96 protein-coding genes and 2 tRNA genes (2 of these 98 cut by a window edge) are annotated in these 115,343 nt (G+C 69.0%); 66 read left to right on the forward strand and 32 right to left on the reverse strand.

The features are described 5' to 3' along the window. Positions 1–290, reverse strand: partial view of a murein biosynthesis integral membrane protein MurJ gene (murJ, locus tag EPA99_RS00420; protein WP_129469736.1) — the start only. Its footprint begins 1,303 nt before the window's first position; the window shows 290 of its 1,593 coding nt (coding positions 1–290); the start codon lies at positions 288–290; its stop codon lies beyond the left edge, outside the window. Positions 291–407: 117 nt separating this feature from the next. On the opposite strand from murJ, the gene rpsT reads away from it, so the two are divergent. Continuing rightward, on the forward strand, positions 408–677 hold the full coding sequence (gene rpsT / locus EPA99_RS00425; RefSeq protein ID WP_129469225.1) for a 30S ribosomal protein S20: 270 nt from the start codon (positions 408–410) through the stop codon (positions 675–677). A 199-nt stretch (positions 678–876) separates the two neighbouring features. Here rpsT and obgE read toward each other — a convergent pair whose 3' ends face one another. The 3 genes from obgE to rplU all read right to left on the reverse strand — a co-directional run bounded on the left by obgE (position 877) and on the right by rplU (position 2,766). Further along, on the reverse strand, positions 877–1,944 hold the full coding sequence (gene obgE / locus EPA99_RS00430; protein WP_129469226.1) for a GTPase ObgE: 1,068 nt from the start codon (positions 1,942–1,944) through the stop codon (positions 877–879). Between the two features lie 228 nt (positions 1,945–2,172). Beyond that, a complete protein-coding gene (gene rpmA / locus EPA99_RS00435; RefSeq protein WP_129469227.1) occupies positions 2,173–2,433 on the reverse strand; it encodes a 50S ribosomal protein L27 in 261 nt (86 codons plus the stop codon). A gap of 12 nt (positions 2,434–2,445) precedes the next feature. After that, positions 2,446–2,766 (reverse strand): 50S ribosomal protein L21, encoded by a 321-nt coding sequence (rplU, locus tag EPA99_RS00440; RefSeq protein WP_129469228.1) that lies wholly within the window; start codon positions 2,764–2,766, stop codon positions 2,446–2,448. 248 nt (positions 2,767–3,014) lie between these two features. Between rplU and uvrA the strand changes: the two genes are divergently transcribed. The 3 genes from uvrA (at position 3,015) to EPA99_RS00455 (ending at position 7,261) form a co-directional block, all read left to right on the forward strand. Next, a complete protein-coding gene (gene uvrA, locus EPA99_RS00445) occupies positions 3,015–5,966 on the forward strand; it encodes an excinuclease ABC subunit UvrA (protein WP_129469229.1) in 2,952 nt (983 codons plus the stop codon). Between the two features lie 2 nt (positions 5,967–5,968). Further along, a complete protein-coding gene (locus tag EPA99_RS00450) occupies positions 5,969–6,397 on the forward strand; it encodes an acyl-CoA thioesterase (protein WP_129469230.1) in 429 nt (142 codons plus the stop codon). 84 nt (positions 6,398–6,481) lie between these two features. Next, complete coding sequence (locus EPA99_RS00455) at positions 6,482–7,261, forward strand: enoyl-CoA hydratase/isomerase family protein (RefSeq protein WP_129469231.1); 780 nt, start codon at positions 6,482–6,484, stop codon at positions 7,259–7,261. On the opposite strand, the gene EPA99_RS00460 is transcribed toward EPA99_RS00455, so the two are convergent. From EPA99_RS00460 to EPA99_RS00470, 3 genes are all read right to left on the reverse strand, one after another. Next, positions 7,248–8,102 (reverse strand): sulfurtransferase, encoded by an 855-nt coding sequence (locus tag EPA99_RS00460; RefSeq protein WP_129469232.1) that lies wholly within the window; start codon positions 8,100–8,102, stop codon positions 7,248–7,250. The genes EPA99_RS00455 and EPA99_RS00460 overlap by 14 nt on opposite strands. Continuing rightward, positions 8,099–8,914 carry a CoA pyrophosphatase gene (locus tag EPA99_RS00465; RefSeq protein ID WP_129469233.1) on the reverse strand — a complete coding sequence of 272 codons (816 nt, stop codon included), beginning with the start codon at positions 8,912–8,914 and terminating at the stop codon, positions 8,099–8,101. The genes EPA99_RS00460 and EPA99_RS00465 overlap by 4 nt, the downstream gene beginning before the upstream one ends. Before the next feature lie 101 nt (positions 8,915–9,015). After that, on the reverse strand, positions 9,016–9,723 hold the full coding sequence (locus tag EPA99_RS00470; protein ID WP_241688206.1) for an FKBP-type peptidyl-prolyl cis-trans isomerase N-terminal domain-containing protein: 708 nt from the start codon (positions 9,721–9,723) through the stop codon (positions 9,016–9,018). 201 nt (positions 9,724–9,924) lie between these two features. Between EPA99_RS00470 and EPA99_RS00475 the strand changes: the two genes are divergently transcribed. From EPA99_RS00475 to nth, 3 genes are read left to right on the forward strand one after another with little or no spacing between them, the layout of a single operon-like run. Beyond that, positions 9,925–10,707 carry an enoyl-CoA hydratase/isomerase family protein gene (locus EPA99_RS00475; protein WP_129469235.1) on the forward strand — a complete coding sequence of 261 codons (783 nt, stop codon included), beginning with the start codon at positions 9,925–9,927 and terminating at the stop codon, positions 10,705–10,707. A gap of 8 nt (positions 10,708–10,715) precedes the next feature. Next, on the forward strand, positions 10,716–11,084 hold the full coding sequence (locus EPA99_RS00480; RefSeq protein WP_129469236.1) for a hypothetical protein: 369 nt from the start codon (positions 10,716–10,718) through the stop codon (positions 11,082–11,084). Next, a complete protein-coding gene (gene nth, locus EPA99_RS00485; protein WP_129469237.1) occupies positions 11,081–11,740 on the forward strand; it encodes an endonuclease III in 660 nt (219 codons plus the stop codon). Before EPA99_RS00480 ends, nth begins: the two co-directional genes overlap by 4 nt. 483 nt (positions 11,741–12,223) lie before the next feature. Here the strand turns inward: nth and EPA99_RS00490 are convergent, their stop codons facing one another. The 4 genes from EPA99_RS00490 to EPA99_RS00505 all read right to left on the reverse strand — a co-directional run bounded on the left by EPA99_RS00490 (position 12,224) and on the right by EPA99_RS00505 (position 15,944). Beyond that, on the reverse strand, positions 12,224–13,768 hold the full coding sequence (locus tag EPA99_RS00490) for a SulP family inorganic anion transporter (protein WP_129469238.1): 1,545 nt from the start codon (positions 13,766–13,768) through the stop codon (positions 12,224–12,226). Positions 13,769–13,778: 10 nt separating this feature from the next. After that, positions 13,779–14,462: a carbonic anhydrase gene (locus tag EPA99_RS00495; RefSeq protein WP_129469239.1), complete on the reverse strand. Its 684-nt coding sequence runs from the start codon at positions 14,460–14,462 to the stop codon at positions 13,779–13,781. Between the two features lie 135 nt (positions 14,463–14,597). Further along, a complete protein-coding gene (locus EPA99_RS00500) occupies positions 14,598–14,978 on the reverse strand; it encodes a hypothetical protein (protein WP_129469240.1) in 381 nt (126 codons plus the stop codon). A gap of 117 nt (positions 14,979–15,095) precedes the next feature. Then, on the reverse strand, positions 15,096–15,944 hold the full coding sequence (locus tag EPA99_RS00505) for a 2OG-Fe(II) oxygenase (RefSeq protein WP_129469241.1): 849 nt from the start codon (positions 15,942–15,944) through the stop codon (positions 15,096–15,098). A gap of 190 nt (positions 15,945–16,134) precedes the next feature. Between EPA99_RS00505 and EPA99_RS00510 the strand changes: the two genes are divergently transcribed. The 14 genes from EPA99_RS00510 (at position 16,135) to gspN (ending at position 31,618) form a co-directional block, all read left to right on the forward strand. Beyond that, positions 16,135–17,616, forward strand: coding sequence for a hypothetical protein (locus tag EPA99_RS00510; RefSeq protein ID WP_129469242.1), 1,482 nt, complete (start codon positions 16,135–16,137; stop codon positions 17,614–17,616). Between the two features lie 87 nt (positions 17,617–17,703). Next, positions 17,704–20,334, forward strand: a complete 2,631-nt coding sequence (locus EPA99_RS00515; protein ID WP_129469243.1) for a TonB-dependent receptor domain-containing protein — start codon at positions 17,704–17,706, stop codon at positions 20,332–20,334. A 554-nt stretch (positions 20,335–20,888) separates the two neighbouring features. After that, positions 20,889–21,683, forward strand: a complete 795-nt coding sequence (locus tag EPA99_RS00520) for a type II secretion system protein N (RefSeq protein ID WP_241688207.1) — start codon at positions 20,889–20,891, stop codon at positions 21,681–21,683. Further along, on the forward strand, positions 21,680–23,746 hold the full coding sequence (gene gspD / locus EPA99_RS00525) for a type II secretion system secretin GspD (RefSeq protein ID WP_129469245.1): 2,067 nt from the start codon (positions 21,680–21,682) through the stop codon (positions 23,744–23,746). Before EPA99_RS00520 ends, gspD begins: the two co-directional genes overlap by 4 nt. A 1-nt stretch (position 23,747) precedes the next feature. Then, on the forward strand, positions 23,748–25,229 hold the full coding sequence (gene gspE, locus EPA99_RS00530) for a type II secretion system ATPase GspE (RefSeq protein ID WP_129469246.1): 1,482 nt from the start codon (positions 23,748–23,750) through the stop codon (positions 25,227–25,229). Next, a complete protein-coding gene (gspF, locus tag EPA99_RS00535; protein WP_129469247.1) occupies positions 25,216–26,400 on the forward strand; it encodes a type II secretion system inner membrane protein GspF in 1,185 nt (394 codons plus the stop codon). The genes gspE and gspF overlap by 14 nt, the downstream gene beginning before the upstream one ends. Positions 26,401–26,444: 44 nt before the next feature. Continuing rightward, positions 26,445–26,894, forward strand: coding sequence for a type II secretion system major pseudopilin GspG (gene gspG, locus EPA99_RS00540; RefSeq protein ID WP_129469248.1), 450 nt, complete (start codon positions 26,445–26,447; stop codon positions 26,892–26,894). A 24-nt stretch (positions 26,895–26,918) separates the two neighbouring features. Continuing rightward, a complete protein-coding gene (locus EPA99_RS00545; RefSeq protein ID WP_241688208.1) occupies positions 26,919–27,401 on the forward strand; it encodes a GspH/FimT family pseudopilin in 483 nt (160 codons plus the stop codon). Further along, complete coding sequence (gene gspI, locus EPA99_RS00550; RefSeq protein WP_129469250.1) at positions 27,385–27,774, forward strand: type II secretion system minor pseudopilin GspI; 390 nt, start codon at positions 27,385–27,387, stop codon at positions 27,772–27,774. Before EPA99_RS00545 ends, gspI begins: the two co-directional genes overlap by 17 nt. Next, complete coding sequence (gene gspJ, locus EPA99_RS00555) at positions 27,771–28,382, forward strand: type II secretion system minor pseudopilin GspJ (RefSeq protein ID WP_129469251.1); 612 nt, start codon at positions 27,771–27,773, stop codon at positions 28,380–28,382. The genes gspI and gspJ overlap by 4 nt, the downstream gene beginning before the upstream one ends. A gap of 32 nt (positions 28,383–28,414) precedes the next feature. After that, entirely contained in the window at positions 28,415–29,374 is a 960-nt protein-coding gene (gene gspK, locus EPA99_RS00560) for a type II secretion system minor pseudopilin GspK (protein WP_129469737.1), read from the forward strand. Beyond that, positions 29,371–30,441: a type II secretion system protein GspL gene (gene gspL / locus EPA99_RS00565; protein ID WP_129469252.1), complete on the forward strand. Its 1,071-nt coding sequence runs from the start codon at positions 29,371–29,373 to the stop codon at positions 30,439–30,441. Before gspK ends, gspL begins: the two co-directional genes overlap by 4 nt. Beyond that, positions 30,438–30,902 carry a type II secretion system protein GspM gene (gspM, locus tag EPA99_RS00570; RefSeq protein WP_129469253.1) on the forward strand — a complete coding sequence of 155 codons (465 nt, stop codon included), beginning with the start codon at positions 30,438–30,440 and terminating at the stop codon, positions 30,900–30,902. The genes gspL and gspM overlap by 4 nt, the downstream gene beginning before the upstream one ends. Beyond that, positions 30,899–31,618, forward strand: a complete 720-nt coding sequence (gspN, locus tag EPA99_RS00575) for a type II secretion system protein N (RefSeq protein ID WP_129469254.1) — start codon at positions 30,899–30,901, stop codon at positions 31,616–31,618. The genes gspM and gspN overlap by 4 nt, the downstream gene beginning before the upstream one ends. A 155-nt stretch (positions 31,619–31,773) precedes the next feature. On the opposite strand, the gene EPA99_RS00580 is transcribed toward gspN, so the two are convergent. Then, entirely contained in the window at positions 31,774–33,489 is a 1,716-nt protein-coding gene (locus EPA99_RS00580) for a M14 family metallopeptidase (protein WP_129469738.1), read from the reverse strand. Positions 33,490–34,131: 642 nt separating this feature from the next. Between EPA99_RS00580 and pstS the strand changes: the two genes are divergently transcribed. The 7 genes from pstS to rnt all read left to right on the forward strand — a co-directional run bounded on the left by pstS (position 34,132) and on the right by rnt (position 40,439). Then, positions 34,132–35,226, forward strand: coding sequence for a phosphate ABC transporter substrate-binding protein PstS (gene pstS, locus EPA99_RS00585; RefSeq protein WP_129469255.1), 1,095 nt, complete (start codon positions 34,132–34,134; stop codon positions 35,224–35,226). A 321-nt stretch (positions 35,227–35,547) separates the two neighbouring features. After that, positions 35,548–36,513, forward strand: a complete 966-nt coding sequence (pstC, locus tag EPA99_RS00590; protein WP_129469256.1) for a phosphate ABC transporter permease subunit PstC — start codon at positions 35,548–35,550, stop codon at positions 36,511–36,513. Next, the gene (gene pstA, locus EPA99_RS00595; protein ID WP_129469257.1) at positions 36,513–37,364 is read left to right on the forward strand and encodes a phosphate ABC transporter permease PstA; all 852 of its coding nucleotides are present in this window, start codon (positions 36,513–36,515) and stop codon (positions 37,362–37,364) included. The genes pstC and pstA overlap by 1 nt, the downstream gene beginning before the upstream one ends. 19 nt (positions 37,365–37,383) lie before the next feature. After that, positions 37,384–38,214 carry a phosphate ABC transporter ATP-binding protein PstB gene (gene pstB / locus EPA99_RS00600; RefSeq protein ID WP_425479142.1) on the forward strand — a complete coding sequence of 277 codons (831 nt, stop codon included), beginning with the start codon at positions 37,384–37,386 and terminating at the stop codon, positions 38,212–38,214. A gap of 146 nt (positions 38,215–38,360) precedes the next feature. After that, entirely contained in the window at positions 38,361–39,071 is a 711-nt protein-coding gene (phoU, locus tag EPA99_RS00605) for a phosphate signaling complex protein PhoU (RefSeq protein WP_129469259.1), read from the forward strand. A 198-nt stretch (positions 39,072–39,269) separates the two neighbouring features. Then, positions 39,270–39,614 carry an RcnB family protein gene (locus EPA99_RS00610; RefSeq protein WP_129469260.1) on the forward strand — a complete coding sequence of 115 codons (345 nt, stop codon included), beginning with the start codon at positions 39,270–39,272 and terminating at the stop codon, positions 39,612–39,614. A 186-nt stretch (positions 39,615–39,800) separates the two neighbouring features. Beyond that, positions 39,801–40,439: a ribonuclease T gene (gene rnt, locus EPA99_RS00615; protein ID WP_129469261.1), complete on the forward strand. Its 639-nt coding sequence runs from the start codon at positions 39,801–39,803 to the stop codon at positions 40,437–40,439. A 48-nt stretch (positions 40,440–40,487) separates the two neighbouring features. On the opposite strand, the gene EPA99_RS00620 is transcribed toward rnt, so the two are convergent. From EPA99_RS00620 to rnr, 4 genes are all read right to left on the reverse strand, one after another. After that, positions 40,488–43,538 (reverse strand): ligand-binding sensor domain-containing diguanylate cyclase, encoded by a 3,051-nt coding sequence (locus tag EPA99_RS00620; RefSeq protein ID WP_129469262.1) that lies wholly within the window; start codon positions 43,536–43,538, stop codon positions 40,488–40,490. 154 nt (positions 43,539–43,692) lie between these two features. After that, on the reverse strand, positions 43,693–44,439 hold the full coding sequence (gene rlmB, locus EPA99_RS00625; protein ID WP_129469263.1) for a 23S rRNA (guanosine(2251)-2'-O)-methyltransferase RlmB: 747 nt from the start codon (positions 44,437–44,439) through the stop codon (positions 43,693–43,695). A gap of 129 nt (positions 44,440–44,568) precedes the next feature. Beyond that, on the reverse strand, positions 44,569–45,018 hold the full coding sequence (locus EPA99_RS00630) for a GFA family protein (RefSeq protein ID WP_129469264.1): 450 nt from the start codon (positions 45,016–45,018) through the stop codon (positions 44,569–44,571). A 16-nt stretch (positions 45,019–45,034) separates the two neighbouring features. Then, the gene (rnr, locus tag EPA99_RS00635; RefSeq protein WP_425479143.1) at positions 45,035–47,554 is read right to left on the reverse strand and encodes a ribonuclease R; all 2,520 of its coding nucleotides are present in this window, start codon (positions 47,552–47,554) and stop codon (positions 45,035–45,037) included. 115 nt (positions 47,555–47,669) lie between these two features. Between rnr and EPA99_RS00640 the strand changes: the two genes are divergently transcribed. The 5 genes from EPA99_RS00640 (at position 47,670) to EPA99_RS00660 (ending at position 53,197) form a co-directional block, all read left to right on the forward strand. Next, positions 47,670–47,754: transfer RNA gene (locus EPA99_RS00640), tRNA-Leu, on the forward strand. 139 nt (positions 47,755–47,893) lie between these two features. Then, positions 47,894–47,978 (forward strand) — tRNA-Leu (locus tag EPA99_RS00645). A 150-nt stretch (positions 47,979–48,128) separates the two neighbouring features. Continuing rightward, positions 48,129–49,958: an SLC13 family permease gene (locus EPA99_RS00650; protein ID WP_206733675.1), complete on the forward strand. Its 1,830-nt coding sequence runs from the start codon at positions 48,129–48,131 to the stop codon at positions 49,956–49,958. Between the two features lie 269 nt (positions 49,959–50,227). After that, positions 50,228–52,474 carry a DNA topoisomerase IV subunit A gene (gene parC, locus EPA99_RS00655; protein ID WP_129469266.1) on the forward strand — a complete coding sequence of 749 codons (2,247 nt, stop codon included), beginning with the start codon at positions 50,228–50,230 and terminating at the stop codon, positions 52,472–52,474. A 66-nt stretch (positions 52,475–52,540) separates the two neighbouring features. Beyond that, positions 52,541–53,197, forward strand: coding sequence for a thiopurine S-methyltransferase (locus EPA99_RS00660; RefSeq protein ID WP_129469267.1), 657 nt, complete (start codon positions 52,541–52,543; stop codon positions 53,195–53,197). Between the two features lie 265 nt (positions 53,198–53,462). On the opposite strand, the gene bfr is transcribed toward EPA99_RS00660, so the two are convergent. Beyond that, positions 53,463–53,945, reverse strand: a complete 483-nt coding sequence (gene bfr / locus EPA99_RS00665) for a bacterioferritin (protein ID WP_129469268.1) — start codon at positions 53,943–53,945, stop codon at positions 53,463–53,465. 169 nt (positions 53,946–54,114) lie between these two features. Here bfr and EPA99_RS00670 point away from each other — a divergent pair, with 169 nt between their 5' ends. Further along, the gene (locus EPA99_RS00670) at positions 54,115–56,604 is read left to right on the forward strand and encodes a penicillin acylase family protein (protein WP_129469269.1); all 2,490 of its coding nucleotides are present in this window, start codon (positions 54,115–54,117) and stop codon (positions 56,602–56,604) included. Between the two features lie 376 nt (positions 56,605–56,980). On the opposite strand, the gene asnB is transcribed toward EPA99_RS00670, so the two are convergent. The 8 genes from asnB to map all read right to left on the reverse strand — a co-directional run bounded on the left by asnB (position 56,981) and on the right by map (position 66,492). Beyond that, a complete protein-coding gene (gene asnB / locus EPA99_RS00675; RefSeq protein WP_129469270.1) occupies positions 56,981–58,675 on the reverse strand; it encodes an asparagine synthase B in 1,695 nt (564 codons plus the stop codon). Between the two features lie 228 nt (positions 58,676–58,903). Then, complete coding sequence (gene dapE / locus EPA99_RS00680; protein WP_129469271.1) at positions 58,904–60,031, reverse strand: succinyl-diaminopimelate desuccinylase; 1,128 nt, start codon at positions 60,029–60,031, stop codon at positions 58,904–58,906. 174 nt (positions 60,032–60,205) lie between these two features. Further along, positions 60,206–60,664 carry a GNAT family N-acetyltransferase gene (locus EPA99_RS00685; RefSeq protein WP_129469272.1) on the reverse strand — a complete coding sequence of 153 codons (459 nt, stop codon included), beginning with the start codon at positions 60,662–60,664 and terminating at the stop codon, positions 60,206–60,208. Further along, positions 60,661–61,020, reverse strand: coding sequence for an arsenate reductase (locus EPA99_RS00690; RefSeq protein WP_129469273.1), 360 nt, complete (start codon positions 61,018–61,020; stop codon positions 60,661–60,663). The genes EPA99_RS00685 and EPA99_RS00690 overlap by 4 nt, the downstream gene beginning before the upstream one ends. A 40-nt stretch (positions 61,021–61,060) precedes the next feature. Then, complete coding sequence (locus tag EPA99_RS00695) at positions 61,061–62,041, reverse strand: glycoside hydrolase family 43 protein (protein ID WP_206733657.1); 981 nt, start codon at positions 62,039–62,041, stop codon at positions 61,061–61,063. 175 nt (positions 62,042–62,216) lie between these two features. Continuing rightward, positions 62,217–63,056: a 2,3,4,5-tetrahydropyridine-2,6-dicarboxylate N-succinyltransferase gene (gene dapD / locus EPA99_RS00700; RefSeq protein WP_129469274.1), complete on the reverse strand. Its 840-nt coding sequence runs from the start codon at positions 63,054–63,056 to the stop codon at positions 62,217–62,219. 32 nt (positions 63,057–63,088) lie between these two features. Further along, a complete protein-coding gene (gene glnD, locus EPA99_RS00705; protein WP_129469275.1) occupies positions 63,089–65,719 on the reverse strand; it encodes a [protein-PII] uridylyltransferase in 2,631 nt (876 codons plus the stop codon). Next, positions 65,716–66,492, reverse strand: a complete 777-nt coding sequence (gene map / locus EPA99_RS00710; RefSeq protein WP_129469276.1) for a type I methionyl aminopeptidase — start codon at positions 66,490–66,492, stop codon at positions 65,716–65,718. Before map ends, glnD begins: the two co-directional genes overlap by 4 nt. 223 nt (positions 66,493–66,715) lie before the next feature. Between map and EPA99_RS00715 the strand changes: the two genes are divergently transcribed. The 25 genes from EPA99_RS00715 (at position 66,716) to EPA99_RS00835 (ending at position 95,526) form a co-directional block, all read left to right on the forward strand. Next, the gene (locus EPA99_RS00715) at positions 66,716–67,219 is read left to right on the forward strand and encodes a Csu type fimbrial protein (RefSeq protein ID WP_129469277.1); all 504 of its coding nucleotides are present in this window, start codon (positions 66,716–66,718) and stop codon (positions 67,217–67,219) included. A 25-nt stretch (positions 67,220–67,244) separates the two neighbouring features. Continuing rightward, positions 67,245–67,976, forward strand: coding sequence for a fimbrial biogenesis chaperone (locus EPA99_RS00720; protein WP_129469278.1), 732 nt, complete (start codon positions 67,245–67,247; stop codon positions 67,974–67,976). A 28-nt stretch (positions 67,977–68,004) separates the two neighbouring features. Then, positions 68,005–70,281, forward strand: a complete 2,277-nt coding sequence (locus EPA99_RS00725; RefSeq protein WP_129469741.1) for a fimbria/pilus outer membrane usher protein — start codon at positions 68,005–68,007, stop codon at positions 70,279–70,281. Next, positions 70,278–71,297, forward strand: a complete 1,020-nt coding sequence (locus EPA99_RS00730) for a Csu type fimbrial protein (protein ID WP_129469279.1) — start codon at positions 70,278–70,280, stop codon at positions 71,295–71,297. Before EPA99_RS00725 ends, EPA99_RS00730 begins: the two co-directional genes overlap by 4 nt. Positions 71,298–71,414: 117 nt before the next feature. Beyond that, on the forward strand, positions 71,415–71,720 hold the full coding sequence (locus EPA99_RS00735; RefSeq protein ID WP_129469280.1) for a hypothetical protein: 306 nt from the start codon (positions 71,415–71,417) through the stop codon (positions 71,718–71,720). Positions 71,721–71,734: 14 nt separating this feature from the next. After that, positions 71,735–72,451: a fimbrial biogenesis chaperone gene (locus tag EPA99_RS00740; RefSeq protein WP_129469281.1), complete on the forward strand. Its 717-nt coding sequence runs from the start codon at positions 71,735–71,737 to the stop codon at positions 72,449–72,451. Between the two features lie 246 nt (positions 72,452–72,697). After that, the gene (gene rpsB, locus EPA99_RS00745; RefSeq protein WP_129469282.1) at positions 72,698–73,477 is read left to right on the forward strand and encodes a 30S ribosomal protein S2; all 780 of its coding nucleotides are present in this window, start codon (positions 72,698–72,700) and stop codon (positions 73,475–73,477) included. Positions 73,478–73,663: 186 nt separating this feature from the next. Continuing rightward, positions 73,664–74,542: a translation elongation factor Ts gene (gene tsf, locus EPA99_RS00750; protein WP_129469283.1), complete on the forward strand. Its 879-nt coding sequence runs from the start codon at positions 73,664–73,666 to the stop codon at positions 74,540–74,542. 188 nt (positions 74,543–74,730) lie between these two features. Continuing rightward, positions 74,731–76,203 carry a GGDEF domain-containing protein gene (locus EPA99_RS00755; RefSeq protein ID WP_129469284.1) on the forward strand — a complete coding sequence of 491 codons (1,473 nt, stop codon included), beginning with the start codon at positions 74,731–74,733 and terminating at the stop codon, positions 76,201–76,203. A gap of 121 nt (positions 76,204–76,324) precedes the next feature. Continuing rightward, on the forward strand, positions 76,325–77,047 hold the full coding sequence (gene pyrH / locus EPA99_RS00760) for a UMP kinase (protein WP_129469285.1): 723 nt from the start codon (positions 76,325–76,327) through the stop codon (positions 77,045–77,047). Between the two features lie 44 nt (positions 77,048–77,091). Further along, on the forward strand, positions 77,092–78,015 hold the full coding sequence (locus EPA99_RS00765) for a cation diffusion facilitator family transporter (protein ID WP_129469286.1): 924 nt from the start codon (positions 77,092–77,094) through the stop codon (positions 78,013–78,015). A 78-nt stretch (positions 78,016–78,093) separates the two neighbouring features. Continuing rightward, positions 78,094–78,651, forward strand: a complete 558-nt coding sequence (frr, locus tag EPA99_RS00770; RefSeq protein WP_129469287.1) for a ribosome recycling factor — start codon at positions 78,094–78,096, stop codon at positions 78,649–78,651. Between the two features lie 45 nt (positions 78,652–78,696). Then, complete coding sequence (uppS, locus tag EPA99_RS00775; protein ID WP_129469288.1) at positions 78,697–79,434, forward strand: polyprenyl diphosphate synthase; 738 nt, start codon at positions 78,697–78,699, stop codon at positions 79,432–79,434. Continuing rightward, a complete protein-coding gene (locus tag EPA99_RS00780; protein WP_129469289.1) occupies positions 79,431–80,291 on the forward strand; it encodes a phosphatidate cytidylyltransferase in 861 nt (286 codons plus the stop codon). The genes uppS and EPA99_RS00780 overlap by 4 nt, the downstream gene beginning before the upstream one ends. A gap of 2 nt (positions 80,292–80,293) precedes the next feature. Continuing rightward, positions 80,294–81,496 (forward strand): 1-deoxy-D-xylulose-5-phosphate reductoisomerase, encoded by a 1,203-nt coding sequence (locus EPA99_RS00785; RefSeq protein WP_129469290.1) that lies wholly within the window; start codon positions 80,294–80,296, stop codon positions 81,494–81,496. A 12-nt stretch (positions 81,497–81,508) separates the two neighbouring features. Then, positions 81,509–82,864 (forward strand): RIP metalloprotease RseP, encoded by a 1,356-nt coding sequence (gene rseP / locus EPA99_RS00790; RefSeq protein WP_129469291.1) that lies wholly within the window; start codon positions 81,509–81,511, stop codon positions 82,862–82,864. 103 nt (positions 82,865–82,967) lie between these two features. Then, complete coding sequence (gene bamA / locus EPA99_RS00795; protein ID WP_129469292.1) at positions 82,968–85,424, forward strand: outer membrane protein assembly factor BamA; 2,457 nt, start codon at positions 82,968–82,970, stop codon at positions 85,422–85,424. Between the two features lie 141 nt (positions 85,425–85,565). Beyond that, positions 85,566–86,585: a UDP-3-O-(3-hydroxymyristoyl)glucosamine N-acyltransferase gene (lpxD, locus tag EPA99_RS00800; protein ID WP_129469293.1), complete on the forward strand. Its 1,020-nt coding sequence runs from the start codon at positions 85,566–85,568 to the stop codon at positions 86,583–86,585. Between the two features lie 7 nt (positions 86,586–86,592). After that, positions 86,593–87,057, forward strand: a complete 465-nt coding sequence (fabZ, locus tag EPA99_RS00805) for a 3-hydroxyacyl-ACP dehydratase FabZ (protein ID WP_129469294.1) — start codon at positions 86,593–86,595, stop codon at positions 87,055–87,057. Between the two features lie 2 nt (positions 87,058–87,059). Further along, positions 87,060–87,845 carry an acyl-ACP--UDP-N-acetylglucosamine O-acyltransferase gene (lpxA, locus tag EPA99_RS00810; protein ID WP_129469295.1) on the forward strand — a complete coding sequence of 262 codons (786 nt, stop codon included), beginning with the start codon at positions 87,060–87,062 and terminating at the stop codon, positions 87,843–87,845. Positions 87,846–87,877: 32 nt separating this feature from the next. Continuing rightward, positions 87,878–89,080 (forward strand): lipid-A-disaccharide synthase, encoded by a 1,203-nt coding sequence (gene lpxB, locus EPA99_RS00815; protein ID WP_241688240.1) that lies wholly within the window; start codon positions 87,878–87,880, stop codon positions 89,078–89,080. Beyond that, positions 89,077–89,739, forward strand: coding sequence for a ribonuclease HII (locus tag EPA99_RS00820; protein ID WP_129469297.1), 663 nt, complete (start codon positions 89,077–89,079; stop codon positions 89,737–89,739). The genes lpxB and EPA99_RS00820 overlap by 4 nt, the downstream gene beginning before the upstream one ends. A gap of 323 nt (positions 89,740–90,062) precedes the next feature. Continuing rightward, a complete protein-coding gene (dnaE, locus tag EPA99_RS00825) occupies positions 90,063–93,623 on the forward strand; it encodes a DNA polymerase III subunit alpha (protein ID WP_129469298.1) in 3,561 nt (1,186 codons plus the stop codon). Positions 93,624–93,752: 129 nt separating this feature from the next. Further along, on the forward strand, positions 93,753–94,712 hold the full coding sequence (locus EPA99_RS00830) for an acetyl-CoA carboxylase carboxyltransferase subunit alpha (RefSeq protein WP_129469299.1): 960 nt from the start codon (positions 93,753–93,755) through the stop codon (positions 94,710–94,712). Positions 94,713–94,779: 67 nt separating this feature from the next. After that, on the forward strand, positions 94,780–95,526 hold the full coding sequence (locus tag EPA99_RS00835; RefSeq protein ID WP_129469300.1) for a tetratricopeptide repeat protein: 747 nt from the start codon (positions 94,780–94,782) through the stop codon (positions 95,524–95,526). A gap of 63 nt (positions 95,527–95,589) precedes the next feature. On the opposite strand, the gene lepB is transcribed toward EPA99_RS00835, so the two are convergent. Then, complete coding sequence (lepB, locus tag EPA99_RS00840) at positions 95,590–96,168, reverse strand: signal peptidase I (RefSeq protein ID WP_129469301.1); 579 nt, start codon at positions 96,166–96,168, stop codon at positions 95,590–95,592. A 92-nt stretch (positions 96,169–96,260) separates the two neighbouring features. Here lepB and tilS point away from each other — a divergent pair, with 92 nt between their 5' ends. The 3 genes from tilS to EPA99_RS00855 are packed head-to-tail and all read left to right on the forward strand — an operon-like array spanning position 96,261 to position 98,713. Next, positions 96,261–97,547, forward strand: coding sequence for a tRNA lysidine(34) synthetase TilS (gene tilS / locus EPA99_RS00845; RefSeq protein WP_129469302.1), 1,287 nt, complete (start codon positions 96,261–96,263; stop codon positions 97,545–97,547). Between the two features lie 31 nt (positions 97,548–97,578). Next, entirely contained in the window at positions 97,579–97,839 is a 261-nt protein-coding gene (locus tag EPA99_RS00850; RefSeq protein ID WP_129469303.1) for an exodeoxyribonuclease VII small subunit, read from the forward strand. Beyond that, the gene (locus EPA99_RS00855; RefSeq protein WP_129469304.1) at positions 97,829–98,713 is read left to right on the forward strand and encodes a polyprenyl synthetase family protein; all 885 of its coding nucleotides are present in this window, start codon (positions 97,829–97,831) and stop codon (positions 98,711–98,713) included. The genes EPA99_RS00850 and EPA99_RS00855 overlap by 11 nt, the downstream gene beginning before the upstream one ends. Positions 98,714–99,422: 709 nt before the next feature. Here EPA99_RS00855 and EPA99_RS00860 read toward each other — a convergent pair. Further along, on the reverse strand, positions 99,423–99,812 hold the full coding sequence (locus tag EPA99_RS00860; RefSeq protein ID WP_129469305.1) for a DUF4870 domain-containing protein: 390 nt from the start codon (positions 99,810–99,812) through the stop codon (positions 99,423–99,425). 103 nt (positions 99,813–99,915) lie between these two features. Beyond that, positions 99,916–101,286 (reverse strand): metalloprotease PmbA, encoded by a 1,371-nt coding sequence (gene pmbA / locus EPA99_RS00865; RefSeq protein ID WP_129469306.1) that lies wholly within the window; start codon positions 101,284–101,286, stop codon positions 99,916–99,918. An 87-nt stretch (positions 101,287–101,373) separates the two neighbouring features. Between pmbA and yjgA the strand changes: the two genes are divergently transcribed. Continuing rightward, positions 101,374–101,952 (forward strand): ribosome biogenesis factor YjgA, encoded by a 579-nt coding sequence (gene yjgA / locus EPA99_RS00870; protein ID WP_129469307.1) that lies wholly within the window; start codon positions 101,374–101,376, stop codon positions 101,950–101,952. Between the two features lie 59 nt (positions 101,953–102,011). Here yjgA and tldD read toward each other — a convergent pair whose 3' ends face one another. From tldD to EPA99_RS00890, 4 genes are all read right to left on the reverse strand, one after another. Further along, complete coding sequence (tldD, locus tag EPA99_RS00875; RefSeq protein WP_129469308.1) at positions 102,012–103,451, reverse strand: metalloprotease TldD; 1,440 nt, start codon at positions 103,449–103,451, stop codon at positions 102,012–102,014. Between the two features lie 54 nt (positions 103,452–103,505). Further along, positions 103,506–107,462 carry a YhdP family protein gene (locus EPA99_RS00880; RefSeq protein WP_129469309.1) on the reverse strand — a complete coding sequence of 1,319 codons (3,957 nt, stop codon included), beginning with the start codon at positions 107,460–107,462 and terminating at the stop codon, positions 103,506–103,508. Positions 107,463–107,593: 131 nt separating this feature from the next. Continuing rightward, positions 107,594–109,081 (reverse strand): ribonuclease G, encoded by a 1,488-nt coding sequence (rng, locus tag EPA99_RS00885; protein ID WP_129469310.1) that lies wholly within the window; start codon positions 109,079–109,081, stop codon positions 107,594–107,596. Next, positions 109,082–109,648, reverse strand: coding sequence for a Maf family nucleotide pyrophosphatase (locus EPA99_RS00890; protein ID WP_129469311.1), 567 nt, complete (start codon positions 109,646–109,648; stop codon positions 109,082–109,084). It lies immediately after the preceding gene. Between the two features lie 149 nt (positions 109,649–109,797). Between EPA99_RS00890 and EPA99_RS00895 the strand changes: the two genes are divergently transcribed. The 3 genes from EPA99_RS00895 to EPA99_RS00905 form a co-directional block, all read left to right on the forward strand. Next, positions 109,798–110,541, forward strand: a complete 744-nt coding sequence (locus tag EPA99_RS00895) for an SIMPL domain-containing protein (protein ID WP_129469312.1) — start codon at positions 109,798–109,800, stop codon at positions 110,539–110,541. A 353-nt stretch (positions 110,542–110,894) separates the two neighbouring features. Further along, a complete protein-coding gene (locus EPA99_RS00900; RefSeq protein ID WP_164978517.1) occupies positions 110,895–113,915 on the forward strand; it encodes a TonB-dependent receptor in 3,021 nt (1,006 codons plus the stop codon). 88 nt (positions 113,916–114,003) lie between these two features. Beyond that, positions 114,004–115,343, forward strand: partial view of a tetratricopeptide repeat-containing sulfotransferase family protein gene (locus EPA99_RS00905; protein WP_129469314.1) — the 5' portion only. 253 nt of this gene lie beyond the right edge of the window; 1,340 of the gene's 1,593 nt are visible here — the first part of the coding sequence; the start codon lies at positions 114,004–114,006; the stop codon falls past the right edge of the window.

The raw sequence follows: 115,343 nt of genomic DNA on the forward strand, positions 1-115,343 counted from the left end.
GTCACCAGCAGCAAAAAGCCGCCCAGGGTCCCGGACACCCGCGACATCAGCTCGCGCAGCTCCGGATGCGGGCGGGTTTCCTTGACCTCGGTGAACACGGGCACGAAGGCAGTGGCGAACGAGCCCTCGGCGAACAGCCGGCGCAGGAAGTTCGGGATGCGGAAGGCCACCCAGAACGCGTCGGTGACCGCATTGGCCCCGAAGCTGTAGGTGATGGACTGGTCGCGCACCAGTCCCAGCACCCGCGAGACCATGGTCATGCTGCTGAAGGACAGTAGCCCCTTGAGCATTTTCGGCTTGCTCACGCCCTACCCCATCGCTCGCGGTTGACGCAAGTCATTGAACACCTCATAATTTCCCGTTCCATTTTCGCCCGCCGTCAACCCCAGAATCTTCAGGATCACACCGTGGCCAATATCAAGTCCGCCAAGAAGCGCGCCAAGCAGACCGTCGTGCGCAACGCGCGCAACGTCGCCCAGCGCTCCATGCTGCGCACCGCCGTCAAGAAAGTCATCAAAGCCCTGGACGCCAACGACGCCGCTGGCGCCGAGGCCGCCTTCGCTACCGCGCAGCCGATCCTGGATCGCTTCAGCGCCCGTGGCCTGATCCACAAGAACAAGGCCGCCCGTCACAAGAGCCGCCTCACCGCCCGCATCAAGGCCCTCAAGGCCGCTTGATGCGGCATTGACGGCGAAGAGGGCAACAGGAAACCCGGCGCAAGCCGGGTTTTTTGTTGCCCTGGCGCCAGCGGTGGCGCGCACTGCCCGCCCCGCGCCCGCCACGGCATACGGCCAGGCACGCCAAAGCCCCGCAGGGGCCAGGGCCCCGGCGGTTGGCAAGGCGAATGCTTCGGGGAGGCACGCCACCGGCGCGCGCTCAGCCTGCGTGATCGGCCGCTTCGGCCGCTTCCTCACGCTGGCGGTCGAAGAACGCCATGATGTCCTTCATGATCGGAAAAGTGCCCTCGCGCGAGATCGCCGAGGTCATGTACCACGGGCCGGTCCAGCCCAGTTCGGCGACCACCGCCCTGGCGCGTTCGGCCGCCTCGTCCTCGAACATCAGGTCGGCCTTGTTGAGCACCAGCCACCGCGGTTTGCCCATCAGTTCCGGGTCGTGCTTTTCCAGCTCGCGCTCCAGCGCGCGGACCTGCTCGGCCGGCGACACGGTCACCCCCGACTCGGCGAACTCCTCGGCCACCGGGGCCATGTCCACCAGGTGCAGCAGCAGGCGCGTGCGCTGCAGGTGGCGCAGGAACTGCGTGCCCAGTCCCGCCCCTTCCGCTGCACCCTCGATCAGGCCCGGCACGTCGGCGATCACGAAGCTGCGATGCGCCTCCACGCTGACCACGCCCAGGTTCGGATACAGCGTGGTGAAGGGGTAATCGGCCACTTTCGGGGTGGCCGCCGACACGGCGCGGATCAGCGTGCTCTTGCCGGCATTGGGGAAGCCCAGCAGGCCGACGTCGGCCAGCAGCTTCAGCTCCAGCTTCAGCAGCCGCGCCTCGCCCTCCTCGCCCGGCGTGGCCTGGCGCGGGGAGCGGTTCACCGAGCTCTTGAAGTGCATGTTGCCCAGCCCGCCCTTGCCGCCCTTGGCCACCAGCAGGCGCTCGCCGTGGCGGGTCATGTCGCCGATGACCTCATCGGTCTCCACGTTCATCACCACGGTGCCGACCGGCACGCGCACGACCTTGTCCTCGCCCGCCTTGCCGTACATCTGCCGGCCCATGCCGTTCTCGCCGCGCTGGGCCTTGAAGCTGCGCTCATGGCGGAAATCGACCAGGGTGTTGAGGTTCTCGTCGGCCACCAGCCACACGCTGCCGCCGCTGCCGCCATCGCCGCCATCCGGCCCGCCCAGCGGGATGAACTTCTCGCGCCGGAAGCCGACGCAGCCATTGCCGCCGTTACCGGCAGTGACCTGGATTTCTGCTTCGTCTACCAACTTCATGGGATTCGGGATTGGGGATTGGGGATTGGGGATCGGGAAAAAACTAACGGACAATGCTGTTTAGGGCTCTGGTAAGGCGCGGAGGCGAGGCGTCGAGGGAGCACCGGAACCCGCTTTTGCGAATCCCCAATCCCCAATCCCGACATCCCGAATCCCCACATCCCGGCCACCAACGAAAAACCCCGCCGAAGCGGGGCTCTCCAGTCGAACACTGGTGCCGCCGAAGCCTCAGGCCTCGGTCACCACGCTGACGGTGCGACGCTTCTGCGGGCCCTTGGTCGAGAACTCGACCTTGCCATCGACCAGCGCGAACAGCGTGTGGTCGCGGCCCAGGCCGACGCCCGGACCCGGGTGGAACTGCGTGCCGCGCTGGCGGACGATGATGTTGCCGGCGTCGATCGCCTGGCCACCATAGATCTTCACGCCCAGCATCTTCGGGTTGGAATCGCGGCCGTTGCGCGAGGAACCTACGCCTTTTTTGTGTGCCATGACTCGTTCTCCTTACTTGTTGTCGCCGGACGCGATGCCGGTGATCTCGATTTCGGTGTAGTGCTGACGATGACCCTGACGCTTCATGTGGTGCTTGCGGCGGCGGAACTTGATGATGCGCACCTTGTCGGCACGGCCATGCGACTTGATCGTCGCGGTGACGCTCGCACCCTTGAGGGCATCGCCCAGCTTCACGCCATCGCCGTCGCCCAGCATGAGGACGTTGTCGAAGGTGATCTCGTTGCCAGCCTCGGCGTCGAGCTTCTCGACGCGGATGGTCTCGCCTTTCATCACGCGGTACTGCTTACCGCCAGTGACCAGAACTGCGTACATGTTGAACCTCTGATTCTGTAGTTATTTTTGGTCCATCGACCCATCGAGGGGCAGACAGAAGCGGAATTATAGGGAGTTCAGTGACTTACGGTCAAGTCACCCCCTGGACCGGCTGAATCGGCCCCGCCGGGCGCGCCTGGCGGGGTTCCCTCCGTCGTAATTGCCCCCATACAGGTGACTCGCTAGGCTGGGTGATTGGCTGCCCGTCACCGCCGCGGCCACCCCCAACGACGAGCACGCAGGTCCCCATGGCGATGGATTTCATCCGCATCCGCGGCGCGCGGACGCACAACCTCAAGAACATCAATCTCGACCTGCCGCGCGACAAGCTGATCGTGATCACCGGCCTGTCCGGTTCCGGCAAGTCCTCGCTGGCCTTCGACACCATCTACGCCGAGGGCCAGCGCCGCTATGTCGAGTCGCTCTCGGCCTATGCGCGCCAGTTCCTCAGCGTGATGGAAAAGCCGGATGTGGACCACATCGAGGGCCTGTCGCCGGCCATCTCCATCGAGCAGAAGTCGACCTCGCACAACCCGCGCTCCACCGTGGGCACGATCACCGAGATCTACGACTACCTGCGCCTGCTGTACGCCCGCGTGGGCACCCCGCGCTGCCCGGACCACGGCTACCCCCTGGAGGCGCAGACCGTCAGCCAGATGGTCGACCAGGTGCTGACCCTGGACCCGGAGCAGCGCTACATGCTGCTGGCGCCGGTCATCCGCGAGCGCAAGGGCGAGCATGCCCAGGTGTTCGACCAGCTGCGCGCGCAGGGCTTCGTGCGCGTGCGCGTGGACGGCGAGCTGTACGAGATCGACGCCGTGCCGCCGCTGGCGCTGCGGGTCAAGCACACCATCGAGGCGGTGATCGACCGCTTCAAGCCGCGCGAGGACATCAAGCAGCGCCTGTCCGAGAGCTTCGAGACCGCGCTGAAGCTGGGCGACGGCATGGCCACGGTGATGTCGCTGGACCAGGCCGAGGCGCCGCCGCAGCTGTTCTCCTCCAAGTACTCCTGCCCGGTGTGCGACTACTCGCTGCCCGAGCTGGAGCCGCGTCTGTTCTCGTTCAACTCGCCGGTCGGCGCCTGCCCCAAGTGCGATGGCCTGGGCAACGCCCAGTTCTTCGATCCGGCGCGCGTGGTGGTGCATCCGGAGCTGTCGCTGGCCGCCGGCGCGGTGCGCGGCTGGGACCGCCGCAACGCCTACTACTTCCAGCTGATCGCCTCGCTGGCCAAGCACTATCGCTTCGACGTGGACGCGCCGTGGATGCTGCTGCCGGACAAGGTGCAGAAGGCCGTGCTGTACGGCAGCGGCGATGAGGTCATCAGCTTCACCTACCTCACCGAGGCCGGCGGCCGCAGCCAGCGCAAGCATCGCTTCGAGGGCATCGTGCCCAACCTGGAGCGTCGCTACCGCGAGACCGAATCGCCCGCCGTGCGCGAGGAGCTGAGCAAGTTCATCAGCGAACAGCCCTGCCCCGAATGCGGCGGCACCCGCCTGAACCGTTCGGCCCGCAATGTCTTCGTCGCCGACCGTCCGCTGCCGGAGCTGGTGGTGTTGCCGGTGGACCAGGCGCTGGCCTTCTTCCGCGAGATGAAGCTGGCCGGCTGGCGCGGCGAGATCGCCGCCAAGATCATCAAGGAGATCGCCGAGCGGCTCGGCTTCCTGGTCGATGTCGGCCTGGACTACCTCACCCTGGAGCGCAAGGCCGACACCTTGTCCGGCGGCGAGGCCCAGCGCATCCGCCTGGCCAGCCAGATCGGCGCCGGCCTGGTGGGCGTGATGTACGTGCTGGACGAGCCGTCCATCGGCCTGCACCAGCGCGACAACGAGCGCCTGCTCGGCACCCTGACCCGCCTGCGCGACCTGGGCAATACGGTGATCGTGGTCGAGCACGACGAGGACGCGATCCGTTCGGCCGACTACGTGCTCGACATCGGCCCTGGCGCCGGTGTGCATGGCGGCGAGATCGTCGGCGAAGGCACGCTGGAGGACTTGCTGAAGGCGCCGCGCTCGCTGACCGGCCAGTATCTGTCGGGCAAGCGCCAGATCGAGGTGCCCAAGCTGCGCCACAAGGCCAACCCGAAGATGACGCTCAAGCTCAAGGGCGCGCGCGGCAACAACCTCAAGGGCGTGGACCTGGAGATCGCCGCCGGCCTGCTGACCTGCGTCACCGGCGTGTCCGGCTCGGGCAAGTCCACGCTGATCAACGACACGCTGTTCTCGCTGGCCGCCAACGAGATCAACGGCGCCTCGCACCCGGTGGCCCCGCACGACGAAGTCACCGGCCTGGACCTGTTCGACAAGGTCGTGGACATCGACCAGTCGCCGATCGGCCGCACGCCGCGCTCCAACCCGGCCACCTACACCGGTCTGTTCACCCCCCTGCGCGAGCTGTTCGCGCAGGTCCCCGAGGCGCGCGCGCGCGGCTATTCGCCCGGGCGCTTCAGCTTCAACGTGCGCGGCGGACGCTGCGAGGCCTGCCAGGGCGATGGCCTGATCAAGGTGGAGATGCACTTCCTGCCCGACGTGTACGTCCCTTGCGACGTCTGCCATGGCAAGCGCTACAACCGCGAGACCCTGGAGATCCTCTACAAGGGCTTCAATATCAACGACGTGCTGGAGATGACGATCGAGGATGCGCTGAAGCTGTTCGAGCCGGTGCCCTCGATCGCGCGCAAGCTGGAAACGCTGATGGACGTCGGCCTGAGCTACGTCAAGCTTGGCCAGAGCGCCACCACCCTGTCCGGCGGTGAAGCCCAGCGCGTGAAGCTGTCCAAGGAACTCTCGCGCCGCGACACCGGGCGCACGCTGTACATCCTGGACGAACCCACCACCGGCCTGCACTTCCACGACATCGAGCACCTGCTGGCGGTGCTGCACAAGCTGCGCGACGACGGCAACACCGTGGTGGTGATCGAGCACAACCTGGACGTCATCAAGACCGCCGACTGGGTGGTGGACCTGGGCCCGGAAGGCGGCAACCGCGGCGGCACCATCCTGGTCACCGGCACCCCGGAGGACGTGGCCGCGCATCCGACTTCCTACACCGGCCGTTTCCTGGCGCCGATGCTGCCCAAGTCCAAGGCCAGCACCGGTACCAAGCCGGCCGCGGTGGCCAAGCCCGATGTCCTGCCGCCGCGCATGGCGGCCAAGAACGCCGCCAAGAAGGCGGCGAAGAAAACCACGAAGAAGAAGGCCTGACCATGAGCCAGAACACTGCCGCCGATGCCAGCCACCCGGTCCTGGCGCGGATCCCGATCAGCCTGCGCTGGCGCGACATGGACGCCTACGGGCACGTCAACAACGCCAAGTACATTTCCTACCTGGAAGAGGCGCGCGTGCGCTGGATGCACGGCGTCACCGGCGATCAGCGCCTGGGCAGCGGCGTGTCGCCGGTGGTGGCCAACACCAACGTCAACTATCGCCGCTCCATCACCTGGCCGGGCGAGATCATGGTGGAGCTGTTCGTCGAGCGCCTGGGCAACTCCAGCGTCACCATCGGCCACCGCATCACTGACGTCAGCGACGAAAGCGTGCTGTATTCGGACGGTAACGTCGTGGTGGTGTGGATCGACACCGCCAGCGGCAAGAGCGCGCCGATTCCGGACGCGGTGCGCGAAGCCTGCCGCTGACGGGCATGGCATGGGCCGGCGCCGCGCGCGGAAGGGCCCATTGCCGTTTCTTACGATGCGATCGTCTTGCCGCGGAGGGGCCGCATGTCATTGATCGAACTCCACGACCACACCCATGGGGTGCGCGAGCTGCGCATGGCGCGCGCACCGGTCAATGCACTCGATGCCGCGCTCTGCCAGGCGCTGGTCGATGCGCTGGCCCAGGCCGCAACCGATGGCGCCCGCGGCGTGGTGTTGTCCGGGGCTCCAGGCATCTTCTCCGGCGGCATGGACGTGCCCTGGCTGCTGTCGCTGGGCCGCGACCAGGCGGCGGTGCTGGACGCCTGGGAGGCGTTCTTCCGCCTCGTGCGTGCCCTGGCCGACGCGCCGATGCCGGTGGTGGCGGCGCTGACCGGGCACGCGCCGGCCGGTGGCTGCGTGCTGGCGCTGTGCTGCGACTACCGGGTGATGGCCGCCAGCCCCGAGGCCAGCAAGCCCTTCACCATCGGCCTCAATGAGACCCAGGTGGGCCTGGTCGCCCCGGAAGGCATCCAGCGCCTGCTGCGTCGCGCCGTGGGCGAGCACCGCGCCGCCTGGCTGCTGATGCGGGGTGAACTGGTCAGCGCCGAACATGCGCATCGCATCGGCCTGGTCGATGCGCTGGTGGAGCTCGTGGAGGTGGTGCCGCAGAGCGTGGAATGGCTGCAGGCCCTGCTCGCCCGCCCGGCCGCGGCGATGCTGAGGACACGCCAGATCGCGCGCGCCACGTTGATCCAGGCCGTGCAACCGGAGCTGATCGAGCTGGAGCGCTTCGTGCAGGCCTGGACCGCCGAGGAAACCCAGCAGGCGCTGCAGGCCATGGTCGCCCGGGTCAGGAAGCGCTGACGGCCACCGGCCGCGCCGGATCGCTGATCCAGCCGCTCCACGAACCGGCATAGACGCGCGGGCCCTGCAGGCCGGCATGCTCGAAGGCCAGCAGCAGATGGCAGGCCGTCACCCCCGAGCCGCACATCAGCACCAGCTCGGACGGGTCGCGCGCGCCCAGCAGCGGCTGCAGCAGCGCGCGCAGCTCCGGCGCGGGCTTGAAGGCCCCGTCTCGCAGATCCAGCGCGAACGGATGGTTCATCGCGCCCGGCACGTGCCCTGCCACCGGGTCCACGGGTTCGGCCTGCCCGGCGTAGCGCTCCGGCGCGCGTGCATCGATCAGCCAGCCTGGGGCCTCCCCCAAACGCGCGTGCACCTGGGCCGCATCGACGATGCCAGTGGCATCGAAGCTGGCCGGATAAGGCGGCAGGGCCTGGACCTGGGCCGGCTCGGCGGTCAGCGCGCCGGCAGCTGAGCGCCAGGCCGCCAGCCCCCCGTCCAGCACCGCCACGCGCTGGTGGCCCAGCAGCTTGAGCATCCACCACAGGCGCGCGGCGGCCATGCTGCCATCGCCGGCGTCGTAGACCACGACCTGATGCGCCGGGCCGATGCCCCAGGCCCCCAGTCTGGCGGCGAACCGCGCCGCATCGGGCAGCGGATGCCGCCCCTGCCCCGCCACGGACAGATCGGCCAGATCGCCATTGAGGTCGGCATGCGGCGCATTGGGCAGGTGCGACTGCGCGTGGGCCTGCGCACCGGCGGCGGGATCGCTCAGCACGAAGCGCGCATCCAGCAAGCGCAGCTGCGGGTCTTGCAGGTTGGCCTGCAGGGTCGTGGCATCGACCAGCGTGGTCCAGCTCATGCGGTCGCCTCCAGGCGTTGGCGCAGGTTGTAGAGGATGGACGCGGTCGCGCCCCAGATGCGCTGGCCGGGCCAGTCGTACTCCAGCACCGTGCGCGGCCGCCCCTTCCAGTCGTAGGTCACGTGGCGCAGCGTCTGGTGGTCCATCAGATAGTCCAGCGGCACTTCGAAGACTTCGGCCACTTCCCCGGGGTTGGGAAACGCTTCGTAGCCCGGGTCGATCACCGCCACCACCGGCACCACGCGAAAACCGCTGACGGTCACGAACGGATCCAGATAGCCGAGCGGCTGTAGCTGGCGCGGCGGGATGGCGATTTCTTCGCCGGTCTCGCGGATCGCCGCGGCAATGACATCGGCATCGCCGGGATCGACACGGCCACCCGGGAAGCTCACCTGGCCGGCGTGATTGCGCAGGCCGTCGTTGCGTCGTGTCAGCAGCACCGTCGTGCCCGCTTGGCGCGGCACGAGGCCGGCCAGGACCGCCGCGTCGACCGGCTCGCCCGGTGGAAGCAGATCGGCCAGCTCGGCCACGTTCCAGCCCTTCCCCGGCGGCAGCCCGTCGAGCGGGTGCAGCGCCCTGCGCAGCGCCGCCAGTTCCGGCAGGAGGGTATGCAGGTCGTCACGCATCGGCGGCCATCGCGCGGGCAGGTCCTCCTGCATGATGCGCAGCCGCTGCGCATTGTCCAGCTGCGCCCAGCTGGCGATCTCCTCGCCCGTGCGCAGACAGCCCACGCACAGGCCGTCGCGCCCCAGCTTGCAGATGCCGATGCAGGGCGAGAGCGCAGCTGCGGGGGTGGACACGAGCGAAGACATGTCTGGAACTCGATACAAACAGGAAGCCAAAAAAAGATGCGCCGGCTCAAGGCCGGCGCATCTTCGAACCACCTGGCGCGCATCGCTGCGCGGAAGGGGACTTACTTGACGCTGACCAGCTTGACGTCGAACACGACCGCCTGGTTCGGGCCGATCGGCGACTGCGGCGTGTTGCCGTAGGCCTTGTCCGCCGGAATGACCACTTCCCAGCGCGAGCCGGCCGGCATCTGGGTCAGCGCTTCGCGCAGGCCCACCAGCGGGATCTCGCTGAGCTTGATCGCCATCGGCGCCGGGGCCGGCTGACCGTTCTGGCCTTCGAAGGTGTTCACGAAGGTGCGGCCGTCGGTCAGCGAGCCCTTGTACTGCAGGGTCACTTCGCTGGCCTGCGCCGGCTTGGCGCCGGTGCCGGTCTCGACGATGCGGTACTGCACGCCGCTCGGCAGGGTCTTCACGCCCGCCTTGGCCTTGTTCTGCGCGACGAAGGCATCGGACTTGGCCTTGTTCTCGGCCGAAGCCTTGTCAAACTGGGCCTTGGCCTTTTCCATCTGACGCTTCTGCATGGTCTCCACGGCGGTGCGCAGCTGCTCGACCGGAACGGTGGGGTCCTTCTTCGCATAGCCTTCCTGCAAGGCCTTCTGGACGGTCGCCAGATCGACGGACTCGCCGCTTTCGATCAGGTTGCGGCCCAGGTCGTAGCCGAGCGCGTAGCTCAGGGCATTGCGGTCGGGGGCCGGCGTCGGGCCCTGCGCAGCGCGCGGGGCGGAAGCGGGAGCGGTCTGCGCGGCGGCGGTGCCTGCTGCCAGAGTCATGGCCAGCACGCTGGCTGAAAGCAAACGCAACTTCATGTTTCGACAAACCTCCAAGATGGGAAAGGGCGGTAAAACCGCCCTAGCAGGACGGGTTAGCATAGCGCTCCGCTGACTTAACGGCCAGTGAGGCGACGGCGTTGGGACAGCCCATCCGTCGAGAAGTTCCACTTTACTTTTTCTTTACTTTCCGAAGGTCCTGCCATGACCGACAGCGTCGTGCTCACCCACCTGCAGGATGCGGTGCTGCGCATCACCGTCAATCGCCCGGACAAGCTTAATGCGCTCAACGCGCAGACCTTGCAGGCCCTGCACGCCGCGTTTAATGACGCCGCCGACAACGCCGAGGTCCGCGTCATCGTCCTGACCGGTGCCGGCCTGAAGGCCTTCGTGGCCGGCGCGGATATCGCCGAGATGTCCAAGCTGACGCCGGTGCAGGCACGGGAGTTCTCGTTGCGCGGCCAGCGCCTGATGCGCGCCATCGAGACGCATCCCAAGCCGGTGATCGCCATGATCAACGGCTTCGCGCTCGGCGGCGGGATGGAACTGGCGCTGGCCTGCCATCTTCGCCTCGCCTCGGACACCGCCAAGCTGGGGCAGCCGGAGATCAACCTCGGCCTGATTCCCGGCTTCGGCGGCACCCAGCGCCTGTTGCGGCTGAGCGGGCGCGCTGCGGCGCTGGAGCTGTGCCTGCTGGGTACGCCCATCGACGCGCAACGCGCGTTCCAGTTGGGCCTGGTCAATCGCGTGGTGCCGGCCGATCAGTTGGAATCGCAGACGCTGGCCCTGGCGCAGCAATTGGCGGCGGCCGCGCCGCTGGCCCTGCGCGGCATCCTCGATGCGATCGTCCACGGCGGCGAATGCGCGATGGACCAGGGCCTGCAGCTGGAGACGGCGCAGTTCGGCCTGGTGTTCTCTACCGAGGACATGCGCGAGGGCACCCAGGCATTCCTGGACAAGCGCAAGCCCCAGTTCAAGGGCCAGTGACCGCGGCCATGCAGCAATCGCGACACGACTGCGCGCAGGCCGAACACCTGTTTGCCCTGCTGGAGCGCGACGCGCTGGATGCGGCCATCGACGCCGGGCTGATGCAGTTCGTCGGCGCGCACTGCACGCAGTGCCCAGCCGGATGGCTGGCGCGCATCGCCGCCGCGCAGCGGCAGCTGCAAACCGCCTGGGACGCACGGCAGCGCTATCGCGCCCGCCAGGCCCGCCTGCAGCAGCGCGCCGAGGCCCGTGCCCGCGCGCGCCTGCAGCGCACCGACCCGGCACGGTCGACCAGTCCCAACCCCCCTGCCCTGCCGCCGGCCGTGGCCGCCGTGCTGGCGCGCGCCAAGGCCAGGGCCGCCGGACGCGCCACGTGAGCAAGACCCAACGCAGTCGCCTGACCCGGGCGCAGATCGAAGACCTGTTCTCGCGCCTGGCCGAGCTCAACCCACACCCGAAGACGGAACTGGAGTACCAGACGCCGTTCGAGCTGTTGATCGCGGTGATCCTGTCGGCGCAGGCCACCGATGTCGGCGTCAACAAGGCCACGCGCCGGCTTTACCCGGTCGCCAACACCCCCAAGGCCATCCTGGAGCTGGGCGAAGCGGGCCTGAAGTCCTACATCAGCACCATCGGCCTGTTCAACGCCAAGGCCAAGAACGTGATCGCCACCTGCCGCATCCTGGTGGAACAGTACGGCGGAGACGTGCCGCGCGACCGGGTGGCGCTGGAAGCCCTGCCCGGCGTCGGCAGGAAGACCGCCAACGTGGTGCTCAACACCGCTTTCGGCGAACCCACCATGGCGGTGGACACGCACATCTTCCGGGTCGCCAACCGCACCGGCCTGGCGCCTGGCAAGGATGTGCGCGCGGTGGAGGACCTGCTGGTCAAGGCCGTGCCCGCCCATTACCTGCAGGATGCCCATCACTGGCTGATCCTGCATGGGCGCTATGTGTGCAAGGCGCGCAAGCCGGACTGCCCGCAGTGCGTGATCCGCGACATCTGCCGCTTCAAGGACAAGACTGTCTGCTGAGCGGGTGCGTGTTTGCGAAATGTGACTCGCCTTCGGCATGACCGCCTTGGTTCCCTGACTTCGCCAAACAGCCTGGACCTGAGCCGGGCATGGCTCCTCGGCTCGGTCAGCCCTCCATGGCTGACTTGCCGCCGCGGGCCATCCTGGCCCGCTTTCCGCCATACCCGGCTCAGGACCAGGCCCGCAACCTGATGGGTCTGGAGTTCTTCTGTCCGAAGCCTAAAACATCACGCGTGCAGCAGCGGCCCGGCGGCCGGTCGCTGCGGCAAGCGAGGCAGGACTCCGAGCGCATTGAGGCAGGGCAAGATGCCCTGACCGAGGGACGAGCGGCTACCGGCTTGCGGACCGCTGCCCTCCGAACGTTAGAAAGCGACGCGCACGCTGCTGCTCTTCGTTTGCGACGAGCAAAAAAAAACCGGAAAGCGATCCATCGCTTTCCGGCACTACCAACTGGCTCAAGTCGAATGCGGAGTTACGGGTGCGTCAGGCAGGTTGATGCTGGGCCGGCCCTTCCACGCGCCGGCCGAGTTCCTTCCAGTCCACGATCATCTCGCTGCCGCGCGCGCCGGCGTTGCGGTGGAAATCGCGCAAGAGCTCGATGTAGGCGTGATCGACATGCTGCAGGCGTTCCACGTCCAGGTGCAGCTTGGTGCCCGGCGGCAGGCGCTCCAGCGTGCGCGCCATTTCCGGCACACGCAGGAAGGTAGCCGAGCCCTCCAGCGACATGGTGACCTTGCCGTCGTTGTCGCCGTCCTTGACGCCGATCTTCAGCTTGGAGGACTGCAGCGACAGGCGGAACAGCGACAGCGCAAAGCCGATGATCACACCGGTCAGCAGGTCGGTGGCGACGATGGCGAAGGTGGTCGCCAGGTACACGAACGCAGTGCCCTTGCCGTAGGCCGCCAGGTCCTTGACCTGCCCCAGCTTGATCATCTTCACGCCAGTGAAGACCAGGATGCCGGCCAGGCAGGCCACCGGGGTCATGCGCATCAGCCACGGCAGCAGCATGGCGAACACCAGCAGCCAGCCGCCGTGCATGATGGTGGACATGCGGGTGGCGGCGTTGGCCTGCACGTTGGCCGCGCTACGCACGATCACGCCGGTCATTGGCAGGGCGCCGAGGAAGCCGCAGATCATGTTGCCCACGCCCTGCGCGGTCAGCTCGCGGTCGAAACGGGTGCGCGGACCATCGTGCATGCGATCCACCGCCGCGGCCGACAGCAGCGTTTCGGCGCTGGCGATGAAGGCGAAGGTGATCGCCGCCAGCAGCAGGGTCGCATCGAATACGCCCAGGATCTCGCCGACGCTGGGGATGGACACGGCCGAGAACAGGTTGGCCGGCACGTCGACCCGGTTCACCGGCAGGTTCTGCAGCTGCACCACCGCAGTGATGATCACCACCGCCAGCAGCGCGCCGGGCACGAACTTCAGCTTGGCCGGGCGGAGTTTTTCCCAGCCCAGCATGATCGCGATGGTGCCAAGGCCGACCATCAGCGCGGTGCTGCCGGCGCCGCCGGTGACGGCCTCCCACAGCACCGCCGGCAGCGCGGCGAAGTTTTCAAGGCCTCGTGCCTTGGGCGCCGCATCCATGAGCACGTGCGACTGCGAGGCCACGATCAGGATGCCGATGCCCGACAGCATGCCGGCCACCACGGCCGGCGAGGTCATGCGGAACCAGACACCGACCCGGCACAGGCCGGCGATGAGCTGGATCAGACCGGCCATCAGGATGACTGGCCCCAGGGCGGCGGCGCCATGCTCGCGGACGAGCTCGAACACCAGCACGGCCAGGCCCGCTGCAGGTCCACTGACCTGCAGCGGCGAACCGGCGATGAAGCCGACCACCAGACCGCCTACGATGCCGGTGATGAGACCGGCTGCCGGGGGCATGCCCGACGCGATCGCGATGCCCATGCACAGCGGCAGCGCGACAAGGAACACCACGACCGAGGCCAGCAGGTCGCGCCCGAAGAAGCCCTGGGCGAAGTAGCCGCTGGTGGCGGTGGAGGAAGCGGTGGAGGTCGACATGGGGGGCTCCTTAAGCCGCGGCCTTCTCGCCCTTCACCAGCGACAGACGCGCCGGCGGAGTGGCTTCAGGCGTGCGGCCGTTGTCGGACAGCAGGGGCGCGAACTTGCCGGTCGCAGCATCGAAGGCGCGGATTTCGCCATGGCCGATGTCGTAGATCCAGCCGTGGATGCGCAGGCTACCCGTGGCAAGACGGGCAGCGACCACCGGCTGCGTGCGCAGGTGGTCCAGCTGCGAGACCACGTTCTCTTCGGTCAGGCAAGCCAGCTCGCCGTGCGGGTGCTCGTGGGCGTGCTCGGCGGCGACATGGCGCGCGGTCTCGGCGTGACCCAGCCACTTGGCCACGGTCGGCACGGCGCTGAGCGAGGACGGGTTGAGTACGGCCTTCATCGCGCCGCAATCGGAGTGGCCGCAGATGACGATGTTCTTTACGCCAAGCACCGCCACGGCGTACTCGATGGCCGCCACCACGCCGCCCTGCTGGGAGAACGGCGGCACGATGTTGCCGATGTTGCGATAGACGAACAGCTCGCCCGGCTGGGCCGAGAAGATCAGCTCCGGCATCACACGCGAGTCGGCGCAGGTGATGAACAGCGTGTGCGGGCTCTGGCCGGACGACAGCTCCTGAAAGCGGGCTTCGTGCTCGGGATAGACGTTGTTACGGAAGTGATCGTAACCCTCGACAAGACGTTCCATGGATGGACCTCAGGTAGGTAGTAAAAGAAAATTGGCAATGGACGGCCGCGCTGACCCGTGCGGGACAGTGGGCAAGAAGCGATGAATGCGCGTGCGAGGGGCGAAGCGATCGGCTTCGCCGCGTGACGCGGGAGGTCAGGCGATGGGAGGCCTGTGGCCAGGTGTCGGCGTCAGCGACGCGCGTTGCGGCTCACGCCGGCTGTCGTACGCGTGCAGCGCCAGGCCGGTGTGCAGTGCGCCCATGTACCAGAGCGTGGCATGGTCGTCGAAGCCGGCGAAATCGTAAGGCGTCGGCGGATCCTGGGGGTCTTCGAGATCGCCTTCCGGATCGGTTTCCTTCTCGGCCAGCATCGCCAGGACCCAGCGCGCGTCGTCCGCGGCGCCGTCATTGGCGCCGATCTGCACGCCCGCACGCGCGCTCAGCGGCATGATCCCCAGGAGAAAGAGGATCGCCACAGAGAACAGCCACTTGCTGGCGAGGGAGACGGGCATGCCAGGAAATTGCCAGAGGCCCATGCCGATAACAAGCGCGCTGGGGCGTTTATGTCGGCAATGTAATGCTGTGTTCGGGTTCCGTTCGGATAACCGCCGCGCGCGGCCAATTCACCTGCGCGGCGGCGGCGCGCTGGCTAATCAATAAGTCGACTGCCGCAGCCACTTGGTGGCGATCCACTTCTCGCCCGCGACCACGGGCGAGCCTGCGTGCAGCGAGCGTGTCACCGGGTGCGGGCGGTCGTAGCTGAAGAACACCGCATTGCCTTTGACCGCGGCCACTTCCATGTGCGCATCGGGGAACGCGGTGGAGCCGCCGCGCTCGGGGGTGTTGAGGTACATGACCAGCGAGGCCACCCGCTGCCCGCCGCGCTGGACCACGACTTCCGTCCCTGGCGCCTCGGGGTCGAAATAATCGTAGTGCGGCCGGTACTCGGCGCCCACGCCATAGCGCAGCACCTGCAGGCCCTCGCCGCGGTCGACCGGCCAGTCCAGCAGCCGTGCGATGCGCGCCTCGATGGCGGCGCACAGGGCGTTCTCGCCACGGGTGAAGAACATGCTGTCGCTGGTGCGCGCGGCGTGGACGGAGTTGGCCCCGGTGGCGGGGTCGACCGTGGTCGAGCGCGCCAGGCGCTTGCCGGCCAGCTCGCACAGGCCATCGCATTCGGCATCGCTCAGCAGGCCGCCGAACAGGGTCACGCGTGGCAGCAGCAGGTTCATCAGCACCTGTACCTGGTGGCCGTCCACGGCGATCGCCGACACGTCGTTGAAGCCGACCGGCGATGGCACCGGGTGCGCAGGCGGCAGGCCCTGCTCGGCGGCGCGGCGCTCGACGTGCTCACGCACCACCGTTTCGATCGCATCGATCGCGGCCTGCTCGTCCCAGCCCTGGGCCTGCATGGCCTCCAGGACTTCCTGCGGCGCACGGCCGGCGCTGGCTTGTTCGATCAGCCATTGGGTCAACTCGGGGGTCAGGTCGGGTCGGCTCATCGTTGGATTGTGACGGTTTGCGGGCAGGGAGACGACAGGATGCCGGCGCCGTGTGACAGCCAGCGCCATCTGTCGCGAAGGCGTCATACAGCGCCCCTATAAAGCCGCAGGGGATTTTTAGCTCTCGTTCACTCCGAGCGGGCAGCCCTCGTCCAGCCATCGAACCGGAACCACCCTGGAGACCTTGAGCATGTCCGTTCGCAACAACACCAAGACCCTGCTGATGACGTTCGGCGCCGCCCTGGCGCTGTCGGCCTGCGGCGGTGGCGCAGACCGCGTCGCCTCGCCGGGCGAAGGCGCGTTCCCGCCGGCGCCGACCCCCACCCCGACGCCCACGCCGACCCCGACCCCCACGCCGAGCCCGTCGCCGGGCACCCCGGCGGCCGACTGCCCGACCGGCACGGCCAACGTGGGCACCGTGGCCAATGGCACCCTGCGTGCGTGCCAGCTGCCCAGCCTGGTGACCGGCAACCTGGTGCTGCCCAAGCGCAGCGGCACGGTCTACTCCATCAGCGGCCGCGTCAACGTCGGCACCGATGCCGGCGGCAACATCAACGCACCGGTCAGCGGTTCCCAGCAGGGCATCCTGACCATCGAGCCGGGCGTGACCGTCTACGCCTCCTCGGGCAACGACTACCTGGTGGTCAACCGTGGTTCGCAGCTGTACGCCAACGGCACGGCGACCAGCCCGATCATCTTCACCGCCCGCCAGGACGTGGAAGGCACCATCGCCGACAAGACCAATGCCATGGGCCTGTGGGGCGGCATCGTGATGCTGGGCCGCGCGCCGATCAACAACTGCCAGGGCACCGCGGTCTCCGGCACGCCGGAATGCCAGGCGCTGGTGGAAGGCACCGAGGGCTTCTACGGCGGCAACGCGCCGGCCGACAACAGCGGCTCGCTGACCTATGCGCAGGTGAAGTACTCCGGCTTCACCATCTCGCCCAACAACGAACTGCAGGCCATCACCTTCGGCGGCGTCGGCAACGGCACCCGCATCGAGTACGTGCAGACGCACAACAGCTCCGATGACGGCATCGAGTGGTTCGGCGGCACGGTCAATGCCAAGCACATGGTCATCACCGGCGCGGACGACGACTCCTTCGACACCGACGCGGGCTGGAGCGGCGGCATCCAGTACGGCATCGTGATCCAGCGCGCCGGTGGCGGCGACCGCACCAACGAGTGGAGCGCGCTGAACCGCACCCCGGCATCGATGCCGAAGGTGGCCAACATCACCTACGTGGGCAACGCCCTGCGTGGCGCGATGATCTTCCTCAACCAGGGCACCAACGCCTCGTTCTACAACAGCGTGTTCACCCGCCCGGCCGGCGGCACCGGCGATGGCCTGGTGTGCTTCAACATGGATACGGCCAACGCCGCGACCACCGCCACGTTCCACTCGGTCTTCTTCGCCTGCCCGACCGCGTTCGGCAACACCACGGCGCAGAACCTGTTCAACGCCGGCACCAACAACCTCTCCAACGGCACCTCGACGCTGACCAACGTCTTCATCAACGGTGCCAACGAAGCCGCGCGCCCGGCCTACGGCAACCTGAAGGCCACGTACTCGTTCTTCGACCAGGTCGACTACATCGGCGGCGTGCGCAACGCCAACGACACCTGGTGGCAGGGCTGGACCTGCGGCCTGCAGGCCGATCGCCCCTGCTGATGCGGCACCCGGCGCCGGGGCGGATCCTTCGCCCCGGCGTTGTCGTGTCCTACCACCCACAGCTTCAGCGGACTCTGGTCACCCCCCATGCGCAACGCTTCCCACGCTCCCACGCTCCACACCGGCCTGTTCCTGGCCATCTCCGCCCTGCTTGCGCCCAGCGCAGCACTGGCACAGAACACCGCTGATGCCGGCCCGGCCGTCGATCAGCCCACCCAGCTCGACCAGATCACCGTGCGCGGTGAATTCATCCCGGCCCCGATGGCGCAGACCTCGGAAGTGGCCTCCTTCATCACGCGCGAGGATATCCAGCGCACCGGCGACAGCGACGCGGCCGCGGCGCTGACCCGGGTCACCGGCCTGAGCCTGATGCGCGGCAAGTACGTGTACGTGCGCGGCCTGGGCGAGCGCTATTCCTCCGCCTTGTTCAATGGCTCGCCGCTGCCCAGCCCGGAGCCGATGCAGCGCGTGGTGCCGCTGGACCTGTTCCCCAGCGAGGTGCTGCAGCAGGTCACGGTGCAGAAGACCTACTCGGCAGATTATCCCGGCGAGTTCGGCGGCGGCGTGATCGACCTGAAGTCGCTGGACATCCCGGACGAGCCCTTCCTCAACCTCACCCTCGGCGGTGGCGGCAACAGCAAGACCACCGGCGAGAAGGGCCTGACCTACTACGGCTCGGAAGACGACAAGTGGGGCATGGACGATGGCACCCGCAAGATCCCGGTCGCGCTCAAGGACGCCATGGCCACCGGCCAGCGCGTGGACCTGGGCAACTTCTCGCGGGAAGACATCCGCCGCATCGGACGCAGCATGAACGATGCGAACCTGTACCTGCTGCAGGAAAACGACAGCATCAACCCGGACTTCAAGGCCGGCGCCAGCGCGGGCTATGGCATGGACATCGGCCAGGCGCGCCTGGGCGTGGTGGCCGTGGCCAAGTTCGACAACCAGTGGCGCACGCGCTTTGGCGAGCAGCAGGATGCGATCTTCACTGGCGACACGGTGTCCTACAACTCCGATTACGACTTCCTGGCCACCCGCAACCAGGTGCGCAGCAACGGCATGCTGGGCCTGGGCTGGGAATACGGCAACCACAAGATCGGCTGGACCACGCTGTACGTGCAGGACACGCTCAAGGAAACCCGCAGCCGCAGCGGCCGCGACGAGCTGGCCGGCATGGACGTGCGCGACGATTTCACCGAGTGGTACGAGCGCCAGCTGGTGGACAACCAGCTGCGCGGCTCGCACAGCTTCGGCGAGTACCAGGACCTGAAGATCGACTGGCGTGGCTCGGTGGCGCGCGCCAGCCGCGACGTGCCCTACCAGACCGGCATTCGCTACGAGAACGTCGAGGGCTACTGGGCCCATGACGCCTCGCGCGTGCAGAACTACACGCGCTTCAGCGGCGTGGAAGACCAGATCGCCAGCGGTGGCGTGGATGTCACCTGGCGCCTGCCGATCGACCGCGAGCTGACGCTGAAGGCCGGCCTGGCCTATTCGGACAACGACCGCAGCGCCTGGAGCCGCGAGTTCCGCCTGCTGGCGCTGGATAGCCCGCTGCCGTTCTACAACCAGTTCCAGCGCGTGGACTACCTGTTCTCGGACTACAACCTCAGCAACGACCTGCTGCGCCTGCGCGAGACCACCGGTGCATTCGGCGCGGCCGCCTACGACGCCACGCTCAAGACCAAGGCGGCCTACGTCCAGGCCGAAGGGGAGATCGTGCCGGCCCTGCGCGCCACCCTGGGCCTGCGTTACGAGGACGCCACCCAGGCCGTGCACCCGTATGACATTTTCACGGGCGCGCGCGAGCCCTCGCCCGCGCCGCTGCGCAACGACTACCTGCTGCCGGCGCTGACCGTCACCTGGAACTTCGACGACAACCGCCAGATCCGCTTCGGCGCGTCCAAGACCATCGCCCGCCCGCAGTTCCGCGAAATGGCGCCGCAGCAGTACCAGGACCCGGATATCGACCGCCAGTTCTTCGGCAACCCGTTCCTGGTGGACAGCGAGCTGGTGAACTTCGACACGCGCTTGGAATGGTTCTTCGGCGAAGGCGAGTACTTCGCCGCCGGCGCCTTCTACAAGCAGATCGATCGGCCGATCGAGGCGCTGGTGAACGATGCGCCGGGCGGCGGCATCATCCAGACCTACATCAATGCGCCGGAGGCCACGCTCTACGGCGCGGAGATCGAGGCCAAGAAATACTTCGACCTGCCGGTCCAGGCCAGATGGTGGGGCGACAACCGCCTGTTCGTGTCGGGCAACTACACCTACACCAGCTCCGAGGTCAGCGCCTCGGCGGGCGACACCGTGCACCCGTACGGCTTTGCCGACCCGGTGGATGCCACGCTGTTCGTGCGCGACGGCAGCCGCCTGCAGGGCCAGTCCGACCACATCGCCAACCTGCAGTTCGGCATCGAGAGCCAGGCCACCAAGTCCCAGGCCACGCTGGTGGCCAACTTCGTGGGCGACCGCATCTCGGCCCGCGGCCGCCCCGGCCAGCCGGACTACATCGACCACCCGGGCACCACGCTGGACCTGGTGATCAACAAGGGCTTCAACATCTCCGGCACCGAGATGCAGTGGTCCTTCTCCGCGCGCAACCTGCTGGACACCAAGTACCAGGAGTTCCAGGAGCGCGGTGGCCAGAAGGCCTATCTGTACCGCTACGAGCCGGGCGTCACCTACGACATGAGCCTCACCGCGCGCTTCTGATCCGCGCGGCGGCAGGCGCTTGCGGCACGCCCAGTCCGGTCCTTCGGGGCCGGACTTTTTTTGGGTCTTCCGATTGCCCAAGACAGCGCCGTAGGGTGGATGGCGCTTTTCCATCCACCATCGCCGCGGAAGGGACGTCGGGGGCATGTCGCCGTCGCAGGCTCGGGCGCCGCGGACCTCTTGGTGGACAAGCTTCGCGTTGTCCACCCTACGTGGGGTGGATGGCGCTTTTCCATCCACCATCGCCGCGGAAGGGGCAACACGCGCATGTCGGCGTCTCACGTTCGGCCGCGGCGGGCGTCTTGGTGGACACGCTTCGCGTTGTCCACCCTACGTGGGGTGGATGGCGCTTTCCCATCCACCATCGCCGCGGGAGGGGCAACGCGGGCCATGTCGGCGTCCCACGTTTGGTCGCTGCGGGCGTCTTGGTGGACAAGCTTCGCGTTGTCCACCCTACGTGGGAACATTGTGACAACTGGCCGCAGGTGTCTCTGTACGGTCACATTTCTGTCGCATCCTGCCCGCGTCCACCGGATCCATCACGCGGAGTCGACGTGCCCAGCCTTTCACGCCTGCCGCTGCCGACCTGGCCGAGCAAGGAGCGCCTGCGTGTCGTGGCCGAGGTGGCGTTGCTGCTGGCGTTGGCGCTGCAGGCGGCGCGCCTGCTGTGGCTGGCGCTGGCGCCGATCGGCCCGATCGGCGTGCCCGCTGCGGCGGGGTCCGCGCAACACGCGCAGCGTCTTCGCGGGGAGCTGCTGTTCGCTGAGGCGACGATTCCGGCCGCGAGCCTGGAGGGCTACACCCTGCACGGCGTGCGCACCGGCGTGGGCGGCGGCAGCGCCATCATCGCCGGGCCGGACAAGCTGCAGCGTGCGTATCGTCGTGGCGATGCGCTCGCCCCGGGGCTGCGGCTGGAGCGGATCCAGGCCGATCACGTCATGATCAGCAGCGGCGCAAGCCAACGGCGCCTGGACCTCGACACCACTGCATCGGCCAACACCGCCGCACCAGCCGCGCTCGCATCCACACCGCAGCTGGCTGCCAACGTCCCCGCCGCAGCACCGACCAACGCCGATGTCTCGCCGGCTCAGCTGTTGGACCAGGCCGGGCTGCGTGCCAACACGCGCGACGGCAAGGTCGATGGCTACACCCTCATGCCGCGCGGCGACGACGCCCTGCTGCGCCAGGCCGGACTGCAGCCCGGCGATGTGCTCACCAGCGTCAACGGCCTGGCCCTGGATGCCGAGCATCTGCAGGAAGTCCAGGCGCAGCTGCGCGACGGCGGGCAAGCCCGCATCACCTATCAACGCGACGGCCAGAGCCGCGTCCTCACCCTGAAGGCCCCATGATCGCGAACCGCTTCAAGGGCGTGCTGCTCGCCGGCGCGCTGCTGTCCGCTGCCCCGCTGCCCGTGCCGGCGCAGCAGCAGAACGCCATGCGCCTGCAGAACGCCGACATCAAGGCCTTCATCGAGGACGTGGCGCGTTCCACCGGCACCACCTTCATCGTCGACCCGCGCGTGCAGGGCACGGTCAACATCAGCCGCGACCAGTCCATGGACGAGGCCGACCTGCTGGGCACGCTGCTGGCCGTGCTGCGCGCCAACGGATTGATGGCCGTGCCGGCCGGGCCGGCGACCTACCGGGTGATCCCCGACGACACCGGCGCGCAGCAGCCCGGCGCGGCAGGCGGGGCACAGGGCTTTGCCACGCAGATCCTGCCGATGCAGCGGGTGGATGCGCGCGTGGCGGCCGAGACGCTCAAGCCGCTGGTCGGCCGCGGCGGGGTCATCACTGCCACCGCGCAGGGCAACAGCCTGCTGATCGCCGACTACGCCGACAACATCCGCCGCATCCGCGGGCTGGTGGCGCAGATCGACCAGGATCGCGCCAGCATCGACACGGTCACCCTGCGCAACACCTCCGCGCGCGAGCTGGCCAACACGCTCAACGGCATCTACGCCAACGGCGGGCAGCGCAACGCGCTGCTGTCGATCCTGCCGGTGGAGAGCAGCAACTCGCTGGTGATCCGTGGCGATGGCAGCCAGGTACAACAGGTGGCGAAGATGGCCCGCGACCTGGACCAGCGCGCCGAGCGCCGCGGCGATGTCAGCGTGGTGCGCCTGCAGCACGCCAGTGCCGAACAACTGCTGCCGGTGCTGCAGCGCCTGGTGGGGCAGTCCGGCGATGCTGGCCAGGCCGGGGACAACGCACAGGCTGGCGGCAGCGCCGTGGCAAGCGCGGGCGGCAGCGGCGATGTCGCCCGCGATGCCCAGGTCATCACCCCCGCTGGCGGCAAGCGCCCGACCATCGTGCGCTACCCCGGCTCCAACGCGCTGGTCATCAGCGCCGACCCGGACACCCAGCGCGTGCTGATGGATGTGATCCGCCAGCTGGACGTGCATCGCGAGCAGGTGCTGGTGGAGGCCATCGTGGTGGAGATCTCCGACAGCGCCGCCAAGCGCCTGGGCGTGCAGCTGATCGCCGCCGGGCGCAACGGCAACGCGCCGCTGCTGGCCACCCAGTACGCCGGCGCGCCGGTGGGCATCAATGCGCTGGCCGGCGCGGTGGCGGGCAGCCGCGGCAACAACCGCAACGACGACGATGAGGAAGGCGACTCGGCGCTGGAGCTGGCCCGCAATGCCGCCGCGCAGTCGCTGCTGGGGTTGAGCGGCAGCCTGATCGGCCTGGGCGGCCAGACCGACGACCACGTCTTCGGCATGATCATCGACGCGGTCAAGAGCGACACCGGCTCCAACCTGCTCTCCACCCCGTCGATCATGACCCTGGACAACGAGGAGGCCAGCATCCTGGTCGGCCAGGAAGTGCCGATCACCACCGGCGAGGTGCTGGGCAACGCCAACGACAACCCCTTCCGCACCATCCAGCGCAAGGACGTGGGCATCCAGCTGCAGGTCACCCCACAGATCAACAGCGCCGGCGGCATCACCTTGAAGATCAAGCAGGAGGTCTCGGCCATCGCCGGCCCGGTCAGCAGCGGCTCGAGCGAGCTGATCCTCAACAAGCGCGAGATCGAGACCCGCGTGGTGGCCGCCAACGGCGCCATCGTCGCGCTGGGCGGCCTGCTGGACCAGAACGAGCGCGGCACGGTGGAGAAGGTGCCGCTGCTGGGCGACATCCCCGGCCTGGGGGTGCTGTTCCGGCACAAGTCGCGCGAGCGCGAGAAGACCAACCTGATGGTGTTCCTGCGTCCGACCATCATCGGCAACGAGGTCGATGCCCAGCGCATGACCGCCGCGCGCTACGACAGCATCCGCAGCCAGCAGCTGCGCGATGGCAGCGGCGAAGCCGCACTGGATGCGTTGGTGCGCGACTACCTGCGCACCAACCCGCCGGTGGCGCCGCCCGTCGGTGCGACGGCGCCCGCCACCACGCAACCGCGGACGCCCTGACATGAACCAGTTCGGCGCCCTGCTCGCCTATCCCTTCGCCAAGCGCCATGGGGTGTTGCTGCTCGATGCCGGCGAGCCTTCGCGCGCGGCCCTGCGCGAGGGCGGCGATGCCGCCGCGCTGGCCGAGGTGCGGCGCGTGGCCGGCTGCGCGCTGGAAGTCGAGGTGATGCCGCGGGCCGTGTTCGATCGCCGGCTGTCGGAGATCTATGCCGATGCGGCGGGGCTGGACGAGACCGCCGGGATCGACCAGCTGGAGCGGCATGGCACGCTGGATGCGCTGGTGGAGGACATCCCGGCCACCGCCGACCTGCTGGAAAGCCAGGACGATGCGCCGATCATCCGCCTGATCAATGGCGTGATCGCCGAGGCCGCGCGCCTGGGCGCCTCGGATGTGCATATCGAGCCATTCGAGAACACCTTGAAGGTGCGTTTTCGCGTGGACGGCATGATGCGCGAGGCGGTGACCCTGCCCAGTCGCATCGCGCCGCTGCTGGTCTCGCGCGTGAAGGTGATGGCGCGGCTGGACATCGCCGAGAAGCGCGTGCCGCAGGACGGTCGCGTGTCGCTGGCGATGGGCGCCAAGGTGCTGGACGTGCGCGTGTCCACCCTGCCCACCCGCGGTGGCGAGCGCGTGGTGCTGCGCATCCTGGACAAGGAACAGGGCGCGCTGTCGCTGGCCCAGCTGGGCATGCCGCCGCCGGTGCTGACCGCGCTGCACAAGGCGCTGGCCCAGCCCAACGGCATCATCCTGGTGACCGGGCCGACCGGCTCGGGCAAGACCACCTCGCTGTATGCGGGGCTGGGCCTGCTCAACGACGGCGCGCGCAACATCCTCACCGTCGAGGACCCGGTGGAATACGCGGTGGAGGGCGTGGGCCAGACCCAGGTCAACAGCCGCGTGGGCATGACCTTCGCCGCCGGCCTGCGCGCGATCCTGCGCCAGGACCCTGACGTGGTGATGGTGGGCGAGATTCGCGACGTGGAAACCGCGCAGATCGCGGTGCAGGCCAGCCTGACCGGCCACTTGGTGCTGTCCACCGTGCACACCAACGATGCCGCCGGCGCCATCACTCGCCTGCGCGACATGGGCATCGAGCCCTTCCTGCTGGCCTCCAGCCTGCGCCTGATCCTGGCCCAGCGCCTGGTGCGTCGCCTGTGCCCGCACTGTCGCGCGCCGCGCGTGGAGGGCGAGACGGTGGCCGGCACCGGTTTCGACGTGCCGCAGTATCGGGCCGTGGGCTGCAGCGCCTGCCACCACACCGGCTACGCCGGCCGCATCGGCCTGTACGAGGCGATCACCGTCGATGAGGGCCTGCGCCGCCTGATCGGCGAGAACGCCGATGAGGATGCCCTGGCGGCGCACGCCTTCGCGCAGTCGCAGCGCCTGGCCGCTGCCGCGCGCGCGGCGGTGGCCAGCGGCCTGACCACGCTGGAGGAAGCGCTGCGCGTGACCCGACAGGAGGACGCCGATGCCGACGTTTGACTATTCGGCGCTGGACCCGCAGGGCCGCCCCCGCAACGGCAGCATCCAGGCCAACGATGCGCAGCAGGCGCATGCGCGGCTGAGCGGGCGGCGGCTGTTGCCGCTGCAGGTCAAGCCGGCCGTGCCGCGCCGGGTCGGGCGCTTCCGCACCAAGGAACTGGTGCTGTTCACCCGCCAGCTGGCCACGCTGGTGGCGACCACGCCGCTGGAGGAGGCCCTGCGCACCATCGGCAGCCAGTCCGAGCGCCGTGGCCTGCGCGAGGTGACGCTGGCCACGCATGCGCGGGTGGTCGAAGGCTTCCGCCTGTCCGAGGCGATGGCGCGCCAGGGCCAGGCCTTCCCGCCGCTGTACCGGGCGATGGTGTCGGCCGGTGAGAGTTCCGGCGCCCTGCCGCAGATCCTGGAGCGCCTGGCCGACCTGCTGGAGCGCCAGCAGCAGGTCCGCGCCAAGCTGCAGACCGCCCTGGCCTACCCCATCGCGCTGGCGGCCACGGCGGTACTGGTGGTGATCGCCTTGATGACCTTCGTGGTGCCCAAGGTGGTGGAGCAGTTCGACTCGATGGGGCGCGCCCTGCCGCTGCTCACGCGCATCGTCATCGGGCTGTCCGATGTCTTGGTCCATGCCGGCGTTCCGCTGCTGGTCGCGCTGGTCGCGGCGGGCATCGCGCTGGGGCGACTGCTGCGCCGCCCTGGCTTCCGCTTGGCCTTCGACCGCGGCCTGCTGCGCCTGCCGCTGCTGGGCCGGCTGCTGCGCGATGTGCACGCCGCGCGCATGGCGCGGACCCTGTCGATCATGGTCAGCAGCGGCCTGCCGCTGATGGAAGGCCTGGCCATCACCGCGCACACGGTCAGCAACCGCGTGCTGCGTGCGGCCACCGAGACCATGGTCGCCTCCATCCGCGAAGGCGGCAGCGTGTCCTCGGCGATGCGTCGCGCCGCCGTGTTTCCGCCGACCCTGCTGTACATGGTGTCCAGCGGCGAGAACAGCGGGCGCCTGCCGGAGATGCTCGAGCGCGCGGCCGACTACCTGGAGCGCGAGTTCAACACCTTCACCAGCGCCGCGCTGAGCCTGCTGGAGCCGGCCATCATCGTGCTGCTCGGCGGGGTGGTGGCGGTGATCGTGCTGTCCATCCTGCTGCCGATCCTGCAGTTCAACACCCTGGTCGGATAAGCCCCGCTGCGTCTCAGAACGTTTTTTTCCTTGAGGTTTCCGTCATGCCCACACCCGCCCGCCACCTCACCAAGCGCCGCAGCACCGCCGGTTTCACCCTGGTGGAGCTGATGGTGGTGATCGTCATCATCGGCCTGCTGGCCACCGTGGTCATGATCAACGTCATGCCCAGCCAGGACCGCGCCATGCAGGAGAAAGCGCGCGCCGACGTCTCCACGCTGGAACAGGCGCTGGACACCTATCGCCTGGACAACCTCAGCTACCCCACCACCGAGCAGGGCCTGCAGGCGCTGCGCCAGGCGCCGAGCGGGCTGGCACGCCCGGAGCGCTACCGCAGCGGCGGCTACATCCGTCGCCTGCCGGACGATCCGTGGGGCCATCCCTACCAGTACCGCACGCCCGGCCGCGAAGGCGCCTTCGACGTGTTCTCCCTGGGTGCCGACGGCGCCGAGGGCGGCGATGGCGACAACGCCGACATCGGCAACTGGGGCTGAGCCCACATGGCCGCCACCACGCGCATGACCAGGCACGCAGCGCCTTGCGCGCGGTCGCGGCATGCGCGTGGCTTCACCCTGATCGAGCTGCTCGCGGTGCTCACCATCCTGGCCCTGTCCGGCGCGGCCATCCTGCTCACGCTGCCCGACGAGGGCGCGCGCCTGCGCCAGGACAGCGAGCGGCTGGCAGCCTACCTGGGCCATGCGCGCGATGAGGCCATCCTCAGCCTGCGCACGGTGGAAGTGGTGGCAGGCCCGCGTGGCTACCAGGTGCGCCATGAGGATCACGGCCGCTGGCAGCCGCTGACCGACAAACCCTTCCGCGCACGCAGCTGGGAAGACGGCGTGCGCCTGCTGCTGCCGCGCGGGCAGGCGCAGCTCAGCGTGCGCTTCGACCCCACCGGCATGACCGAGCCGCGCAGCGTGGCGCTGGCCATGGGCGCGCGGCAGGCGCGGGTGACGGTGGCAGCCGATGGCCAGGTGAGCATCGATGACTCGGCGCACTGACGTGCGGTGCCTGCCGCGCCAGGCCGCGGGCTTCTCGCTGCTGGAGATGACCGTTGCCATCGCCGTGTTCGCGCTGGCGGTGCTGGCCCTGCTCAATCTTTCCGGCGAGTCCACGCGGACGGCGGCGCAGCTGGAGGAGCGCACGCTGGCGAATATCGTGGCCGACAACCAGGCCGCCGAGGCCAGCCTGATCGCGGGCGATGCCGCGGTGCCCGCCCAGGGCGACGTGGAGCTTGGCGGACGCCGCTGGCGCTGGTCGCGGCGCGCCGAGGCGACCGGGCAGGATGGCCTGCTGCGGGTCGATGTGGAGGTCACCCCGGGCGACACCGCGCAGGTGATCGGCACGGCCACGGTGTGGGTGGCACCCCCATGAACCACCGTTTTGACCGGCCCACGCAAGGCGGCTTCACCCTGATCGAGATGCTGGTCTCGCTGGCCCTGTTCGCGCTGCTCGGCGCGGCGGGGGTGTTCGTGCTGGCGCAGTCGCTGGACGCGCGCGAGGTGGTCGATGCACGCGTGGCGCGGCTGGGCGAACTGCAGCGCGCCCGCGCCCTGCTTCGTGCCGACCTGGCGCAGGCGGCGGTACGGCGCACGCGCCGCGAGGACGGGGCCACCGAGCGCAATGCCTTCAACGCGCAGCCGGCCGGCGCCAGCGGGCCGCTGCTGTCCTTCGTCCGTCGCGGCTGGAGCAACCCCGACGGCGCCCCGCGCGCCTCGCTGCAGCAGGTGGAGTACCGCATCAGCGAGGGCCGGCTGGAGCGGCGCACGCGCCCGCTGCTGGACGGCGCACCGGCCAGCGCACCGCTGGTGCTGCTGCGCGACGTGCGCGAGGTGCGCACCTTCTTCTACGACTACGCGCAATGGAGCGATGGCTGGGGCGGCGGTGCCGAGCGACTGCCCGCGGCTGTCGCATTGGAAATGGACGTGGCCCAGTTCGGCCGCATTCGCCAGGTGTTCCTGCTGCCGGGGGGGCGCCAGTGAGCCGCGCCCGCCACCAGCGCACCCAGGGCGGCATGGCCCTGCTCGCGGTCCTGCTGCTGGTGGCCACCATCGCCGTGGTCATCACCGCGCTGCTGGAGGACATCCGCTTCGGCCAGCGCCGCACCGGCAACATGCAGGCCATCGAGCAGGCCCAGCGTTACGCGCTGGGCACCGAGCTGCTGGCCAGCCAGCGGCTGACGCGGCTGATGCAGGCCCATGCCGGCGCGATGCCGCCTAACAGCGGCTGGAACGACAAGCCGATGGCCTATCCCATCGATGATGGCCTGATCCGCATCCGCCTGCGCGATACCGGCGCCTGCTTCAACCTCAACGGCGTGGTCCAGGGCGCGATCGGCATGTGGGCGCGCAGCGACCTGGGCGCGCGCCAGTATGCGGCGCTGCTGGAAGCGGTGGGCATCGAGCCGGCGCGCGCCCAGGCGCTGAGCGACACCCTGGTGGACTGGATCGACAGCGACCAGCGCAGCCAGGCGCAGGGGGCCGAGGATGACGCCTACGCCGACGGCCTCGCGCCTTATCGCACCGCCGATACGCTGTTGGCCGAGGTCAGCGAGCTGCGCGCGATCCGCGGCTACGACGCCGATGTCTATGCGCGCCTGCGCCCCTATGTCTGCGCCCTGCCCACCCCCAGCCAGTCGATCAACCTCAACAGCCTGAAGGTCGAGGATGCGCCGGTGATCGTGGCGCTGACGGCCGGGCTGGTGTCGCCGAGCCAAGCGCGGCGGGTGATCGCCTCGCGCCCGGCCAACGGCTGGTCCAGCGACGCCGCCTTCTGGGATGACGCCGCGATGCGCCAGGCCGCCGGTGCGCTGGACCAGGGCATCTACCAGCAGGTCGATGTCCGCAGCCATTACTTCACCCTGCTCAGCGAGGTCGACCATGCCGGCGCGCAGGCGGTCATGACCTCATTGCTCGAACTCGATGGCGGCAACCGCGCCCGCGCGGTCGCACGCCGCTGGACCCTGGACGAATGAACACTCGCCTGATCTTCCTGTCCGCCCAGGCCGAGGCGCCACCGCAATGGCTGCACTTGCAGCCTGGCGGGCATCGGGACCACGGCCACGGGCTGCCCCTGCCCGAGGCCGAGCGCACGCTGCTCGTCGTGCCCGGCGCGCAGGTGCGCATGTGCTGGCTCAGCCTGCCCGCCGGCACGCCGCCCCAGGTGCACGCCGCGGCGCGGCTGGCGCTGGCCGAGCACGTGGCGCAGGACCCGCAAGGCCTGCACCTGGCGCTGGGCCAGCCCGAGGCCGGGCAACCGCGCCTGGTCGCGGCACTGGCGCCGGCGCTGCTGCGCGACTGGCTGGCGCAGGCGCGACTCTGGGGCATCGTGCCCGATACGGTGGTGCCGGACTGCCTGATGCTGGCCCCGGCCGCCGATGGCGGCACGCGCGCGGTGGCCTGGGACGGCCGCTGGCTGCTGCGCGGACCGCAGCTGGCCGCCAGCCTGGAACCCGAGCTGGCGCGGCTGGTCAGCGGCCGGCCCGACTTGTACGCCGAAGACAACGCCCTGGCGCAGTTCGCCAGTGGCACGCCCGCGCTGGATCTGCTGCAGCACGCATTCGCGCGGAACACCGCATCGTCTGGGCACGGGCGCACGCGCCGCCTGCGCTGGCTGGCCGCGGCGCTCCTGCTCTCGCCACTGGTGCTGCTGCTCGCGCAGATCGCCCGCTACGAGATCGGCGCGCGTGTGCTGGAGGCGCGCGCCGCAGCCCTGGTCGGCCAGGCGACCGGCCGGCCCGCGGGTGATGACCCGCTGCGGGCCTTGTCCGAGGCGCGTCGCGACGATGCCTCCGCACGTCTCACGCGACTTGGCAATGCCGTGGCCGACAGCCTGGTGGCCACGCCCGGCACGCAACTGCAATCGCTGGATTATCGGCAGGACGGGCCCATGAAACTGCAATTGCTGCACCCCGACGCTGCTGCCCTGCAGCGCCTGCGTCAGCGCCTGCAGGCCGCCGGCGTGCAGGCCAGCCCCGGGGCTACGCAAGCGGCCGAAGACGGCAACCAGCGTACGCCGCTGGACCTGGTGGAGGGCGCATGAGCTCACTCGCGTCCCAGGCTACGCAGTGGTGGTCCGCGCGTGCGCCGCGCGAGCGTTGGATGCTGGGCACCATGTTCGTGCTGATCGGCGCGTTTGTGCTGTGGTACGGCGTGCTGCTGCCGCTGGACAAGTGGCGCCTGCGCAGCCAGCGCGAGTACGACCAGGCCGCCGCCCAGCTGCAGGCGATCCAGCAAGCGCTAGGCCCGCCACAGGGCGTCGCGCGTGCGCCCGTGCCGCTGGCCCGCATCGAAAGCAGCGCCAAGGCCGCTGGGCTCCAGCTGCAGCGCGATGCGCAGGGCGCCGGGCCACTGGCGTTTCGCGTCGACGGGGCCAGCGCACAGGCCGTGTTCGGGTGGCTGGACAGCTTGCGCGAGGAAGGCGCCGCGCCGCTGAGCCTGCATGTCGCACGTTCGGAGGACGGGCTGCAGGCGCGCGTGGTGTTCGCCGAGGCTGTGCCATGACGCGCACGCGGACCCTGCTGTGCTTCGCCCTGGCCTTGGCGCTGGCGCTGCTGCTATGCCTGCCGCTGCAATGGCTGGCCGCCCGCCTGCTGCCATCGGCCACGCCCAGCGTGACGGCACTGGAAGCCACCGGCACGCTGTGGTCGGGCCAGCTGCGCGGCGCACGCTGGAACGACATCGCCCTGGGCGATCTGGCCGTGCGCTTGCAACCACTGCAACTGCTGCGCGGTCGGGCCAGCCTGCATCTGGCCGGCGCGGAGCTGTCGGCCGAGCTGGTGCGGGGACTGCGCCGCGGCATCGACCATGCCGAGGGACAACTGGTGCTCCCGATCAGCGCACCCGAGGTCCGCGCCCGCCTGGAAGCACGCGACCTGCACCTGCTGTTCGACACCCAGGGCTGCGAGAGCGCCGGTGGCACGCTGTCGCTGCAGGTGCTGCGCATGGGGCAGGACAAGGCCGTCATCCCGCTGGCGCAGCTGGCCGGCACGCCGCGTTGCGAGGGCAGCGGCGCACGGGTGGAACTGCGCGCACCGGCCGACGCACCGCCAGGCCTGCGCGATGGGCTGCTGGACATCCTGCCCAGCGGCCGCTATCGCCTGATCCTGCATGCCGAGGCCAATGCCGCCGAGCTTGGCGCTGCCCTGCAGCTGGCCGGCTTCACGCCGACCGCCGATGGGCGGCTCGAGCGCAGTATCGAGGGGTCGTTGCTGCGCTGAGCCGTGGACGGCGTCGGCTCGACCTCTTGGAGCGGCTCGAGGTGGCCTGGGGGCAAGCGGCTTCGATGAGCTCGAACGGTAGAGCCCCTTCGCCGATGAATCGCTCCTACAACGACGCCGGGCGCGGGGACCCATCGCCGTCCGTGGCGGCACCCTTACTTTTCGACGCGAACCACCGGGTACAGGTTGAGCGCGTGCTCGGCCGAGCTGTGGCGCTTGGCGAAGAACTTCAGCCGCTCGGACGGGCTGGCGGCAAAGGCCGGGTCGCTGTCCAGGCGCTGCTGGTAGGCCTTGGCCAGCGCCGGATCGCGCAGCTGCACGCGCGCGACCTCTTCGGCCACGTAGCCTTCCATGTACTCCTGCTGCTGGAAGCTGCTGTTGAACTGGCCCCAGGACAGCAGGGAATCCGGCCCCAGCGGCTCGAACAAGGTCACCACCAGCCGCGCGCGCGGCTGCGCGATCGGCACGAACAGCGAGCCGGCAAGCAGGTCGCGGGTGTCCGGCGCCCAGGCACCGGTCACCGTGGCGCGCTGGCGGCTTTCGAAGGTCGTCGGCGCCAGGGCCACGCTCTGCGCGCGGAAGGATTCCACTTGCGCCTGCAGGCGCGCCTGCTGCAGCCGTTCGTAGCGCACGCCGTGCAGGTCCAGCAGCGCGGCCACCTGCGCGGCGTACGCCGCCGGCACGATGTAGCCACCGGCCGGGGCGTCGGCCGACACCGCCGGCACCAGTTCGTCGTACAGCGGCACCTTCCACACCTGCGGCTTGCGGTCGTCGTAACGGGTCCACGTGCCGCCGGACACCTCCGAGGGGGTGCGCGTGTAGGCATAGCCCTGGAAGTCGATGGTGCGGAAGCGCTCGGTGGGCTTCCAATCCAGCACCACCTGCAACGGCGCGCCCTGGGCTGCACGCGCATCGGCCGCCTTGGCCTCGGCCAGCCACCGGGCGCCCTGGCGCGCGGCCATCCCGGCCAGGTCGACGATGATGTTGCGGGCGATCTGCACGCGCTCGCCGTAGGGCTTCCACGAGTGCGTTTCCACCAGGATGCTGTAGCGGTTGCGCAGCTGGAAATAGCCGGTGGAAAAGCGCGGCGAGTACACGTTGTCGGCGAACCCGGAGGACGGGTCGTCGCGCTTGAGGAAGGTGGGATAGAACGGCAGCGGCTTGGAACCCTGCCCGCGCAGCTGCCCCAGCAGCTCATCGCTGATGCCCTGGCCCAGCTTCATCAGCGCCGCATCGCCTTCGTGCAGGGGCTCCATCTGCACGGCCACATCGTGCTGGAACTTGGCGCCATCGGTGGCGTGGATGTCCAGGTAGACGATCGGGTCCCAGCGCTCGACCAGCGCCAGCATCGCCCGGCTCTCCGGCGCGTCCTGCTTGATGTAATCGCGGTTGAGGTTGAGGTTCTGCGCGGTGGCGCGCTGGCCCATTTCCGCCGGGCCGTTCTGGTTGGGCCGGTTCCAGGCGTGGAAGCGCTCGTGGCCATCGATGTTGTAGATCGGCACGAACACGATCACCACCTTCTCCAGCGCGTCCTTGCCGGCCTTGTCTTCCAGCATCTGTCGCAGGGCGATGAAGCCGGCGTCCTTGCCCTCGATCTCCCCGGCATGGATGCCGCCCTGCACCAGCAGCACCGGCAGGTTTCGCGCGCGGGCCTCGGATGCGGTCAGCGCGCCGCTGCGGGTCACCACCATCGCCAGCATCGGCCGGCCCTCGGGCGTGGTGCCGAAGGATTCCTCGCGCACCGCTCCGGGGTAGCGCGCCTGGAACTGGGCGATCAGCGGCGCCAGTTCGGCATAGCGCCCGGTGCGGACGAAGCCGCTGCGCTCGGCCTCGGTCCGCAGGGCCTCGACCTGCGCGGCCTGCACCGGCATGGCGGCCAGCCACAGCCACGGCACGCATCGCAGCGCGCCCTGTATCACCTTCCTGCTCTTGCCCACGATGGTCTCCGATTTGCGCGCGTGCGACCCGACACCGCGCGGCAGCCATCGGCTGCGCCGCGTGCGGGATCGACTGAAAGTCCCCTGATGGTTCGAGGATAGGGCGACACTGCGGGGAGCGGAAGTGTGGCCGCTCCGCCGATGCATCGGCTCCCACGAAGAGCGCTCTTCTCGCGGGCAGTCAGCCTTGCGATCCATCAGCGGCTCAGGGTGGCCTAAGGCCGTCAGCCGCGAACCGGCTTTCCCGTGAAAGCCCCTTCGCCGATGAATCGGCTCCCACAAAAAGCAAGAGCGCGCTTGCGGGGACCGGGCAACAGAGAAACCGCTGCTGACTGCGAACGCGTGGATTAAAGAAGCATCTCGATAGAGCCTGGGAACGCACGCTCCGACGACACCCTGTTCGCAAGGTTCTTGCTCGATCAATCTTCCCGCACCCAGCCCAGCCGGGGCAGACGCCCGGGGGCGACCGCCAGATCGGCCGAAACATGACAGACCCGTCATGTCATGAGCTTGTAACAAAAACATCATTTCATAGCGCCATCGCCGGCGCCGCCGGCCTTTCCCGGTGACTTTCCGATGAACTTCAAGCTGGCCCGTCTGGCCCTGCTTCCGCTCTCCCTCAGCCTGGTCCTGGCCGCCTGCGGCGGCTCCGGCGATAGCGCCCCGGGCCATGGCGCCCCGCAGGCCGCTGGCGACAGCGCCGCCGGCGCGGCCAACCCCAAGGCGGCGCAGATCTCCGGCGCCGGCGCGTCCTTCATCTTCCCGCTGGTGTCCAAGTGGTCGGCCGACTATGCCGCCGCCACCGGCAACCAGGTCAACTACCAGTCCATCGGCTCCGGCGGCGGCATCGCCCAGATCAAGGCCGGCACGGTGGACTTCGGCTCCTCGGACAAGCCGCTGTCCAGCGACGAGCTGGCCGCGGCCGGCCTGGCCCAGTTCCCCTCGGCCATCGGCGGCGTGGTGCCGGTGGTGAACATCGAGGGCGTGGAAGCGGGCAAGCTGCGCCTGACCGGCGAGCTGCTGGCCAACATCTTCCTGGGCAAGATCGGCAAGTGGAACGATCCGGCCATCGTCGCGGTCAACCCGGACCTGAAGCTGCCCGACGCCAAGATCAGCCTGGTGCACCGCTCGGACGGCTCGGGCACCAGCTTCAACTTCACCAACTACCTGTCTAAGGTCAGCGCCGAGTGGAAGGACAAGGTCGGTGAAGGCACCTCCGTGCAGTGGCCCGGCGGGGTGGGCGGCAAGGGCAACGAGGGCGTGGCCTCGTACGTGAAGCAGATCAAGAACTCGATCGGCTACGTCGAGCTGGCCTACGCGCTGCAGAGCGCCATGCCCTACACCGCCATGCAGAACGCGGCCGGCCAGTGGGTGCAGCCGAACGACGAATCCTTCGCCGCCGCGGCCGAAAGCGCCGACTGGGCCAATGCCAAGGACTTCAACCTGGTCATCACCAACGCGCCGGGCGAGAAGTCCTGGCCGATCACCGCCACCAACTTCATGCTGATGCGCAAGACCGGTGGCGATGCCAAGCGCAACGCCGACACCATCGCCTTCTTCAAGTGGTCCTTCGAGCAGGGCCAGGCGCAGGCCAAGGAACTGCACTACGTGCCGCTGCCGGCGCCGCTGGTGCAGCAGGTCCAGGCGTACTGGGCTGCCGAGTTCAAGTAAGGCCACCGGGCGCCCGCGGCTTGCCGCGGGCGCTGGCCAAGATGTCGTTCGACCCGGCCAGGGGCCGGGCCCTGGGCATTGGATCTTCCGCGGCGGCGCGCATGCGCCACCGACGCTCGGCAAGCACCGGACTCGTCCTGCGCTGCCGAGCGAGCGGAGACGGGGCCAGCGCCCTTGCGCGCCATCAGGCGATGGTCCAGGTCCGTAAAGACCCCCGCCTGCGTCCCTGGAACGCCTGCCGCGATTTATCGCCCGCGCGGACGCGGGAATGACATGCGCCGTTTGAATACTTCCGGACCGACGTTCCATTCCAGGCCCTCCATGAACTCAGCTTCGCTTCCCGCCCCCAACAGCAGCCGTGACGCGGCCGACGCGCGCGCCGACCGCCTGTTCCGCTGGGTCCTGGTGGCCACGGTGGCCTTCGTGCTGGTGGGCCTGGCCAGCGCGGCGCTGTCCATGCTCTGGGGCGGACGCCATGTGCTGATGTCGCAGGGCCTGAGCTTCTTCACCTCCGCCGAGTGGAATCCGGTGGAGAACAAGTACGGCGCGCTGGCGCCGATCTACGGCACCCTGGTCACCGCGGTGATCGCGATGGTGATCGCCGTGCCGGTGAGTTTCGGCATCGCCTTCTTCCTGACCGAGGTCGCGCCGCGCTGGCTGCGCGGGCCGATCGGCACGGCGATCGAACTGCTGGCCGGCGTGCCCTCGATCATCTACGGCATGTGGGGCCTGTTCGTGCTGGTGCCGGTGATGACCGAATACGTCACGCCCTGGCTCAACGATCATCTCGGCACCCTGCCGGTGATCGGCCGGCTGTTCCAGGGCCCGCCGCTGGGCATCGGCATCCTCACCGCCGGCTTCGTGCTGGCGATCATGGTCATCCCCTTCATTTCCTCGGTGATGCGCGAGGTGTTCCTGACCGTGCCCACGCGCCTGAAGGAATCGGCCTACGCGCTGGGCTCGACCAAGTGGGAAGTCAGCTGGGACATCGTGCTGCCCTACACCCGCTCGGCGGTGATCGGCGGCATCTTCCTCGGCCTGGGCCGTGCCCTGGGCGAGACCATGGCGGTGGCCTTCGTGGTCGGCAACAGCGTCACCCTGTCGGCCTCGCTGCTGGAACCGGGCACCACCATCGCCGCGCTGATCGCCAATGATTTCGGCGAGGCCACCGAAACCTACCGCTCGGCCCTGCTGCTGCTGGGCTTCGTGCTGTTCCTGGTGACCTTCGTGGTGCTGGCCATCGCCCGTTACATGCTGATGCAGCTGGCGCGCCGGGAGGGCAACTGATGTCCGCCTCCGCCCTCTACCTGCGCCGCCGCGTGGTCAACGTCGTGGCGCTGGTGCTGTCCTGCGCCACGGCGCTGTTCGGCCTGGCGTTCCTGGCCTGGATCCTGTGGACGCTGGTGTCCAAGGGCCTGCCGGGCATCAACCTGGACCTGTTTACCAAGAACACGCCGGCCCCGATGCAGGCCGGCGGCCTGCTCAATGCGTTCTTCGGCAGCGCGCTGATGTGCGCGCTGGCCATCGCCATGGGCACGCCGCTGGGCGTGCTGGCCGGCACCTGGCTGTCCGAGTACGGCCATGCCCGCAAGGCCGGAACGGTGGTGCGTTTCGTCAACGACATCCTGCTGTCGGCCCCGTCCATCGTGCTGGGCCTGTTCGTTTACGCGATGGTGGTCTCGGTGATCGGCTTCTCGGCCCTGGCCGGCGCCATCTCGCTGGCCTTCATCGTGCTGCCGGTGGTGGTGCGCACCACCGACGAGATGCTGCGCCTGGTACCCACGCAGATGCGCGAAGCCGCCCTGTCGCTGGGCATCCCGCAGTGGAAGGTCACCGTGCAGGTGCTGTACCGCTCGGCCTCGGCCGGCATCGTCACCGGCATCCTGCTGGCCCTGGCGCGCATCTCCGGCGAAACCGCGCCGCTGCTGTTCACCGCCTTCGGCAACCAGTTCTGGAGCACCAATGTGCTGCGCCCCATGGCCTCGGTGCCGGTGGTGATGAACCAGTTCGCCGGCAGCCCCTACGCCTCCTGGCAGACGCTGGCCTGGGCCGGCGCGCTGGTGCTCACCTGCTTCGTGCTGCTGGTCAGCCTGGGGGCGCGCGCCTTCCTGCTGCGCAATCGCATCTCCAATGACTGACCTCTTCCGGACCCCCGCCATGAACCACACCCAGCACGCCGCGCCCACGCCGTTGATCGCCACGACGACCCACGACCGCGGCCTCCTGCCGGCCTCACCGGTGAAGCTGGAAGCCCGCGGCCTGGATTTCCACTACGGCCAGTTCCATGCGCTGAAGAACATCCACCTGCAGATCCCGGAAAAGCGCGTGACCGCGCTGATCGGCCCTTCCGGCTGCGGCAAGTCCACGCTGTTGCGCATCTTCAACCGCATCTACGCGCTGTACCCCAAGCTCAAGGCCAGCGGCGAGGTGCTGCTGGACGGGGAGAACATCCTCTCGCCCAAGTACCCGATGAACCGCCTGCGCAGCAAGGTCGGCATGGTGTTCCAGAAGCCGGTGCCGTTCCCGATGACCATCTTCGAGAACGTGGCCTACGGCATCCGCCACCACGAGAAACTGTCCAAGGCCGACATGCGCGACCGCGTTGAGCACGCCCTGCGCCAGGGCGCGCTGTGGGACGAGGTCAAGGACAAGCTGGGACAAAGCGCGCTGGGCCTGTCCGGCGGGCAGCAGCAGCGCCTGTGCATCGCCCGCGCGGTGGCGCTCAAGCCCGACGTGCTGCTGCTGGACGAGCCGACCTCGGCCCTGGACCCGATCTCCACCAGCCGCATCGAGCAGCTGGTGGAAGAGCTCAAGCAGGACTACACCATCGCCATCGTCACCCACAACATGCAGCAAGCCGCGCGCGTGAGCGACTACACCGCCTTCATGTACCTGGGCGACCTGATCGAGCACGACGCCACCTCGACGATCTTCTCGCGTCCGTCCAAGCAGCAGACGGAGGATTACATCACGGGGCGGTTCGGGTAGTTGGAGGAACGAGTGGAGAGGAACGAGAAACGAGTGGCAGCGCAAGCCCTTCACTCACTGTTCGCCTCACCGCATCCGTTGCCCGATGTATTCCGCTTCACCCTCTCGTTCCTCGTTCCTCCTCACTCGTTCCTGAACTCATGCCCATGAACAACGCCCCCCACGACCACATCGTCAAAAGCTACGACGAGGAGCAGCGCCGGCTGATCGGCGAGATCCTGCACATGGGCGAGATCGCCGCCGCGCAGCTGGAGGCCGCGCTGGACGTGGTGGAGCGGCGCGACGATCGCGCCGCGCAGCGCATCATCGGCAACGACGAGGCCATCGATGCGCTGGAGCGCAAGGTGAGCCACGACGTGATGCAGCTGGCGCTGCGCGGCCCGATGGCGCGCGACCTGCGCGAGATCCTGGCCGGCCTGCGCATCCCCACCGACATCGAGCGCATCGGCGACTACGCCGCCAACGTGGCCAAGCGTTCGCTGGCGCTGAACACCGTGCCGCCGGTCCCGCACACCACCACGCTCAAGGCGCTGGGACACCTGGCCGTGCGCCAGCTGCGCGATGTCATGGAGGCCTACCGCGACAACGACGCGGAGAAGGCCGTGCTGGTGCGCGAGCGCGATGCCGAGCTGGATGCGGCCTACACCTCGCTGTTCCGCGAGCTGCTGACCTACATGATGGAAGATGCGCGCAACATCACCCCGTGCACGCACCTGCTGTTCATGGCCAAGAACCTGGAGCGCATCGGCGACCACGCCACCAACATCGCCGAGAACGTGTGGTTCCTGGTCAAGGGCGATACGCCGCTGCCGCCGCGCGAGAAGCGCGACACCACAAGCACCACCGGCCAGCTCTGAACGCCGCTCCCGGTTGCCAACGCGCGGGAGCGAGCGACATGTCTTGCCAGGATGACGGCGGCATCACCTGACTGAATCGCAGCGCCAACGCGTCGCCAGGGCTGCGCCAGGCTCTCGCCCTATTCAGGTTTCTCCGCCTAGGGTGGTTTTGCGGACGTCATCGGGGCGTTCCGCAGCTGCTCACAGGAGACTTCCGCCATGAAACGCACCCGCGCGCTTGCGCTCTTGTTGGGTCTGACCATCAGCGGTTCTGCCCTGGCCGCGCCGCATGATCGTCATGACGACCATCGCCACGACCGCGACCGCCGCCACGCGCATCACGACAAGGGCCCTCATCGCGGACCGCCCGCGCACGCCCGGGCCTACGGGCACGACTACCATCGCGGCGACCGCTACCGTGGCGATGGCTACGTGGTGGACTACCGCCGCTACCACCTGGCGCCACCGCCGCGTGGCCACGAGTGGCGTCGCGATGGCGACAAGTACCTGATGGTGGCGGTGGCCACCGGCATCATCGCCAGCGTGATCGCCGCGACCAACTGAGTCCGGCGTTTCTGCGAACAGGCGCCGCATCCGCAGGGGTGCGGCGCTTTTTTTGTGGATGCCGTTTGCCCTGAGGGAGCGCCTTCAGCCGCGAAGAGGCTTTCCCGGTAAAGCCCCTTCGCGGCTGAAGCCGCTTCCACAGAATGCTTTCCAGGTTATTCGAGTTCGTCTGATACCCTGCGCGCCATGCAGAACACCCCCGCTTCCGAGGCCACCGCCGTGTCCGTCTCGCCCCTGGCCAAGCGCTTCCGCGGCTACCTGCCCGTCGTGGTGGACGTGGAGACCGGCGGCTTCGACTGGAACCGGCATGCGCTGCTGGAGATCGCGGTGGTGCCCATCGACCTGGACGAGCGCGGCCTGCTGGTGCCGGGCCAGACCTCCAGCGCACACCTGGAACCGGCGCCGGGCCTGGACATCGACCCCAAGTCGCTGGAGATCACCGGCATCCAGCTCGATCACCCCTTCCGCCTGGCCAAGCCGGAGAAAGAGGCCCTGGACCATGTCTTCGCCCCGGTCCGCGCGGCGGTGAAGAAGCACGGCTGCCAGCGCGCGATCCTGGTCGGGCACAACGCCCACTTCGACCTGAATTTCCTCAACGCCGCGGTGGCGCGCACGCAGCACAAGCGCAACCCCTTCCACCCTTTCAGCGTCTTCGACACGGTGACCCTGGCCGGCGTGGCCTACGGGCAGACGGTGCTGGCCCGCGCGGTGCAGGCCGCGGGCATGGAGTGGAACGCCAACGAGGCGCACTCGGCGGTCTACGACACCGAGCAGACCGCGCAGCTGTTCTGCACCATCGTCAACCAGTGGCCGCGGGCCAGCTGACCCAGGCACGCACGACGGCGGCGCACCTGCCCGGCAGCGGCGACCCGTTTACTCGAGCTCGACGCGGTCGCGCCCGCCGTGCTTGGCGCGATACAGCAGGCGGTCGGCGCGCTGGTAGAGGTCGTGTGGCTGCGCATCACCCGCGCGCAGCTGCACCAGGCCGGCGCTGAAGGTGATCCGCATCCCGGCCACCCCGCCCCAGCCCAGCTGCGCATGGAACAGCCGGCGCAGGCGTTCGCAGGCGCGGGCGGCCTGCTCCTGGGTGGTGTCGGTCAACACCAGGCAGAACTCCTCGCCACCGGTGCGCGCGGCCATGTCCGAGGCCCGCGAGGCCTGCAGCAGCAGGCGGCCGACCTGCTTGAGCACGGCGTCGCCCACGCTGTGCGAATACTGGTCGTTGACCTTCTTGAAGTGGTCCACGTCCAGCGCCACCAGGCACAGCGGCCGGTCGCTGCGCTGGGCACGGGCCATTTCCACGGACAGACGTTCTTCGAACGCGCGCCGGTTCGGCAGGCCGGTCAGGGCATCCTCGCGTGCCTGACGTTCGAAGGACTCGGACTGATGGCGCAGGCGCTCCAGCAGCGTGCTCTTTTCCTGGTCGGCCTGGCGCAACCGCTCGGCCTGGGCCTGCAGGTCCTGCGTGCGCGCGGTGACCACCCGCTCCAGCCGCTCGCTGCGGCGCGCGTAGCGGCCGACGCGATAGCGGTACATCGCAAACAGCAGCAGCCCGGCCAGCACCATGATGACGGCCTGCACGCTGCGGCGCTGCCACCACAGCGGCATGATGGAAAAGCGCAGGCGCGCTTCCTGCTCGCTCCAGCTTCCGTCCGGATGGGCCGCCGCCACGTGCAGGGTGTAGTCGCCGGGCGGCAGGCCGATGAACTCGACGCTGCGCAAGCGCCCACGCTCGATCCAGCCATCGTCCAGGCCTTCCAGCCAGGTGCGGTAGCGGGTGCGCTCGGGCAGCAGATAGCTCAGCCCCACGTAGTTCACCGTCAGCCGGTGCCCGCCTTCGATGCGCAGCCGGCCCGGGGTATCGCGCCAGGCCACCGGCAGCGAATCCAGCGTCACCGACTCGATCACCGAGGGCGGCGCGGGCCGGGACTGGAACCAGCGCAGCCGCGACGGATCCACCGTGGCCACCCCGCCGGCGGTGGCGAACCACAGGCTGCCATCGCGGCGCACCGCGACCCCGGGGCCGGAGCTGCCGTTGCCCTGCGCGTTGGCCATGCCGTCCATCTCGTTGTAACGCGTCACCTCGATGCGCGCCTGCACGCCATCGGCCACGCGCGTCAGTTCCGCTGGGTCCACCCGCAGCATGCCGCGGTTGCTGGTGATCCAGTCGTTGCCGGCGCGGTCTGCCACCAGCTGGAACACGGTATCGACCGGCAGGCCCTGCTCCAGGCCCACGCGCGCCAGCTTGCCGCCGCGCAGGCGGTACAGGCCGCGGTCGGTGGCGATCCACTGCGCATCGCCGATGCGGGTAAAACCGAACACCGAGCGTGCGCCGCCGATTTCGTCGAAGCGGTACTGGCTGAGCTTGCCCCCGCGCAGCACCTCGGCGCCTTCCAGCGTGCCCATCCACACTTCACCCTGTCCGGCCTGCACCGCGGTCATCAGCCCCTGCGGCATGCCGGGGACCTCGGGCACGTGTACGAGATCGTCCTGCACGTAGCGCACGCCATGCTGGGTTGCGACCCAGACGCGGTCCTGCTCGTCCACGCTGATGCCACGCAGCGTGCCTTCGGGGATGCCCTGGGCCGCCCGGAACCGGGTCACCGCCCCACTGCGCTCCAGGCGGTACAGCCCGTCGGCGTAGCTGCCGATCCACAACCTTCCCTTGCGGTCCAGCGCCAGGCTGAGCACCGAAGGCGGTTTGCCGGTGGAGGTCGGAAGCGGCACGTCGTGCAGCGCGCGCCGCGCGTCCAGGCGCTGCAGGCCGATGCTGGTGCCGATCCACAGATCGCCGTCCGGGTCCTCGATGACCGCGCGCACGTAGTCCGAATGCAACCCGTCGCGGGTGGTGGTGTTGGTGAACAGCGTCTCGCGCAGGCGTGCCAGGCCGCCGTTGATGCCGATCCAGATGCTGCCCTCGCGGTCCTCCTGCAGGCTCACCACGCGCCCCTGGGGCATGGCCTGGGCCGGGCTCAGGCGTTCGACGCCGTGGCGGCCGGCGCGCAGGACGCCGTTGTTCTCGGTGCCGATCCACAGCTCGCCATGGCGATCCTGCAGCAGCGCGGTCAGCCGGCCCATGCCCTCCAGGCGGTGCACCAGCACCGCGCGCTCGCCCTCCAGGCGGTAGATGCGGTCTTCGACCACCAGCCACAGCGTGCCGTCGCCGGCCAGGTAGGGCCAGGCGTAGCCGGGCGGCAGGCCGAGTTCATGGGAGGCGTTGTGCACGCGACCGTCGGTGTCGCGATACGCCGCCCCCTGCAGGGTGCCCACCCAGATGCGCTGACGCGCATCGATGGCGATGCGCATGTAGGTGTCGTTGAGCGGCGACTGCGGCGGTGGCGCCTGGTAGACGTAGTCGCCTTCAGGCGTCAGGTAGCCCAGGCCGCTGCCGTCGTACAGCAGCCATAGCCGGCCCTGCGCGTCCATCGCCATGCCCTGGATCAGCACATTGGGCACCTTGGCCGGACGCGGCCACACCTTGATCCGGCCATCGGGCGAATAGCGGCTGACATTGCCGCGCGAGTCGCTCAGCCACAGCGCGCCATGCGGGTCGACATACAGCGCGCCGACGCCGTTGTCGGCCAATGCAGGCTTGCTCTGGCGGTCGAACAGGGTGAAATCCAGGCCGTTGTAACGGGCCACGCCCTCCCAGGTGGCGAACCACAGATAGCCATCGCGGGTCTGGGCGATATCGCGGATGGAGTTATGCGGCAGGCCCTCACGCGAGGTCCACACGTCCAGCGCATAGTCGCGCAGCGGCGGCGAAGGGGGCTGCGCCGGCGCGGCTGCATGGGCCAGCTGGGCAGCGCCCGCCAGTGCCAACTGCAGCGCCAGCAGCAGGACCAGCAGGCCCAGGCGCAGGCGCGCGCCCACGGCCAAGCGCGCGGAGATCCGCCCGTCTCGAACCTGGCTCGAATACTGCATCCCCATTACGCCGATTCCCCAACCAGCACGCCGTCGCCCAGCCCCTGTCTAGTTCCGGGCGCGGCCGGGGCGGGTCTGGACGAGCGCGGACAGCGCCAGGCGCTGGCGGACGCGCCTGCCAAGCCGAGGGCGCGTCACCGGCACCGACGGTCGATCAGGACGCACGCTGGCGCACCGCTTCGAACAAGGTCACCCCGGCGGCGACGGAGACGTTGAGGCTTTCGATCTCACCGGGCATCGGGATCTTCACCAGGCCGTCGCAGTGCTCGCGGGTCAGCCGGCGCAGGCCGTCGGCCTCACCCCCCAGGACCAGGGCGACATTGCCCTTCAGGTCCAGCGCGTACAGCGACCCATCGGCCTCGCCGGCCAGGCCGTAAATCCACACGCCCTGCTTCTGCAGCTCGCGCAGGCAGCGCGCCAGGTTGGTCACGCTGACCACCGGCAGGCGATCGGCGGCGCCGGCCGAGGTCTTGCGCACGGTCGCATTGACCGGCGCGGACTTGTCCTTGGGGATCACCACGGCCGTGGCGCCGGCCGCGGCCGCGCTGCGCAGGCAGGCGCCGAGGTTGTGCGGGTCCTGGACGCCATCGAGCACCAGCAGCAGTGCCTTGCCTTCGGCCGCCTCCACCAGGCCGGCCAGTTCGGACTCATCCCAGGTCCGGGCCGCGGCGTAACGCGCGGCCACGCCCTGGTGACGGACCTGGCCGCCCACGCCATCCAGGGCCTGGGTATTGACGCGGCGCACGTCGATGCCCTTGCGGCGGGCGTTTTCCTCGATCTCGGTCAGCCGCGGGTTCTTGCTGCTGCCGTCGATCAGGACCTCGCGGACGTGGTCGGCATCGTTGTCGATGGAGGACGCCACGGCGTTGACGCCGACGATCCACTGGTTCTGTTTGCTCATGGGGGGGGAAGTCTTGGAAACTTGGGGCTGCGGGGGCAGGACTGCGGGCCTGGGCGCGCGGGACAGCGCGGCACCACACCATCGGCACGCGGGGCTCATCGCTGAAGCCACCCCGCGCGGCAGGCCTGGTCAGGTGTCGTGGTCGGGATGCTGGAAGGAGACCAGGCGGGAGCGGAACGCAAGGGAGGCGGCATCCTGCTCGAGGCGATGCTCGGGCACCGACGGCAGCGTGTCGGTGAACGGCAGCCGCCCCTCCAGGCCGTACTGGATGTGCGGGGGAAACAGCGCCGGCGTGTCGAACGCGCCAGCGGCCAGCGATACCCCATCGGGCGCCTCGTAGGTCAGCGGCGTGCCGCACTGGCTGCAGAAGCCGCGCTGCACCAGGTTGGAGGAGGCAAAGCGCGCGGGCTGCCCGCGCGTCCATTCCAGGGTGGCGCCCACGGTGGAGACCAGTGGCGCGTAGTACGCGCCAAAGGCCTTCTGGCACATCCGGCAATGGCAGATGGAGGCATCGTCCAGGGTGCCGCTGACGCGAAAACGCACCGCACCGCACTGACACCCGCCGCTGTACTCGCCCATGCTCGCCCTGCCCCGCTCAGTACTTGCGCTTTTTGCGCTTGGCCGGTGCCGCGCGCTGCGCTTGGTCGGTGTCGCTGAGCGCCGGGCCCTGCTCGCCGCGCTCTTCCACCAGCTTGAAGTCGATCTTGCGCTCCTCCAGGCTGGCCTTCATCACCACCACGCGCACGCGGTCGCCCAGGCGGAAGCTCAGGCCGCGGCGCTCGCCCGAGAGCGTCTTGCGGATCGGGTCGAAGTGGTAATAGTCGTGCGGCAGCTGGGTCACGTGGACCAAGCCGTTGACCTTGGACTGGTCCAGCTCCACGAACAAGCCGAAGCTGGTCACGCCACTGATCACGCCCTCGAACTTGCCGCCGACGTGCTGCTCCATCCACGCCGCCCGGTAGCGCTCGTCGACCTCGCGCTCGGCCTCGTCGGCGCGGCGCGCCCGCTCCGAACACTGCAGCGACAGCGCGGCCATCTCCCGCGGCGAGTACTGGAACTTCTCAACCTTGCCGCCGGTGAGCGCGTACTTGATCGCACGATGCACCAGCAGGTCGGGATAGCGCCGGATCGGCGAGGTGAAATGCGCGTAGGCGTCCAGCGCCAGGCCGAAATGACCGCCGTTGTCCGGCGTGTAGACCGCCAGGCTCTGGCTGCGCAGCACCACCGACTCCAGCAGCGCCACGTCCGGGCGCTCGCGGATCTTCTTCAGCAGGGCGGTGAAGTCGCGCGGGGCGACCTTGCTCCAGGGCGGCATCGACAGCTTGAACTCCTTGAGGAATTCCAGCAGGTCGGCGTACTTGGATTCCGGTGGGCGCTCATGGACGCGATACGGCGCCGGGATGCCCTTTTCCAGCAGGAAGCGCGCGGCCTGCACGTTGGCCGCGATCATGCATTCCTCGATCAGCTTGTGCGCATCGTTGCGCACCTGCATGCCGGCCTGGACCACCTCGCCGCGGTTGTCCAGCACGAAGCGCGTTTCGCTGGTCTCGAACTCGATCGCGCCGCGCCGCTCGCGCGCCTTGGACAGCAGGCCGTACAGCTCGTGCAGGCGCTTGACGTGCGGCAGCACGTCCGGGCCGATCTGCGCCTGCGCATTGGCATCGTCCTCGCCCACGGCCTTCCACACCTGGTCGTAGGTCAGGCGCGCGTGCGAGCGCATCACCGCCTCGTAGAACTTCGCGCCGGTGACCTCGCCGTTCTTGTCCACCTGCATGTCGCAGACGAAACACATCCGGTCGACCTTGGGGTTGAGCGAGCAGATGCCGTTGGAGATGGTCTCCGGCAGCATGGGCACCACGAAGCCGGGGAAATACACCGAAGTCGCGCGCTTCTGCGCTTCTTCGTCCAGCGGCGTGCCGGGGCGCACGTAGTGCGACACATCGGCGATGGCCACCACCAGGCGGTAGCCGGAGCGGTTGCTGATGCGCAGGCCCTTGCGGTTGGACTCGCAATAGACCGCATCGTCGAAGTCCTTCGAATCTCCCCCGTCGATGGTGACCAGCGGCAGGTCGCGCAGATCCACGCGGCCGCCGATCATCGAGGCAGTCACCTGCAACGGCACCGCCGCGGCCTCGTCCAGCACCTCCTGCGGGAACTCGTACGGCAGGTCGTGGCCGTGGATCGCCGTTTCCACCACCAGCGAGGGGGTGAGCTTGTCGCCCAGGACCGCGATCACCTTGCCGATGGGGTCGCGGCGCCCGTCGGGCGCGTGGGTCAGCTCGCACACGACCAGCTGGCCATCGTGCGCGTCGTTGCGCGCATCGGCAGGAATCAGCAGGTTGCGCTGGATGCGCTTGTCGTCGGGCACCACGAAGCTGACGCCGGCCTCCATCGAGAAGCGGCCGATCAGGCGGCTGACGCGACGCTCCAGCACCTCCACGATCGAGCCTTCCTTGCGCCCGCGCCGGTCCACGCCAGTGACATTGGCCAGCACGCGGTCGCCGTGCATCACCTTGCGCATCTCGAACGGCGGCAGGAACAGGTCGTCGCCGCCACCTTCAGGACGCAGGAAACCGAAGCCTTCCGGGTTGGCGATCACCGTGCCGGGCACCAGGTCCATCTGCGCGGCAGGCGCGAACCCGCCGCGGCGGTTCTGCAGCAGCTGGCCGTCGCGCACCATCGCACCCAGGCGCTTGGCCAGGGCTTCGTAACGGTCCGGCTCGGTCAGCTGCAGGCGCACGGCCAGCTCCTCGGCCAGCATCGGGCCTTCGGAGGCGGCCAGCAGCGCCAGGATCGCCTCGCGGCTGGCGATGGGCTGGGCATAGCGCTCGGCCTCGCGCGCGGCATGCGGGTCGGCCACCGTCGTGCCCTGGCCCAGCTTGGCCTGGATCTTCTCCATGGCGGCCAGCGCCTTGGGCGAAGGGGCCGCGGCGCGTGGCATCGGGGGTCCGCCGCCACGCCCGCCGCGGCGGGGAGGCGCTGGTGGCAACCAGCCCGGCGCCTCGCTGTCCTGCTCGAGCGTGGAATTGGGCGTCTTGGTCCTGTTGCTCCGGGAACCTGCCGACGCCTTGCCCGGCGAGGCTTTGCGCCCGCCGCCTTCGGTCTTTTTCGTCATCCGTGCATGGTACCGCGCCACCCGTGCCGGCGTCCGGTCCGGACCGGACGCAATGAAATAGTTGCGCGCAAGCGTTGACATTGCCGGAGGTGCATCGCACCATACGCGCCCCGTTGCCCAGGTGGCGGAATTGGTAGACGCACTAGTTTCAGGTACTAGCGGGTAAAACCGTGGAGGTTCGAGTCCTCTCCTGGGCACCAACGGGAAAGCTGAGAAGGCCTGCGCAAGCAGGCCTTTTTTGCGTCTGGCGTCCACGCGCGTCGATCGCCGCGCAGATGTAGATATTTTCGATGCCCATTGACGCCGCGTCGCGCAGCCCGCAGAATGCGCGCCCTGATTGCCCAGGTGGCGGAATTGGTAGACGCACTAGTTTCAGGTACTAGCGGGTAAAACCGTGGAGGTTCGAGTCCTCTCCTGGGCACCAAACACCTTGCAGCGATGCAAACCGAAAACCCCGCCAGCGCGGGGTTTTTTGTTTTTGCGCCCATCTGCCCGGCGCCGCGGCGCCTGCACGGCGCCCGCTGCGGCCGATGTGCGATAACCGTCTCCTGACTTCGCGCCGGATGTGCCAGCTTTGGAATACCAGCAGATCCTGTTCCTGGTGATCCTGACGATCACCCTGATCCTGTTCATCAGCGAAAAGCTGCGCGTGGACCTGATCGCCATGCTGTCGCTGATGGCCCTGACCCTGACCGGCATCCTCAGCCCGCGCGAGGCCTTGTCCGGGTTCTCCAGCGAACCGGCCATCATCGTCGCGGCGGTGTTCGTGCTCTCCGCGGGCCTGGCCGCCACCGGCATCACCGACCGCATCGGCCATGCCATTGCCCGCGCCGCCGGTGGCAGCGAGTGGCGCACGATCGCGGTGGTGATGCCGGCCACCGCCGCCCTGTCGGCCTTCTCGCACCACCTGATGGTCACCGCGATGATGCTGCCGATCCTGATGCGGCTGGCGCGCGAGCAGAAGCTGGCGGCCTCGCGGCTGCTGATGCCGATGTCGCTGGCGGCCTCGCTGGGCACCACCCTGACCCTGATCAGCGCCCCGGCCTTCCTGCTGGCCAACGACCTGCTCAAGCGCTCGGGCAACGAGGCCCTGGACCTGTTCGCCATCACCCCGATCGGCGCGGTGCTGGTGCTGCTGGGCGCGGTGTACATGCTGCTGGGCCGCTGGCTGGTGCCCAAGCGCACCGGCGAGGCCAGCAACGAGAGCTACCTGCGCCTGGAGCGCTACTACACCGAGCTGGTGGTGGATGAGGATTCGCCCTGGATCGGCAAGACCTACGGCGAGTTCCGCGCGCATTTCACCGACCGCCTGCAGGTGGTGGACTGGCTGCGCTACGGCATGCGCCGCCGCTATCAGCAGACCGACAGCCCCCTGCAACGCGGCGACGTGCTGCTGGTGCGGGCCGCGCCGGAGGAGATCGCCTCGATCAAGGACGAGCCCGGGCTGTCGCTGCACGCGGTGAGCAAGTACGGCGAAAAGCCGCGCGAGGGCGAAGCGCGCAAGACCGAGGTGCTCGGCGAGGAACAGCTGGTGCAGGCGGTGGTGGCGCCGAATTCTGAATTCCTCGGCCGCAGCGTGGCCAGCATCGACTTCCTGCATACCCTGGGGGTGGTGGTGGTCGGCCTGTGGCGCAAGGAAGGCTGGCTGCACGGCGAGCTGGCCGAGCTGACCCTGGAGGAAGGCGACCTGCTGGTCCTGTGGGGCCGCCAGCACACCTTCGAGAAGCTGTCCCAACACCACGGCTTCCTGATGCTGATGCCGTTCCAGGCCCAGCAGCGCACGCGCAGGCGCGCCCCGCTGTCGCTGGCCATCATGGTGGCCGCGGTGGCTGCGGCGGCGACCGAATGGCTGAGCCCGCAGATCGCCTTCCTCACCGGCGCGGTGGCGATGGTGCTGACCCGCTGCGTGAACATCGAGCGCGCCTACCAGGAGATCGACGTGCGCATCTTCGTGATGATCGCCGGCGTGATTCCGCTGGGCATCGCGATGGAAAAGACCGGCACCGCGGCCTGGTTCGCCCAGCTGCTGTCCGAGCACGCCCAGGGCTGGCAGCCGATGACCCTGCTGCTGGTGATGTTCACCGCCGCCGCGCTGCTGACCCAGATCCTGTCCGATGCGGCCACCACCGTGCTGCTGACGCCTATCGCCCTGTCCATGGCGCAGGCGCTGGGCCTGCCGCCGACGCCGTTCGTGATCTGCATCGCCATGGGCGCAGTGGCCTCGTTCCTGACCCCCATCGGCCACCACGGCAACCTGCTGATCCTCAACCCGGGCCAGTACACCTTCGGCGACTTCCTGCGCGTGGGCGCGCCGCTGACCGCCCTGATCGCCTACGCCACGGCCTGGATGGCGCGGCACCTGTGGCTGGGCGGGCCGTTGCTGCCGTTTGGCTGGGGCGCTTGAGGGCAGGAGCTTGAGGCCAGGAGTGAGCGCAGAGGAGTGAGGAGTGGGCGTGGGCGCCTGAAGCGCTCGTGGCAGCCACCGCCGAAGTGCTGGGAGGTGCTGTGGGAGCGGCTTCAGCCGCGAAGGAGCGTTCCCGAAAAGCCCCCAGCGCCCCAGCTGCTGCTTCTGCTTTCCCGCCTAACCCCCGGCCTCGCCTTCGCCCCCCATCGCAAGCGCTGCGACGGGCGGGAGGCTAAAATCGACCGGTTCACTGGAGATGTCGTACCCGCATGACCGACGAGACCATCCGCCCCACCTTCCACGGCTTCGAGCAGATCCCGCTGCGCGAGTACGCCGAGCGCGCCTACCTCGATTACTCGATGTACGTGGTGCTGGACCGCGCCCTGCCCTTCATCGGCGACGGCCTCAAGCCGGTGCAGCGCCGCATCATCTATTCGATGAGCGAGCTGGGGCTCAACGCCGCCTCCAAGCCGAAGAAGTCCGCGCGCACCGTGGGCGATGTCATCGGCAAGTACCACCCGCATGGCGATTCGGCCTGCTACGAGGCGCTGGTGCTGATGGCCCAGCCGTTCTCCTACCGCTATCCGCTGATCGATGGCCAGGGCAACTTCGGCTCCACGGACGACCCCAAGTCCTTCGCGGCCATGCGCTACACCGAGTCCAAGCTGACCCCCATCGCCGAGGTGCTGCTGGGCGAGCTGGGCCAGGGCACCACCGACTGGTCGCCCAATTTCGACGGCACCCTGGAGGAACCGACCTGGCTGCCGGCGCGCCTGCCGCACCTGCTGCTCAACGGCACCACCGGCATCGCCGTGGGCATGGCCACCGACGTGCCACCGCACAACCTCAATGAGATCGTCAGCGCGCTGATCCGCCTGATCGACGATCCGGACGCGACCGTGGCCGACCTGTGCGAACACGTGCGCGGCCCGGACTATCCGACCACCGCCGAGATCATCACCTCCCCGGCCGACCTGCGGCACATGTACGAGACCGGCAACGGCAGCGTCCGCGCGCGCGCGACCTTCACCAAGGAGCAGGCCAACATCGTGGTGACGGCCCTGCCCTACCAGGTCTCGCCCTCCAAGGTCATCGAGCAGATCGCCGCGCAGATGCGCGCCAAGAAGCTGCCCTGGCTGGAGGACATCCGCGACGAGTCCGACCATGAGAATCCGGTGCGCGTGGTGTTGATCCCCCGCTCCAATCGCGTCGATGCCGAGCAGCTGATGGGCCATCTGTTCGCCACCACCGACCTGGAGAAAAGCTACCGGGTCAACCTCAACATCATCGGCCTGGATGGCCGCCCGCAGGTCAAGCACCTCAAGGCGCTGCTGACCGAGTGGCTGGGCTTCCGCTACGACACGGTCACCCGCCGCCTCAAGCACCGGCTGGAGAAGGTCGAGCGTCGCCTGCACCTGTTGGAAGGCCTGCTGGTGGCCTTCCTCAACCTGGATGAAGTCATCCGCATCATCCGCACCGAGGACGAGCCCAAGCCCGCGCTGATCGCGCGCTTCAAGCTGTCCGAGGAACAGGCCGACTACATCCTGGAAACCCGCCTGCGCCAGCTGGCCCGCCTGGAAGAGATGAAGATCCGCGGCGAGCAGGACGAGCTGGCCAAGGAACGCGAGCGCCTGATCGCCACCCTGGACTCCAAGACCAAGCTGAAGAAGCTGGTCAAGGACGAGCTGCTGGCCGATGCCAAGAAGTTCGGCGACGAGCGGCGCTCGCCGCTGGTCTCGCGCCAGGCCGCCCAGGCGCTGGACGAGACCGAGCTGGTCGCCAGCGAGGCGATGACCGTGGTGGTCTCGGAGAAAGGTTGGGTGCGCGCGGCCAAGGGCGGCGATATCGATACCGCCAAGCTGTCCTACCGCGACGGCGATGGCTTGCTGGCCGCGGTACGCGCGCGCAGCAACCACCAGGTCGCGTTCCTGGACTCCACCGGCCGCGCGTATTCGACCGCGGTGCACACCCTGCCCTCGGCGCGCGGCAACGGCGAGCCGCTGACCGGGCGCTTCTCGCCCACGGCCGGCGCCTCGTTCCAGGCGCTGGCGTCGGGCGAGAACGACACCCGCTTCGTGCTGGCCACCAGCCATGGCTACGGCTTCGTGACCCGCTTCGAGAACCTGACCAGCCGCAACAAGGCCGGCAAGGCCATGCTCAACCTCACGCCCAATGCCAAGGTGCTGCAACCGGCGCTGCTGGCCAATGCCGCCAGCGACCGCATCGTGGCCGTCACCAGCGCCGGCAACCTGCTGGCGATTGCCGCCAGCGACCTGCCCGAGCTGGACAAGGGCAAGGGCAACAAGCTCATCGACATCCCCAAGGCCAAGCTGGCCACCGAGCGAGTGGTGGCCATCGCCGCCATCGCCCCGGGCGGCACGCTGGCCATCCACAGCGGCGCGCGGACCATGACGCTGTCGTTCAAGGATCTGGATGTGTACACAGGCACCCGCGCTACCCGCGGGATGCTGCTGCCGCGCGGCTGGCAGAAGGTGGACGGGCTGGAGGTCCAGTAAGCCAGCCCGTGCATGTGTGGGCATCGGCGCCACCGACCTGATCGCGTTGCCCCAGGAGGCGCTGTGATGCAACCGGAGTTCTGGCACAAGAAGTGGCAAGCCAACCAGATCGGCTTTCACCAGGACAAGGTGCTGCCGCTGCTGCAGCGGCACTGGGCGTCGCTGGCGCTGCCCGCTGGAAGCCGCGTGTTCGTGCCGCTGTGCGGCAAGTCGCTGGACCTGGCGTGGCTGGCGGCGCAGGGCCACCGGGTGCTGGGGGTGGAACTGTCGCCGCTGGCGGTGGAGCAGTTCTTCGCCGAACACCGCCTCACGCCGCAGGTCCACAGGACCCGATACGGCCTGCATCACGTGGCCGGCAATCTGGAGCTGATCTGCGGCGATGCCTTCGGCCTGGATGCCGCATTGCTGGCCGACTGCGCCGGAGTCTACGACCGGGCGGCCCTGATCGCCCTGCCCGAGGCGATGCGCCAGCGCTATGCCCGGGAGCTGTATGGCGCGCTGCCCGCGCACTGCCGCGGGCTGTTGCTGACGCTGGAATACCCACAGTCGCAGAAGGCCGGCCCGCCTTTTTCCGTGGTGGCCGATGAGGTCCACGCGCTATTCGATGCTCACTGGCAGATCGAGCCGCTGGAGCGTCGGGACATCCTCGCCCAGGAGCCCCGGTTTTCGGCCGAGGGTGTCACTGCGCTGGACACTGTGGTGTATCGGCTGGCGCGGCGCTGACGGTCGCGCGTGAAAAAAAGGTCCTCTCAGAAATATTGTGGGAGCGGCTTCAGCCGCGAAGGGGCTTTACCGGGAAAGCCCCTTCGCGGCTAATGGCCCGAGGCCACCTGGAGCCGCTCCCACAACTCTCTCCCGCGGTCTTTCCGGCAGCTCATTTCCGGCAAGCCACCTGGAAAAAAAGAAAAACGCGACGCCTTGCGACGTCGCGTTTTTTTTTACCACTCGGCCAGGCCGACACACGGCATGGCTCGATCGGCGACCCGGCTCAGCCCGGCGTCTTGCCGTCGATCTTGGACAGCTGGTAGTTCTCCAGGCCGATCCGCTTGATCAGGCCCAGCTGCTGCTCCAGCCACCAGGCATGATCCTCTTCGGTATCGCGCAGCTGGGCCAGCAACATGTCGCGGCTGACGTAGTCCTTGTGCGATTCGCACAGCTTCATGGCATTGGCCAGGTCGGCGCGGACCTTGTACTCCACGGCCAGGTCGGCCTCGAGCATCTCCACCACGGTCCTGCCCGGGGTGAATGCATGCGGGCGCATGTCCGGGTCGCCTTCCAGGAACAGGATGCGGCGCAGGATGGCATCGGCGTGCTCGGTCTCCTCCTCCATTTCATGACCGATGCGCTGGTACAGCGCCATCAGGCCCTGGTCCTCGTAGCGGCGCGAATGCAGGAAGTACTGATCGCGGGCCGCCAGCTCGCCGCGCAGCAGCTCGATCAGGCAGGCGACGACTTCGGGATGACCTTTCATGGGCGGACTCGCATGGAGAAACTGCGCGCATGGTGACCGATCGGCCGGCGCCGTGTTTTAAACGGAATCACTTTCAGTTGCACTGTCAACCGCGGCGGCCGCCCATCGCTGCCACACGCAGGCCATTGGCGCCGAATAGAATCAGGCCTCCTTTGCCCGGCGCCTGACGATGCTCAAGTGGACGCGGCGCCTGCTGGGCGCCTGCCTGATTCTGGTGGTGCTCGCCGCCCTGTCGGTGTGGTGGCTGCTCAAGGCGAGCCTGCCCACGCTGGAGGGGGACCTGCCGCTGGCGGGACTGTCCGCGCCGGTCAGCGTGCAGCGCGACGCACTTGGCGTGGTCACCATCGAGGCCGGCAACGAGGCCGACATGGCGCGCGCACTGGGCTACGTGCACGCGCAGGAACGCTACTTCGAGATGGACCTGATGCGTCGGACCTCGGCCGGTGAACTGGCCGAGCTGTTCGGGCCGGTCGCGGTGGACGTGGACCGCCGCAACCGCCTGCATCGCATGCGCGCGCGGGTGGAGGCGCACCTGGACGCCTTTGCCGGCCCGCATCGGGACGCGCTGCGCGCCTATACCGAGGGCGTCAACGCCGGCTTGCAGGCCCTGCGTGTGCGGCCCTGGCCGTATCTGCTGCTGCGCCAGGCGCCGCGGCCCTGGAGCGAGGCCGATTCGGCCCTGACCGGCTACGCGATGTATTTCGATCTGCAGGACGCGGGCAATCGACGCGAGCTGCAACTTGCCCAGCTGCGCGCGCGCATGCCCGATGCGCTGTATCGCCTGCTGACCCATCCGGGCAGCAGTTGGGACGCGCCGCTGCTGGGCGAGGCCTTCGGCGATGCCGCGCTGCCCACCGCCACGGAGTTGGACATGCGGCGAATGATCGAGGCGCCCGCGCAGACGGTGAAGCCCGGTGCATCCGCCCGCGTGAGGCCGCCAGCTTCACGTGCGGTCACGACCGCTTCCGCCGCCCAGACCCCGGCCGCTGGCAGACCGCCCGCGGCAGAGGAATCCGCACCAGGGAGCAACAACTTCGCCGTGGCCGGCCGCCTGAGCGCCACCGGCAGCGCCATCGTCGCAGACGACATGCACCTGGCCCTGCGCGCGCCCAACCTGTGGTTCCGTGCCCGCCTGCGCTACGCCGATCCGCAGGCGGCGGGCGGCCAGGTGGATGTTGGCGGCTTCACCCTGCCCGGCCTGCCGGCGGTGATCGTCGGCAGCAATGGTCACGTGGCCTGGGGCTTCACCAACGCCTATGTCGACACCGCCGACTGGTTCGCGGTGGCGCCGTGCCGCGACGGTGGCCGAGCGCCCTGCGATGCCGTCCAGCGGCACCGCGAGCGCATCCTGGTCGCCGGTGCCGCGCCGGTGGACCTGGAGATCGTCGACACCGCCTACGGCCCGGTGCGGGAACCGGCCGCCGAGCAGCCGGCACTGTCACTGCGCTGGGTCGCGCACCTGCCCGGCGCGCTGAACCTGGGCCTGATGGAGTTCCCGCGCGCTGGCGACCTGCCGCAGCTGCTGGGGATTGCCGATCACACCGCCACGCCCGCACAGAACCTGGTTGCCGGCGATGCCCGCGGGCACATCGCCTGGCGCGTGCTCGGCGCGCTGCCGCAGCGCGAGGGCGCCTGCAACACCCAGACCCTGATCGAGCCGCTGGCGCCCCAGGGTGAGCGCTGCGCCCCCTGGGGCTTCAGCCTGGCGCGCGCGCCGCAGCTGCTGGATCCGGACAACGGACGCCTGTGGACCGCCAATGCGCGCGTGGTCGATCGCGATGGACTGACGCAGGTCGGCGATGCCGGCTACGCCCTGGGGGCGCGTGCCAGGCAGATCCGTGATGACCTGCTCCAACGCGAGCGCTTCGACGAGCAGCAGCTGCTGGCAATCCAGCTGGACGACCGCGCGGTGTTCCTGCAGCGCTGGTGGGCGCTGCTGCAGCAGGAGGCGGCGCAGCCCGGCAGCCAGGCGCTGGCCCAGCTGGCGCAGGCCGCGCACCGCTGGAGCGGCCAGGCCAGCATCGACTCGGTGAGCTACCGGCTGGTGCGCGAATGGCGCGACGCGGTGCATGCGCGCGTGCTGGACGGCTTCATGGCCGCGGCCGACGTCCAACTGGACACGCCCCTGTCCGCGCCGCAGCTGGAAGGCGTGGTGTGGCCGCTGCTGCAGCAGCGCCCGGCGCATCTGCTGCCCGCGCGCGAGGCCTGCGGTAGCGAGCCGACGCCCGCCTGCGATGCGCGCGCCGGCTGGCATGCGCTGCTGGAAGCGGCCGCGCGCGAGGTGACCGAGGGCCGTCCTGCCGCCGCACTCGGCAAGCGCAGCTGGGGCCAGCGTAACACCGCCGTGATCTGCCACCCGCTGGCCGCCGCCCTGCCCGGCATCCTGCGCCCGCACCTGTGCATGCCGGCCGAACCGCTGCCCGGCGACATCCACATGCCGCGCGTGCAGGGGCCGAGCTTCGGTGCCTCGCAGCGCATGGTGGTCTCGCCTGGGCATGAGGCCGCCGGGCTGATCCACATGCCCGGCGGCCAGAGCGGGCACCCGCTGTCGCCCTTCTGGGGCGCCGGCCACGAGGACTGGGTGCATGGGCGTCCCACGCCGTTTCTGCCTGGTGCCAGCGTCTATACGTTGACCCTGCGGCCTGCTGCTGGGGATTGATGCGGCGCTTTGGTTCGGCCTGGCGTGGCCGGACGTGCTGGCTCCTCGGCGAGGGGTGGATGGAAAAGCGCCATCCACCCTACGGGGTTGCTGGCTTGTCTCTTGGCGAGGGGTGGATGGAGAGCGCCATCCACCCTGCGGGCTCGCTGGCTTGTCCCTTGGCGACGGTGGATGGAAGAGCGCCATCCACCCTACTGGCGTAGGGTGGACAATGCGAAGCTTGTCCACCAGCGCCTGCAGCGACGGGACGCGATGGGCGTCTCCCTAAGCCAGGGCGCCAGGCGGACGCCTAACCATTGAAGCCAGGAGGGCCGCCGAATCATCGGCGGTCCGCCTGCGCCGTCGCCCCGGGCGCGTGACGTCACCCGCCATCGAACTACGAGGCGATGGCCTGCGCGTGCACGCCGGCCACGGCACGGCCGGAGGGGTCTGCGGCATTGGCGAAGCTGGCATCCCAGGCGATGGCCGCCGGCGAGGAGCAGGCGATGGACTTGCCGCCCGGCACGGTCTCGGCCGCGGCCGGCGTCGGGAAGGCCTGCTCGAACAGCGTGCGATAGAAATAGGCTTCCTTGGTCAGCGGCGGGTTCACCGGGAAGCGCTTGCCCGCCGCGGCCAGCTCGCGATCGCTGACCTGCGCCTCGGCATGGGCCTTGAGGCCGTCGATCCAGCCATATCCCACGCCATCGCTGAACTGCTCCTTCTGCCGCCACAGGATGGACTCGGGCAGATAACCTTCGAACGCTTCGCGCAGCACCGACTTCTCGATGCGCTTGCGACCATCGGCACCGACGGTGATCATCTTGTGCGAGGCATCCATGCGCATGGCCACGTCCATGAACTCCCGGTCCAGGAACGGCACGCGCGGCTCCACGCCCCAGGCCATCATCGACTTGTTGGCGCGCAGGCAGTCGTAGTTGTACAGCGCGTCCAGCTTGCGGATCAGCTCCTCGTGGAACTCGCGCGCGTTGGGCGCCTTGTGGAAGTACAGGTAGCCGCCAAAGATCTCATCGCTGCCCTCGCCGCTGAGCACCATCTTCACCCCCATCGCCTTGATCCGGCGCGCCAGCAGGAACATCGGCGTGGAGGCGCGGATGGTGGTGACGTCGTAGGTTTCGATGTGCTTGATCACCTCCGGCAAGGCGTCCAGGCCCTCCTCAAAGGTGTACTCGAAGCCGTGGTGCACGGTACCCAGCGCTTCACCGGCGATGGCCGCGGCGGCCAGGTCGGGCGAACCCTTCAGGCCGATGGCGAAGGAATGCAGGCGCGGCCACCAGGCCTCGGTCCTGTCGCCGTCCTCGATACGGTGGCGCGCATAACGCGCGGCCACGGCGGCCACCAATGAAGAATCCAGGCCACCGGACAGCAGCACGCCGTAGGGCACGTCGGTCATCAGCTGGCGATGCACGGCGGCCTCGAAGGCCTCGCGCAGCTCCTGCCTGGACACCTCCACCCCCTCGACCGCCGCGTAGTCGCGCCAGGGACGCTTGTAGTACTGGGTCAGCTCGCCGGTGGCGGTGTCGTACCAGTGGCCCGGCGGAAACTGCGCCACATCGGCGCAATGCTCGGCCAGCGACTTCATCTCCGAGGCCACGCGCAGGCGGCCTTCGCGGTCGTGGCCCCAGTACAACGGGCACACGCCCATGGTGTCGCGGGCGATGATCGCCCGGCCGCCGGCCTTGTCCCACAGTGCGAAGGCGAAGATGCCGTTGAGGCGGTTGAGCCAGGATTCGATGCCGTCCTGGCGATACAGCGCATTGATGACCTCGCAGTCCGAACCGGTCTGGAAGGCGTAGGGCTGCTGCAGCTCGGCCTTGAGCTCGCGATGGTTGTAGATCTCGCCATTGACCGCCAGCGCCAGGCTGCCGTCCTCGCTCAGCAGCGGCTGCGAGCCGCCGGCCGGATCGACGATGGCCAGGCGCTCGTGCACCAGAATCGCGCCGTCATCGACGTACACCCCGCTCCAGTCCGGGCCGCGATGGCGCTGGCGCTGCGAGCACTCCAGCGCCTGGCGACGCAGCGCGCCAAGATCGTCGCCCGGTTGCAGGCCGAAGATGCCAAAGATCGAACACATGGAAAAACTCCTGGAGAAAGTGGCGGTGAGCTGGCGAAAAAAAACCCGCATCTTGCGATGCGGGTTTTCTGGTTCCTTGGCTGTTCCGTTCTTTGCCTAGTCGCAGACCCGCATCGGCCGCGCACGATTGTTCGCGCGCAGATTGTTGCGGTCGTTGTTGTTCACGAGGTTGGCGCGGCTGGACAGCATGGGGCGAACTTAACCCGGGCCTTTGCGGCGGCGCAACTGTTACGCGAGCAACCGTTGGATCAGTGCGAGGTACAGCGCTGGCAGTCGCTCGAGATCGGCCACGCGCACGTGCTCATCGACCTGGTGGATGCTGGCATTGACCGGACCGACCTCGATGCACTGCGCACCCAGCGGCGCGATGAAGCGGGCATCGGAGGTGCCGCCGCCGGTGCTTTCTTCCGGCGGCGCGCCGGCGAACTGTCCCAACACCTCGCGGGCGACGCTGCGCAACGTGCCTTCCGGCGTGTAGAACGGCTCGCCGCTGCGGTGCCAATTCAAGGTGTACTCCAGGCCGTGACGGTCCAGCAGCGCGGCGATTTCCGCCTCCAGCTTCGGCGCATCCCAGTGCGGGTTGTAGCGCAGGTTGAACAGCACCTGCAGCTCGCCGGGGATCACGTTGCTGGCGCCGGTGCCGGCCTGCAGGTTGGAGACCTGCAAGCTGGTGGGCGGGAAGCTTTCATAGCCATCGTCCCAGTGCCGCGCGGTCAACTCGGCCAGGGCCGCGGCGGCCTGGTGGATCGGATTGCGCGCCTTGTGCGGATAGGCCACATGCCCCTGCACGCCCTTGACCACCAGCGTGCCGGTCAGGCTGCCGCGACGTCCCACGCGCAGCAGGTCGCCCAGCGTCTCGGTGGAAGACGGCTCGCCGGTGATGCACCAGTCGATGCGCTGGCCGCGCTCGCCGAACAGCCTGGCCACGTGGCGCACGCCGTCGATGGCATCGCCTTCCTCATCGCTGGTCAGCAGCACGGCCAGCGTGCCGGGGTGACCGGGATGGGCGGCCACGTATTGCTCGGCGGCCACGACGAAGGCGGCCACGCTGCCCTTCATGTCGGCGCTGCCACGGCCATAGAGCACGCCCTGGCGCACCTCCGGCGCGAACGGATCGCTGCTCCACGCCTGGCGCGGGCCGGGCGGCACCACGTCAGTGTGGCCGAGCAGCACCAGCACCGGCGCGCCGCTGCCATGGGTGGCCCACAGGTTGTCGACCTGGCCCAGGCGCAGGTGCTCGCAGGCGAAGCCCGCGGCCTGCAGGCGCGCGGCGATCAGCGCCTGGCAGCCGGCGTCCTCGGGAGTGACCGATGGGCGGGCGATCAGGTCGCAGGCAAGTTCAAGAACGTCGGACATGCAGGGAGACCGTTGGAAGACAAGAAAGGGGGGCGGCGCTGGCGACATTGCTGCGCCATCCTCCGGCGGCGGTTTCAGCCGCGCGCACGCCGGGCGGCAGCGGCAGTGTACGAGCGGCAACGCTGGAATCCGAGCCTGTGCCTGGCCCACCGGGCCCGCGTGCCGACGGCCATGTCAATCCAGCGCCCCGGCCCAGCGCATGCACTGCACACGTACCGCAAACGTCTCGTTTCCGGGCATGCGTCCGCGCTGCATCCCGGTTTCGATGAAGCCGCAGGCGCGGTAGAAGGCAAGCGCCGCCGCATTTCCTTCAAGCAGCTCCAGGGCCAGCCCCGCGGGCTGTGCGGCTTGCACCGCGGCCACCAGCGCTTGGCCAATACCGCGTCGACGCGCGGAGGGATCCACGTACAGCCAGGCCAGCTCGGACCCGTCATCGGCGACGAAGCCGAGCACCTGGCCGTCGGACTCGGCCACCTGCACCCGGTAATCGAACAAACCTTCGCGCTCGGCCGCGATCGGCAATGGCAGGAATGCATCGGGCATCCCTGCTGCCTGCAGCTCTTCCATCCGCGCCGCATCGTGGATCGCGCAGAGCCGCTCCCAGTCTTCGGCCCGATATGGGCGAATGTTCACGCCTGACCGAAGCGCTTCTTGAAGCCATTGTCCGAGAACCCCTGGCTCAGCACGCCGTCCTCGGTGATGACCAGCGGGCGCTTGATCAGCTGCGGATACTCGCGTAGCAGCAGCTTCCACTCGGCCTGCGAGCCGGGCGCCTTCTTGTTCTCCGGCAGCTGCCGCCAGGTGGTGGAGGACTTGTTGACCAGCGTCTCGAAGCCGCCGGCCTTGTCGGCCCACTCCACCAGGGTTTCCGGCGTGGGCTTGTGGTCGCGGTAATCGACGAAGGTGTAGGCGACACCGAACCGGTCCAGCCACTTGCTGGCCTTCTTGCAGGTGTCGCAGTTCTTCAATCCGTAGAGCGTGGTGGTCATGTGCGTTCTCGAAAGCCGATGCTTGCGAGGACGCCGGTGTTCACGGCAGCGGATGCGCCTTGACGCCCTCGTGGGTGATCTTCACCGGCAGGATATGGCCCTGCGCGTCGAAGGTCATGTGTTCGATGGAGGTCACCCGGTGATCGCGGGTGTTGTCCCCCAGCGGGCGACGATGGTAGACGATGTACCAGCTGTCGTCCGGCGTGTGGATGACCGAATGGTGGCCGGCGCCGCGGGCGATCTTGTCGTCCTGCTGCAGGATCTTGCCGATGCGCTTGAAAGGACCGGTCGGCGCATCGCCGATGGCGTAGGCCACCGCGTAGTCCGGGCCGGTCCAGCCGCCCTCGGACCACATGTAGTAGTACTTGCCGTTGCGCTTGAACATCAGCGAGCCTTCCACGTACTCCGGCGCCGGCGTGATCTCCTTGAACAGCGTGCCGTCGGCCATGGGCACCACGGCGGTGAAATCGTCCTTCAGCTTGACGATGTTGGCGTGCTTCCAGCCGCCGTAAATCATGTACCAGGTGCCGTCGTCGTCCTTGAACACGAACTGGTCGATCGGCTGGGCGCCGTTGTGGAACTTGCCCACCAGTGGCTTGCCGATCAGGTCGCGGTAGGGACCTTCTGGTTTGTCGGCCACCGCCACGCCGATGCCGCCGAACTCCTCATCGCTCTGGATGTCGTTGGCGCCGAAGAAGAAGTAGTACTTGCCCTTGTTCTCCACCACCGCCGGGGCCCACATGGCCTTCTTGGCCCAGGGCACGGCGGCGTTGGTGAGCACGCCAGGATGCTTGGTCCAGTTCACCAGGTCCTTGGACGAGAACGCATCGAACACGGTCTGGTCCTCGTAGGCGGCCGAGGTGGTCGGGAAGATCCAGTAGGTGTTGTCGAACACCGCCGCCTCGGGGTCGGCGTACCAGCCTGGAAACACCGGGTTGCCTGCCTGCACCGGCGCACTGGCCAGCCCCAGGGACAGGAACACCGCACCGGCCACGGCCGTCACCGCACGCATCGCCTTCATCCGACTCTCCTCCCAACGTGAGGCCCGATCCTAAAACGATTTAAACCGGGAGGGAAAGACGCGCTGCGCAAAACGCCGCGCAAGCACCAGCGCGTTTCGGGGCGCGCCGGATGGCAAGACGCCGGCGCTTCCTGGGGAAGGCCGGCGTCGAAGGTCGCTTCAGAAGAGGCGGCGCTCAGTCGGCCAGGCCGCGCAGCAGCTCGTTGACGCTGGTCTTGGCGCGGGTCTTCTCGTCGACCTGCTTGACGATGATGGCCGCATACAGCGAGTGCGAGCCGTCCTTGGCCGGCAGCGAGCCGGAGACCACCACGCTGCCCGGCGGCACGTAGCCGTAAGAGATCTCGCCGGTGGCGCGGTTGAAGATGCGGGTGGACTGGCTGAGGAACACGCCCATGCCGATCACGCTGTGGTGGCCGACCACCACGCCCTCCACCACCTCGGCGCGGGCGCCGATGAAGCAGTGGTCCTCGATGATCGTGGGCGCGGCCTGCAGCGGCTCAAGCACGCCGCCGATGCCGGCCCCGCCGGACAGGTGGCAGTGCTTGCCGATCTGCGCGCAGGAGCCCACCGTGGCCCACGTATCGACCATGGTGCCCTCGCCCACGTAGGCGCCGATGTTGGTGAAGCTCGGCATCAGCACCACGTCCTTGCCGAAGTAGGTGCCGCGACGGGCCACCGCGCCGGGCACCACGCGCACGCCGCCAGCGCGGAACCTGTCGGCGTCGTAGCCGGCGAAGCGGGCCTCGACCTTGTCCCAGAACGGCGCCGGCTGCGCGTCGATCACCGCCATGTCGTTGACGCGGAAGTACAGCAGCACCGCCTTCTTCAACCACTCGTTGACCTGCCAGCCGCCCTCGGCCTTGGGTTCGGCCACGCGCAGGGTGCCCGCCTCCAGGCCATCGATGGCCGCGTAGACGGCCGGGCGCACCTGGTTCTGGATCTCGTCCTGGCCAAGTTCGGCGCGGCGCTCGAACGCGCTTTCGATAAGGGACTTCAGCTCGGGGGTTGCGGACATGGGGGGGTTCCTGCGGGTTCGAATGGATGAAATCAGAGGGTGGGAGATGGATCGAGCGCGGCGTGCAGCGCATCGCGCAACGCCCGCTGGGTCTCCGGGGACAGCGGCTGGTCGTGCTCGTCGCTGATCTCGAACACGTCCTCGGCGCGCTCGCCGAAGGTGGCGATGCGCGCATCGTGCACGCGCAGCTGCAGCTGGCGCAGCACCAGCGCCACCTGGGCCAGCAGGCCCGGGCGGTCGGCGGCCACCAGCTCCAGCACCGTGCGTTGTCCATCGCGCGTGGGCTGGAACTCCACGCGCGAGGGGAAGCGGAAATGCTTCAGCTGCCGCGGCAGCGCGCGCTGGCTGGCGCGCACCCGCTCCAGCACGCCGGCCAGCGCCTGGCGCAGGGCCGCGGCGGCCTGCCCGGGGTCGCGGGTGGCGTAATCCACCGTGGGCAGCACCTCGAAGGTATCGAACACCGTGCCGTTGGGCCCGACCAGCACGCGCGCCTGGTGGATGCCCAGGCCAAGCCGGTCCAGGGTGGCGACGATGGCCGCGAACAGCCCGTCGCGGTCCGGCGAGTGCACGAACACCTCCATCGCCTCGGCATCGTCGGCGATGTGTCGCGCCCGCACCAGCGTGTCGCCGGCCTGCACGTGCACCAGCGCCGCGGCCTGCCAGGCCAGCTGCTCGGGCCGGAAGCGCATGAAGCTCTCGGCCGGCATCTCCACGAACTGGCGATTGATGGTGGCATCGTCGAAGCCCTGCATGGTCATCAGCGCATGTGTGGCCTGGCGCCCTTCGGCCACGTGCGCCTCCACCGCCAGCGGCTGCTCCAGGCCCTCGCGCAGCACGCGGCGGGTGGCGAAGTACAGGTCCGCCAGCAGCCGGTCCTTCCAGGTGTTCCACAGCTTGGGGCTGGTGCCGGCGATGTCGGCGCAGGTCAGCAGGTACAGGTAATCCAGGCGCTCGCGTGAGCCGGTGGCCTGGGCGAAGCGGTGCACCACCTCCGGGTCGGCAATGTCCTGCTTCTGTGCGGTCACCGACATCTTCAGGTGCTGCTCCACCAGCCACACCACCAGTTCGGTATCGGGCGCGGCCACGGCGTGGGCCAGGCAGAACTCGCGCGCATCCACCGCGCCCAGCTCCGAGTGGTCGCCACCGCGCCCCTTGGCGATGTCGTGGAACAGCCCGCCCAGCAGCAGCAGCTCCGGCTTGCGCAGGCGCGGCCACACCTCGTGGGCGATGGAAAAGCGCTCATCGGCGCGCCCACTGGAAAACTGCGCCAGGTTGCGCAGCACCATCAGTGTGTGTTGGTCGACCGTGTAGACATGGAACAGATCGAACTGCATGCGCCCGGAGACGCGGGCGAAGGCCGGGATCCACTGCCCCAGCACGCCCAGCCGCGCCATCCGCGTGAGCGTCTGCACCGCGCGCGGGCCGCGCAGCAGCGCCATGAAGCCCGCACGCTGGGTCTCGGTGGCTTCCTGGAAGGCCGGCAGCCGCGGCAAGGCCTCGGCCAGCGCGCGCGCGGTGCCCGAATGCAGGCCGCGCACCTCCGGGTGCTGGGCCCAGGCGGCAAACAGCGCGAACACCTCGCCGACATCGCGGCGCGGCCAGTAGGCCTCGCGCGCGGTCAGGTAGCCGCGGCGCAGCTCGAAGCGCGCATCGAGCACCTCCGGCGCGGCCTCGCCATCAAACTGTTCCTCGAAGCGCTGCAGCAGCCGGTCGGTGACCCGGCGCACGATCGAGGCGCTGCGGTAGAAGCCCTGCATCATCTTTTCCACGCCCAGGCTCTGCGCGTCGTCGGCAAAGCCCAGGCGGGCGGCCAGCATCTTCTGGTAGTCGAAGCCCAGGCGCTCCTCCGGCCTGCGCGCCGCCAGGTGCAGGCCGTAGCGCAGCCGCGAGAGCTGATGGCGTTCGCGGCTCAGGGCGATGGCCTCGTCCGGGCCCAGGTGGCCCATGCCCACCAGCGGCTCGATCTCGCTGACGCCGAAGGCGCGCAGCGCCATCCAGCCCAGGGTGTGCAGATCGCGCAGGCCACCAGGGCCTTCCTTCAGATTGGGCTCCAGGTTGTCGGAGGTATCGCCGAAGCGCGCATGCCGCGCGGCCATCTCCTCGCGCTTGACCTGGAAGAACGCGCGCGCCGGCCACACCCGCTCCGGGGCAATGGCGCTGGCCAGCCGCGCGGTGGCCTGTGCATCGGCGATGAGCGGGCGCGCCTCCAGCAGCGCGGTCATCACGGTCTGGTCCTGCGCCGCCTGGGTGCACTGCGCGGGCGAGCGCACCGCATGGCCCAGCTTCAGGCCCAGGTCCCAGACCATGGCGAAGAAGCGCCCCAGCGCCTCGTGCCAGCGCGTCTGCGCCTCGGTCTGCGCCAGCACCAGCAAGTCCACGTCCGACTGCGGGAACAGCTCGCCGCGGCCGTAGCCGCCCACGGCGAACAGCGACAGCTGCGCGTCGGCCGGCAGGCAGCGCCGCCAGGCATCGACCAGCAACTGGTCCACCGCGCGGGCGCGCAGGGCCAGGATGCGCTCGATGTCGTCGCTATGGTCGTAGCGGCGCGAGAGCCGCGCGTCGGTGGCCGCCAGCTGGGCCTTGGCCTGGGCCGACCAGTCGGCGTCGGCCAGGCCGGGGCCGGCGGAGGTGTCCGCCTCGTGCGCGGCCCGGAACGTGCTCACAGATCGTTGTCGTCGCCCGGCACCCGGGTCAGGATCTCCACGCCGTCCTCGGTGACCGCCACGGTGTGCTCCCACTGCGCCGAGAGCTTGCGGTCCTTGGTCACCACGGTCCAGCCGTCGGGCAGGGTCTTGGTGTGGCGCGCGCCTTCGTTGATCATCGGCTCGATGGTGAAGGTCATGCCCGGCTTGAGCACCACGCCCTCGCCCGGCCGGCCGTAGTGCAGCACCTGCGGCTCGTCGTGGTAGACCTGGCCGATGCCGTGGCCGCAGTACTCGCGCACCACGCTGAAGCGCTCGCCCTCGGCGTACTGCTGGATCGCATGGCCCACATCGCCCAGGGTGGCGCCCGGCTTGACCGCGCGGATGCCGCGGAACATCGCCTCGCGGGTGACCTCCACCAGGCGCTTGGCCATCACCGAGGGGGTGCCGACCATGTACATGCGGCTGGTATCGCCATGCCAACCGTCCTTGATGACGGTCACGTCGATGTTGAGGATGTCGCCGTCCTTCAGCACCTTGGCCTCGCTCGGGATGCCGTGGCAGATCACGTTGTTCACCGAGGTGCAGACCGTGGCCGGGAAGCCGCGGTAGCCGACATTGGCGGGGATGGCGTTCTGAACCTTGACGATGTGGTCGTGGCAGATGCGGTCCAGCTCGGCGGTGGTGACACCCGGCTTGACATGGGGGGCGACGACCTGCAGCACCTCGGCGGCCAGGCGGCCGGCGACGCGCATCTTTTCCAGGTCCGCGGCAGTCTTCAGTTTGATGCTCATGGCGCCATTATCGCCGATTGGGCGCTGCTGAATGCAGGGGTCCGGACAGGACCCGCTGTCGCGGTTTCCGGCGCGCGCCTCGTCGGACTTCCGCCACCGCCCGTATGAAGCGGATTGTCTTTCGCATCAAAAACTTGCGCTCCATCCCGCACCGCAAAGTGGCATGTCCTTTGCCTCGTGCAGGCCAGGCGCGGAGCCCCGTGCCCCTTCACGAGGAACGACCATGAGCAAGTTTTCCCGCCTGTTGCTGGTACTGGTGCTGTCCGGCGGCAGCGCCACCTGCCTGGCCCAGGGCAGCGACTCGCGTACCTTCAACGTGCGCATCCAGATCAACAGCATCTGCGACATCCAGACCGCCCCCACCGACGTGGACTTCGGCGCGGTCAATTCCACCGCCACGGCGATCAACACCACCGGCACGTTGAATGTGCGGTGCACCACCGGCACGCCTTACAACATCGCGCTCAACCCCGGCACCGGCACCGGCGCCACCGTGAGCACGCGCACCATGGGCAGCAGCGACGCGACCAACACCGCGCGCGTGCCCTACGCGCTGTACCGCGACTCCGGCCGCAGCCAGAACTGGGGCTCGACCATCGGCACCGACACGCTTTCCGGGACAGGCAGCGGCGCATTGCAGGCCCTGACTGTGTACGGTCGGGTCCCGAGCGCCAACTATCCGGCCGGCACCTACAGCGACGTGGTCACTGCCACGGTCACCTGGTAAACGGCGCGCTTGGAGGAGTCAGGGCATGGCACGTTTCCGGCTTGGTCGCTCCCTGTGGATGCTGCCGCTGCTGCTTGTCACGGGGCAGGCATTGGCCGCCAGCCTGCAGGTGGCACCCACCTCGCTGCGCCTGAGCGCGCAGGAGACCGCGCAGGGGCTGTGGCTGAGCAATACCAGCGATGCGCCGCTGCACGCGCAGGTACGGGTGTTCCGCTGGCGCCAGATCGAGGGCGAGGACGTGCTGGAACCGACCGAGGAGGTCGCCATCAGCCCGCCGATGCTGCAGCTGGCCCCGCACTCGCAGCAGCTGGTGCGGGTGGTTCGCCTGTCCGAAGCTCCGGCCGCGACCGAGGGCAGCTATCGCGTGCTGGTGGATGAACTGCCGGTCGAAGGCGCCGGACGCCAGGCGGCCTCGGGCCTGCAGTTCGTGCTGCGCTATTCGGTGCCGGTGTTCGTGGCGCCGACGGCCGCCGAGGCCGCCCCCCGCCTGTCCGCGCAGGTGGTGGTGGAGGACGGCAAGCGCATGCTGGAAGTGCACAACACCGGCGGCATGCACGCCCAGCTGGTGGACCTGGAGCTCGCCCCGGCCGCCGGCGGCAGCCAGCGCATCGTCGCCGGGCTGGCCGGCTACGTGCTGCCCGGCACGCACCGGCGCTGGCCGCTGCCGGAGGCCGCTCCAGACGATGCCCAGGCCAGCTTCAAGGCCAAGATCAACGGCGAGGCACAGGCACGTGACCTGGGCAGCAAGGCGCAATGAACTCCTGCTCGCCGCTGCCCTGCCCTGGATGCTGGCCGTGCCGGCCAGCGCCCAGCAGGGCGCGCCCAGCCTGCAGTCCGAAACGCTGTTCCTGGAAGTGACGCTCAACCAGACCCGCAAGCCCGGCCTGTATCGCTTCCAGCGCGATGGCCAGCGCCTGTCGGCCACCGCGCTGACCCTGCAGCAGCTCGGCCTGCGCCTGCCCGACCACGCACCGCAGGACCTGGTGGCCCTGGACGCGCTGGGCGGACTGCATTTCGCCTACGACGCGGCGCTGCAGCGGATCGGGATCGATGTGCCGGTGGCGCTGCTCGATGCCGCCGTGACCCGGCTGGCGCCGCAGGCGGACCCCTTGCAGGCCGGCGCGACCAGCTCGCCGGGCGCGCTGCTCGACTACGACCTGTTCGCCAGCCACCAGCAGGCCGCCAGCAACCTCACCGGCGCGGCAGAACTGCGCGCGTTCGGCTTGGGCAACGGTTTGTTCCGGCAATCGGCGATTGCCGGCACCTCGCGGACCGCCGGCCAGGCCTGGCACGGCCAGATGGTGCGCCTGGACACGCAGGGGCAGTGGAACTTCCCCGAGCGCATGGTCACGGTGACCGTGGGCGATACCTTGAGCAGCAGCCTGTCCTGGAGCCGCACCCTGCGCCTGGGCGGCCTGCGCATCGGTCGGGATTTCGGCCTGCAGCCGGCGCGCAGCATCAGCCCGCTGCCCGAATTCCTCGGCGAGGCGGCCGTGCCCTCCAGCGTGGACCTGTACATCAACGGCATCCGCCAGTACGGCGCGCAGGTCCCCGCCGGGCCGTTCCAGCTCGGCGGCATCCCGGGCGTGGATGGCGCCGGCAATGCGCAGCTGGTGATCACCGATGCTTTCGGCCGCACGCGCACGATCGATTTCCCCTTCTACGCCAGCCAGGACCTGCTCGATGGCGGGCTGAGCGACTGGTCCTTTGCCGTCGGTCATGTGCGCCGTGGCTATGGACTGGACTCCTTCGACTACGACCGCCGCCTGGCGGCCTCGGCCAGCTGGCGGCGCGGGCTCAGCGACCGCCTGACCGCCGAAGCCCATGCCGAGGCCAGCGGCGCAGTCGCCAACGCCGGGGCCGGCGCGATCTGGCTGGTCGAGCGCGCTGGCGTGTTCAGCGCCTCGCTGGCCGGCAGCCAGGCCGATGGCCGCTCGGGCCAGCAGTACGCCCTGGCCTGGCGCTGGAACACCGGTCGCTACAACCTGGCGCTGGATACCCAGCGCACCCGCGGCGACTACCGCGATGTGGCCTCCCTCCACGGCGCCGCGCCGCCACAGGTGAGCGAGCGCGCCCTGGCCGGCGTCAACGTCGGCGGACTCGGCAACTTCAGCCTGAGCTATGTCCGCGCCCAGTACGCGGGGTTGGACCGGGCCCGCTATGCCAGCCTGTTCTGGTCGCGCAGCCTGTTCGATACCAGCGCGGTCAACTTCTCGCTCAACCAGAATCTGGAAGACCGCCGCGACCGCAGCCTCTACCTGGGCTGGACCATCGCACTGGGCACGCAGCACCAGGCCGGCGCCTCCTGGCAGCGGGCCAACGGGCGCGATGTCCTGGCTGCCGACGTCAGCCGCGCCACCCCCACCGACGGCGGCCGCGGGTGGCGCGTGCAGGCCCGCGCAGGCGCAGGCAATGCCGGCGGCCTGGCCGAATCGCGCTGGCGCCTGCAGCACGGCAACTACGCCGCCGGCATCGCCAGCCTGGGCGGGGACACTTACGGCTATGCCGAGGCCTCCGGCGGCCTGGTCGGCATGGGCGGCCGCTGGTTCGCCAGCCGCGAACTGGACCAGGCCTTCGCACTGGTGGAAACCGGCGTGGCCGGAGTGCCCGTACGCCTGCAGAACCGCACCATCGGCGTGACCGACCGCGAAGGACGCCTGCTGATCACCCCGCTCAATCCCTGGCAGCGCAACGAGGTGTCGATCGACCCGATGGACCTGCCCCTGGAGCTGCGGCCGGAACGGGTGCAGCAGGTCGTGGTCCCGCGCGGCGGCACCGGCACGCGCGTGCAGTTTCCGATCCGCCGCGTGCATGCCGCGCTGATCGTGCTGCACGATGCCCAGGGCCAGCCACTGCCGGTCGGCAGCCAGGTCGCCGTGGAGGGAGGCGGTGGCACCTCGGTGGTGGGCTACGACGGGGAAACCTACCTGGAGTTCCTCGGCGATGGCAGCACCCTCCTGCAGGTCGAGCTGCCGCAGGGGCGTTGCCAGGCCCGCTTCGACTATCCAAAAGCCTCGGGCCTGCCGCGCATCGGCCCGCTGCGCTGCGAGGCCACGCCATGACCCTGCCGCGCGCCCTGGGCTGGCTGCTCGCGCTGGCCTTGAGCCTGCTGGCCTTCGATGGCCAGGCCACCACCACCTGCAGCGCCCAGGTCAGCACCGTGGCCTTCGGCAACGTCTCGGCCACGGCCAGTACCGACACGACTGCGGCGATCACCGTGACCTGCACCACTGGCGCGGTCTCGGTGCTGGGCGCGGTGATGGTGCGCATGTGCCTGAACATCGGCGAGGGCGCGCAGGGCGGCGGCCTGGGCATCACCCCGCGCCGGCTGGTCAACGCCCAGTCCGACAGCCTGCAGATGCAGCTCTACAAGGACGCGGCGCGCACGCAGGTGTGGGGCAGCAGCCTGGTCGGCGCCTCGGCCACGCCCTTGCAGTTCGACCTGGGCTACGCGGTGCCCTTGCTCGGCGGCAGCGGCAGCATCAGCCAGACCCTGTATGCGCGCATTCCGCTGCAGGCCGGACTTGCCGTGGGCAGCGATTACCTCAACCAGTTCGCAGGCGGCACCACGCTGCTGCAGTACCAGTACAACGAGCCCCTCATCGGCGGTGCGCCCATCCCGGCCAGTTGCACCGCCGGCGGCCTGGGCGGCGGCAGCGCGGCGGTGGCCTTCAACGCCACCGCCGGCGTGCCCAGCCTGTGCAGCATCTCGGCAGCCAGCGACCTGGACTTCAGCGCCCAGCCAGGCATCTTCGCCACGAACCGCGACTACACCTCCACCCTGTCAATGAACTGCCGACGCCGCACCGCCTGGCAGATCGGGCTGAACAACGGTCAGAACGCGGCCGGCACCACCCGGCGCATGGCCAATGCCGCCAAGACCGCCTTCGTGCCCTACGAGCTGTATCGCAACAGCCCACGCACCCAGCGCTGGGGCAACACGCTCAACACCGACACGCTCAGCGGCACCGGCAGCGGCGGCAGCGAGAACTTCATCATCTACGGCCGCGTCCCGGGCCCGCAGAACCTCGCGCCGGGCAGCTACAGCGACGTGGTCACGGTGACGGTCACGTACTGACCTGCGCGGCCTGCCGGTCATCCGCGGGGCGCTGGGACGGCCTTCAAGTTCCTCCGGGCCGCGCCGTTAACCTGGGCATCCCTTCCCGCCGGCGCCCGGATGAAACCCTCCGCACGCATGTCCCCAGCGCTCGCCTGGGCCCTGCTGCCCACCCTGGCCGCCTCCGGCGTCGTCCTGGCCCAGGACGGCAGCCAGGCCGCCGGCAGCGCGATCTTCCGGATCGGCATCACCCTGGTGCGCTCTTGCGAGCTACGTACCGATCCGGCCGCCGCGATCACCTGCACGCGCCCGGTGCCCTACCGTCTGGGCCCCCAGCCGCAGGCCGCGCTGCCGCAGCTGGACGCGCTGACGCCGCCATCGCCCCAGCGCCCGCCACAGGCGGACGCCGGCACCGAGTCGCGCTTTGACACCTTCACCTTCTGACGGACCGGGCCCCCATGCACCGACGCTCACGCGTACGCCTGTCGGCCCTGCTGCTGGGCGCAGCCCTGGCGCAGGCCCAGGCCGCCGGCGTGCGCGTGGCGCCGATCACCGTGAACATTCCGGCAGAAGGCGACCAGGCCAGCGTCTGGTTGAGCAACGGCCAGGCCGAGCCCTGGCATGCCGAGGCCCGGCTGTACCGCTGGCGGCAGCACCAGGGCCGTGACCTGCTGGAACCGGCCACCGATGTGGTCCTCAGCCCGCGCTGGCTGGAGATTCCCGCCAACGGCCACCAGCTCGTCCGCCTGGTCCGGACCACCGCCGCACCGGACCAGACCGAAGGCGCCTATCGCCTGGTGGTGGAAGAGCGCAGCGACCCGCAGGTCGTGGGCAGGCGCCTGATCCGCTACTCGGCGCCGGTGTTCGCCCTGCCCACGACCGCACTACCGGCGCTGCCGACGCTGGAGACCCGGGTGGAGGAGAATGCCGAGGGCGCGGCGGTGATCATCCGCAACAGCGGGCGCCAGCATGCCCGGATCGCCGATCTCAGCTTCCACGGCACCCGCGGCACGCAGCGCCTGCTCTTCCCCAGCCTGGCCGGCTACGTGCTTCCGGGCCAGGAACTGCGCTGGCCCCTGCCCGGCCCGGCCGAATCCTTCGCCGGCGGCCATTTCAATGCCCGCGTCAACGGCCAGCCCGACGCGCAGGACCTGCCCTCGGCCCAGGCGCGCTGACCCCCGGTTTGCAGCGGATCGGCCGCGCCGGCTATACTTCCGCGGCTGAGTGGGCCGATCCCTATCCCGCTCAGCGCGCCGACACCGGGCGTCACCGGTGAATTCACACCTGCTACCCCCTACCCGCGCCGGGGTGCTCGACATCAGTCGGGTTCGGTCGCGTCAGGCAGCAGGGAGGCCCAACCCCGGAACCATCAGGACCGCACTCACGACCGCGGCCGGTTCCACGACTTTGGAGTTCGTTCCATGCCCCAGATCACCATGCGCCAGATGCTGGAAGCCGGCGTCCATTTCGGTCACCAGACCCGTTACTGGAACCCGAAGATGGCCCCGTACATCTTCGGTGCCCGCGGCAAGATCCACATCATCAACCTGGAAAAGACCCTGCCGCTGTTCAACGACGCGATGAACTTCATCAGCGGCGTGGCGCAGAAGCGCGGCACCATCCTGTTCCTGGGCACCAAGCGCAGCGCGCGCGATTCCATCAAGGAAGAAGCCGAGCGTTGCGGCATGCCGTTCATGACCCAGCGCTGGCTGGGCGGCACCCTGACCAACTTCGCCACGGTGAAGAAGTCGGTGGCGCGCCTGAAGGAGCTGGAAGCGGCCGAAACCGACGGCACCTTCGGCAAGCTGGTCAAGCACGAAGTGCTGGGCCTGCGCCGCGAGCGCGAGAAGCTGCTGGCCTCGCTGGGCGGCATCAAGGAAATGAACCGCCTGCCCGACGCCCTGTTCGTGATCGACATCGGCCATGAAGACATCGCCATCAAGGAAGCCAAGAAGCTCGGCATCCCGGTGATCGCCGTGGTCGACTCCAACTACGATCCGGCCCTGGTCGACTACGCCATCCCGGGCAACGACGACGCCATCCGCGCCGTGCAGCTGTACGCCCGCGCCGCCGCCGACGCCGTGCTGGAAGGCAAGGCCGCTTCCCCGAACGCCGCCACCGTGCGCGAGGAAGAGTTCGCCGAAGGCGACAAGAAGGCCCCGCGCAAGGGCAAGAAGTCCGAAGAAGCCGCCGCGGAGTAATTGCCGCGCAATGCCGGCGCGCCACCCTGCGCGTCGGCATCCCTCTTTTGGCCTTGCGGCTGACGCGATACCGCAGCACCCGACATTTTCCGCATACGCCCTGGCGAGCGAGCCGCCGCGCAATGGCGCGATCGCCCCCGCACCTGGGCCTTGCGATCCGATACATCACCCTTGAGGAGTCATCCCATGGAAATCACCGCTTCCCTGGTCAAAGAACTGCGCGAGCGCACCGGCGCCGGCATGATGGAGTGCAAGAAGGCGCTCACCGAAAACGGCGGCGACATCGACGCTTCCGCTGAATGGCTGCGCAAGTCCGGCTTGGCCAAGGCCGACAAGAAGGCCGACCGCGTCGCCGCCGAGGGCCGCATCGCCGCCGCCCAGTCCGGCAACAAGGCCGTGCTGGTCGAGATCAACTCAGAGACCGACTTCGTCGCCAAGGACAGCAACTTCATCGCATTCACCGACGCCGTCGCCCAGGCCGCCTTGGCCTCCAGCGCCGCCGACGTCGAGGTGCTGAAGTCGGCCAAGCTGCCGGCCGGCGAGACCGTGGAAGAGTCCCGCGCCGCCGCCATCGCCAAGCTGGGCGAGAACATCCTGATCCGTCGCCTGGTCGCCATCGACAGCAGCAACACCGTGGCCGCCTACGTCCACGGCGGCAAGATCGGCGTGCTGGTCGAGCTGGCCGGCGGCGACGCCGAGCTGGCCCGTGGCCTGGCCATGCACGTGGCCGCGATGAACCCGCCCCACAACAAGGCCAGCGACGTGCCGGCCGAGTTCGTGGCCAAGGAAAAGGAAATCGAACTGGCCAAGATGTCCGAGAAGGACAAGTCCAAGCCGGCCGACATCCTGGAGAAGATCATCAGCGGCAAGATCAACAAGATCGTCAGCGAAGTGACCCTGTACGGCCAGCCCTACGTGCTGGACACCAACCAGACCGTCGAGCAGGTGCTGAAGGCCGCCGGCGCCGAGGTGGTGGGCTTCCAGCGCCTGGCCGTTGGCGAGGGCATCGAGAAGGTGGTGGAAGACTACGCCGCCGAAGTGATGAAGCAGGCCGGCCTGGCCTGATCCCGAGGTTGCATCGGGAACGAAAACCGCGGCGTGAGTCGCGGTTTTTTTTTTGACTCCACGCTAGGCGGCACAATCCGTGGAGGCTAAAGTTCTCGCATACTTAGCCGATGTTGCTGACGTAGCGGGACAGGGAGCCCGCGGAAGCCCGCTCCTCCTTGCCCCTTCAAGAGAAGTCACCCGATCCAATGCGCGCCGATCTCGAACTTGAGCTGCAGCACTGCCGCGGCCTGCCCAGCCCGCCCGGCGTAGCGCTGCGGATCATCCAGCTGGCGCAGGACCCGGATGCCATCATGGCCACCGCGTCCAACCTGATCGGCCTGGACGTGGCCCTGAGCGCGCGCATGCTGCGCATCGCCAACTCGCCGCTGTACGCCAGCCGTCGCCGGGTCGAGAACCTGAGCCAGGCGCTGACCCTGCTGGGGCTCAACGCCACCCTGACCCTGGCCCTGGGCTTCAGCCTGGCGCGGCAGATGTCCCAGCCCGGGACGATGTCACCGCGCGACCGCATCTGGAAGCGCAGCGTGGTGGCCGCCCTGGCCGCGCGCGTGCTGGGCGAGCGCGTGGGCACGCGCCAGCTGGAGGAACTCATGCTGGCCGGCCTGCTGCAGGACATCGGCGTGCTGGCGCTGGGGCAGCTGTATCCGGAGGAATACCTGCCGCTGCTGGAACAGGCGCAGGGCAATGTCGGCCTGCTGCAGGCCGAGCGCGATGCCTTCGGCACCGACCATGCCGAGATCGGCATGAAGCTGACCCGCTATTGGAACCTGCCCGACCTGCTCTGCGATGCCATCGGCCTGAGCGAATCCGACGGCGCCCTGCCCGAGTTCCAGGCCTGCATCCGCCTGTCCGGGCTGATCGCCGACATCTGGCTCACCCCGGACACCGAGCTGGCCCACAGTCGTGCGCAGGCCGCCTGCGTGAGCCAGCTGTCGATGGATCCTGGCCAGTTCAACAGCGCCGTGGACGATGTGCGCACCATGCTGCCGGACGTGTGCGAGATCTTCGACGTGCACATCCCCAGCCCCTCGCGCATCCAGGCCATCCTGGAGGAGGCCAAGGAGCTGACCCAGCTGCGCACCCTGCGCGATGTGCAGGAAGCCGCCCGCGCGCGCAAGGAAGCCGACGAATTCGAAGGCCACGCCAAGCGCCTGGCTGAGGAAGTCAGGCGCGATGCGCTGACTGGCATCTTCAACCGCGCCCAGCTGGAAAAGGTGCTGGAGATGGAGTTCGACGCCGCCCAGCGCCATGGCTGGCCGCTGTCGGTGGCCTTCATCGACCTGGACCACTTCAAGAAGGTCAACGACCGCTGGGGCCACCTGGTGGGTGACGAGGTGCTGCGCAACTTCGCCCAGGCCCTGCAGGTCTACCTGCGCGGCAGCGACATCGTGGCCCGCTATGGCGGCGAGGAGTTCATGATCGTGCTGCCGGGGATCGATGCCTCCGCCGCCGCCAAGGTGGTGCAGCGCATCCTGGCCGAGATCACCCGCCTGCCGATGACCACCGTCGACGGCGAGCCGCTGCATGTGACCTTCTCCGCGGGCCTGGCCACCCAGGGCCCGGGCGCCCCGTTCCCCACCATCGAAGCCTTGCTCACCAGTGCCGACCAGGCCCTGTACGTGGCCAAGCGCGATGGCCGCAACCGCGTGGTCGGCGCCTGAGCCAGCCCGGCGCAGGAGACGCCAGGGGTATTCCATGCACGCATGATCCAAGGATCGTGCTGTGCGCACCTGATGGGCTGGAGTAAACTTGCGCTCATCCCCCTGCCTGGTCAGACCGCCTATGAAACCGCTCGCCTATCGCCGTGTGCTGCTGAAACTCTCGGGCGAGGCGTTGATGGGTTCGTTGGATTACGGCATCGACCCGGCGGTGATCGGACGCATCGCCCGCGAGATCATCGAGGCCCGCGAGGCCGGCGCGGAGATCGCGCTGGTGATCGGCGGCGGCAACATCTTCCGCGGCGCCGGCCTGGCCGCAGGCGGCATGGACCGGGTGACCGGCGACCAGATGGGCATGCTGGCCACGGTCATCAACGCGCTGGCCATGCAGGACGCACTGGAAAAGCTGGGCGGGCGCGTGCGGGTGATGAGCGCGATCAAGATCAACGACGTGTGCGAGGACTACATCCGCCGCCGCGCCGTGCGCCACCTGGAGAAGGGCCGCATCGCGATCTTCGCCGCCGGCACCGGCAACCCGTTCTTCACCACCGACTCGGGCGCGGCGCTGCGCGCGATCGAGATCGACGCCGACCTGCTGCTGAAGGCCACCAAGGTGGACGGCGTCTACGACAAGGACCCCAGCAAGCACGCCGACGCGGTGCGCTACGACCAGCTCACCTACGACCAGGTCATTACCCAGAACCTGCAGGTCATGGACACGGCGGCCTTTGCCCTGTGCCGCGACAGCGACGTGCCGCTGCGCATCTACGATCTGTCCGAGCCGGGCAACCTGATGCGCATCCTGCAGGGCGAGCCGATCGGCACCCTGGTGCAGGGCCGCAGCTGAGCGATGTGATTGTGTCCGCGATGCCGCCGCGACAGGCTTGAGCCATGCACGCGCATCATCACGGACACGGACACGACCACGCGCACGGATCGGCCACGCGGACCTTCGCCGCGATCACGCTGATCAACCTGGCCTACACCGCGCTGGAGGCCGGCTACGGCTTCTACACCAACTCCCTGGCGCTGCTGTCCGACGCCCTGCACAACCTGGGCGACGTGGCCGGGCTGGCCCTGGCCTGGGGCGCGGCCGCGCTGGCGCGTCGCCGCCCCACCGAGCGCCACACCTACGGCTGGCGCCGCGCCACGCTGCTGTCGCCGCTGGCCAACGCGATCCTGCTGATGGTGTTCTCCGGCGCGCTGGGCTGGGAGGCGGTGCGCCGCTTCTCGCAGCCGCCGTCGGTGCCCGGGCTGACGGTGATGGTGGTGGCCGCCATCGGCATCGCGGTCAACCTGGGGGCGGCCTGGCTGGTGCGCGATGGCCACCAGCACGATCTCAACCGCAAGGGCGCCTTCCTGCACCTGATGGCCGATGCGGCCGTGTCCCTGGCCGCGGTACTGGCCGGGGCCGGCATGCTGGCCTTCGGCTGGACCCTGCTCGATCCGCTGACCGCCCTGCTGGTGGGCGTGGTCATCGCCATCGGCACCTATGGCCTGCTGCGCGACAGCTTCAACGCCGCCATGGATGCGGTGCCGGAGAACATCGACCAGCCCCGCGTGCAGGCCTTCCTCGCCGCCCAGCCGGGGGTGAAAGCGGTCCACCACCTGCATATCTGGCCGCTGGGCGCCGGCGAGATCGCCCTGACCGCGCACCTGGTGCGGCCGGACAAGGGCGACCACGACGCGTTCATCGACCGCATCACCCATGCGCTGGACCATGAGTTCGGCATCAACCACCCGACCCTGCAGATCGAGCACGGCGGCGGCTGCGAACACGACCGCCACGACCCCGCGCCGCACCATTCCCACTGAACCGGTACGGCAGCCACGGCCCGGCCGGGGGCGCGATTGACCTATAATCCCGGGTTGGCAGAGACAGGGTGGAGCCCGATGCTTAACGAGATCAAGAACGACGCGCAGAACCGCATGACCAAGAGCATCGAGTCCCTGCGCCACGACCTGACCAAGGTCCGCACCGGCCGCGCGAGCACGGCGCTGGTGGACCACCTGAAGGTCAACTACTACGGCTCGGACATGCCGCTGTCGCAGGTCGCCACGGTGACGGTCACCGATGCGCGCACGCTGACCATCACGCCTTGGGAAAAGCAGATGGTCTCGGCCGTGGAAAAGGCCATTCTGGCTTCGGACCTGGGCCTGACCCCGAACACCGCCGGCACCACCATCCGCATCAACATGCCCGCCCTGACCGAGGAGCGGCGCCGCGACCTGACCAAGCACGTCCACGGCGAAGGCGAGAACACAAAGGTCGCCATCCGCAACATCCGTCGCGACGCCAACCAGCAGAGCAAGGACCTGCTGAAGGAAAAGGCGATTACCGAGGACGAGGAGCGCCGCAGCCAGGAAGACATCCAGAAGCTGACGGACAAGGCCATCAAGGATGTGGACGAGGTGGTCAAGGCCAAGGAACAGGAACTGATGGCGGTCTGATCCGTCGTCGATCCTGTGACTGATCCTTATCGACCGGACAAGGCGATGCTTCCCCGCCACCTGGCCGTCATCATGGACGGCAACGGCCGCTGGGCGCAGCAGCGCCGCCGACCGCGCGCGATCGGCCACCGCGCCGGCGCGCGCGCGGTCAACGTGTGCATCGACTTCTGCCTGCAGCGCGGCATCGGCGCGCTGACGCTGTTCGCGTTTTCCAGCGAGAACTGGGGCCGGCCGGAAGACGAGGTCGGCGCGCTGATGAAGCTGTTCATGGGCGCGCTGGACCGCGAGGTGGACGAGCTGCACCGCCGCGGCGTGCAGGTGCGCTTCATCGGCGAACGGACGCGTTTCAGCGAGGCGATCCGCCTGCGCATGGCCAATGCCGAACGGCTCACCGCCGGCAACCAGGCGCTGGTGCTGTCCATCGCGGCCAGTTACGGCGGGCGCCAGGACATCGCCAGCGCCGCCCGTTCGCTGGCCGAGGACGTCGCCGCCGGGCGCCTGCAGCCGCAGGACATCACCGAGTCGCTGCTGTCCCAACGTGTGGCGCTGGCCGACCTGCCGGCGCCGGACCTGTTCATCCGCACCGGCGGCGACCACCGCATCAGCAATTTCCTGCTGTGGCAGCTGGCCTACACCGAGCTGTGGTTCACCGACATTCTGTGGCCCGACCTCAGCCCCGAACTGCTGCAGCGCGCGATGGACGATTTCGCCCAGCGCGAGCGCCGCTTCGGCCTGACCAGTGCCCAAGTGACCGCCGCGGCGGCAGAGACGACTCCCGCATGACCAAGACCCGTGTCATCGCGGCGCTCATCATGGCGCCGCTGGCCATTGCCGCCATCCTGCTGCTCAGCACGCCGTGGCTGGCCGCGCTGGCCGCGGCGGTGTTCCTGATCGGGCTGTGGGAGTGGTTTCGCCTGGCCGAGATCGACGACACCCTGCCGCGCACGGTGCTGCTGCTGCTCAATCTGGTGCTGATGGTGCTGCTGGTCTGGGCCTCGCGCGCCAGCAGCGGCTTTTCGCCCGCGCTGTTCCAGCTGATCGTGCTGGCGGGGGTGGCGTGGTGGGTGGTGGCCCTGCTGTGGCTGAAGTTCTTCCACTTCGCCTCGGACCACCAGACCTATGCACGGGTGTTCAAGCTGGCCGCCGGGACGCTGGCGATCGTGCCGGCCTGGGCGGCGCTGTGCCTGCTGCACTCCAACAACTTCGACGGCGTGGGCTTGCGCGACATCCGCGCCCACACCTGGCTGCTGACCGCGCTGGCCGTGGTCTGGGCCGCCGATTCCGGCGCCTACTTCGCCGGTCGCGCCTTCGGCAAGCACAAGCTGGCCCCGCGGGTGAGCCCCAACAAGACCATCGAGGGCCTGGTGGGTGGCGTCATCGCCGGCATCCTGGCCGGCATCGGCTTCGGCCTGCTGGCCGGCGTGGAGACCGCCAAGCTGCCGGCCCTGATCGCCGTCACCGTGGTGACCGTGCTGTTCTCGGTGGAGGGCGACCTGTTCGAGAGCCTGCTCAAGCGGCATGTCGGAGCCAAGGATTCGGGCAACCTGATCCCCGGCCATGGCGGCGTGCTGGACCGCATCGATGGCGTGCTCGCCGCGCTGCCGGTGTTCGTCCTGGGCAAGGAATTGCTGGGCTTCTGACCATGCACACCAACGCTTCCGCACCGCGCAGGGTCGCCGTCCTCGGCGCCACCGGGTCCATCGGCGCTTCGGCGCTGGACGTCATCGCGCGCCATCCCCAGCGCCTGCGCGCCACCGTGCTGGCTGCCGGCCGGCAGGTCGATGCGCTGCTGGCGCTGTGCCGGCTGCACCAGCCCGAGCATGCCGTCATCGCCGATGAAGAAGGCTTCCAGGCGCTGCAGGACGGGCTGCGCGATGCCGGACTGGCGACCCAGGCCCATGCCGGTGCGCAAGCGCTGGACGCCCTGGTGGCCTCCGAGGCCTGCGACACGGTGGTCGCGGCCATCGTCGGCGCGGCCGGGCTGTCCTCGACCCTGGCCGCCGCCCGTGCGGGCAAGCGCATCCTGCTGGCCAACAAGGAATCCCTGGTGCTGGCAGGCGAGCTGGTCATCGGCGCGGCAGAGGCCGCTGGCGCGGAGATCGTGCCGGTAGACAGCGAGCACAACGCCATCTTCCAGTGCCTGCGTTCACGGCAAACTCAGGGCGATGTCAGGCGCGTCATCTTGACCGCCTCGGGGGGCCCCTTCCGTGGCCGCGACCGCGCCTCCCTGGCCGCGGTGACCGTGGCCCAGGCCGTGGCCCACCCCAAGTGGTCGATGGGGCCGAAGATCTCGGTGGACTCGGCCACGCTGATGAACAAGGGCCTGGAACTGATCGAGGCCCACCACCTGTTCGCGCTGCCGCGCCAGCAGCTGGACGTGGTGGTGCACCCGCAGAGCCTGGTGCACTCGCTGGTGGAATTCATCGATGGCTCCACCCTGGCCCAGCTTGGCCTGCCGGACATGCGCACCGCGCTGGCCGTGGGCCTGGGCTGGCCGCAGCGACTGGAATCCGGGGTGGCCGGGCTGGACCTGATGACCCAGGGCCGGCTGGATTTCGAGGCACCCGACACCGAGGCATTTCCCTGCCTGCGCCTGGCCTGGGACGCCCTGGAGGCCGGGGGCACCGCCCCGGCGGTGCTCAACGCGGCCAATGAAGTGGCCGTTTCAGCCTTTCTTCAGGGCCGTATAGGCTTTCTATCGATTCCCGCACTTGTCGAAGAGGCGTTGGCTGCCGTGTCCTACGCCGCGGCCGACACGCTGGAAGCGCTCCTGTCCGCCGACGCGCAGGCCCGGCGTATCACCCAAGCCCGTATCGACCGCTATGCCCTCGCCCGCCCCGCATGAGTGATCGCCCGCATGAGTGACCTGATCGGTTCGATCTGGTGGATGGTGGTCGCGCTGGGCGTCCTGGTGACCTTCCACGAGTTCGGCCACTACTGGGTGGCGCGCCGCTGCGGTGTGCATGTGCTGCGCTTTTCGGTCGGCTTCGGCAAGCCGCTGTGGATGCGGCGCAACCGCCGCGGCACCGAGTTCGCGGTGGCCGCCATCCCGCTGGGCGGCTACGTGAAGATGCTGGACGAGGCCGAAGGCGAGGTCCCGACCGCGCGCCTGTCGCAGGCCTTCAACCGCAAGCCGGTGCTGCAGCGCATCGCCGTGGTCGCGGCCGGCCCCATCGCCAACCTGATCCTGTGCGTGGCCTTGCTGTGGGCCATGTTCGTCATCGGCAAGCAGGACTACGCCCCCGTCGTGGGCCAGGCCGAGGGTATCGCCGCGGCCTCCGGGCTGCGTCCGGGCGATCGCCTGCTGGCGGTGGACGAGCGCGGCGTGGCGACCTGGACCGATGCGGCCATGGCCCTGACCGCCGCGGCGATGGACCGGCACGACCCGCAACTGCGGGTCGAGGACGTCAGCGGCCGGGTACAGACGCGCAGCCTGGGGCTGAGCCAGCTGCCGGCGGGCTTCGACGAGGCCAACGTGGCCGGGCAGGCTGGCCTGCGCTGGCAGTTCGCACTCGCCCCGGCCCAGATATCGGACATCGCCAAGGGCTCGGCCGCCGACGGTGTGCTCAAGCCCGGCGATCTGATCACCGCGGTCGATGGCCAGCCGGTGCGCTCGGCCGACCAGGTCCAGCCCCTGGTGCAGCAGCTCGGCGAGCGCGGCGAGCGCGGCATGATCGAGGTGGACCGGGAGGGCGCCCGCCTGGCTCTGGAAATCGCGCCTCAGCGCGGCCAGGACGCGGACGGCAAGCAGGTCTGGCGCCTGGGCATCACCCTGTCCTCCGGTCAACGGCCGGCCTTCGACGCGGTGCAGCGTTACGGCGTGTTCGGCGCGGTGCCCATGGCCTTCCGCGAAACCGGCCGCCTGACCGCCGATTCGCTGGGAATGATGCGGCGCATGCTCACCGGGGCGGCCTCGCTGAAGAACATTTCCGGGCCGGTCACCATCGCCCAGGTCGCCAACGCCTCGGCCAAGCGCGGGGTGGACTGGTTCCTGTATTTCCTGGCCCTGCTGTCGCTGAGCCTGGCCATCATCAACTTGCTGCCCATCCCGGTTTTGGACGGGGGGCACCTGCTGTATTACCTTATCGAGTTGGTCAAGGGCAGCCCACTGAGTGAGCGCGCGATGGCCGCGGGTCAGTATTTCGGCCTGGCGGTCCTGGCGGGATTGATGGGACTGGCGTTCTACAACGACATCCTGCGCTTGGTGACTTGATGTGATGCCCTGCAAATCCGCTTCGGCGTGTGCCGATTCCACTGCCGAACGCCGCCCACCGCGGCGCTCCCTCCAGATTCAACGCTTGCTACCGGACGTGACGATGACGCGACTTCCTACCCGCCGCCTGCTTGCCCTTGCCCTGGCTTCGGCCGTGGCGACGCCGGGGCTGGCCCAGACGACGGCCTTTCCCGCGCCGGCGACGGACAGTAGCGCGGCCGCCTTCGTGGCCAGCGACATCCGCATCGATGGCCTGCAGCGCATCTCCGCCGGTACCGTGCTGACCTACCTGCCGATCGAGCGCGGCGACGCGGTCACCCCGGGCAAGACCGCCGAGGCGATCCGCGCCCTGTACAAGACCGGCTTCTTCGAGGACGTGTCGCTGGGCCGCCAGGGTTCGATCCTGGTGGTGACCCTGCGCGAGCGCCCCTCGATCAACAAGCTGACCCTGAGCGGCAACAAGGACATCAAGACCGAGGACCTGACCAAGGGCCTGGCCGACATCGGCCTGACCGAGGGCGGCACCTTCGATCGCCTGGCGCTGGACCGGGTAACCCAGGAGCTGGTGCGCCAGTACAACAACCGCGGCAAGTACAACGTGGTGATCACCCCCACCGTGTCGCCGCTGGACCGCAATCGCGTGGATGTCACCATCAACGTCAAGGAAGGCAAGGCCGCCAAGATCCAGCACGTCAACCTGGTGGGCACCGAGAAGTTCGAGAACGAGGACATCCTGGAGTACTGGGAGTCCAAGGAGCACAACTGGTTGTCCTGGTACCGGCGCGACGACCAGTATTCCAAGGAGAAGCTCTCCGGCGACATGGAGAAGCTCAACTCCTGGTATCTGGACCGCGGCTACGTCGATTTCAGCATCGATTCGACCCAGGTCTCGATCAGCCCGGACAAGCGCGACATGTTCATCAGCGCCGATGTCACCGAGGGCGAGCAGTACAAGATCTCCGACGTCAAGGTCACCGGCGACACCATCCTGCCGCAGGAAGAAGTCGAGCGCATGGTGCTGGTGCGCAAGGACCAGATCTTCTCGCGCCGCCTGCTGGAAGTGACCTCAGACTCCATCACCGCGATGCTGAGCAACGTCGGCTACGCCTTCGCCAAGGTCAACCCGATTCCCACCGTGGACCGCGAGAACCGCCTGGTGGCGATCAACCTGCAGGTGGTGCCCGGCCCGCGCGTGAACGTGCGCCGCATCATCTTCAAGGGCAATGCGCGCACCGGCGATGAGGTCCTGCGCCGCGAGATGCGCCAGTTCGAAGGCGCGTGGTATTCGCAGGCGGCGATCGACCGCTCCAAGATCCGCCTGCAGCGCCTGGGCTATTTCGAAACGGTGGACGTGGAAACCCCGCCCGTGGCCGGCACCGCCGACCAGGTGGACGTGGTCTACAACGTCAAGGAAACCACCTCGGGCAGCTTCACCTTCGGCCTGGGCTTCTCGCAGACCTACGGCTTACAGACATCCGTCCAGCTGTCGCAGAACAATTTCCTGGGCGGTGGCAACCGCGTGTCGGTGGATGCCTCGCGCAGCAGCTACCTGCAGCGCTACGGCTTCTCCTTCACCAACCCCTACTTCACCGATACCGGCGTGTCGCTGGGCTACAACCTGTTCTACCGCGAGTACGACTATTCGAACTCCAGCTTCAACACGGTCCAGTACAACAACACCAATGCCGGCGCGCAGATGGTGCTGGGCGTGCCGATCACCGAGAACGACACCGTCTCGGTCATGTTCGGCATCGACAGCAACCAGATCTTCGCTTATCCCAACAGCACGCCGCAGCAGCTGATCGACTACATCGATGCGGTGGGCCAGCGCACCTTCCATGCCTGGCGCACGGAAGTGGGCTGGGCGCGCGATACCCGCAACGACTATTTCATGCCCACGCGCGGTACCTACCAGCGCGTCTCGGCGGAAATCACCCTGCCCGGCTCGACCGCCGAGTACTACAAGCTCAACTACGAGTTCTCCAAGTACTGGATGCTCAGCCCGGCCTTCGTCCTGCGCACCGGCGCGCAGCTGGGCTATGGCGACAGCTATGGCGATGCCAGAACGCGCCAGGTCTGCGGCAGCGACACCACCAGCAATGGCGTGACAGTGTTCGTGCCCGCCGATTGCAACGGCTCTAACCTGAAGCGAACCATCACTGCCGACGGCCTGCCGTTCTTCGAGAACTTCTACGCCGGTGGCGTGAACTCGGTGCGCGGCTTCGACGACAACACCCTGGGCCCGCGCACCCCACCGACGCAGTTCTACGTCAACGGCCAGCCCTACGGCGGTTCGCTCAAGACCATCGGCCAGCTGGAAATGGTGTTCCCGAAGCTGTTCGACAGCAACGCCGCGCGCATCTCCGCGTTCGTGGACGTGGGCAACGTGTACGACGGGGTCGACAACTTCGACGCCAACACCTTGCGTGCCTCGGCCGGCGTGGCGCTGCTGTGGCGCGCGCCGGTGGGCCCGATCCAGATCAGCTACGCGTTCCCGTTCCGCAAGCAGCCGGGCGATGACATCGAACGCCTGCAGTTCACCTTCGGCGGCCAGTTCTGAGCTGAGCCTTGCGATGCCTGCGCAGAAGGCCCGGCCCCGCCCGGGCCTTCTGCATTCCTGGCCGGCCCAGGCCGATGCCTGCCCGCCCTGGCGGGCCGGCCTTTTCGCGCCGCCAACCCGCACCCGCTAGAATTCCCCGCCGTGAAGACCTTCCAGACCACCGCGGCCGAGCTGGCCGAACGTTTTGCCCTGCAGCTGCAGGGCGATGGCACGATCCCGATCACCGGCGTGGCCCCCCTGACCGAGGCCGGTGCGCAACAGCTGGGCTTCCTGGCCAATCCGCGCTACCTGCCGCTTCTGGAACAGACCCAGGCCGGCGTGGTGGTGCTCAACGCCGAGGCCGCGCAGGGCTATGCCGGCACGGCGCTGATCGCCAAGGATCCGCACGCGGCCTTCGCCAAGATCAGCGCCTTGTACGAACCGGTGCCCGAGCGCCCGGCCGGCATCCACGCAAGCGCTGTAATCGACCCCACGGCCGAGATCGCGCCGGACGTCCACATCGGGCCCTTCGTCAGCATCGGCGCGCGCAGCCGCATCGGCGCCGGCTGCGTGATCGGCACCGGCTGCGTGATCGGCGAGGACTGCAGCGTCGGCGATGGCACCGAGCTGATCGCCCGCGTCACCCTGGTCACCCGCGTGAGCCTGGGCCAGCGCTGCCGCGTCCATCCCGGCGCGGTCATCGGCGCGGCCGGCTTCGGCCTGGCCATGGAGCACGGCAAGTGGCTCAACGTGCCGCAGATGGGCGGGGTGCGCATCGGCGACGATTGCGAGATCGGCGCCAACACCACCATCGACCGCGGCGCGCTGGGCGATACCGTGCTGGAAGACGACGTGCGCCTGGACAACCAGATCCAGATCGCCCACAACGTGCATATCGGCGCGCACACCGCCATGGCCGCGCAGGTCGGCGTCGCCGGCAGCGCCAGGATCGGCCGCTACTGCATGCTGGCCGGCAAGGTCGGCGTGTCCGGCCACCTGGAAATCTGCGACAAGGTCACCGTGCTGGCCATGTCCATGGTGGCCGGCCCCATCACCGAGCCGGGCACCTACGCCTCCGGCATTCCCCTGACGGACGTCCGCACCTGGCGCAAGAACGCAGCGCGCTTCCGCCAGCTGGACGCGCTCGCCCGGCGCATCCCCGCCGCCAGCAAGGATTCCTAGACCCACCATGACCATGAACCTAGAACTTCCGCTCACCGTCGAGACGATCCAGCAGCTGCTGCCGCACCGCTATCCCTTCCTGCTGGTGGATCGGGTGACCGAGTTCGAGCCGGCCAAGCGCATCGTCGCCTACAAGAACGTGAGCTACAACGAGCCGTTCTTCGCCGGGCATTTCCCCGAGCGCAAGGTCATGCCGGGCGTGCTGATCATCGAGGCGCTGGCCCAGGCCGGCGGCCTGATCACGCAGATCGGCTACGGCGATGAGGCCAAGAACAAGCTGTTCTACCTGGTCAAGGTGGACAACGTGAAGTTCAGCTGCCCGGTGGTGCCGGGCGATCGCCTGGAGCTGGAAGTGGTGGTCAAGCGCACCATCCGCAACATGGCCCTGTACGAGGGCATCGCGCGCGTGGATGGCAAGCAGGTGGCCTGCGCCGAGGTGCTGTGCGCCGAGACGGACAAGCCCAAGGAGTGAGCATGAGCCAGACATCGATCCATCCCACCGCGGTCGTCGACCCCGGGGCGCGGCTCGGCACCGGCGTGCAGGTTGGCGCCTTCACTTTGATCGGCGCGGACGTGGAGATCGGTGACAACACCATCATCGGCTCGCACTGCAGTTTCCATGGCCCCACGCGCATCGGCCGCGACAATCATTTCGTCGGCCACGCCGCCATCGGCGGCCAGCCGCAGGACAAGAAGTCCAAGGGCGAACGCACCGAGCTGGTGATCGGCGATCGCAACGTGATCCGCGAGTTCGTCACCCTCAACCGCGGCACCGCCACCGGCAGCAACGTCACCCGCATCGGCAACGACAACTGGATGCTGGCCTACACCCACGTGGCGCACGACTGCATCGTCGGCAACCACTGCGTGTTCTCCAACAACACCACGCTGGCCGGGCATGTGGATGTCGGCGACTGGGTGATCATCAGCGGCTTCGCCGGCGCGCACCAGTTCTGCCGCATCGGCTCGCATGCCTTCATCGGCATGGGCGCGCTGGTCGGTGGCGATGTGCCGCCCTTCACCATGGTGGCCGCCGACGAACACGGGCGCCCGCGCGGCATCAACAGCGAGGGGCTCAAGCGCCGCGGTTTCGAACCCGAGCGCATCACCAAGATCAAGCGCGCCTACCGCACGCTTTACGTCGCCGGCGTGCCGCTGGCCGAGGCCAAGGCGCAGCTGGCCGAGCAGGCCAAGGACAGCGAGGACGTGCGCGAGATGCTGGAGTTCATCGAAGCCGGCGGCCGCCCGCTGCTGCGATGAGCACGCAGCACGCACCGACGCTGGGCGAATGGATGTCGCGCGGCGCCGGTCAGACCGCACCGGCGCGACGCCTGCGCATCGCGCTGGTGGCCGGGGAGGCCTCCGGCGACCAGCTGGGCGCCGGCCTGATCCAGGCGCTGAAGCAGCGCTATCCCGATGCCGAATTCGCCGGCATCGGCGGCGAGCGCATGCGCGCGGCCGGCCTGGAGGCCTGGCACGATGCCGACGAGCTGGCGGTCATGGGTCTGGCCGAGGTGCTGCGGCACCTGCCGCGCCTGCTCCGGCTGCGCAAGACCCTGCGCCAGCAGCTGATGGACTGGCAGCCGGACGTGTTCATCGGCATCGATGCCCCGGACTTCAACCTCGGCCTGGAGCGCTGGCTCAAGCAGCGCGGCGTGCGCACCGTGCACTACGTCAGCCCCTCGGTGTGGGCCTGGCGCGAGCAACGCGCGGCCAAGATCGGCGCCAGCGCCGACCGCGTGCTGTGCCTGTTCCCGATGGAGCCGGCGATCTACGCCCGCTACGGCGTGGATGCGCGTTTCGTCGGCCACCCCATGGCCGATGAGCTGCCATTGGAACCCGATGCCGCCCAGGCGCGGGCCGAGCTTGGCCTGCATGATCGCGCGCCGGTGCTGGCGGTGCTGCCGGGCAGCCGCCTGGGCGAAATCTCGCGGCTGGGCGCGGAGTTCATCGAGGCCGCGCGTCTGGTCGCCGAGCGAGTGCCGCATCTGCAGGTGGTGCTGCCGGCCGCCAACAGCGCCTGCGCCGAGGCGCTGCACCCGCTGCTGGCCGGCGCCCCGTTCCCGGCGCCGCGCCCGCGCCTGCTGCAGGGCCAGGCGCGCCAGGCCATGGTCGCGGCCGATGCGGTGCTGCTGGCCTCGGGCACGGCCACGCTGGAAGGCATGCTGGCCAAGCGGCCGATGGTGGTGGGCTACAAGGTCGCGCCGCTGTCGGCGTGGATCGCGCGCAGGCTGAAGCTGCTCAAGGTCCAGCGCTTCGCGCTGCCCAACATCCTGGCCAACGACGACCTGGCCCCGGAGTTCATCCAGGAAAACTGCACGCCCCAGGCCCTGGCCGAGGCGCTGGTAGGCCTGCTGCAGGATCCGGCGCGCACCGCCGCGCTGCAGACGCGGTATCGTGCGTTGCACCTGCAGCTTCGTCAGGACGCCTCGGCCAGCGCCGCGGCGGCCGTGGCCGAACTGCTCGATTCCCAAGACGCGCCGCGTTCGCCATGAGCCAAATCTGCCTGGACCTGCCCACCCCCGTGGCCGCCGCTTCGCTGCGGGTGGCCGGCGTGGACGAAGCCGGGCGCGGCCCGCTGGCCGGGCCCCTGACCGTGGCCGCGGTGGTGTTCGACCCGGCCAAGCCGCGCATCAACGGCCTGGACGATTCCAAGGCGCTGAGCGCCGAGCGCCGCGCATTCCTGTTCAACCGCATCGTCGAGCGCGCGCTTGCCTGGCAGGTGGTGGTGGTGGAGGTCGAGGAGATCGACCGCATCAACATCTACCAGGCGACCATGGCCGGCATGCGCCGGGCGGTGGACGCGGTGGCCCACGTGGCCGGCCTGGCGCGCATCGACGGCAACCGCGTGCCCAAGGGCCTGGCCTGCCCAGGCGAGGCCTGGATCGGCGGCGACGCCCTGGATCGCAGCATCATGGCCGCCTCCATCCTGGCCAAGGTCACTCGCGACCGCCTGATGCACCAGCTGCACGCGCAGCACCCCGAGTACGGCTTCGACCAGCACAAGGGCTACGGCACCCCCGCGCACCTGCAAGCCCTGCGCCAACACGGCCCCTGCCCGCACCACCGCCGCAGCTTCGCCCCCGTCCGCACCGCCCTCGGCCTCACGCCCACACCCGAAGCCTCCCCCGAACTCGCCACCACCGCCGCCTGAGCCCCTGCAGGCCGTCGATCTAGCCCATCCTCAGCAGGCAGCCCTGCCATGGCCATCGGTCAACTTCTGCGCAAGCGGAAGCTGACCGAGCGGACCGCCACACGCAACTTGTGGTTGGCGTTCCCTGCAGCGCCACGACAATGCAAATGGAGAAAAGCCCCCCCTCTGTTAGGGGGGCGCGCCGACAGGCGCGGGGGTAGGCAAGCCAAGGACACGGGGCCCAAGGTTTCGCGAAGCGAAACTTTGGGGGAGCAGCCCGCCGCGCGGGCAGCTCCTGTCAAGCCTTGTCCCCCCCCACCCCCGCCGCTACCCTGCTACGGACCATGTCGCGCTTCGTCCATCTTCATCTGCACACCGAGTTCTCGATGGTGGATTCCACCATCCGGGTGCCGGAAAAGCCCGAACAGGCCCGCCCGGACAAGGCCAAGCGGCCGAACGTGCTCAGCCGCGCGGTCGAGCTGGAAATGCCGGCGCTGGCGGTCACCGACCGCAACAACCTGTTCGCCCTGGTCAAGTTCTACACCGCTGCCGAGGGCGTGGGCATCAAGCCCATCGCCGGTGCCGACCTAATGCTGGCCGAGGGCGATGAGACGCCCTGGCAGATGACGCTGCTGTGCCGCGACCGCACCGGCTATCTGTCGCTGTCGCGCCTGCTCAGCCGCGCCTGGCTGGAAGGCCATCGCCAGGAGGGGGTGGCCATCGATCCGCAGTGGCTGCGCGAGGACCACGAGGGCCTGTTCGCCATCGCCGGGCGCCACAGCCTGGCCGGGCGCTTGTCGGCGATGAACAAGCACGACCTGGCCGAGCAGCACCTGGCCGACTGGCAGCGCGTGTTCGGCGATGACCTGCACCTGGAGCTCACCCGCACCCAGCGCGAGGGCGAACAGGCCTTCAACGCCTTCGCCCTGCACGCGGCCGCCGCGCGCGGCCTGCCGGTGATCGCCAGCAACGATGTGCGCTTCCTGCTACCGGACGGTTTCGAGGCGCACGAGGCGCGCGCCTGCATCGCCGCCGGGCGCGTGCTGGACGACCCCAAGCGCCCGCGCGAGTACTCGCGCGAGCAGTACATGAAGTCGCCCGAGCAGATGGCCGAGCTGTTCGCCGACATCCCCGATGCCATCGACAACACCTGGCACCTGGCGCAGCGCTGCAACGTCGAGCTGCAGCTGGGCACCTACTTCCTGCCGGCCTATCCGGTGCCGGACGATGAAACGCTGGACAGCTGGATCCGCAGCGAGTCCCGCCGCGGTCTGGCCGAGCGCCTGGAGAAGCACCCGCTCGCTCCGGGCATGACCCGGCAGGACTATGTCGACCGCCTGGAATTCGAGCTGGACACCATCATCAAGATGGGCTTCCCCGGCTACTTCCTGATCGTGGCCGACTTCATCCAGTGGGGTAAGAACCAGGGCATCCCGATCGGCCCGGGGCGCGGCTCCGGCGCCGGCTCGCTGGTGGCCTGGGCGCTGCAGATCACCGACCTGGACCCGCTGCCGTACAACCTGCTGTTCGAGCGCTTCCTCAACCCCGAACGCGTGTCGATGCCCGACTTCGACATCGACTTCTGCATGGACCGGCGCGATGAGGTGATCGACTACGTCGCGCGCAAGTACGGGCGCGAGCGCGTCAGCCAGATCATCACCTACGGCACCATGGCCGCCAAGGCGGTGGTGCGCGACTGCGGCCGCGTGCTGGGCTTTCCCTACGGCTTCGTGGACAGCGTGGCCAAGCTGATCCCCAACATCCTGGGGGTGACGCTGAAGGACGCGATGGGCGAAGGCAAGGACGAGTCGATGCACTCGCCCGAGCTGATCCAGCGCTACCAGGACGAGGACGACGTCCGCGAGCTGATGGACCTGGCGCGCCAGCTGGAAGACCTCACCCGCAACGCCGGCAAGCACGCCGGTGGCGTGGTCATCGCCCCGTCCCCGCTGTCGGATTTCAGCCCGCTGTTCGCCGAACACGACGAAGGCATGCGCGGCAAGAACCCGGTCACCCAGTTCGACAAGAACGACGTGGAAGCGGTGGGCCTGGTGAAGTTCGACTTCCTCGGCCTGCGCACGCTGACCATCATCGACTGGGCGGTCAAGGCGATCAACGCGCGGCACGAACGCGCGGGGATTCCGCCGGTGGACATCACCGCCATCCCGCTGGACGACGCGCCGACCTACAAGGACATCTTCGCCAACGGCAACACCGGCGCGGTGTTCCAGTTCGAATCCTCCGGCATGCGCCGCCTGCTGAAGGACGCGCGCCCGGACCGTTTCGAGGACCTGATCGCGCTGGTGTCGCTGTACCGCCCCGGCCCGATGGACCTGATCCCCTCCTTCAACGCGCGCAAGCACGGTCAGGAGGAGATCATCTATCCCGACCCGCGCACCGAAGCGATCCTGAAAGACACCTACGGCATCATGGTGTACCAGGAGCAGGTCATGCAGATGGCGCAGATCGTCGGCGGCTACTCGCTGGGCGGCGCCGACCTGCTGCGTCGCGCGATGGGCAAGAAGGTGCCGGCCGAAATGGCCAAGCACCGCGAGATCTTCCGCGAAGGCGCGGCCAAGGGCGGCGTGGCCGGCCCCAAGGCCGATGAAATCTTCGACCTGATGGAGAAGTTCGCCGGCTACGGCTTCAACAAGTCGCACGCCGCCGCCTACGCGCTGGTCAGCTACCAGACCGCCTGGCTCAAGCGCCACTACCCGGCCGAGTTCATGGCCGCCACGCTGTCCTCGGACATGGACAACACCGACAAGGTGGTGGGCTTCCTCAACGAGGCGCGCAGCTCGCAGCTGACCATCCTGCCGCCGACGGTCAACCACTCGGACTTCATGTTCGTGGCCACCGATGCGACCACCATCCGCTACGGACTGGGCGCGATCAAGGGCGTGGGCCAGGGCGTGTGCGAAACGGTCCAGGCCGAGCGCCGCGCTAACGGGCCGTATCGCGACCTGCTGGATTTCTGCAAGCGCACCGCCACGGCCAAGCTCAACCGCCGCGTGCTGGAAGCGATGATCAACGCCGGCGCCCTGGACGAGCTGGGCAAGAACCGCGCCTCGCTGGTGCTGCAGCTGCCCGAGGTGCTCAAGGCCATCGACCAGATCAGCCGCAACCGCAACGCGGGCATCTTCGACATGTTCGGCAGCGCCAGCGGCGGCGACGACATCCACATCGATCTGGCCGAGTGCGAGGAATGGCCGCTCAGCCAGCGCCTGGACGGCGAGCGCGAGACCCTGGGCTTCTACCTGTCCGGCCACCCGATGGATCCCTACCGGGCCGATCTCAAGGCACTGGTCGGCAGCGACCTGGGCGACCTGGAGTCGATGGTCAACACCTCCCCGCCTGGCGAGAAGAAGGGCTGGCGCCCGGAGACCCTGGCCATCGTCGCCGGGCAGGTGGTCGGCGTGCGGCGTAAGGGCGACAGCCAGGTCTTCGCTACCCTGGAAGATGGCCGCGGCCGCATCGAGTGCAGCGCCTTCACCGATGCCATGGCCGAGTTCGGCCCGCTGCTGACGCGTGGGCGCATCCTGATCATCAAGGGCGGGCTGCGCGAGGACGAGTTCAACGGCGGCTACAGCATGCGCATCCGCCAGGTCTGGGACTACGAGCAGATCTGCGCCCAGCACGCCCAGCGCCTGCTGCTGCGCCTGGACCTGCGCGATCGCGGCGCCCTGCCGCGCCTGGATGCGCTGCTGGCCCAGCATCGCCCCGGCAAGACCCCCCTGCGGCTGGACCTGGTGATGAACATCGACGGCGCCCCTGCCGCGGGCATGCTGGATATCGGCGGCACCGAGTCGGTGCGGGTGGACAGCGGCCTGCTCAACGCGCTGCGCGCCGAGGCCGGGGTGCGGGCGGTCAAGGTCAACTTCAGCCGGCCCTGGGCGCAGCACTGAGCCTCTCGGTCCGGCGTCCGCGCGCGACGCGGGCGCCGGACGCGGTACCGCCACTGGCCCTACCCGTGCGTACGGGACAAGCGGCGGGCATCGGCTAAACTCCCTCCTTTACCGGCCCACGGCCCAATGATGAACCCGAACTACCTCGATTTCGAACAGCCCATCGCCGATCTGGAAGCCAAGATCCAGGAACTGCGCAGCGCCAGCGCCGGCCCGGCGGTCAACGTCGACGCCGAAGTGCGTGCCCTGCAGGACAAGCTGCGCCTGCGCACCGCGCAGATCTTCCGCGACCTCACGCCCTGGCAGGTGTCCCAGCTCTCGCGCCACCCGGCCCGGCCGTACACGGCCGACTACATCCGCGCGATGTTCGACGAATTCCAGGAGCTGGCCGGCGACCGCGCCTTCGCCGACGACAAGGCGATCATCGGCGGCCTGGCCCGCCTGGACGGCCGGGCGGTGATGGTGATCGGCCACCAGAAGGGGCGCGCGACCAAGGAAAAGATCATGCGCAACTTCGGCATGCCCAAGCCGGAGGGCTACCGCAAGGCGCTGCGCCTGATGAAGCTGGCCGAGCGCTTCGGCCTGCCGGTGCTGACCCTGATCGACACGGCTGGCGCCTGGCCTGGCATCGACGCCGAGGAGCGCGGCCAGTCCGAGGCCATCGCCCGCAACCTGATCGAGATGGCCGAGCTGAAGGTGCCGATCATCTGCACTGTGATCGGCGAAGGCGGCTCGGGCGGCGCGCTGGCCATCGGCGTGGGCGACCGCACGATCATGCTGGAGTACAGCACCTACTCGGTGATCACCCCCGAGGGCTGCGCCTCGATCCTGTGGAAGGACGCGGGCAAGGCCAAGGACGCGGCCGAGCAGCTGGGCATGACCGCCAAGCGCCTGCACGAGCTGGGCCTGGTGGACAAGGTGGTGCGCGAGCCCACCGGCGGTGCGCACCGCAATCCGCGGCAAATGGCCACGCGCCTGAAGGCGGTACTGATCAACGAGCTCGACGCCCTGAGCGCCCTGTCCACCGAGACCCTGGTCGCCAACCGCTACCAGCGCCTGCGCGGCTACGGCGCCTACGAGGCCGCCTGAGCCGCCTGACCCCTGACCCCCACCGCGGCAACGGAATGCCGCCGCCTGTCACCGAAGGATCCGAGCGATGAGCCCCGTGCTGCTGTTGTCCATCGTGTTGCAGGTCGCCTGCTGCGTGCATGTGGTGCGCACCGGCCGGCCGATGTACTGGATCTTCATCCTGCTGCTGTTTTCCTACCTGGCGGTGTTGATCTATTTCATCGCCGAGGTGGTGCCGGACCTGCGCAACGGCGGCGCGGCGCGGCGCGTGGCGCGCAAGGTACAGGCCACGGTCGATCCGGGGCGCACGCGTCGCCAGGCCGAGCAGCAGCTGCGCGTGGCCGACACCCAGACCAACCGCCGTGCCGCGGCCGCCGAACGCCTGGCCGCCGGCGACCATGCCGGTGCCGCTGCGCTCTATCGCGAATCGCTCAAGGGCCTGTATGCCCAGGACCCGGACCTGATGCTGGGCCTGGCGCAGGCGCAGTACGGCATGGGCGAGCCGGCCCAGGCGCGGGCCACGCTGGAAGCGCTGATCGCGGCCAATCCGAACTTTCGCTCGCCCGATGGCCACCTGCTGTACGCGCGCGCCGTGGAGGACAGCGGCGACATCGACAAGGCCTTGGAGGAATACGCGGTGGTGGCCAAGGGCTATCCGGGCGAAGAGGCCCGCGCCCGCTACGGCCTGCTGCTGCGTCGCCAGCAACGCGTCGACCAGGCGCGTGCGCTGTTCCAGGAGATCGTCGAGCGCTCGGCCACCGCGCCGCGCTACTACCAGCGCGAGCAGAAGGAGTGGATCGCGCTGGCCAGGCGTCAGTTGGCCGAGCTGGGCTGAAAGACCGCCCCACGCCTGTTCCCGCGCGCTGACACAGGCGCGCGCTGCCTTCGATGCGCGGGCCTACTGCCCATCCACGCCTCGCGCACGCGGCCCGGACAGGATGCGCGTGACCTTGCCGGTGAGGTCATCGACCGGCGTGGTGCCGAACCTGCGCCCGTCCAGGCTGTTGTCGCGATTGTCGCCCAGCAACAGGACGTGCCCGTCGGGTACCCGGGTCTCCGCCATCGTCCACGCATCGTCCAAAACCGCATTGCCCGAGGCCACGTACGGCTCCTCCACGTGCTGGCCGTCGACCTGGAGTTGTCCCTCGACCAGGGCGACGCGCTCGCCCGGCAGGCCGATCACGCGCTTGATCCAGCGGTTGCCGTCCTCCGGGCTGATGAAGATCACGATGTCTCCGCGCGCCGGGGCATGCCGCGCGTAGTAGCCGACGTTGACCAGCACGATCTGGCCGGTGGAGACGGTCGGCGCCATCGACGCGGACGGCACCAGGTACGGGCCGTAGCCGAGCACGCGTTCGCGCGGATCCCAAGAGCGCGCGTGCCAGGGATCCAGTGCATACATCGCCAGGGCCACCAGCGGCATCGCGATGCACCAGCCGATCGCGATGCGGGTCCATCGCCGCTGCCATGTCGCCATCGCATGTCGTCCTCACCCAGCCGCGTCGATGCGCAGCATCGCATGCCGCGCCTGCACGCCGCCGCCCGCGGGCAGGCCGCTAGACTGCGCGCATGCTGCCGCCCCTGACCCTGCCCGCTGAAGCCGCCGCCGCGCCGGTGTGCGTGGCCTTCAGCGGCGGACTGGACTCGACCGCGCTGCTGCATGCGCTGGCCGAAACGCCCGGCCTGCGCGCCCAGGGCCTGCGCGTCCTGCATGTCCATCACGGCCTGCATGCGCGCGCCGATGCCTGGACGGCGCACTGCCAGGAGGTATGCAAGGCGCTGCATCTGGAGCTGATCGTGCATCGGGTGGAGGTGGTCCAGGCCGGGGATGGACTGGAAGCGGCCGCGCGCCGCGCCCGCTATGCGGCCATCGCCGGCACGCTGCGCAAGGGCGAGGTGCTGGCCACCGCGCACCATCGCGACGACCAGGCCGAGACCTTCCTGCTGCGCGCCCTGCGCGCTTCGGGCAGCGAGGGGTTGGGCGCGATGCGTGCCTGGCGGCCTTTCGCGCAGGGTTGGCATTGGCGGCCGTGGTTGCAGGTGCCGCGCGCGCAGCTGCTGGCCTGGGCGCGCGCGCGCCGGCTGGCGTGGATCGAGGACCCCAGCAATGCCGACACCGACCTGGACCGCAACTTCCTGCGCCATGAGGTATTCCCGCTGCTGCAACGGCGCTGGCCGCACGTCGCCGCCAGCTTCGCCCGCGCCGCCGAGCTGGCGCAGTCCGCCGCCGACCTTTTGTCCGAGGACGATGCGCACGCGCTGCAGGACGTGAGCCAAGGCGATCCGCCGCGCCTGTCCGTGCAAGGCCTGCGCGCCCTGCCGGCGCCGCGCCGCGCGCGGGTGCTGCGCGCCTGGATCGCGCGCTGCACCTTGCCGCCCCTGCCCGCGCAGGGAGTGGCGCGCGTTAGCCAGGACCTGCTCGACGCCCGCGAGGACGCGTTGCCGCACTTCGACTGGGCCGGCGCGCGCATCGTGCGCTGGCGCGGGCAGCTCTACGCCCATCGGCCGCATGGGCCACTGTCGCCGCGCTGGAGCGCGCAGTGGGATGGGCGCATGCCGCTGGTGCTGCCCGATGGCGGCAGCCTGCACCTGGACGGCGCCACCGCGTTCCCCGCCACGGTGACCGTGCGTGCGCGGCAGGGTGGCGAGCGCATCCGCCTGCCCGGACGCGAGCACACCCACGCGCTCAAGCACGTGCTGCAGGACTCGGGGATCCCGCCGTGGGAGCGGCCGCGCCTGCCGCTGCTGTTCGAGCCCGGCGGCGCGCTGCTGGCGGCCGGCGATGCGGTGATCGGCGACACCCTGCAGCGCTGGCTGCACGAGCATCGCGGCCAGTTGCGCTGGCAGCGCGATTGACCCGGTCACCGGGGCGGCCCACACTTTCTCCATGCCGAAGAAAACCGCCGCCGACGCCTCGCCCGTCGCCCATTTCGAACAGTCGCTCGAGGAACTGGAGCAACTGGTCGCCCGCATGGAGCAGGGCGAGATGAGCCTGGAGGATTCGCTGGCCGCCTACGAGCGCGGGGTGGGCCTGTACCGCGCCTGCCAGGGCGCGCTGGAGCAGGCCGAGCTGCGCGTGCGCCTGCTCACCGATCCCGAACGCCCGGAACAGGCCCAGCCCTTCGATCCGCTGCCCGATGCCCCGTGACCTGAGCGGCGACGCCGCGCGCTGGTCCGCGCGCACCGAGGCCAGCCTGCTCGCCGCCCTGCCCGACCCGGCCCTGGCCCCGCAGCGCCTGCATGCGGCCATGCGCTACGCCGTGCTTGGTGGCGGCAAGCGCATGCGGCCACAGCTGGTCTATGCCGCAGGTCGCTTGCTGGGCGCGCCGGACGAGCGCATGGATGCCGCCGCCGCGGCTGTGGAGCTGATCCACGCCTACTCGCTGGTGCACGACGATCTGCCGGCGATGGACGACGATGCCCTGCGCCGTGGCCGTCCCACCGTGCACGTGGCCTTCGACGAGGCCACCGCGATCCTGGCCGGCGATGCCTTGCAGACGCTGGCCTTCCACGTCCTGCTCAACGCCCCGGCCCCGGCCGAGCTGCGCCTGGCCTGGGCCGCGACCCTGGCCGAGGCCAGCGGCGTGGCCGGCATGTGCGGCGGCCAGGCGCTGGATATCGACGCCACCGGCCAGGCACAGTCGCTGCAGCAGCTGCAGCACATGCACGGGCTGAAGACCGGCGCGCTGATCCGCGCCAGCGTGCGCATGGGGGCGCTGGCCGGCGGTGCCGAACCGGTCACCCTGCAGCAGTTGGACGCCTTCGCCACAGACCTGGGCGTGGCCTTCCAGGTGCGCGACGACATCCTGGACGTGGAAGCCAGCTCCGAGCAGCTGGGCAAGACCGCCGGCAAGGACGCGGCCAACGACAAGTCCACCTATCCGGCCCTGCTGGGCATGGACGGCGCACGGGGCACGCTGACCGAGCTGGCCGGGCGCATGCAGGCGGCGCTGGCGCCGTTCGGCGAGCGCGCCGCGCCCTTGGCCGCCCTGGCCCGGCAGGCAGTGGAGCGCGTGCATTGAGGCAGGAGTGAGCGCAGAGGAGCGAGGAGTGAGGGTGCCGGTTTCGGGCAGGCGGGATGCGGCGCTTGAGTGAATAGCGTGACGCCCTCGAGCGAGTCGGGGCTGCCTTGCCGCCGCGAGCGCTCTGGTGGACAAGCTTCGCGTTGTCCACCCTACGTGGGATGAATCACGCGCCCCCACACCCGCCGCGACACGAACGTGCGCATGGTGGCGTGTCGCCCGTAGGGTGGATGACGCTCTTCCATCCACCATCGTCACCATACGAACAACATGGACGTTGTGGCGTGCCAGCCTCGCCGTGGCGGGCCTCGGTGGACAAGCTTCGCGTTGTCCACCCTACGTGGGATGAATCACGCGCCCCCACACCCGCTGCGACACGAACGTGCGCATGGTGACGTGTCGCCCGTAGGGTGGATGGCGCTCTTCCATCCACCATCGACACGAGGCGGAAAAACACGGGCGTGGTGGCGTGCCAGCCTCAGCCGCGGCTGGCCTCGGTGGACAAGCTTCGCGTTGTCCACCCTACGTGGGATGAATCACGCGCTCCCACACCCGCCGCGACACGAACGTGCGCATGGTGACGTGTCGCCCGTAGGGTGGATGGCGCTCCTCCATCCACCGTCGCCACGGGGACTGCCTGGGCACGGCGGCTTGAGCCGAGCGCGTCCTGCCATGCCAGGCCTTCGCTCGGCTCGCTGCTGCCGACGCCTTACTTGATCAGGCGCAGCGCGAAGGGATAGCGATAGGCCTCGCCGTTGTTGGCCTTGACCGCGGCGATGATCGAGAACACCAGGCCGGCGATACCGACCAGACCCGGCAGGAAGAACAGGATGCCAAAGGAAATCACCGTCAGGATAAACGCCGCGACGAAGGCGATCGTCAGGGTGATCTGGAAGTTCAGCGCCTCCTTGGACTGATCGATCACGAAGGCCTTGCGCGGCTGCGCATCCTTGTTGATCAGCCAGATGATCAAGGCGCCGACGAACCAGGTGAAGATGCCCAGCAGGTGGGCGACCAGCGCCATGGTGCGCTCCTCCTGGGGGGCGATGGCGCCCACGGGCGGCGGCGGCGGGGCGGTCACATTGTCGAATTCACTCATGAATCAGTCCTTGGGCGATGGGTGGTGGTGCGCTGGGACCGTTTGCGCCCCTGGCTGCCGCGACACTCTCTTCACGTGCCCTGATGCTGTCAACAGGCGCGTGTCAGGCCTCGCCACCGGCCACCATCATGCGGCCCAGCAACACCGAGCCCATGGCGATGTGCGAACGCCGGTCCACGTCGGTGCCGACCGCCTCGATGGACCGGAACATGTCCTTGAGGTTGCCGGCCACGGTGACGTTGTCCACCGGATAGGCCAGTTGCCCGTTCTCCACCCAGAAGCCGCCGGCGCCCCGCGAGTAGTCGCCGGTCACCGGGTTCACGCCCTGCCCCATCAGCTCGGTCACCAACAAACCGCGGGTCATGCCACCCAGCAAGGTGTCCAGGCCACCGGCATTGGTCGAGACCTTCAGGTTGTGCACGCCGCCGGCGTTGGCGGTGGTCTTCAGCCCCAGCTTGCGCGCCGAGTAACTGCCCAGCACATAGCGCTCCAGCACGCCGGCCTGCACCAGCATCGAGTCGCGAGTGGCGGTGCCTTCGGCATCGAAGCTGCCCGAACGCAGGCCGCGGCGCAGGCGCGGCAGCTCCTCGATGGAGAACCACTCCGGGAAGATCTGCTGGCCGGCGTGATCCAGCAGGAAGCTGGCGCGGCGATACAGCGCCCCACCGGACACTGCGCCCAGCAGGTGCCCAATCAGGGAACGGGCGACCTCGGCGCTGTACAGCACCGGGTACTGGCCGGTGGGCACCGAACGCGGCTGCAACCGCGCCACGGTGCGCTCGGCGGCGCGGCGGCCGACCGACTTGGGGTCATCCAGGTCCTGCCCGGACAGGCCGGTGGTGTACCAGCCATCGCGCTGCATGCCGTCGCCCTCGCCGGCGATCAGCGCGCAGCCCAGGCTGTGGTGGGTGCTGCGCTCGCGGCCGATGAAGCCATGCGAGTTGGCATAGACCGACACGCTTTCCCCGGTGCCCACCGAGGCGCCGTCGGAGTTGCGAATGCGCGCGTCGGCATCGCGCCCGGCCGCTTCGCAGGCCAGCGCCAGGTCCACCGCGCGGTCGGCGTCGATCTCCCAGGGGTGCCACAGGTCCAGGTCCGGGAACTCACGCGCCATGCCTTCGGCATCGGCCAGGCCGGCGGCCTCGTCGTCCTCGGTGTAGCGCGCGATCGCGCAGGCCTGGTCCACCGTGGCCTGCAGGCTGTCCTCGCGCAGGTCGGCGGTGCTGGCACTGCCCTTGCGCTGGCCGAAGTAGACGGTCACGGCGATACCGCGGTCGCGGGTGGACTCCACGGTTTCCACCTCGCCCATGCGCACGTTCACATTGAGCCCGCGCTCCTCATTGCAGGACACCTCGGCCTGGCTGGCGCCGCCGGCGCGGGCCATGTCCAGCAGGCGGGCGGACAGGTCGGAGAGGTGATCCAGCCGCGCCAGGCTGGTGTCGGCCGGGGCCGGGACGGAGATGCTTGCGTTCAATGGCTTATCCTTTCAGGTTCGCGAATCGGTCGCGAGTGCGGGCGCGACGCGCCAGCGGAATTGTTCAGGCACTACAGCAGGTGAGTCATGCGCGGTCGCGACGAGGAAACCGGTGAATTTTTCAGCCCCAGCCGTACCCAGCAACGCAAGGACGCGCTGGAAGTGCGCGAGCTGGCCGAGCAACTGGTGGCGCTGACCCCGGCGCAGCTGGCCCAGCTGCCGCTGAGCGAGGAGCTGGCCGAGCACGTGCGCGACACCAAGAAGGTCACCTCGCACATCGCGCACAAGCGCCAGCTGCAGTTTCTGGCCAAGCAGATGCGCAAGGAAGACGACGCCACGCTGGAGGCGATCCGCGATGCGATGTCCCTGGGCGGGGAAAGCGCGCGTCGCGACACCGCGCTGATGCACCAGGCCGAAACCTGGCGCGAGCGCCTGCTCGAAGAGCCGGACGCGTTGACCGAACTGCTGGACCTGCACCCGCAGGCCGATCGCCAGCAGCTGCGCCAGCTGATCCGCAACGTGGCCGACGAACGCCGCAAGAACAAGCCGCCGGCCTCGTATCGCGCGCTCTACCGCGCGGTCCGCCAGTTGCTGGGCGCGGAAGAGGGCCGCGACGATGTGGCGCCCGATGAAGACGACGACGCGCTCGACGAACGCGAAGATTGAGCCAGGCCCTGGCGGTCCTGGCATGAAGTCCGCAGCCCACACCATGCCGGACGGCGGCATCAGGCCTTGGTGCCGCCGACAGTAAGGCCATCGATCAGCAGCGAGGGCTGGCCCACGCCGACCGGCACGCTCTGCCCGTCCTTGCCGCAAACGCCGACGCCGGCATCGAGCTCCATGTCGTTGCCGATCATGCTGACCTTGCGCATGGTCTCCGGGCCGTTGCCGATCAGGGTGGCGCCCTTGACCGGCGCGGTGACCTTGCCATCCTCGATCAGGTAGGCCTCGGTGGCGGAGAACACGTACTTGCCGCTGGTGATATCCACCTGCCCGCCGCCGAAGTTCACCGCGTACAGGCCCTTCTTGACCGAGCGGATCATCTCCTCGCGCGTGTGCTGGCCGGCCAGCATGTAGGTGTTGGTCATGCGTGGCATCGGCAGGTGCGCGAAGGACTCGCGGCGGCCGTTGCCGGTAGGCGCCATGCCCATCAGGCGCGCGTTGTGGGTGTCCTGCATGTAGCCGACCAGGATGCCGTCCTTGATCAGCGTGGTGCAGTGGGTCGGCGTGCCTTCGTCGTCGATGTTGAGCGAGCCGCGGCGGCCTTCCAGAGTGCCGTCGTCGACGATGGTCACGCCGGGCGAGGCCACCCGCTGGCCGATGCGGCCGGCGTACACGCTGGTGCCCTTGCGGTTGAAGTCGCCCTCCAGCCCGTGGCCGACGGCCTCGTGCAGCAGCACGCCCGGCCAGCCGGCGCCCAGCACCACCGGCATGACCCCGGCCGGGGCCTCGATGGCCTCCAGGTTCACCAGCGCCTGGCGCAGGGCCTCGCGGGCGAATTCCTCCGGCCGGCCGTTGCCCAGCAGTTCGCTGTAGGCGTAGCGGCCGCCGTAGCCGGCATAGCCGGACTCGCGGCGGCCGTTCTGTTCGACGATGACCTGGATGTTCAGCCGCACCAGCGGGCGCACGTCGGCGCCGAGCACGCCGTCGCTGCGCGCCACCAGCACCGTGTCCACGCCGCCGGCCAGGCTCACGGTGACCTGCTTGACCCGCGGGTCGGCCGCGCGCAGGAAACGGTCCACGCGCCGCAGCGCCTCGACCTTGGCGTCATTGCCCAGGCCGTCGATGGGATCTTCCGGCGCGTACAGCGCGCGGCCACGGCCGCTCACCAGCGACTGCGGCGCCTGGGCGCGTCCATCGCGGGCGATGGCGCGCGCCGAGCCGGCCGCTTCCAGCAAGGCCTGGGCGTTGAGGTCGTCGGAGTAGGCAAAGCCGGTCTTCTCGCCGGAAATCGCGCGCACGCCCACGCCCTGCTCGATCGAGTGCGCGCCGTCCTTGACGATGCCGTCCTCCACCGTCCAGCTCTCGCGCCGGGCGTGCTGGAAGTACAGGTCGCCGAAATCGATCCCCGGGCCCAGCAGCGTGCCGAAGGCGCGTTCCAGTCCATGCGTGTCCAGCCCGGCAGGCAGCAGCAGGCGATGTTCGGCGAGAGTCAGTGCGGTCATGTCGATCCAGTTGAGGGCAGGACACCGGCCAGGCAAGGGCCAGCACCCGTCAGGTTACGGCGTGGGGGCATTCTGTGCAGGCGGGGACGGCGTGGCCGCTGGTTTGGCCGGGCTGCCATCGCGACCGAGCTCCTCGACCTGTGGATCCTTCCATGGGCCGGTGACGCGGTAGTTCTTGGCGCCGATCTCGCCCAGCGGCTTACCCAGCACGGCGTTGGCGGCCGCGCCCACCGCCGCGCCGACCGGCCCGCCGGCCACCGCGCCGACCACGGTGAGCAGGTTGCCGGACTTGGGCAGCACCTGGATGGTCTGGTCGAACTGCTGGGCCTTCAGGTCGGTGGTGCCACGGATCTGGATGTTGGCCGCCGGCCCGTTGATGGCCATGTCCTCGCTGCTGGCCTTGCCCTGGCCGAAGGCCACGTTGCCGCGCAGCTCGTTGAAGGCCAGGCCCTTGGAGAACAGGTCGCGGAAATCGAACAGGATGCGGCGCGGCAGCTGGGTCAGGCTGAACAGGCTGAGCACACGGCCTGCGCCCGGATCCAGCTGCACCAGCTGGCCGTTGCGGGTGTCGACCTTGAGCGTGCCATCGAGGTTGGCCAGGGCGAAGTCGGCCGGGCTGCCAGGCCATGCCGCGTCGATCTCCAGGGTGCCCTGGCCGCCGCTGAGCACGCCGGTGGCGCCGAACCCGGCGAGCAGCTTGCCGTAGTCGTTGCTGTCGATGCGGCTGCGCAGCTGCGTGCGCTGGCCGCCGGCTACGCGCTTCCAGTCGCCGTCGATGTCGATGCGCTGGCTGGGCGCGCGCAGCTGCAGCTGCCGGATGACCATGCCATCGGGCTGGCGCTGCGTGCGCAGGTGCGCCTGGCCGAGCTGGGCGCTGCCGAAGCGCAGGTCGGCGATGTCCAGCTCAAGGGATGGGACGTTGGCCGGGTCGACGGTGTCTTCCTGGGCCTGCGCCTGCCGGCCCGGGTCCTGCGCCTGCTGGGCCACGGCCGTGGCCGAATCGGCCGGCGCCGGGGAGGCTTCGGCCGAGGGCCCATCCTGCGCGGCCGATTTCCAGTGCACCCGCGCCAGCTCGCCTTCGATGGCTTCCTGCTCATCGTCCGGCACGCGCAACTCGCCCGCCAGCGATGGGCCGTCCAATTGCACCTGCAGTGCGCGCTCGCCCGGCAGCACCTGCAGGCGGGTCTGCGGGAAATCACTGCCCAGCAGGCGCAGGTGATCGGCCTGCAGGTCCACGCGCTGCAGCGGCAGGCGATCCTCGGCCGGCGTCACTGGCAACGCGATGGGCCCCGGATTGGTCGGCCGCACAGGCGTTGCCGGCGCGGCCGTGCTGCGCGCCACGCTGATCCAGTCCAGCGCGTCCAGCGTGCGGGTGCGGCCAGTGGCGATGAGCCCATAATCCGGCGCCGCCTCGGCGATCTGGCTGCTGCCCAGCTGCACGCGCACGCCCGTGCGCCCGTTCTGGCTGCGCGCCTTGACCGCCAGCAGCTGGCCGAAGGCCACGTTGATGTCACTGCCTTCCACCGGCAGGCGCGTGGACACCGTAGTCGGCAGCGCCACGCCCTCGGCCTTGTCCAGCGGCGCCGGGAGCTTGAGCGTGGTGCCCACGAGGTCCGAGCGCAGGTGTAGTGCGCTGCTGGCCTCCTGCGCGCCCGGTGCGGCCTTGGCCACGTCGACGCCGATGGTCCAGCGCGAGCGACCCTCCATGTACGGCGCGAGCCACTTCATCTCCGGCGTCTGCTGCAGCAGTTCGGCGGCGGTGATCGGCACCGACAGTTCGCCCTCGAACACCTTGGAGGCATCGCGCACGTCGCCGCCGGCACGCAGGTCCAGCGTGCCGGCCTGCCCGGCGCGCATCACGGCCAGGTCCTCGGCGTCGAACCCGTCCTCATTGAAGCGCGCCCCGCCGTGCACCTGCTCCAGCGCCAGCTGGTAGCGCGGGTCGCCCAGCGCGGCACCGGCCAGCGCGACCTCACCGGTGATGGTGTGCGCCGGCGGCTGCGCCTCGCGCATGGGCAGCTGCAGGTGGAAATCCACCTGCGCCGGACCGGAGGCGCTGATGCTGTCGAAGGTCTCCGGGGTGATCGCGCGCAGCGGGCTGCGCCGGACCAGTTCCAGCAGGCGCCGCGCATCGGTGGCGCTGTGCGCATCCACGCGCAGGTAGCCGGTGCGGTAGTCGTCGATGCCGGCGGTGACGCGCTCGATCGGCACGCCGCTCAGGGTGCCGCTGCCCTCCACCGAAAAACCATTGCCGATGAAGGCCAGCTCGGCATCCAGCGGCTCCACCGCGGGCCAGCCGGGCTGGAAGCCGATCTTGCCCCCTTCCATGCGCGCGCGCGCCTCGAAGCGCCCGTTGTGGTCGGTGAAGGGCCAGTCGTCCAGGTCACCGGACACCACCGCGCGCCCGCCGGTGATGCGTCCGCCCTGCAGGCCGTTGTCCAGCCAGTCCACCGCCACCTGCGGCATGCGGTGGTGCACCCAGAACTTCTTGGCCACCACCACCGGCGCGCTGTCGATGTCCACGGCCAGGTCGATGCGTGGGCGGCTGCCATCGCCCTGGAAGGTCATCCCGCCGCGTGCGGAGGCCGCATAGTCCTGGCCCTGGATGCGCAGCGACGGGGTGCCCACGCGCCAGCCCCCGCCTTCGCGCCACCCGGCGATCTGCCCGGTCAGGGTGATGTCGTGACGCACGCCGAACCCGCGCGGCCAGTCGAAGACGAAAGGCACCTTGGGGTCCAGCGTCAGCGCCAGGCCATGCCCATCGCCTTGCAGCTCGCCGGCCAGGCCGGCGATGCCGGGGCCATCGCCAACGGCGGCAAAGGCCACACCATCCAGGCGCCCGCTGGCCTGGGCGAGCTTGCCGTCGCCGGTGGCCGCCAGCGACAGCCCGGACACGCCCACCCGCGGCTTGGCCGCCAACAGCCAGCGCCGCAGGTCCGGGCTCAGGCGGTCGCTCAGCGCCAGGGCCTGGAACAACGCGGACACCTGCGCCCGCTCGGCCAGGACGCTCAGCTGCGCGCCGGCGCCGATGGACACGCCCTTGATCTCCTGCAGCGCCTGCGCATCGCCAGCCTGCAACTGCGGCACGTCCAGCCGCCAACCGCCCTCGGCCGGGCGCCAGCGCGCGCGGCCCTGCAGGCGCTCCAGCTTGGCCTGCGGCCGCCGATCGCCCTCACGCAAAGGCTCGCCGGTGGCCAGCAGGTCGCGCAGCTGCAGCTCGGCCGTCACGGAGGTGACCCGGTGTTCGCGCAGCTGCAGCCAGGCCCGCAGCGCGCCACTGCCTGCATTCAGCGCTACGCCCAGATCCGGCGCCACGCCGGCCCACTGCACCAGATCCACGGCCTGCCCGCCCAGGAACGCGGTGCCGGTGCCATGGTGGCGGTCGATATCGGCCGCCACGTGCAGCGGGTTGCCGCCCTGGCGGGCCCAGGCCTGCGCGCCCAGGTGCACGCGCGCGCCGTCCACGCGCAGGCGCAGATCCACGCGCGGCAGCTGCGCGGACCAGTTGAGCGACGGGGCCTGGATGGCCAGGCGGCTGTCGATGACCTGCAGCTCGCCCAGTTTTTCCAATTGGCCCAGCGGATCGCCGCCACCGCCGCCGCTGGGCAGGCCCTGCACCGACCACACCCCGTCATCGGCGCGCACCAGGGTCAGCGACACCCCACGCAGGCGCAGCTCGGTGAACGAGCGCCCGGGCAACAACCCGGCATACATCGACACCAGCAGCTCGACCTGGCCCACGCGCACGCCCTGGCCCTGGCCCACGCGCAGCCCATCGAACTGCAGCAGCGGGCCGCGTCGCGTCCAGCGGGTATGGATGGCCTCGAAACGCACCGGCTGGCCGGCGCGCGCGCTCAGCCAGGCGGCCACCTGCTGCGGACGCTGCTCCACCATCGGCAGCAGCTGGCTGAGCACGCCCACCAGCACGGCCAGCGCCACCAGCGCGATGGCAGCGGCATAGGCCAGCGTGCGACGAGCCAGGCGCAGACGGCGGCGCAGGGGGGTGTGCATTTAAAGGCCGGGACCGGGGACCGGGGACAGGGGACCCGGGAACGCAACGGCGGCGGCGCTGACCTGGTGCTCGGACACGCGGCAGCGTGCGCGCTGCCCGGGTCCCGGGTCCCGGGTCCCCGGTCCCGGCCTCACAGCAGCACCACGTCGAACTGCTCCTGCAGGTATTGCTCGTCGGCCTGGAACCGGATCGACTTGCCCAGGAACTCCTCCAGCTCGGCCACCGCCTGCGACTCCTCGTCGGTGATGCGCGTGACCACCTTGGGCGAGGCGATCACCAGCAGGCGCCCGGCCTCGAACTGCCGGGTGGCGCGGGTGATCTCGCGGAACACTTCGTAGGTCACCGTCTCGGCAGTCTTGATGCTGCCGCGCCCGCCGCACTCATGGCAGGGCTCGGACAGCTGGCGCTCCAGGCTTTCCACCGTGCGCTTGCGGGTCATCTCCACCAGGCCCAGCGGGGAGAAGTCGTACACCGTGGTCTTGGCGTGGTCGCGCGCCAGGCCCTTCTCCAGGGTGCGTAGCACCTGGCGCTTGTGCTCGGCATCGGTCATGTCGATGAAGTCGATGATGATGATGCCGCCCAGGTTGCGCAGGCGCAGTTGCCGGGCCACGGCCTGGGCCGCTTCCAGGTTGGTGCGGTAGACGGTTTCTTCCAGGTTGCGCTGGCCCAGGAACGAGCCGGTGTTGACGTCGATGGTGGTCATCGCCTCGGTCTGGTCGATGACCAGGTAGCCGCCGGATTTCAACGGCACCTGCTTGTCCAGCGCGCGGCCGATCTCGTCCTCCACGCCGTACAGGTCGAAGATCGGCCGGTCGCCGGTGTACAGCTCCAGCTTCTCGGCCAGCGGCGGCATGTACTTGGCGACGAAGGCCTGCAGGCGCTCGTAGGTCTCGCGCGAATCCACCTTCACCTTTTCCACGTCCTTGCGGATCAGATCGCGCACCGCGCGCAGGGGCAGGCTGAGGTCCTCGTAGATGATGCTGGGCGACGGCGCCTCGCGGCCGCGTTTGTCCACGATGTTCCACACCCGCGACAGGTAGGCCACGTCCTCGGCCAGGGCCTCGGGCGGCTGGCCTTCGGCGTTGGTGCGGATGATGTAGCCGTGGTTGCCATGGCTGCTGGCCAGCTCGGCGATGATGCCCTTCAGGCGGGCGCGCTCGGCCTCGTCCTCGATCCGCGCCGACACGCCGATCACCTTGGACTGCGGCAGCAGCACCAGGTAGCGCGAGGGGATGCTGATCTGGGTGGTCAGGCGCGCGCCCTTGGTGCCGATCGGGTCCTTGACCACCTGCACCACCACGTCCTGCCCGTCGCGGACCAGGTCCATGATCGGCACGTTCGACGGCACCGGCACCGCTAGTTCCTCGGGGATCGGCGTGGCGGCCGGCGCGGGCCGGACGATGTCGTTGGCGTGCAGGAACGCGGCGCGCTCCAGCCCCACCTCGACGAAGGCCGCCTGCATGCCCGGCATCACCCGCTGAATCTTGCCGCGATAGATGTTGCCCACCACGCCCCGGCGCCAGCCGCGCTCGATGTGCAGCTCCTGCAGCATGCCGCTTTCCACCACCGCCACGCGCGTTTCGCGGGGGGTGACGTTGATCAGGATTTCCTCGGACATCTAGCGCTCCCCCCACTGCCTGAGCAATTGCGCCGTCTGGTACAGCGGCAATCCCATTACACCCGAATAGCTTCCGGAAAGATGCGCGACGAATTGCTCGGCCCGTCCCTGGATGGCATACGCGCCGGCCTTGCCCATGGGCTCGCCGCCAGCGACATAGTCGGCGATCTGGCGTGAGGACAGGCTGGCGAAACTGACTTCAGACACCACCAGCGCCGACAGGTCGCGCTGATGACCGAGCAACCACACCGAGGTCATCACCTGGTGCGTGCGGCCGGACAGGCGCGCCAGCATGGCCTGCGCGTCGTCGGCGTCGGCCGGCTTGCCGAACACCTCATCGTCCAGCACCACCTCCGTGTCCGAGGCCAGCACGCAGGCCTGGACGTCGGCCTGGCACAGCGCAAGACCGGCCTGCGCCTTGTCCCGGGCCACGCGCACGACGTAATCCTGCGGGGTTTCGCCGGTCTGGCGGGTTTCGGGAACTTCAACGTCCAACGGAACGAATGCCACGCCCAGGCGGGTCAGCAGTTCGGCGCGCCGGGGGGAACGCGAGGCGAGATAGAGCATCGTCTAAGGATAACCCGCGCGACCTAGCTGAACGGGGACCTAGCATGACCGCCTGGGGCCGACCCCACTGTCTCTCACGGCTCGTTCATTGCCATCGACCCAGGCTCACCGGCCTGGACCGACCACCATGATCCAAGGAGCAACACCCCATGCGTCTGTCACCCGTGCGCCCCCTCCTGCTTGCCCTGTCCCTCGCACTCGGAACCGCCACCATGACCGCCCACGCCCAGAACACCGCCGGCTATGCGGTGCCCGCCGACGGCACCCTGCTCACCATCTCGGCCCAGGCCGAAGCCAGCCGCGTGCCCGACGTGGCCACGATCTCGGCCGGCGTGGTCACCGAAGCCAACGAAGGCGATGCGGCGATGAAGCTCAACGCCACCCGCATGACCCAGGTGATGGCCGCCATCCGCAAGGCCGGCATCCCCGAAAAGGACATCCAGAGCAGCGGCGTCAGCCTCAGCCCGCGCTACCAGTACAAGGACAACGAAACGCCGCGCATCAACGGCTACCAGGCCAGCAACACGGTCAACCTGAAGGTTCGCGACATCAGCAAGCTCGGCGACGTGCTGGACGCGCTCGCCGCACAGGGGGCCAACCAGATCAATGGCCCGACCTTCGAGATCGACAAGCCCGAGCCGGTCTACGACGAGGCCCGGCTGGCGGCCCTGGAGAAGGCCCAGACCCGCGCCCAGACCTACGCCAAGTCGCTTGGCCTGCGCGTACGTCGCATCGTCAGCATCTCAGAAGGCAGCAACGGCGGCTTCCGCCCGATGATGATGGCCGCCGCCCCGCGCGCCATGAAGGCCGAAGCCTTCGACACCACCCCGGTCGCCCCGGGTGAGAGCACGCTGTCGATCAGTCTGGATGTGGTGTTCGAGCTGGGGAAGTAAGGCCCGCCGTCGGCGGGGACCCTGGCGCGGCTCGGGATCCTCTCGAGCCACGCCCACATGGCAGGACATGACACGTTGGCGATAGGTCGCCGATATCGCCTGCAGCGATATTCGCATTACTCTTGTGCGGCGCAAAACGGCGCTTTGCGTTAGCGCTCCCCCGGTCTTTCGTAACCGATTGTTTACAAAAGACAAAGCTCCGCTGACGTCTGTGCGAATGTAAAACTGGCATTGCCACTTCCTTAAATTTTCGTGACTTGAAGCTGACTGATGGATAGCGTCCCGGTCACGTGACCGAGATGACACGCGGTGTCATCGACCGGCACAGACCATCCAGACAGCGGAGAGATCGCGTGGCAGTCCATCCTCGAACCAGAACAGTCCTGCAGCGCAGCGCCCTGAGCGCCGCCCTGAGCATGTGCTTCATCGGCGGCCTTCAGGCGCAGTCCAATACCGCCGGTGCGATCTTCGGCCAAGCCGCCACCGGGGCGACCGTCCAGGTGCAGAACCCGTCCACGGGCTTCAGCCGCACGATTACCGTGGGCGCCGATGGTGCCTATCGCTTCTCGGCTCTGCCGGCCGGCACCTATACGGTCACCTATCAGGGCAGCGACGGCACCTCTTCCACGCGCGAAGGCGTCAACGTCAGCGTCGGCACCGGTACGCCGGTGAACTTCTCCAGCGCCAGCGCGACCTCCACGCTGGACACCATCACCGTCCGCGCTTCGACCAGCGTCAATCCCATCGACGTGTCCTCTGTCGAATCCACCTCGATCCTGAGCGCCGAGCAGATCGCCAAGATGCCGGTGTTGCGCGACACGACCTCGGTGGCGCTGCTGGCCCCGGGTACCGTGCGCGGCGACAACGCCTTCGGCAACCTGGCCTCCTTCGGCGGCTCGTCGGTGGCGGAGAACCAGTACTACGTCAACGGCTTCAACGCCACCAACACCTTCCGCAACCTGGACTTCGCCCAGGTGCCGTTCGAGGCGATCTCCCAGTCGCAGGTCAAGACCGGCGGCTACGGCGCCGAATTCGGCCGTTCCACCGGCGGTGTGGTCAACCAGATCACCAAGCGCGGCACCAACGAGTTCCACGCCGGCGGCAACGTCTTCTGGTCGCCCAAGGGGCTGCAGGCCGAACAGACCAGCTTCTATCTCAACAACCCGCTGGATCCGGGCTCTTCGGGCGAACTCTACCGCGACAACTCGGGCAACTTCGACGAGCAGTGGACCACGGCACTGTGGGCCGGCGGCGCGCTGATCCAGGACAAGCTGTTCGCCTACGGCCTGGTGCAGTACGGCCGCGAGAAGAACGCGCTGGGCGCGACCGAGTACACCGAAGGCAACGGCACACGCCGCGCCGTCAAGCGCCCCAACTGGCTGGTCAAGCTGGACTGGGACATCAACGAGAACAACAAGCTGGAATTCACCGGCTTCAACTCGGAGAGCGAGAGCGAGGAAGCCTCGTATCGCTATGGCACCAACGCCAAGATCGGCACCAACTACACCGAGGACGGCGGCAAGTTCTACATCGGCAAGTACACCGGCTACCTCACCGACACCTTCACGGTCTCGGCGCTGTACGGCAACGGCACGTTCACCCGCAACCAGCACCTGCGCACCGCCGACGGCCTGCTGGTGGAGTACGGCGGCAACCTCAACGAGCCCGCCACCGGCTGCCCGCGCATCCTGGATGCACGCCCGACCTATCGCCAGAACATCACCGGCACCTATAGCTCGAACTGCAACATCACCGATGGCTCGATCGACCGGCGCGATGCGCAGGACGAGCGCAACCAGTACCGCATCGACGCCGAATGGTCCGTGGGCGATCACCTGATTCGCTTCGGCTACGACCGCGACGATTTCGAGTCGGTGGCCGGACAGTCCATCGAGGGCGGTCGCTTGTGGCGCTACTCCACGGTCAACCCCGATGGCATCGCCAATTCGGGCGACGAGACCGACATCGTCCGCGAGCAGATCGTCAACCAGGGCTCCACGGTCAAGCTGAAGCAGTGGGCGTTCTACGTCGAGGACAGTTGGAAGATCACCGACAATTTCCTCGCTTACCTGGGCGCACGCTGGGACACCTTCGAAAACCTCAACGGCGAGGGCCAGAGCTACGTCAAGATCGACAAGCAGTTCGGGCCGCGCCTGGGCTTCTCCTGGGACGTCAACGGCGATTCGACGCTGAAGATCTACGGCAACGCCGGTCGCTACGCGCTGCCGCTGACCCCCAGCGTCGCCGTTCGTGGCGCCAGCGCCTCGCTGTTCACCCGGCAGAACTTCAACTACACCGGCGTGGACCCGCAGACCGGCGCGCCGATCGGCACCACCCCGCGCGGCGGCCTGAGCTACGTCAACGGTGAGTTCGGCGAGCCGAAGAATCCTGCCACCATCGCCTCCACCAACCTGGACCCGATGTACCAGGACGAGTTCATCCTGGGCTTCCAGAAGCAACTGACGGACCACCAGAACATCGGTGCGCGCGGCATCTACCGCAAGCTCAAGGCCGCCATCGACGACAACTGCGACTACACGCCGATCTACAACCAGGCCGTGGCCGATGGCTATGAGCCGGTGCTGCCCAACAGCGGCTTTCCGTATTGCCGCATGTTCAACCCAGGCAAGGATTCGGTGTTCCTGACCGACCTGGAAGACAACGGCCAGCTGACCGAATACACCGTCGCCGCGGACCTGCTCTCGCCCAAGGCCAAGCGCAGCTACAAGGCGCTGGAACTGTTCTGGGACGGCGGCTGGGATCGCCTGTTCCTGCAGGGTTCCTGGACCATCGGCTGGAACAAGGGCAATACCGAGGGCGGCGTGAAGTCCGATATCGGCCAGGCCGATACCAGCGTCACCCAGGACTTCGACTACAAGGAACTGATGGTCGACGCCTACGGCTACCTGCCCAACGACCGTCGCCACAGCTTCAAGCTGTTCGGCGCCTACCAGATCACCGACGAGTGGTCGATCGGCGGCAACGTGCTGGTGCAGTCCGGCCGTCCGAAGAACTGCCTGGGCGTGCTCTATCCGTACAACGGCGGCATCCATCCCTACGGGTCCTCGTTCTTCCGTTGCGGCACGACCGAGGCCGGTGGCGCGGACGGCCCGTCCGTGGCGGTGCCGCGTGGTACCGCAGGACGCCTGCCCTGGACCAATACGATCGACCTGAACGTCGCGTACTTCCCGAGCTGGGCGCCTGGCCTGCAGTTCAAGATGGACGTGTTCAACGTCTTCGACAACCAGAAGGTGACGGCGATCAGCGAAGTGGCCGAGGATGCGACGACCGGTGCGCCGTTGGCCACGTATGGCCGCTGGCGTTCGACCCAGGCACCGCGCAGCTTCCGCTTCATGGTGCAGTACGACTTCTGACGGCCCCGCGCCGACAGATGTCCCGGACGGCCGCCTTCGGGCGGCCGTCTGCTTTTCCGCCTCTGCCCCCATCCTCTAACATCGATCCATGACCGATCGCCAAGCCATCGCACGCCAGTTGGATCAGCTCTGGAGTCAGGCGCAGGACCTGGAGAAAGCCGGCGCCGTCGATGCGGCCATCGAGCGATACGCGCAAATCGTCTCTGTCGATGCGCACCATGTGCCGGCCCTGCTGAGACTCTCAAGGTTCACGCAGTTTCAGGGACGCTACCGACAATCGCGGCAGTACGCGCGCGATGCCGCCGATGCCGTCCGCCTGGGACAGCGCACGCGCCTGATGTCCTATGTCACTCAGCGGCTGCTGGAGTTCAGCGAAGAGCTCGAGGTCTCCTCCCTCATCCTCTCCACCGATTGGCAGGACCCGGATGTGGTCCGGCAGTCGCCGGTGCTCGCGCAGCATCTGTGGCTGGCCGGCCGCTACGAGGACAGCCTGCGCTTCATCGATACGCTCACGCCGCGTATCCCGCCGCATCCGCTCATGGCGCTGACCCGCGCCAACGTGCTGCGCTATCTCGGCAGGATGGATGAGGCCTCGGCCGCTTACGAACACGCCCTGCAGCTGGCTCCCGACCTGCCCGACACGCACTGGGCGATTGCCACCCATGCGCGCGCGCCAACGCCTGGCGCGCGCGTCCCAAGGGTCCGCGCGGCCGTGGGCAAATCGAGCCCCGGCTCGATCGAGCACGCGCATCTGTGCTTCGCCCTGTTCCGGGAACTGCAGGACGCGGGCGAGCTGGACCCGGCCTGGGACGCTTTGCGCGCAGGGCTGGACAGCATGACTCGCATCATCCCCAAGGCATCGGACACGACGGAGGAGGCGCTCGATCAGTCCGCTCGGATCGACTGGAAGATTTCCCTCAACCAGCGCGCGCTACAGCCCCTGCCCTCACCGATCCCGATCTTCGTCGTCGGCTTGCCCAGGACCGGAACCACGCTGCTGGAGCGCATTGTCGGGAACCATGGCTGGGTCAGCTCGGTCGGCGAGCGTAACGACTTCGGCGCTGCGGTGAGCGAGGTGGCCGATCAATTCTTCACCACCCTGCTGCAGGCGCAGAACCCGGGGACGCTGGTCGACATCGATCACCGCGCCGTCGGCCATCTGTATCTGCAACGCCTGCGCAGGCACGCCTCGGCAACCGCGTTCGCGCTGGACAAGAATCCGCAGAACCTGTTCAACATCCCGTTGATCCTGCGCGCGCTGCCCCAGGCGCGCATCCTCATCCTCAAGCGCGCGCCGATGGATGCGGCCTTCTCCAATCTGAAGGAACTGTTCCAGGGCGGCGCCTACGCCTACAGCTACGATTTTTCGTCCCTGGCCGCGCATGTGCGCGCGGCCTACCGCTGGGCCGACGCCTGGGCCGCGCGCGC

Source organism: Pseudoxanthomonas composti (genome assembly GCF_004122095.1).
GTDB lineage: Bacteria > Pseudomonadota > Gammaproteobacteria > Xanthomonadales > Xanthomonadaceae > Pseudoxanthomonas_A > Pseudoxanthomonas_A composti.

Bases quoted from the DNA above. Each gene is read 5' to 3' on its own strand.
- lpxA (WP_129469295.1), top strand. From the start codon at position 87,060: ATGAGCCAGACATCGATCCATCCCACCGCGGTCGTCGACCCCGGGGCG.
- gspM (WP_129469253.1), top strand. From the start codon at position 30,438: ATGAGCTCACTCGCGTCCCAGGCTACGCAGTGGTGGTCCGCGCGTGCG.
- dnaE (WP_129469298.1), top strand. From the start codon at position 90,063: ATGTCGCGCTTCGTCCATCTTCATCTGCACACCGAGTTCTCGATGGTG.
- lepB (WP_129469301.1), bottom strand. From the start codon at position 96,168: ATGGCGACATGGCAGCGGCGATGGACCCGCATCGCGATCGGCTGGTGC.
- rlmB (WP_129469263.1), bottom strand. From the start codon at position 44,439: ATGAGCAAACAGAACCAGTGGATCGTCGGCGTCAACGCCGTGGCGTCC.
- uvrA (WP_129469229.1), top strand. From the start codon at position 3,015: ATGGCGATGGATTTCATCCGCATCCGCGGCGCGCGGACGCACAACCTC.
- EPA99_RS00670 (WP_129469269.1), top strand. From the start codon at position 54,115: ATGCTCAAGTGGACGCGGCGCCTGCTGGGCGCCTGCCTGATTCTGGTG.
- EPA99_RS00890 (WP_129469311.1), bottom strand. From the start codon at position 109,648: ATGCTCTATCTCGCCTCGCGTTCCCCCCGGCGCGCCGAACTGCTGACC.
- EPA99_RS00470 (WP_241688206.1), bottom strand. From the start codon at position 9,723: ATGACTCTGGCAGCAGGCACCGCCGCCGCGCAGACCGCTCCCGCTTCC.
- bamA (WP_129469292.1), top strand. From the start codon at position 82,968: ATGACGCGACTTCCTACCCGCCGCCTGCTTGCCCTTGCCCTGGCTTCG.
- pstA (WP_129469257.1), top strand. From the start codon at position 36,513: ATGTCCGCCTCCGCCCTCTACCTGCGCCGCCGCGTGGTCAACGTCGTG.
- EPA99_RS00835 (WP_129469300.1), top strand. From the start codon at position 94,780: ATGAGCCCCGTGCTGCTGTTGTCCATCGTGTTGCAGGTCGCCTGCTGC.
- EPA99_RS00510 (WP_129469242.1), top strand. From the start codon at position 16,135: ATGTCCGTTCGCAACAACACCAAGACCCTGCTGATGACGTTCGGCGCC.
- EPA99_RS00740 (WP_129469281.1), top strand. From the start codon at position 71,735: ATGCACCGACGCTCACGCGTACGCCTGTCGGCCCTGCTGCTGGGCGCA.
- gspK (WP_129469737.1), top strand. From the start codon at position 28,415: ATGGCCCTGCTCGCGGTCCTGCTGCTGGTGGCCACCATCGCCGTGGTC.
- rnt (WP_129469261.1), top strand. From the start codon at position 39,801: ATGCAGAACACCCCCGCTTCCGAGGCCACCGCCGTGTCCGTCTCGCCC.
- gspG (WP_129469248.1), top strand. From the start codon at position 26,445: ATGCCCACACCCGCCCGCCACCTCACCAAGCGCCGCAGCACCGCCGGT.
- tilS (WP_129469302.1), top strand. From the start codon at position 96,261: ATGCTGCCGCCCCTGACCCTGCCCGCTGAAGCCGCCGCCGCGCCGGTG.
- EPA99_RS00765 (WP_129469286.1), top strand. From the start codon at position 77,092: ATGCACGCGCATCATCACGGACACGGACACGACCACGCGCACGGATCG.
- EPA99_RS00545 (WP_241688208.1), top strand. From the start codon at position 26,919: ATGACCAGGCACGCAGCGCCTTGCGCGCGGTCGCGGCATGCGCGTGGC.
- rseP (WP_129469291.1), top strand. From the start codon at position 81,509: ATGAGTGACCTGATCGGTTCGATCTGGTGGATGGTGGTCGCGCTGGGC.
- EPA99_RS00490 (WP_129469238.1), bottom strand. From the start codon at position 13,768: ATGTCGACCTCCACCGCTTCCTCCACCGCCACCAGCGGCTACTTCGCC.
- EPA99_RS00495 (WP_129469239.1), bottom strand. From the start codon at position 14,462: ATGGAACGTCTTGTCGAGGGTTACGATCACTTCCGTAACAACGTCTAT.
- pyrH (WP_129469285.1), top strand. From the start codon at position 76,325: ATGAAACCGCTCGCCTATCGCCGTGTGCTGCTGAAACTCTCGGGCGAG.
- yjgA (WP_129469307.1), top strand. From the start codon at position 101,374: ATGCGCGGTCGCGACGAGGAAACCGGTGAATTTTTCAGCCCCAGCCGT.
- EPA99_RS00620 (WP_129469262.1), bottom strand. From the start codon at position 43,538: ATGCAGTATTCGAGCCAGGTTCGAGACGGGCGGATCTCCGCGCGCTTG.
- dapD (WP_129469274.1), bottom strand. From the start codon at position 63,056: ATGTCCGCAACCCCCGAGCTGAAGTCCCTTATCGAAAGCGCGTTCGAG.
- EPA99_RS00695 (WP_206733657.1), bottom strand. From the start codon at position 62,041: ATGAAGGCGATGCGTGCGGTGACGGCCGTGGCCGGTGCGGTGTTCCTG.
- rnr (WP_425479143.1), bottom strand. From the start codon at position 47,554: ATGACGAAAAAGACCGAAGGCGGCGGGCGCAAAGCCTCGCCGGGCAAG.
- fabZ (WP_129469294.1), top strand. From the start codon at position 86,593: ATGACCATGAACCTAGAACTTCCGCTCACCGTCGAGACGATCCAGCAG.
- obgE (WP_129469226.1), bottom strand. From the start codon at position 1,944: ATGAAGTTGGTAGACGAAGCAGAAATCCAGGTCACTGCCGGTAACGGC.
- EPA99_RS00715 (WP_129469277.1), top strand. From the start codon at position 66,716: ATGAGCAAGTTTTCCCGCCTGTTGCTGGTACTGGTGCTGTCCGGCGGC.
- EPA99_RS00735 (WP_129469280.1), top strand. From the start codon at position 71,415: ATGTCCCCAGCGCTCGCCTGGGCCCTGCTGCCCACCCTGGCCGCCTCC.
- EPA99_RS00610 (WP_129469260.1), top strand. From the start codon at position 39,270: ATGAAACGCACCCGCGCGCTTGCGCTCTTGTTGGGTCTGACCATCAGC.
- rpmA (WP_129469227.1), bottom strand. From the start codon at position 2,433: ATGGCACACAAAAAAGGCGTAGGTTCCTCGCGCAACGGCCGCGATTCC.
- EPA99_RS00455 (WP_129469231.1), top strand. From the start codon at position 6,482: ATGTCATTGATCGAACTCCACGACCACACCCATGGGGTGCGCGAGCTG.
- parC (WP_129469266.1), top strand. From the start codon at position 50,228: ATGACCGACGAGACCATCCGCCCCACCTTCCACGGCTTCGAGCAGATC.
- EPA99_RS00580 (WP_129469738.1), bottom strand. From the start codon at position 33,489: ATGCCGGTGCAGGCCGCGCAGGTCGAGGCCCTGCGGACCGAGGCCGAG.
- EPA99_RS00785 (WP_129469290.1), top strand. From the start codon at position 80,294: ATGCACACCAACGCTTCCGCACCGCGCAGGGTCGCCGTCCTCGGCGCC.
- EPA99_RS00855 (WP_129469304.1), top strand. From the start codon at position 97,829: ATGCCCCGTGACCTGAGCGGCGACGCCGCGCGCTGGTCCGCGCGCACC.
- rplU (WP_129469228.1), bottom strand. From the start codon at position 2,766: ATGTACGCAGTTCTGGTCACTGGCGGTAAGCAGTACCGCGTGATGAAA.
- dapE (WP_129469271.1), bottom strand. From the start codon at position 60,031: ATGTCCGACGTTCTTGAACTTGCCTGCGACCTGATCGCCCGCCCATCG.
- EPA99_RS00830 (WP_129469299.1), top strand. From the start codon at position 93,753: ATGAACCCGAACTACCTCGATTTCGAACAGCCCATCGCCGATCTGGAA.
- EPA99_RS00860 (WP_129469305.1), bottom strand. From the start codon at position 99,812: ATGAGTGAATTCGACAATGTGACCGCCCCGCCGCCGCCGCCCGTGGGC.
- map (WP_129469276.1), bottom strand. From the start codon at position 66,492: ATGAGCATCAAACTGAAGACTGCCGCGGACCTGGAAAAGATGCGCGTC.
- asnB (WP_129469270.1), bottom strand. From the start codon at position 58,675: ATGTGTTCGATCTTTGGCATCTTCGGCCTGCAACCGGGCGACGATCTT.
- EPA99_RS00720 (WP_129469278.1), top strand. From the start codon at position 67,245: ATGGCACGTTTCCGGCTTGGTCGCTCCCTGTGGATGCTGCCGCTGCTG.
- gspJ (WP_129469251.1), top strand. From the start codon at position 27,771: ATGAACCACCGTTTTGACCGGCCCACGCAAGGCGGCTTCACCCTGATC.
- rpsB (WP_129469282.1), top strand. From the start codon at position 72,698: ATGCCCCAGATCACCATGCGCCAGATGCTGGAAGCCGGCGTCCATTTC.
- EPA99_RS00515 (WP_129469243.1), top strand. From the start codon at position 17,704: ATGCGCAACGCTTCCCACGCTCCCACGCTCCACACCGGCCTGTTCCTG.
- EPA99_RS00820 (WP_129469297.1), top strand. From the start codon at position 89,077: ATGAGCCAAATCTGCCTGGACCTGCCCACCCCCGTGGCCGCCGCTTCG.
- gspD (WP_129469245.1), top strand. From the start codon at position 21,680: ATGATCGCGAACCGCTTCAAGGGCGTGCTGCTCGCCGGCGCGCTGCTG.
- tsf (WP_129469283.1), top strand. From the start codon at position 73,664: ATGGAAATCACCGCTTCCCTGGTCAAAGAACTGCGCGAGCGCACCGGC.
- rng (WP_129469310.1), bottom strand. From the start codon at position 109,081: ATGTCCGAGGAAATCCTGATCAACGTCACCCCCCGCGAAACGCGCGTG.
- gspL (WP_129469252.1), top strand. From the start codon at position 29,371: ATGAACACTCGCCTGATCTTCCTGTCCGCCCAGGCCGAGGCGCCACCG.
- EPA99_RS00465 (WP_129469233.1), bottom strand. From the start codon at position 8,914: ATGTCTTCGCTCGTGTCCACCCCCGCAGCTGCGCTCTCGCCCTGCATC.
- uppS (WP_129469288.1), top strand. From the start codon at position 78,697: ATGCTTCCCCGCCACCTGGCCGTCATCATGGACGGCAACGGCCGCTGG.
- gspI (WP_129469250.1), top strand. From the start codon at position 27,385: ATGACTCGGCGCACTGACGTGCGGTGCCTGCCGCGCCAGGCCGCGGGC.
- frr (WP_129469287.1), top strand. From the start codon at position 78,094: ATGCTTAACGAGATCAAGAACGACGCGCAGAACCGCATGACCAAGAGC.
- bfr (WP_129469268.1), bottom strand. From the start codon at position 53,945: ATGAAAGGTCATCCCGAAGTCGTCGCCTGCCTGATCGAGCTGCTGCGC.
- gspN (WP_129469254.1), top strand. From the start codon at position 30,899: ATGACGCGCACGCGGACCCTGCTGTGCTTCGCCCTGGCCTTGGCGCTG.
- EPA99_RS00850 (WP_129469303.1), top strand. From the start codon at position 97,579: ATGCCGAAGAAAACCGCCGCCGACGCCTCGCCCGTCGCCCATTTCGAA.
- EPA99_RS00730 (WP_129469279.1), top strand. From the start codon at position 70,278: ATGACCCTGCCGCGCGCCCTGGGCTGGCTGCTCGCGCTGGCCTTGAGC.
- EPA99_RS00880 (WP_129469309.1), bottom strand. From the start codon at position 107,462: ATGCACACCCCCCTGCGCCGCCGTCTGCGCCTGGCTCGTCGCACGCTG.
- pstB (WP_425479142.1), top strand. From the start codon at position 37,384: ATGAACCACACCCAGCACGCCGCGCCCACGCCGTTGATCGCCACGACG.
- tldD (WP_129469308.1), bottom strand. From the start codon at position 103,451: ATGACCGCACTGACTCTCGCCGAACATCGCCTGCTGCTGCCTGCCGGG.
- EPA99_RS00460 (WP_129469232.1), bottom strand. From the start codon at position 8,102: ATGAGCTGGACCACGCTGGTCGATGCCACGACCCTGCAGGCCAACCTG.
- EPA99_RS00660 (WP_129469267.1), top strand. From the start codon at position 52,541: ATGCAACCGGAGTTCTGGCACAAGAAGTGGCAAGCCAACCAGATCGGC.
- EPA99_RS00630 (WP_129469264.1), bottom strand. From the start codon at position 45,018: ATGGGCGAGTACAGCGGCGGGTGTCAGTGCGGTGCGGTGCGTTTTCGC.
- gspF (WP_129469247.1), top strand. From the start codon at position 25,216: ATGCCGACGTTTGACTATTCGGCGCTGGACCCGCAGGGCCGCCCCCGC.
- EPA99_RS00780 (WP_129469289.1), top strand. From the start codon at position 79,431: ATGACCAAGACCCGTGTCATCGCGGCGCTCATCATGGCGCCGCTGGCC.
- EPA99_RS00500 (WP_129469240.1), bottom strand. From the start codon at position 14,978: ATGGGCCTCTGGCAATTTCCTGGCATGCCCGTCTCCCTCGCCAGCAAG.
- EPA99_RS00755 (WP_129469284.1), top strand. From the start codon at position 74,731: ATGCGCGCCGATCTCGAACTTGAGCTGCAGCACTGCCGCGGCCTGCCC.
- gspE (WP_129469246.1), top strand. From the start codon at position 23,748: ATGAACCAGTTCGGCGCCCTGCTCGCCTATCCCTTCGCCAAGCGCCAT.
- EPA99_RS00895 (WP_129469312.1), top strand. From the start codon at position 109,798: ATGCGTCTGTCACCCGTGCGCCCCCTCCTGCTTGCCCTGTCCCTCGCA.
- EPA99_RS00690 (WP_129469273.1), bottom strand. From the start codon at position 61,020: ATGACCACCACGCTCTACGGATTGAAGAACTGCGACACCTGCAAGAAG.
- EPA99_RS00475 (WP_129469235.1), top strand. From the start codon at position 9,925: ATGACCGACAGCGTCGTGCTCACCCACCTGCAGGATGCGGTGCTGCGC.
- phoU (WP_129469259.1), top strand. From the start codon at position 38,361: ATGAACAACGCCCCCCACGACCACATCGTCAAAAGCTACGACGAGGAG.
- EPA99_RS00450 (WP_129469230.1), top strand. From the start codon at position 5,969: ATGAGCCAGAACACTGCCGCCGATGCCAGCCACCCGGTCCTGGCGCGG.
- pstS (WP_129469255.1), top strand. From the start codon at position 34,132: ATGAACTTCAAGCTGGCCCGTCTGGCCCTGCTTCCGCTCTCCCTCAGC.
- EPA99_RS00505 (WP_129469241.1), bottom strand. From the start codon at position 15,944: ATGAGCCGACCCGACCTGACCCCCGAGTTGACCCAATGGCTGATCGAA.
- EPA99_RS00480 (WP_129469236.1), top strand. From the start codon at position 10,716: ATGCAGCAATCGCGACACGACTGCGCGCAGGCCGAACACCTGTTTGCC.
- lpxB (WP_241688240.1), top strand. From the start codon at position 87,878: ATGTCGCGCGGCGCCGGTCAGACCGCACCGGCGCGACGCCTGCGCATC.
- EPA99_RS00725 (WP_129469741.1), top strand. From the start codon at position 68,005: ATGCTGGCCGTGCCGGCCAGCGCCCAGCAGGGCGCGCCCAGCCTGCAG.
- pstC (WP_129469256.1), top strand. From the start codon at position 35,548: ATGAACTCAGCTTCGCTTCCCGCCCCCAACAGCAGCCGTGACGCGGCC.